The organism is Azospirillum endophyticum, from assembly GCF_016595245.1.
Lineage (GTDB): Bacteria > Pseudomonadota > Alphaproteobacteria > Azospirillales > Azospirillaceae > Azospirillum > Azospirillum endophyticum.
Genome location: NZ_JAENHM010000035.1, coordinates 142803 through 234558, shown reverse-complemented (window position 1 = coordinate 234558; position 91756 = coordinate 142803). Strand labels below are relative to the sequence as shown.

Below are 91756 nucleotides of genomic sequence, written 5' to 3'. Positions count from 1 at the left end.
GGTCCGCGACGCACTGGCTGCCATTCCAGCCAACCCATGAACAAGACAGTTGCTCATCCCGTGGTCGCCGCAAGGTGGGATCCGATGCGGAGGCGGAAATATGACCGGCGTGAAATGTGGAGAAGCCACGAAAACTTAAGATTTCGGAAGGTATAAAGGAGATTAACGATACCATGGGGTGAGCGGTTGCCGAGGGTGGCGGAGGCTGGTCGATGAAGATTCTGGTCGCGGACGACCATCCCCTGTTTCGGGATGCGCTTGAGCTGTCGGTCCGTCAGGCATGGCCCGACGCGGAGGTCGGATGCATCGGATCGCTTCTGGAATTGCCGACAGAGGCGGCTGACGGCTTGGCCGCCGCTGCCATGCGCTATGACCTGATCGTTCTGGACTGGCGCATGCCCGGTGCGGAGGGAAGCAATCCGATCGATGTGCTCCGCCGCTCGGGCATCCAGGGCCCGGTCGCGGTCGTCACGGGGGCGGAGGACTCGCTGACCGCCCTGGAGGTGCTGCGTTGCGGCGCCGACGCTTTCCTGCCGAAGACCACGCCGCGCCGCGTCCTGGCCCAGGCCCTGCGTCTGGTGGCGGAAGGCGGCAGCTTCGTGCCGAAATGCGTGGCGCTCGACCTGATGCACATGACCGAGCTGTCTCTCGACGTCGACGAAGCGGATGAGGCCGAGGGAACGGCGTCGGAGGGTGAAGGGGCGCCGTCGTCCCCCTTGACCGACCGGGAGGGTCAGGTGCTGTCGATGCTTGCCACCGGTGCCACCAACAAGGAGATCGGGCGGAATCTCGGCCTCCAGGAGGTGACGGTCAAGCTGCACACCCGGCGCATCCTGCGCAAGCTGGGCGCCCGCAACCGTACCGATGCGGTGCGCCGTGCCCAGCAGGCCGGCCTGCTTTCCCGCAGTCTCGATGTGGCGTCGCCCTGATCCATGGCGTCGGAGCATCCTGCCCGTCGTCGATCCCGGCGGCTGAACCCGGGGCGGGACCGGCGCGGGACGATCGTATAGGGCTGCTCCCAGCAGCATGCTCCCTTCCTTTCTGCTAGGATCCCTTCGTCCGGTCATATGCCTTCGCCCAGCGCGGCAGAGACGGGCGCAGCCGCAAACGCCCGTATTGCGAGTCGCCGATGAGCCCATCCGACCCTTTCCCGTCCCGGCCGGCCGTGCCGTCGGCTTCGCCCGTGTCCGATGGCCGCCCGGCCGGCGGCCGGGCGGCGCCGGTGCTCGCCGCGCTGGGCGGTGCGGCGGTCCTGCTCCTGTCCGCGCTCGACCCGGTCCGCGATGCGATCCCCTGGGCGCTTCCGCTGCTGGCCGCCGGCAGCGGTGCCGCGGCCGGGCTGATGCTTCTGTCGGTTCGGAGAGCGCACCGCCGATCCTCCGGCCGGGAGGGGCTGCAGCGGCCCGACGCGGCAGTCGGCCCGGCATCGTCGCCGACCCCTTCGGCAGTGGGGAAATCCGAAGCGGATGCCGTCCGCATCGCCGCATTGGAGGAGGCGCTGCGGGAAAAGGACCGGCAGATGTCCCAAAGGTTGCGCAGTCAGCAGATCGCGGCGATGGATGCCCGTGCCGAACTCGCCGGCGCCATCGTCCATGACATGAACAATGCGCTGGGCGCGGTCGCCGGTTATGCCGACTTTCTCGTCAGCGACCTTCCGTCCGGTTCGCCCCAGGCCGACTATGCCAGCCGGGTCGTCACGGCGGTCGACCGCGTCCGCCCCGGCCTCCGCGGACTGGTGTCGGCCGCCAGGATGGAGCCGGTCCCCTTGAAGACCGAGCGGGCCGCCCATGTGCTGGACGAGGCCGCGACGATCCTGCGCAAGGTTCCGACGCCGCCGGGCAGCCTCGCCGTGCGCAATGACGCCGGCACGCCCGACCCCATCTGCAACGCCGATCTGCTGGCCCGGACGCTGGCCGGTCTGGCGGCGGAGATCCTTGCCGCCACCGGCCGGGGCGGCGAGGCCCGGCTCTGCCTGCGGACCGCCGCCTACGGATCCTTTCGGGCGGGTCAAGCGGGTCAGGTGGGCGGCGATGACGAGTACGGGGATGCGGCCGATGCCGGCTGGACCGTCCGCCCGCTGCTGACGCCGCATGCCGGGCTTCACGCCCTGTTCGAACTGCGCATCGACGGCCCACCGCCGACGGACGAGGTGCTGGCCGCCCTGGTCGATCCCCTGCTGTCCGCCCGCACCTGTTACCGCCGCGGCCAGGCCGACCAGGATGAGATGGGAGGCTGGCCCGCGGCATTGGCGACGGCGCGGCGCCTTGACGGGGGTCTCAGCCTGCTGACCCACCCGGCGGAAGGCGTGGCCGTGCGGTTCCATATTCCCGCCGCGCTGCCGCCGGAGTCGGGGCCGGCGGCCTTTCCGGCGCATCTGCGCCCGCCGTCGAAGCATTGCATCACGCCGGCATACAAGGTTCTGGTCGTGGACGCCGATCCGGCGTCCGGCGATCGCTTTCAGGCCGGGCTGGAACGGCAGGGATTCGAGGTTTCGGTCTGCGACGATCTCCGCGATGCGCTGGACGTCGTCGCCGACGAGCCGGGCTTCTTCGACGCGCTGGTCATCGGCCCGGGGCTGAGCGCGCTTCCCGCCGGCGCCGCGCTGGCGGCGCGTCTGAAGGCCCTTCGCCCGGATCTGCCCTGCGTGCTCTACGGTTCGCAGGGCACCGGCCCCGGTGGCGATGGTGCCGGCGGGCCGGCGGACCTGCTGCTGCCGCTGCCAGTCGATCTGCCGCGGCTGGCGCGCGGGGTGGCGGCGCTCGCCGCCGGCGGAGCCCGGCATGCGGCCGGCGGCGGAACCGGAACAACGGGGGAGCGGCGCTGATGGGCGGACGCCTTCACCTGCACGGCTTCATCGCCGCCATCTGGACCGCGATCCTGGCGATCGCCGCCGTGCTGTGGGCTGCCGCCCTGACGCTTGCCCATTACGACGAAGCCGAGGCGCTGGCGCGGGCCGAGCGCGACAGCGGCAACCTCGCCCGGGTGGTCGCCGAGCAGGCGACCCGGACCATCGCCGAGGCCGACCAGATTCTGCAGTTCCTGATCGACGATTATCATGACCACGGCGACGCCTGGACCCCGGGTCTCCCCGACATGCTGCGCCAGGCGGTGGAGCGGTCGGGCATCCTGGTCCAGCTGGCGGTGATCGACGAGCAGGGCGACCTCGTCCATACCAGCGTGGAGGATGCGCCGACCCGCGTCCATCTGGCCGACCGCGAGCATTTCCGCGTCCATGCCGACAGGCGGGACGTCGGGCTCTACATCGGAAAGCCGGTATTCGGCCGGGCGTCGGGCAAATGGTCGATCCAGCTGACGCGGCGCATCGAGAGCCGCGCCGGCAGCTTCGCCGGGGTCCTGGTCGCCTCGATGGATCCCTTCTATTTCAGCCGCTCGCTGGAGGAGCTGGACGTCGGCCCCAACGGGGCGGTGGCGATCACCGGCACGGATGGCGTCCTACGCGCCCGCTCGCTGATGAACGACCGCATCGTCGGCCGGGATGTCGGCGAGTCGCCGATGCTGGTGATGGCCCGCCGCCAGCCCACCGGGTTCCTGCGCGGCGCCAGCGTGATCGACGGCATTCAGCGCCTCCAGTCCTTCCGGATGCTGCCCTCCTATCCGCTGGTCGTCACCGTGGCCTTCGACGAGGCGTCCTTCCTTGCCGACACCCGGCGGCGGCAGCAGGTCTATCTGCTGGCGGCCGTCTCCGGCAGCGTCATCCTGGTCGGCATGGCGCTGCTGGCGACGCGGCAGACGGCACGGCTCGCGGCACTGGCCCGGCAACTGACCCAGAGCGAGGAGCGGTTCCGCGACCAGGCGGAAACCGCTTCCGACTGGTTCTGGGAAATGGACGCCGACCTGCGCTTCTCCCATCTCGCCGGCCCCCTGGTCCCCCATATCGCCAGCGGCACCCTGCCGCTCGGCATGCGGCGGGAGGACGTGGCGCTGCGCGAACCCGGGGATGGCGCCAAATGGGAGCAGCATCGCCGGATGATGGAACGGCGGGAACCGTTCCGGAATTTCCGTTACCGGGTGATGACGGCGGCCGGCCTGCGCTATTTCAGCGTCAGCGGTCGTCCGATCTTCGATCAGGGCGGACGGTTCTGCGGTTATCGCGGCTCGGCCACCGACATCACCGAGCGCGAGCTGGCGGCCAACCGGCTGGCGTCCAGCGAGGCGCGCTACCGCGCCATGTTCGAGGCCGTCGGCCAGCCGATCGTCACCATCGACGAGCATGGCACCGTCGACGCCTTCAACCGGGCGGCGGAGCGGCTGTTCGGCTATCGCGCGGCCGACGTCGTGGGCGGGCCGATGACCCGGCTGATGCCGAGCGCAGTCGGCGCTTTGCATGACGGGCTGCTGGCGACCTACCGCGAGAGCGACAGCGCCGTCCCGCGGTCGGAGATGCGGGAACTGACCGGCCGCCGCAAGGACGGCAGCGAGTTTCCGCTGGAGGCGACGCTGGCCGGCTGGCGCGAGGGCGACCGGCGTTATGTCACCGGCGCATTGCGCGACGTCACCGCCCAGCGCGAGATCGAGGCCAGCCTGCGCCGTGCCAAGGAGGCCGCCGACCAGGCCAACCGCGCCAAGGGCGAGTTCCTGGCGACTATGAGCCACGAGATCCGCACGCCGATGAACGGCGTGCTGGGCGCGCTGGCCCTGGTGGAGGGACCGAACCTGAACGAGGAGCAGCGCCAGCTCCTGGACGTCGCCAACCGGTCGGGCAACGCGCTCTTGCAGATCATCGACGACATCCTCGACCTGTCCAAGCTGGAAGCCGGCAAGGCGGAGGTCGAGCCGATCGATTTCGAACTGCGCGCGGTTCTGGGCGACAGCATCGACCTGCTGGAGCCGGCCGCCTGCGGGCGCGGCCTGATCCTGACGCGGGAGGTGGCGGCCGCCGTCCCCGACCGCGTGCGCGCCGACCTGCGCCGCATCCGTCAGGTGCTGGTCAATCTGGTGGGCAATGCGCTGAAATTTACCCACCGCGGCGGGGTCGCCGTGCGGGTCGGGCTGGAGGGGGAGGTGGCGCCCGACGGCGCCTTCTCTCTGCGGTTCGAAGTGGCCGACACCGGAATCGGCATCCCGGAGGATGTGCAACCGACCCTGTTCCGGCGCTTCACCCAGGCCGACAGTTCCACCACGCGGCGCTTCGGCGGCACCGGGCTGGGCTTGGCGATCAGCCGCGAACTGGTGACGCTGATGGGCGGGCGCATCGGCGTGACGAGCACCGAGGGCAAGGGCAGCACCTTCTGGTTCACCATCCGCTGCCAACCCGCCGCCGACCCGTCGGCCGGGGTGCTCACCGTGCCCTGCGCACCGGAACCGGTGACGGCGGCCGGCGCGGGATCGCGGCCGTCGGCCGGCCTGCATGTGCTGGTGGCCGAGGACAACGAGATCAACCGCGACATCGTCGTCACCATGCTGCACCGCGCCGGCCACCGGGTGACGGCGGTGGAGGACGGATTGCAGGCGGTACGCTTGGTGGAGGAGGGCGGTTTCGACCTCGTCCTGATGGATGTGCAGATGCCGGTGATGGACGGGGTCACCGCCACCCGGCACATCCGCGCCATGCCGGGCGAGGCCGCGGGCCTTCCCATCGTCGCGCTGACCGGCAACGTCATGCCGGGCCACCGTGCCGAATATCTCGCCGCCGGCATGACCGCCTATCTGACGAAGCCCATCGTATCGGCCGATTTGTTCGACGTGCTGGCGACGGTGGCCGGCTCGCGCGCGGCGGCCGTTCCGTCACCGCTCCCCCCGGTGCAACCCGGTGCCTGGGCGCCATCCGCCGTGCCGGAGGCGGGGCTTTGGCGCGCGGCGCCCCTGTTGGATGTGGGACAGGCCGATTCCCTGCGCGCGGTCATCGGCGACGAGGCCTGGGTGCAGACGGTGACCGCCTTCCGGCGAACCGTGGCCGACGGCGTGGCCGCCATCCGCAATGCGGCTGTCCGGGATGTGGTCGGGCAGCCTGGGGAGAGTGCCGCGGTGCCGCTCGTCCGCATCGCCCACACCCTGAAGGGAACGGCGGCCAATATCGGTGCCGTGCGCCTGAGCCGTCTGGCCTCCCTGCTGGAGCAGCGGGCGCAGGGCGATGGGAACTGGCCGGCCGGCGATCCGCTAACCGAAGCCTTGGGGCCCGTTGCCGATGCCACCCTGGACGCGCTGTCGTCCGGTTTGCAGCCGATGGCCGAGGCCGGGGTGGAGCACGCCGAGGCCTGATGGCAGGGACAGGACGTCCCGACTTCTGCCCCTGCTATCGTCGCGACGGTTGCTGCGCGGGTATATGCGCGCGAAGCCAAGCCCCAAGGCCACGGTCCTGCGCCGTCATCCATTCCCGCGAGGGAGTCTGTGAAGAAATCGGTGACTCGCTGAGAGAAGCCTCAAGTTCGAACCACGTCGCGTTGGATCGCATCCTGCGCTTCCCTCGGCCGTCATTCCCGCGAAGGCGGGAATCCAGTCTTCACAAGCACTTGTGTTGGAAATCCTGGTTCCTCGCCTCCGCGGGGATGACGAGTGGGAGATGTGCACGCCTGCCAGATCAGAGCTTTCTCCTATAAATTCGATTTCTTCACAGGCTCGAGGGAGGGGGAGCCAGGTTTCCGGTCCAAGCATTGGAAATATCAGGGTTCCAGCCCATCGCGGGAACGACGATGGAGCGAGCGGATCCGGGTGGACAAAATTTTTGGTCACCATCAAGGCAACAGAACATGCTTTGACAAACTGCTTTATTTCCAAAAGACAATTGCAGTATTTCTGAATAAAAAGCGCGACTAAATGACGCACCACTTCGTCATGTTCGCTGTTTGCGTCATCAATGTGATTTATGAGTACTATATTATTCAGTATTCGACTTTTGTCGATCGTTCTTACTCTTAACCATTGAAGTCATAATCATGATGGCTGCCGGCAAGATTCTCCACATCATCTCGATCCGGGCAAAGGTGGTGGCAGTGGCGGTATTCGTCTTCGCCGCGGTCGGCCTGTCCTCCGTCCTCACCATCCGCGACATGGGCCGGCAGACCGACCACCTCTCCGAAGTCCAGCGCAACACGCGCGACGTGGTCGGCGGGGTCATCCCCCTCGTCTCGCTGGTCGCGGAGATCCGGTTCGACGTGGTGCAGACCCAGCAGTGGCTGACCGACGTTTCCGCCACCCGCGGGCTGGACGGGATGAACGACGGCCCGGAAAAGGCGGCCGACTATGCCCGCCGTTTCGAGGAGAACACCGCCAGGGCCACGGACTTGGCGCGGGCTTTGAACCTGCCCCAGGTGGTCATCGAGATCGAGCGGACCCACAAGGCCTTCGCCCCCTATTACGACATGGGCCGGCGCATGGCTCAGGCCTATGTCGACGGCGGTCCTGCGGCCGGCAACCCGATCATGGGCCAGTTCGACGGTGTCGCAGACGCCATGGGCGACAGCCTGGAAGCGCTGGGCGCCAGCGTGGTCGCGGTCAGCGCGGACCGGCTGAAGGACCTTACCGGCGGCATCGAGGCGGTGCGGGAGGCTGCGGACGGGCTGCGTTCGACCCTGACCGGCGCCGGGCTTGCCATCCTGCTGATGGCGGTGGCCTGCGTGGTGTTCCTGGAGGCGGCGATGATCCGCCCGATGGAGCGGCTGCGCGGCGCCATGGCGGCGCTTGCCGGCGGCAAGTTGGATGTCGGGATCGGGCTGGCGGAGCGCCGGGACGAGATCGGCCAGATGGCCGACACCGTCCGCATCTTCCGGGAAGGCGCGCGGGAGAATGCCCGGCTGCGCGCCGACCAGGAGGAGACCCGCCGCCGCGGCGAGGAGGAGCGGCGCCAAGCGCTGGAGGCGATGGCGGAGAAGGTGGAGCGGGAGACCCGCGTCGCCGTCGACCATGTGGCGGAGCGGACCGCGCGCATGAGCGGCAATGCCGGTGCCATGGCCATGTCGGCGGTGCAGGTCAGCGACAATGCGCAGAGCGTCGCGGTCGCCGCCGCACAGGCCCTGGGCAATGCCGAAACCGTCGCCGCCGCGACGGAGGAACTGTCGGCCTCGATCCGCGACATCGGGATGCAGGTGTCCGCCGCCGCCCGGGTCACCGGGCGCGCGGTCGAACGGGCCGGGCTCGCCCAATCCACCATCGAACGGCTGTCGGCTTCGGTCGAGCGCATCGGCGCGGTCGCCCGTCTGATCGGCGACATCGCCAGCCAGACCAATCTGCTGGCGCTCAATGCCACCATCGAGGCGGCTCGGGCCGGCGATGCCGGGCGCGGCTTCGCCGTCGTGGCGAACGAGGTGAAGAGCCTCGCCAGCCAGACCGCCCGCTCGACCGAGGAGATCGGCTCGCTGATCGCCGAGGTGGAGACGGTGACGGCATCGGCGGTCGGTGCCGTCGGCGAGGTATCGGAAACCATCGACCAAGTGGCCGGGATTTCCTCCTCCATCGCCGCCGCGGTGGAGGAGCAGGCGGCGGCGACCCAGGAGATCGCCCGCTCCGTCAGCCAGACCAGCGACGCGGCGAAGGAGGTTTCGTTGCGCATCGGCCGCGTCTCCGCCGAAGCCGACGGCACCCAGAGCCGCGCCGACGAGGTGCGGGCGGTCGCCGCCGATGTCGCCGGCGGCATCGACTCCCTGCGCAACATGCTGATCCGGGTGGTCCGCACCGCCACCGCCGACGTCGACCGCCGCCGCCGCCCGCGCTTCGCCCTGTCGGTCGGCTGCGGGCTGGAGGTCGCCGGCGCCGGCCCGATGCGGGCCGCCGTCGCCAACCTGTCGGCGGGCGGCGCCATGCTGACCGGCGTCCCCGACCACGTGACCGGCGGTGCGCTGACCCTGCGCATCGATGGGGTTTCCCGCCCGCTCGCCGCCCGGATCAAGTCCGGCGGGCAGGGCCGGCTGCATGTGAAGTTCGACCTCTCCGACACCGACCAGCAGGCGTTCGACCGCGAGGTGGAGCGGTTGACGCAAGGTCTGGCGCCGATGGCCGCGGTGGCGTGAGCGCGCGGCGCGCTGAGCCTACAGGCCGATGAAGGGCTGCATCAGCCGTCCCATCAGCCCGGTGAAGCGCAGCGGCGCATCCGTCGCGATCAGGCAGATGCAGTCGCGGTGGCTGTCGGCGATGGGCTGGTGGCGGGTATGGCCGTCGGCCTCCGCCAGATCGCCGGGGCCGTAGCGGCCGAGTTCGTCGGAAAAATGGCCGCTCAGCACCATGGTCAGTTCCAGCCCGCCATGCCCGTGATGGGGGAGGGCGGTGCCGGGGGCGATGCGCAGAAGCTGGGCTGCCCCACCCGACGAGGTGCGGGGCAGCAGTTCCACCCGGCGCACGCCGGGGGCAAGGCGCTGCCAAGCCAGCCCGTCCAGTCCGGCAGTCGACATCACATAGGCGCGCAACGGCCGCGGCAGGGCTGGAACCGGCAGGGGATCGGGTGCGGCGATAGGGGCGGCGGGGAAAGGGGTCCTGCTCCGCGGCGGCCTGAGGCGTGCGGCCGTGCAGGGATTGGCCGGCGCCTCCTCCCGGTCCAGGCGGGCGAGCGTGGCGGACAGCGACAGGGTTTCCAGCGGAGCCGGCGGCAAATCCTCCAGCAGGGCGCCGCCCAGCGCCTCCACCTCCGCCAGGACGGTGCGGCAGTCCGGGCAATGGGCGAGATGGACGGCGACGGCGAGCGACAGCCCCTCTCCCAGGCAGCCCGCGCCATACGCCACCAGCAGGGCATCGCTCGGGTGGTGGTTCGGCAGGACGGCTGGGCGGGCGGTGGCTTGGGCATCGGTCATCGGTCGTCGTCTCCCAGCGCCTTGCGGATCTTGGCCATCGCCAGGCGCAGGCGCGATTTCACGGTGCCCAGCGGCACGTCCAGCCGTTCCGCGATGGCCGGATGGGCGAGGTCGGCGAAGAAGGACAGCCGCACGACCTCCGCCTGCTCCGGCGTCAGCGACGCCAGTGCGCCACGCAGCCGGCGGGCGCGGCGGTCGCAGTCCAGCAGGTCGTCGGCACGCGGACCGTCGTCCTCATGCTCCAGCAACTCGTCGTCCGACACCTCCGGGTGGCGTTCCCGCCGCAGCACGTCGATGCGCAGGTTGCGGGCGATGGTGAAGACCCAGGCCGCCGCTTCGGCCTTCGCCGGGTCGTAGAGCGATGCCTTGCGCCACACCGACAACATGGTGTCCTGCGCCAGATCCTCCGCCCGCTGCGTCGGCAGGCCGAGCTTCAGCATGTAGGCTTTCACCCGCGGGGCGAAATGGGCGAACAGGCGGGCGAAGGCCGCCCGGTCGCCCGCCGCCACCGCGACCAGATCGGCGGATAGCCGTGCCGCCGGATCGGCGGCCGGATCGGCGGCCGGATCGGCGGCCGGATCGACGCAGGCACCGGCGGGCAGCGCGCCACCCGGCAGCGCGCCACCCGGCCCGGTGCTTGTCCGGTCCGGGCCGGCGGCATGCGTCAGAAGGGAGGCCAAGGGGGCGATCATGGCCAGGATACGCCGGCGCCTCCGCTTCGGATCACCGCCTGCGCGTCTTTTCGCCGCCGGCCTTCGGCGCATTTCGCCGGACGGCCCGAAAGCGCGGGTGCGGCGATGATCCGTCCGTGATCGGCCGCCGTATCTTCGATCACACGCCGCCTCCGGCCATTTCGGGTAGGGTACGGATCAGGACACCGCCGGGACCTCCCGACCAGACTTCCCAACAGGGCCGCCCGATGCCGCTTTCTCCGCCCGAATCGACCTTCCCGGCCCCGCTCGACATCGCGGTGGTCGGTGCCGGCATCGCCGGGCTGTCGGCGGCCTGGCTGCTGTCGAAGGCGCACCGCGTCACCCTGTACGAGAAGGAGGACCGGGCGGGCGGCCACGCCAACACGGTGGAGGCCGACGGCGCCGGCCCGGTCGATGCCGGCTTCATCGTCTACAACGAGCCCTGCTATCCCAATCTTGTCGCCCTGTTCGACCATCTCGGCGTGCGGACGCGGGCGACGGACATGAGCTTCTCGGCCTCGCTGGACGGCGGGCGGGTGGAGTATGCCGGCAGCTCACCCGCAACCCTGTTCGCGCAGAAGCGCAATTTGCTGCGCCCGCGCTTCTGGCGGATGATCGCCGACCTGCTGCGTTTCTATCGCGAGGCGCCGGGGCTGCTGGCGGATCCGGTGGCGGAGACGCTGACGCTGGGGGACGTCCTGGACCGCGGCGGCTATTCCGACGCGTTCGTCCGCGACCATCTGCTGCCGATGGCCGCGGCGATCTGGTCCAGCCCGGCGGAGGCGATGCGCGACCATCCCGCCGCCGCCTTCCTCCGGTTCTGCGACAACCACGGTCTGCTGAAGGTCAGGGGCCGGCCGGTCTGGCGCACGGTGGAGGGCGGCAGCCGCAGCTATGTCGAGCGCATGCTGGCCGACATGCCAGGCGCTTTGCGCCTGAATTGCGCGGTCGAGGGGATTGCCCGCGAGCAGGGCCGCGTCCTGCTGCGTGACCGTCGCGGAGCGGTGCGCACCCATGACCATGTCGTGCTCGCCACCCATGCCGATCAGGCGCTGGCCCTGCTGGAGGATGCGGGAGAGGAGGAGCGCCGGCTGCTGGGCGCCTTCGGCTACGAGCGCAACCTCGCCATCCTGCACACCGATGCCGGGTTGATGCCCAAGCGCCGGGCGGTGTGGTCGAGCTGGAACTATCTGGCCGAGCGGACCGGCGACGGGAACGACAGCGGGCATGACGCCGTGTGCGTCACCTATTGGATGAACCGGCTGCAGGGTTTCCTGCCGCGCGAGCGCGATTTGTTCGTCACGCTGAACCCGGTCCGCCCGCCGCGCGAGGGCAGCATCCTGCGCAGCGCGCTCTACGACCATCCCATCTTCGGCATGGCGGCGCTGGCGGCGCAGAAGCGGCTGTGGAGCCTGCAGGGCCGGCAGCGGACCTGGTTCGCCGGCTCCTATTTCGGCGCCGGTTTCCACGAGGACGGGGCGCAGGCGGGGCTGGCGGTGGCGGAGGCGCTGGGCGGCCTGCGTCGGCCCTGGACGGTGCCGGACCCATCCGGCCGCATCCATCTGGGAGCGATGCCGGCGGCCCGTGCCGCCGAACTGGAATCCGCGTGATGGAGGAGCGGCGCTTCGCCTCCGGCCTCTATGTCGGCACGGTGATGCATCACCGGGTCAAGCCGGTGCGGCACCGCCTGTCCTACCGGGTGTTCAGCCTGCTGGCCGATCTGGACGAGCTTCCCCGGCTGGACCGCGAGCTGCGGCTGTTCGCCCACAACCATCTCGGGCTGCTCGGCTTCCAAGACCGCGACTTCGGGCCGCTGGACGGGACGGGCTCCGGCTTGAAGGGATGGGCCGAAGGCCAGCTCGCCGCGGCCGGGATCGAGGGGGGCGGGGCGGTCCGGCTGCTGTGTTTCCCGCGGGTGCTCGGCTTCGTCTTCAACCCGCTCTGCGTCTGGTTCTGCCACCGCCGGGACGGATCGCTCGCCGCCGTCATCCATGAGGTGACCAACACCTTCGGCCAGCGCCACGCCTATCTGATCCCGGCAGCGCCCGGGCCGGACGGGCTGGTGCGCCAGCGCTGCGACAAGGGCTTCTACGTCTCGCCCTTCCTGGACATGGAGACCACCTATCATTTCCGCATCCGCCCGCCCGGCGGGCAGGCGGGAGAGCCGCTGGCGGTGTCGATTCGCCAGACCGACGCGGCGGGACCGGTGCTGCATGCGGCACTGACCGCGACGCGGGTGGAGCTGACCGACGGGGCCATCCTGGGTGCCTGGATCCGACATCCGCTGATGACGGCCAAGGTGGTTGCCGCTATCCATTGGGAGGCGCTGCATCTCTGGCGGAAGGGGTTGGCGATCCGCCCGCGTCCGCCGGCCCCGGCGCAGCCGGTGACCATCGTCAAAGGCGCCGGCGTGAAGGGCGCCGATCCTTGAACCAACGCCGCGGCCCGTTCCTGCCCGTTCCCGAGAAGGCTTTCCACCCATGACCGACATCGCCGCGACCGTGCCCCGACGTCACCCCCGGTGGCTGCGGCTGGTGACCGGCCGCGACCTGTGGACCGGTGCCCTGGCGAGGATGGCGGGCGGCATCCGCCGGGGCGAGCTGACCCTGCGCCTGCCCGACGGGCGGACGATGTGCGTCGGCGACCCGGCGCGGGGGCCGCGCGCCGACCTGACCCTGCTCGACGCGGTCGCGGCGCGGCGCCTGCTGCTGGGCGGCGGGGTCGGCATGGCGGAGGCCTATGGCGACGGGCTGTGGCACAGCGGCGATCTGCCGGCGCTGATCGAGCTGGCGATCCGCAACGAGGCCGCGCTGGGCGGCGGGCTGAAGGGCAGCGCCGCCATGGCGGCGGTCAACCGGCTGTTCCACCGCAGCCATGCCAACTCCCGTCGCGGCAGCCGCCGCAACATCGCCTTCCACTATGACCTGGGCAACGCCTTCTACCGGCTGTGGCTCGACCCCGGCATGACCTATTCCGCGGCCCTGTACGAGCGGGAGGGGCAGGGGCTGGAGGAGGCGCAGGACGCCAAGACCGCCCGCGTCGCCGCGTTGCTGCAGCTTCGGCCCGGCGACCGGGTGCTGGAAATCGGCTGCGGCTGGGGCGGCATGGCGGAGCATCTGGCCGGCCGCTGCGGCGCCTCGGTCGTCGGGTTGACCCTGTCGGCGGAGCAGCTGGCCTTCGCCCGCGAGCGGGTCGCGCGGTCCGGACTGGCCGACCGGGTCGATCTGCGGCTGATGGATTATCGCGATGCCGGCGGCCGCTTCGACCGCATCGTTTCCATCGAGATGATCGAGGCGGTGGGGGAGGAGCATTGGCCGTGCTATTTCACCGCCCTGCGCGACCGGCTGGTTTCCGGCGGGGCGGCGGTGGTGCAGGCGATCACCATCGACGACGCCCGGTTTCAACGCTACCGCCGCAACTGCGACTTCATCCAGCGCCACATCTTCCCCGGAGGCCTGCTGCCCTGCCCGGCAGCCCTGCGTGGCGAAGCGGAACGGGCCGGGCTGGTGGTGGAGCATGTGGAGACGTTCGGCGCCTCCTACGCCCGGACCTGCGCGGAGTGGCGGCGACGCTTTCTGGAGGCCGAGCCGCAAGTGGCGGCGCTGGGGTTCGGCGAGCGGTTCCGCCGGCTGTGGGACTATTACCTCGCCTATTGCGAGGCCGGATTCCGCGCCGGGACCATCGACGTCGGACTCTGGCGCTTCCGTCGGCCGGCGAGGGGCTGAACCGCCCCCGGCACCGCTCCCAGCCGCCGCCGGAGAATGCGCAGCGGCGCGCCCAGCAAGGGCAGGCGCAGATAGACATGCTCGCCGGAATCCCAGTGGTCGACATGCTCCGCCACCCGGCCGTCGCCGGCCTGCCGTACCTCGCTGGTGCCGATGACGTCCATCCGGCCGATGCCGGTCACCATCGCTTCGAACCGCCAGCGCAGGATCGCCAGATCGGGTGCGGGCAGCCGGTGGGTGACGGTGAAGCGCAAGTCGCGGCAGCCGTCGAGCGTGCGGGCCAGCACCGCGCGCACCGCGTCGCGCCCGCAGGCGTCGTTGAAGGGGTCGCGGAACCGCACCTCCGGCACGGTCAGCGCCGGCAGGCGGTCGAGCGTATCGTGGCCGAGGGTTTCGAGGAAGTCGGCCCAGGCGTCGAGTCCGCGGTTCCTGAGGTCGTTCGTCATGCTTCCGTCGCCTTGCACAGCAGCGGCAAGTAGACCCGATCGGGCGGGCGGCGCGCCAGCGTCGGTTGGCGGGCGGCGCCGGCCGGATCACCAGATGCGTTGGGCCAGCTGGTCGCCACGCTGGCAGAGCTCGCGCATCAACGCCCGCGCTTCGTCCTCCCCGGCCCAGCGGGCGACGGATTCGATGCCGTCGGAGGTGTCCACGGCGCCGTCGCGGCGGCCATCGGGGTCTTGCGGCATGCCGAAGACCCGTCCTGCCCGGGCCTCCACCACGGCAAAACGGCCGTCGCAGGCCACCAGCCGGAAGCTGCCCGTCTCCTCCACAATCGACACGCGACCCATTGCACCCTCCCCATCGCTCTCTCGACCGGTGGTTCAACCGCAGGGGAGGCCATAAGGTTGCGCGGCATCGGGTCGCATCGGCAGGGATCGGCTGAAATTCTCCGCGACAGCATGGCTGAATGGTGGTATTGAGAATTGTTCGCACTTGATCGCGACGGTGTTTCCAAGCCCCGATAATGTTGGCCAACCCAACGGAACCGCGGTCAAACCCGGTATAATTCCCACAAAAAACGCAAGAATCCCCGCAGGCGGCGGTCGATTTTCAGTGCGAGTGCGACTCATTCGCATTATAACCGCGTGAGGGTTCGCTCCGGAGGCATCGCTTCGGGGCCAGTCGGGTTTTTGCATCGCGCGTGGCGGACACGCGCCGAGGGGAGTTGGAGCGCCATGCCGACATCGTTTCGCCACCGTCCTGTTCTGGCTGCCGCTTTTGCCGGTGCCGGGGCTCTGATGGCCGGCGCCGCCGCCCATGCGCAGGAGGCAGCGGCTCCCGCCGCCGCCGCGCCGGTGGGGCAAGAGGCGGTCCAGGGGGCGGCGCAGGCTGTTCCGAACGCGGCCGCGGTGCTCGCCTCCCTGCCGCACGATCTGTCGCCCTGGGGCATGTTCATCACCGCCAGCCCGGTGGTGCAGGCGGTGATGGTGGGTCTGGCGCTCGCCTCGGTCATCACCTGGACCATCGCCATCGCCAAGACGGTGGAACTGTCTTCGGCCAAACGCAAGGCGCGGTCGGCGCTGGCGATGCTGGAGGAGGCGCGCTCGCTGTCGCAGGCGGCGGAGCGGGTCGGCTTCAGCCAGGGCACCGCCGCGGCGCTGGTCCGCGCGGTGGTCGCCGAAACCCACCTGTCGGCCGATGCGCCCTCGCGCGACGGTCTGATGGACCGCGCCGCCTCGCGGCTCGAGCGGCTCGAGGCGGCGGCCGGCCGGCGCATGGCGCGCGGCACCGGCATCCTCGCCACCATCGGCTCGACCGGCCCCTTCATCGGCCTGTTCGGCACGGTGTGGGGCATCATGACCAGCTTCATCGGCATCTCCAAGGCGCAGACCACCAACCTCGCCGTGGTGGCGCCGGGCATCGCCGAAGCGCTGCTCGCCACCGCCATCGGCCTGGTCGCCGCCATCCCGGCGGTGGTGGTCTACAATGCCTGTACCCGCGCCATCGGCGGGCACAAGGCGCAGCTGACCGACGCATCGGCCGCGGTGCTGCGCCTGCTGAGCCGCGACATCGACCGCCATGCGCTGCCGAGGCCGCAAACCCATGCAGCCCAGGGTCATGGATCGCCGGGCCATGCTGGGCAGGCGCACGGCAAATCCGCGGCGGAGTGACGGCGATGGGTGCGCGCCTCGGCTCCGGCAACGACGACGAACTGACCGAAACCCACGAGATCAACGTCACCCCCTTCATCGACGTCGTTCTCGTCCTGCTGATCATCTTCATGGTGGCCGCTCCGCTGGCGACGGTGGACGTGCCGGTTGACCTGCCTGCGTCCACCGCCACGCCGACGCCGCGGCCGGACAAGCCGCTGTTCCTCAGTATCCAGGCGGACAAGACGCTGTCGCTGGGCGAGACCACGACCACCAAGGAGGCGCTGGGGGCGGCGCTGGACGCCGCGACCCATGGCGACAAGACCCAGCGCGTGTTCCTGCGTGCCGACAAGACCGTCGACTACGGTGCGCTGACCGAGGTGATGAACAGCCTGCGGGCCGCCGGTTACCTGAAGATCGGCCTCGTCGGGCTGGAAGCGGCGCCGGCCCCATGAGTGCGGCCTTCGACCATGATGCGGCGGACTGGTCCGCCGACGGCGGCGAGCGTCCGGCCCGCGGCGCCTTCCGCTGGGGCGGCAGCCTGATGCTGGCGCTGGGCGTCCATGCGGCGGCCGGCGTGGCGATGGTCGCCTGGCATGTGCCGATCGCGCCGACGGATGCCGACCCGCCGGCCGTCCTGCTGGAACTGGCGCCGCTTCCGGTGACGCCGCCGGAACCGGCACCGGCCATCGACATCCCCTTGCCGGAACCGATGCCCGAGCCGGTGATCGAACCGCTTCCCGAACCGCCGCCGCCCGAACCCGAACCGGTCGTCGAGGAACCGCCACCGCCGCCGGAACCGCCACCGGTGGTCGAGCCGGAGGTGGTGCTGCCCAAGCCGCCGCCGGAACCGCCGAAGCCCAAGCCCGAGGTGAAGAAGGAAGCGCCGAAGCCCAAGCCGGAGAAGCCCAAGCCGCCGCGTCCGGTCGCCCAGCCGGTCCAGCAGGCGCAGCCGGCTCCGGTCGCCGCCCCGCCGGCCCCCGCCCCGGCTCCCGCACCGGCGGCGCCGGCCCCCTCCGCCGCGCCCAGCCGGGCGGTGCCGAGCTGGCAGGGCCGGGTGCTGAGCCATCTGGAGCGCCACAAGCGCTACCCGCGCGCCGCCCAGGCCCGCCGTCAGGAAGGGGTCGCCCAGGTCCGCTTCACCATCGACCGCGAAGGACGCGTGCTGTCGGTCCAGCTCGACCGCAGCTCCGGTTTCAGTGCCCTGGACGAGGAGACGGTGGAAATGGTCCGTCGCGCCTCCCCCCTGCCGGCCCCGCCGGAGGAGATGGCGAAGGACCGCATCGAAATGGTGGTCCCGGTCCAGTTCTTCATCCGCTGACCCGGGACCGGCGGTCATCATCGATGACCGCCGGTCTTATACCAATGCCGGAAAGTTCCGACCTTTGGCCGGGACTTTCCGGCCCCTCAGACGCCGGGCGACCCGCTTCCGCGGGCCTTGGCTTCGCGGGCATGTGCCCGCGCGGCCGCCGTCGCGGCCGTATCAGCGCCGAAAAGTCGAAACTTTTCGGCGCCGGTCTTAGTCCAGCGTCGGTTCCACCCGCCGGCCGACGCGGCGCTGTGAGTCGACGGCGGCGCGCAGGCGGTCGCGGGCGGCACCGCGGCTGCCGGAAGTGGCGGCCGGGCGCAGACCGTTCAGGGCGGCCAGGAAGTTGCTGCCGGCGCCGCCCTTCGGCTCGGAAATGCGTCGGGCGGGCAGTGCCGGCATCTCCTGGGTCACCACCTCCCGATCCGCGGACATGACCTCCGCCTCGACCGCCTTCGCCTGGGCGCGGGTTTCCTTGGCCTCCACCCGGGCACGGGCGACGATGCGTTCGCGCAGGTCGCTGTCGAGCGTGCGGAAAACGCGCGAAGCCTCGGTCAGCTCGCGCTCCTGCCCGCTGTCCAGCGTGCGCTTCAGGGCGTTCGCCAGCAGGCGGCATTCCAGCACGCCGGGCACCCGTTCGCGCTCCACCGCCCGGGCGAGGACGCCGACGGCTTCGAGGGTTTCGCGGTCGAGTGTGCCGTTCGGCATGGTGCGGCCTGATCCGAAAGGGGTAGGGTCGACACTATCGGCGGGCAAGCAGCCGTATTCAACCCGCTTGTCGACCTTTTGCGCGGCTAGCCCCTGGAGCCGTCCCGCCCCTCGATGCCCTGCCCCTCATCGTCCGACGGTCGTCTCCGGCCGGTCCTGCTCGACGGCGCCGCGGCGCTGCAGCCATTCGGCGACCATCCAGCAGAGAGCCGCCCAGGCGGCGCCGACGCTCCAGCCGGCCAGCACGTCGGTCGGCCAATGGACGCCCAGATAAACGCGGCTCGACCCGATGATGAGGGTCAGCACCATCGCCCAGCTCAGCAGATAGGCTCTGGTCCGCCGTCCCTCGACGAATTGGGTGAGCAGGGCGCCCAGCGTCAGGTAGACCACGGCCGACTGCATGGCGTGGCCGCTGGGGAAGCTGGCGGAGATCACCTCGTCGCCATGCGGCACCAGATCGGGGCGGGCGCGGTCGAACAGCATCTTCAGCACGGTGCTGAGCGTCCCGCCGCCGCCGACCGACACCAGCACCAGCAGGGCCGCCGCCCGCTTGTGCAGAAGCAGCAGGAAGCCCAGCGTCGCGACGGTGAGGATGGCGAGGATGGTGGTGCTGCCGAGCGAGGTGATGTCGCGCGCCACCCGGGCCAGCCACCAGGGACCGCCGGGCTGGTCGGGGTTCAGCGGATCGCGCAACGCCAGCAGGATGCGCTTGTCGAAGGCGGAGGTCTCGCCCTCCATCACTTCGCCGGCCAATTCGACGAAGCCGAACAACAGGCCGGCGATCACCGAGAGCCCGACGAGCATGCCCAGATGATGCCGGCTCACCCTCGTCCAGAAACCGTTCCGACCACCGCCGATCCCATCCGTCGGACTCACCGGCACCCTCCATCCCTGTTGCTCGTTCAGGCGGGAGAGAGCAGCCGCACCGGTGAGCCTGCCGTCCAGGCCAGGATGTCCTCCAGGGCGTCGCGGTAGAACACCGCGTAATTCTCCCGCGTCACATAGCCCAGATGGGGCGTCAGCACGGTGTTGGGAAGGTTAAGCCAAAGGCTGTCAGCCGGAAGAGGCTCGATGGGAAAAACGTCGATGCCGGCGCCGCCGATATGGCCGTGCCGCAGCGCATGGACCAGCGCCGCCTCGTCCACCAGCCCGGCGCGCGAGGTGTTGACGAACAGGGCGGTCGGCTTCATCGCGCCGATCTCGGCCGCACCCACCACGCCGCGGGTGCGCTCGCCCAGCACCAGATGGACGCTGACCACGTCGGAGCCGGCGAAGAGATCGTGCTTTCCGACGCGGGTCACGCCGGCTTCGGCGGCGCGTTCGTCGGTCAGGTTCGGGCTCCAGGCCACCACCTCCATGCCGAAGGCCTGGCCGACCTTGGCGACCTTGCCGCCGAGCTTGCCCAGCCCCACCAGCCCTAGCCGCTTGCCGCCGAGATCGCCGGTCAGCCCGGTCTGCCAGCGGCCCTCGCGCAGCGCCCGCTCCTCGGCCGGGATGCGCTTGGCGAGCGCCAGGATCAGGCCCCAGGTCAGTTCCGCCGTCGGCGCGCCGACCATCCGGGTGCCGCTGACCGGGATGCCGCGGGCGGCGCAGGCCTTCAGGTCGATGGCGTTGTTGCGGGCGCCGGTGGTGACCAGCAGCTTGAGGTTCGGCAGCCGGTCGATCAGCGCGGCGGGGAACGGCGTGCGTTCCCGCATGATCACCAGCACGTCGAAGGGCTCCAGCGCCGCCGCCACCGCGTCCGGATCGCCTTCTGGATTTGCCAGCGGCGTCTCGAACACCGTCAGGTCGCTGCCGTCGGGGAGCTGCGACCAGTCGGCGAGGTCGCGGGCGACCCCCTGATAGTCGTCGAGGATGGCGACGCGCATGGAGCCTGCTCTCCGTTACTTGGTGAAGTAGGGCGCCAGGTTGGCGCGGATGCGGTCCAGGACCGGGACGGCGGTGGCCGGCACCTCGAACGGGCGGCCGGTGATGGTCTCGCCGGCTTCGATGTAGACGCGGGCCGCCTCCAGGACCACGTCGCCGGGGATTTCCGGAACGTCCTGGGTGTAGGGGTCGCAGCGGGCGACGACCCAGTTGCGGACGAAGTCCTTGTCGAAGCTCTCCGGCTTTTCGCCGGCCTCGAACCGCTCCTGATAGCTGCCGGCGAACCAGTAGCGCGAGCTGTCGGGGGTGTGGATCTCGTCGGCCAGCAGGATGTTGCCGTCCTGGTCGAAGCCGAACTCGTATTTGGTGTCGACCAGGATCAGGCCGCGCTCCGCCGCCATCTTCCGGCCGCGGGCGAACAGCGCCAGCGCCTTGTCCGACACCTCGTCCCACTGGGCGCGGGTCAGCAGGTCGCGTCCGACGATCTCGGTCGCGGTCAGCTCCTCGTCATGGCCGGCGTCGAAGGCCTTGGTGGTCGGGGTGATGATGGGGGCGTCCAGCTTCTGGTTCTGGCGCAGCCCGTCGGGGAAGACGTGGCCGTACATCTCGCGCCGGCCCTGCTTGTACATCGACCAGATCGAGGTGCCGGTGGTCCCCGCCATGTAATCGCGGACCACGACCTCGACCGGCATGATGGTCAGCCGCTTCGCCACCACGACGTTGGGATCCGGATACTCAAGGACATGGTTGGCGCAGATGTCCTGTGTCGCCTCGAACCAGAAGCGGGCGGTCTGGGTCAGTACCTGCCCCTTGAAGGGGAGGGCGGTCAGGATGCGGTCGAAGGCCGACAGCCGGTCGGTGGTGATCAGGATCCGCCGCGCCCCGTCTCCCTGGTCGGGAAGGTCGTAGTTCTCGCGCACCTTGCCGCGGTAATGATTGGGCAGCTCCGGGATGAAGGCGTCGCGAAGGACGTTGGTCAGATGCGGGGCGAGCAGGGCGGTGTCAACCATGGGATCCTGGTCCGGATGCAGGGGCGGATGCGAGAGGCGCGCATGATACCCGAAACCCCTGCCGGAGCCAGGGCGCTAATTTAGGAGGGAGGATCGCTGTCCGATGCATGACGAGAGCGTCACGGTGCCGACGGGCGGGCATGCCGACGATTATGGTTTGGCGCCCGGCGTCGTCCGCGTCTGGTTCGCCGATCTGGCAGGGTTGTCGGCGCACAAGGGGGCGATGCGCGCCCTGCTGTCCGACGACGAACTGGAGCGCGCCGACCGATTCCTGATGGAGCGGCTGACCGACCGTTTCATCCTGCGCCGGGGGCTGCTGCGGCTGCTGCTGGGGCGCTGCACGGGCCGCGACCCGGCCGGGCTATGCTTCGATTACGGCACCCACGGCAAGCCGGCGCTGTCCGACGGCCCCGCCTTCAACCTCAGCGACAGCGAGGACAGCCTCGCCATCGCCGTGGCGGCGGAGGGGCGGATCGGCGTCGACATCGAGCGGCTTCGTCCCATCGAGAGCGCCGACGGCATCGCCGACCGCTTCTTCCACGCCACCGAGTGCGCTGCGTTGCGGGCGCTGGGGCCGGAGCGGCGGGACGAGGGATTCCTGTTGGCCTGGACGCGGAAGGAGGCCTTCATCAAGGCGGCCGGCGTCGGGCTGTCGATGCCGCTCGACCAGTTCGCGGTGGAGGTGACGCCCGGTGCGCCGCCGGCCCTGCTGGACATCGACGGGCGGTTGCGCGGCGATGTCGGCGTGCCGACGGACTGGAGCCTGTTCGACCGCCGCGTCCTGCCCGGCACCATCGCCGCCGTCGCGGCGCATGGCACCGGCTGGACGGTGGAGACGCGGGTGATCGACTCCTCCCTCTCCCCCCCGCTCACGCGCAAACGAAGTTTGCGCTGACGCGACAGGCGGATCGAAGATCCGCCGAAAGCGGGGAGAGGGTCGGGGTGAGGGGGATGCACCGCGTGTCTTCCCAAGAAGCCTCGCCGCGGGTCCCCCTCACCCTAACCCTCTCCCCGGGGGGGGAGGGGATTTTCCGGCTCATTCCCCGCCGGCGAGCGTGCCGGTCAGGCGGTTGCGGATGGCGGAGACGGCGCATTCCAGCGGGCGGTCGTCGTCGGGCTTGGGGGCCTTGTCCATCACGTCCGGGCACATGTCCTGCGCCAGCCAGACCTGCGGCTTCGGCGGGACCGGGGCGTTGGGATCGCAGGTGGCGGGGTCGGGGTGGGTTTCCTCGGTGCTGCCATGGGTCGGCTTGACCTCCAGGTTCGGCGAGACGCCGAAGCAGTCGACCAGCGCCCCCGACGGGCGGTAGTAGCGGGCGGTGGTCAGGCGGATGCCGGTGTCGACGCTGAGCGAGGAGATGGTCTGCACCGAGCCCTTGCCGTAGGAGCGCGAGCCGAACAGCAGCGCCCGGTGATGGTCCTGCAGGGCGCCGGCCACGATCTCCGAGGCCGAGGCCGAGCCGCTGTTGATCAGCACCACCACCGGCAGCCCGGCCATCAGGTCGCCGGGGGTACCGCGGTAGGAACGGGATTCCTCCGGGTCGCGGCCGCGGACGGAGACGATGTCGACCGCCTCCAGGAAGCGGTCGGCCACCTGCACCGCCTGCTCCAGCAGGCCGCCGGGGTTGTTGCGCAGATCGATGACGGCGCCGGTCAGCCGGCCCTTCGCCTGGCGGCGCATGTCCTCGATCGCCGAATCCAGCGCCGAGGAGGTCGACTGGTTGAAGGTGGCGATGCGGACATAGGCGACGTTGCCTTCCAGCCGGTAGCGCACGGGCTGGATCTTGACGATGGCCCGGGTCAGCGAGACGCGGGTGTTGGGCTCCGTCGACGGCGGGCGGCGGATCGACAGGGCGACCGAACTGCCGACGGGCCCCCGCATGCGGGCGACGGCATCGTGCAGGTTCAGCCCCTTCACCGCCACGTCGTCGATGCGGGCGATCAGGTCGCCGCTGCGCAGGCCGGCGCGGGCGGCCGGCGAGCCGTCGATGGGGGAGACGACCTTGATCAGGCCGCTTTCCTCGTCCATCGTCACCTCGATGCCGAGCCCGCCGAACTCGCCCTGCGTCTGTTCGCGCAGATAGCGGTAGCGTTCGGCGTCGAGGAAGCTGGAATAGGGGTCGAGCCCCCCCAGCATGCTGTCCAGCGCCGCTTCGGTCAGCATGCGGTCGCTGGCGCGCGCGTTCTCCGCCTTCTTCTTCTTCAGCCCGTCTTCCGCCTTGTCGACCAGCACCTGCGGGTCGAAGGGCTTCACATGCTCCGTCAGGACGCGGCGCATGGCGTCGGAGAAGAGGACGTAGTTGCGGTCTGCGGTGGAGAGCGAGCCGGAACCGCGGATCTTCGCGAAATCCGTCCGGTAGCGGTCGAGCGCCGCGACGGTGTCGGCACGGCTGGTGGGCGCCACGGCGCAGGCGGGGCCGATCGCCACCATCATCAGCAGCAGGGCAGCCAGCAGCTTCGCCATCCTTGGACCCTCTTGACTGGCCGATCCGGCCGGCGGTCTTACGCGCATCGTTCACTTATACCAGGGTTTCGCCGGTTGCCTCGACCCTAGCACGTCATCCGTCCATTCTCAAAGTCCACCCCGATTTCGGCAAGAGGGTCATGTCGGCGGTGGAACGGCCGAACCGCGCGAAGGGGACGGACTCCACAGATAGGACGCGCAAACAGCGATGTCGCGCGCCCCGATGGGACGCGCGACGGACGTGGAGGGGTGAGCACTTTCGGAGAGGGAGGGGGGCTCTGGGGGGCTCAGTAGGCGCCGCTGCCCTTCACCACGACGCGCACGGTGCGCAGCATGATGCCGATGTCGGCCCAGAAGTTCCAGCCGACGACATAGGCGGTGTCGAGCTGGACGCGACGGACGTAATCGACGTCGCTGCGGCCGCTGACCTGCCACAGCCCGGTCAGGCCGGGGCGGCAGCGGGTGTAGAAGGAGAAGCAGGCGTGATAGTAGGACACCTCGTCGTCGATGATCGGGCGGGGCCCGACCAAGCTCATGTCGCCGCGCAGGACGTTGACGAGCTGCGGCAGCTCGTCCAGGCTCGATTTGCGCAGGAAGCGACCGACCGGGGTGATGCGCGGGTCGTTGCGCAGCTTGCGGGTGGCAAGCCATTCGGCGCGCGCCGTCTCGTCGGTGGCGAGCAGCCGTTCCAGCACCTCGGCGGAATTGACCACCATGGAGCGGAACTTCAGGCAGGTGAAGGAACGCCCGTCGGCACCGATCCGCCGGTGGCCGAACACCGCCGGACCGCCGTCACGCGCGACCATCCAGGCGAGCACGAGCATCAACGGCCCGAAGACGGCAAGCAGACCCAGCGCGCCGACGACGTCGAAGGCGCGTTTGACGCGGTGCCTATGCAAGGGGGGGCAACCGGGCAGCCGGTCCATCGCCTGCATCGCCGACCGGGTTCCGGCCATCCGGCCGGGGTCCAGACGGGGAGCGCCCAAAAGAGCGATGTTGGACAACGCCATCGTATTCTCTCATCGCTGATCGTCTCGGGTCAGAGCATAGGACCATCCGAGAGGGGCAACGGCCAGCGCGCGAAAGGGGTCCCGCCAAAGGGACGGTATTTTTGGAAAGGGTGGGTTAGCCCGCCGGTACGTATCAGCAGATCCGGGGAAGCTGTTCTCCGGTCAGCCAATCCACGATCCGGCGGCCGCCGAAGCGGGTCTCCATCTGAACGAAGCGGTGGGAGTCTTCCACCACCCGTCCGATGCAGGCGGCATCCCGTCCCAGCGGGTGGTCGCGCATGGAGGACAGCAAACGGTCGCACTCCTCCCCGGCGCAGATGGCGATCAGCTTGCCTTCGTTGGCGGCATAGAGCGGGTCGAGGCCCAGCAGTTCGCAGGCCGCCACGACCTGCGCCCGCACCGGGATGTCCGATTCGCGCAGGCGCATGCCGACGCCGGACTGGTGCGCGATCTCGTTCAGCGTCGTCGCCAGCCCGCCGCGGGTCGGGTCGCGCAGGACATGCACGTCGGGCACCGCCGCCACCATCGCCGCGACGAGCCCGTTCAGCGCAGCGCTGTCGGACAGGATCGCCGTCTCGAACCCCAGATTGTCGCGGGTCGACATGATGGCGACGCCATGGTCGCCCATGGTGCCGCTGACCAAGATCGCGTCGCCCGGCCGCGCCCGGTCGCCCGACGGGGAGACGCCGGGCGGCACCATGCCGATGCCGGTGGTGGTGATGAACAGCCCGTCACCCTTGCCGCGCTCCACCACCTTGGTGTCGCCCGACACGACGGCCACCCCCGCCTCGCGCGCCGCGGCGGCCATGCTGTCCACCACCCGCTTCAGGTCGGCGAGCGGGAAGCCTTCCTCGATGATGAAGCCGGCGGTCAGGTGCAGCGGCACCGCACCCGCCATGGCGACGTCGTTCACGGTGCCGTGGACGGCCAGCGAGCCGATGTCGCCGCCGGGGAAGAACAGCGGCGAGACGACGAAGCCGTCGGTCGTCATCACCATGCGCCCGGCCGGCACGTCGAAGGCGGCCTGGTCGTTGCCCTGGTCGAGATACGGGTTGGCGAAGGCGGCGGCGAAGAGTTCGCGCACCAGCTGCGCCATCGCCTTGCCGCCCGACCCGTGGGTCATGTCCACCGCCCCGCGGGCGATGTCGAGCTTGCGGGTGAAGAGGCGGCGGTCGGTCATGGCGGGGATCCGGGGCGGTCGGTTGGCGAGCGAGCCCCCGCGGGAATGATGCGGGAACCCTTGCTTTTGATAGGCCGTTATTCCCGCGAAGGCGGGAACCCAGTCGGCTCAGCGGCTTGTCCGCGGAGTTTCCTGGATCCCCGCCTTCGCGGGGATGACGTGCATTTATGTGGGTGTGGCTTTTTTCTGACACACTTGCGATTGGCGTCAGGCTGCGGCGTCCGCGACCTCGGCCAGCAGGGCCAGCGTGCGCTCCGCCTCCTCGGCGTCCAGGCGGGACAGGGCGTAGCCGACATGGACGATCACGTAATCGCCGACGGCAACCCCATCCACCAGTTCCAGCGAGCAGGTGGAGGTGACGCCGCCCAGGCTGACGGTGGCGCGGTCGTCGGGCAGAAGGGCGGTGACCAATGCCGGGACGGCGAGGCACATGGCGGCGATCCTCCGGTCAGACGGCAATTGTGTGGGTGGCGGCCTGGGATGCGCGGGCCTCCGCCAGCCCGTCGGCGATCCAGTCGTACCACTCCTCCAGCCCCTCGCCACTGGTGGCCGAGAGCTGGATCACCGCCAGCGACGGGTTCAGGCGCTGGGCGTAGCCGATCATGCGGTCGACATCGAAGCTGAGATGGGGCAGCAGGTCGATCTTGTTGACGACCAACAGGTCGGCGCGGACGAACATGTCCGGATATTTCAGGGGCTTGTCCTCCCCCTCCGTCACCGACAGGACGACGACGCGGTGGGTCTCTCCCAGGTCGAAGCCGGCGGGACAGACCAGATTGCCGACATTCTCGACGAACAACACGCCGTCTTCGGCGAAAGCCCCGTCGGCCGCCAGCCTGTCGGCGGCCTGCGCCACCATGCCGGCGTCGAGGTGGCAGCCCTTGCCGGTGTTGACCTGCACCGCCGGCGTGCCGGTGGCGCGGATGCGGTCGGCGTCGAAGCTGGTCTGCTGGTCGCCCTCGATCACGGCGACCGGGAAGCGGCCCTTCAGGTCGGTCAGGCTGCGGGTCAGCAGGGTCGTCTTGCCCGAACCGGGGCTGGACATCAGGTTCAGCACGAACACGCCACGCTCGGCGAAGCGGCGGCGGTTGACGGCCGCCAGCCCGTCGTTCTTCGCCAGGATGTCGCGTTCGATGGTGACCAGCCGCGGCTGGTTCAGCGCGGCGCCGCCGTCGATGGCATCGGCACGGTCGGGGTGGCGGTGGTCGTGGGTATGCCCATGATCGTGGCTGTGGCCGTGATGATGGTGTCCATGGTCATGGTGCCCATGCTCATGGTGGTCGTGACCATGGGCATGCCCGTGGTCTTGGTCTTGGTGTCTGTCGTCGTGGCTGTGGCGGAACACCGTGCCGTCGGGGGCGACATGCTCGTGGGTGTCGTCATGGTGGTGATGGGCGTGGTGGTGCGCCTCGCCATGGCCATGGCGGTAGATTTTGCCGTCGGGGCCGATGTGCTCATGCCCGGCATCGGCGGCCTTGCCGTCGATCCGCGTCTCGCCTTCGCCGCATCCGCAAACCGTGCACATCACGCGCTCTCCCACTCGTCAACCCGCTAAGCAGGTTTCTCCAGATCGGGCCACAGGCCCGGCCTGGAGAAACCTGCGGACTCTATGGTTTTGCAGGTTTTCCGAACTCCGCCCATCTGTGGGCGGAGTTCGGAAAACCTGCTTAGACGCCCGCCCATCATCGACCTGCCCGCGAGCTTCGGCAAGCGATCCTCATTCGTGTACTTCTATGTCGCAGGCGACGCAGGGATCCAGCATCGCGACCAGCAGCCGAACCCGTTCCACCGCATCGTCGCGGTCCCGTACGTCAGCCCCGGCCAGCCCGCGCGCCAGCGGGCCGGCGGCGGCGAAATTCCAGTCGGTCGGCGCCACCATGCGGGCCTCCGCCAGCCGGCCATCGCCGTCCAGCCGCAGCCAATGGGCGAGCCGCCCGCGCGCCGTTTCCGAGACGCCGCAACCGGCGCCCGGCCCGGCAGGCATCGGGTCGGCAGGAACCGGATCGGCGGGCCGAAGGACGGCGATGGCCGCCTCCATGCGGCGCGGCAGCACCGCCAGATCGGCGAGCCGGGCCGCGAACAGCCGGGCCAGCCCGTCGCCGAAGCGCTCCGTCACCGAGATGACCAGCGGGTGGTCCGCCTGCCGCTCCAGAGGGCCGGTCAGGGCCGGGGCATCCTCGTAGTGCGGATTGGTGGCGAAGGACGGATCGCCGGCCAGCATCGTCTTGAACCGGCTGGGCGACCGTTCGCTGAGCAACGCTACCCCACAGCCTCCCCAGCCCGCCAGATCGGGCGTCAGCAGCCGGGCGGCCAACCGTGCCGCGTCGCTGCCGCCGCGTCCGGCCCATCGGACGAGATCGTCGGCGTCCATCGGCGGCGGACCGGCGAAGACGGCCGCGTCCAGCCAGCCGGCCATCCGTTCCAGCGCGTCGCGCAGAGCCGCCGTGTCCGGCCGCAGCACGCCGCCGCCGGCCCGCAGCCCGTCCCCGGCGGGGTAGAGCGCCGGCGGGACCGCGGACACCGCCGACCGCAGGTCGCGCAGGGCCGTCGGCCGCGGCGGGCCGCCCAGTCGCGCCGGCCATTCGACCACGACCTGCCAGCCATGGCTGTCGAGCGCCTCGGCATCGGTCAGCAGGCTGCGCGCGGTCTCATGGGCGTTGGCGTCGATGCCCAGCGCCGCCTCGCAGGCGCGGGCGACGGCAAGCCCCTGGGCGGTGCCGCACAGGCTGAACAGCAGGGGCGCCAGCCGCGCCGCTTCCGCCGCCGGGCGGCCGACCAGGGCGGCGACGGCACGCGGGCGGCGGGCGGCAACTTCGGCCCGGCGGATGGTCATGCCGCCCTCGCCGCCGTCCAGCCACAGCCGGACGGATACCGAACCCTCTCCGGGAAGCGTGGCTGCGGACATCGGACATCCCTGGGGCGTTGACCGACCGCATCCTGACGGATCGGAGGCGCAACTCATTGACCTGCGTCAAAATACGTAGATCCGGCGGGGTGAAACCCCTGTCTCCGCCATGGCCGCGATGACGCTTTCTGCTACACTTCGCTTTAACCGCGCCACGCCGTCCGGCTCCCCGGAAGAGTCGTCCCGACCCTGTGTGCCCGACCCGGGCGGCATAACCCGACTGGCGCGACACGACATCAGAGGATGCTGGTCCATGAAACGTCTCCCCCTCGCCTCGGCCGTCCTGCTGGCCGGGCTGGTGCTGCCCGCGGTTGCCGACGCCCACACCTTCGGCGTCCATGATGCCGGCTTCGCCCACGGATTCCTGCATCCGGTCGGCGGCTGGGACCATCTGCTGGCGATGGTCGCGGTCGGGCTGTGGGCGGCGCAGCGCGGCGGTGCCGCCCTGTGGGCGCTGCCGACGGCCTTCGTCACCGCGATGATCGGCGGCGGCCTGCTGGGCATGGCCGGCGTCACGCTGCCGGCGGTGGAACTCGGGATCGCCGGGTCGGTGATCGTGCTGGGTGGCCTGATCGCCCTGCAGTCCCGCCTGGCTCTGCCGGTGTCGATGGCGGTGGTCGCGCTGTTCGCCCTGTTCCACGGCCATGCCCACGGCGTCGAGATGCCGGAGGCGGCGCAGCCGCTGCTCTACGGCCTGGGCTTCGCGCTCGCCACCGCCCTGCTGCACGGCACCGGCGTCGTCGCGGCCTTGTCGCTGCGCGGCATCGCCCGCGGGGGCAAGGGTGCCCTCGCCCTGCGCGGCCTGGGTGCCGTCATCGGGCTCGGCGGCGTGGCGCTGGCCGCGCTGGCCTGATCCCCGCTCTCCGCGTCCGGTTATTGCCGAAGAGGGCCATCGATGAAGATGGCCGCCGATGAAGAGGGCCGGGCGGGAAATCGTCCGGCCTTTCGGCAGCGGCTGATCAGCGGGAGTCCGGAGCGGGCGCGGCCGGAACAATCGGCGTCTCCTGGTGTTGCAAGCCGGCAGCCCCCCACAGGAGACGCCCGGCATGACCCACTCCAACGACGCCATTCCGTCCGCCGCTCCTCCCAACACCACCGCCACCCAGGGCCGCCGACCGGAGGAGATCGAGAGCGAGATCCACTCGATCCGTGCCCGCATGGATCAGGTGATCGACGAGATCGAGTTCCGCCTGTCGCCCGGCCAGATGTCCGGCGGCGTGGTGCAGGTGGTGCGCGACGTGATCCAGGGCGGCGGCGACGGCCTGTCCGGCCGCATCGCCCGCGCGGTGCGCGCCAATCCGATCCCCGTGGCGCTGATGGGCGTCGGCGCCCTCTGGCTTGCCGTGGCGGTCGCCCGCACGCCGGAGTCGGCGACGGAATTCGACGATTACGACGCCCATGGCCGCCAGCTCGATCCGCGCAGCCGGCATCTGCTGACCGACCTGATCGGCGCCTGCCGCGACGGCGCCGAGGCCTTCCGCCGCGCCGACATGACCATCGCCGACCGGGCCCTGTCCGGCCGCCTGCAGGAGTTGGCCGACCAGCTCGACCGCAGCGCCGTGGCGCTGGACGCCGAACTGCGCGACGGCGGCGGCTGGATCGAGACCGCCGGCGACGGTACCCGCGTCTGGTCGCCTCTGCATGGCCTGGCCGAGGCCAGCGCCCGCAGCGTGATGGCCGGGGCCGGCGGACCGGGCGCCCGCGGCGACCTGCTGGCCCGCCTGGAAAGCGGTCTGGACGGCACGCTGTCGCTGTTCCGCGACGCCCTGCGCGACGCGCCGGACGACCATCTGCAGGTCGCCATCGGCGCCCAGTTCCATGCCATCGAGACGGCGCGCCACCGGGTCGGTGCGCTCCGCGAAGCCGTGGCCTGAGGAGGGCGGGGCATGCTGGGGCTGAGCCGCCGTCACTATTACGAACACCGCAACCGTGCCGGCGGGCGCGCCGCGAATGACGGGCGCGGAACCGGGGCCGGAGATGACAGGGGCCGGTCGGCGGACAGCCCGTCTGAGATCCCGAAGCAGGGCTGGAAGGACATCCTGCTGCGGGTCTGGGACGAACAGGGCAAGGACAACGTGTCGATGCTGGCGGCGGGCGTGTCCTATTACGCCCTGCTCGCCATCTTTCCCGCCATCGCGGCGCTGGTCTCGATCTACGGCCTCGTCGCCGACCCGGCGATGATCGAGTCCCAGCTGAACCAGCTGGGCAGCCTGCTGCCGCCGGACTCCCTGACCATCGTCAGCGACCAGGCGCGCAAGGTGGCGAGCACCCCGTCCCAGGGGCTGGGCTTCGGCCTGATCTTCGGCCTGCTGCTGACGCTGTGGAGCGCGTCGCGCGGCACCAATTCGCTGGTGACGGCGCTCAACATCGCCTATGGCGAGAAGGAGACGCGCGGCTTCATCGCGCTTGCCGCGCTGTCGATGGGGCTGACGGTGGCCGGTCTGCTGTTCGTCATCCTCGCCATGGCGCTGATCGTCGCCGTCCCCGCCGCCATCAACATCATCGGGCTGCAGGACACGCCGATCGGCTGGATCGCCAGCCTCGCCCGCTGGCCGATCCTGGCGGTGACGATCATGCTGGCGCTGGCCGTCTTCTACCGCTACGCCCCGGACCGCCGCGAGCCGCAATGGCGCTGGGTCACCTGGGGGTCGGCGGTGGCGACCGTGGTCTGGCTGCTGGGCTCGCTGGGCTTCTCCGTCTACGTGTCGAACTTCGGCAGCTACAACGAGACCTACGGGTCGGTCGGCGCCGTCGTCGTGCTGCTGCTGTGGTTCAACCTGACCTCCTACGTCGTGCTGCTGGGGGCCGAACTGAACGCGGAGATCGAGCACCAGACCGCCCGCGATACCACCGACCGCGATGGCCGTCCGGCCCGCCCGCTGGGGCAGCGCGACGCCTATGTCGCCGACACCGTGGGCGAGCGCAAGGCGGGCTGACCCTGAAAAATCCGCTTGGGAAGAATCCGCTTGGCAGGACGGCGGCCCGGCGTTAAGGTCGCCGTCATGCAACAGACGCATTCCATCACGTCCTCCGGACGCTCCCGATATTTTGGCCGCTGGTTTCGTTCGGCGGCCTAGGAACGCGCATCTGTCGCTCACTCCCGAAGCCGCCCGGACCGATCCGCGGCGGCTTTCGTGTTTGTGACCCCAGCCCTAGACCGGCTGCACATCCTGAAAATCCGAACACGGGCGACCCGGGCGGCCTCACCACCAGCCGAGAGAGGTTGTCATGTTCGATTTCGACGTCGTCACCGGTCCCACCCAGCCGCCCCATTGCCCGCTTGCCGACGAATCCGCCGGACCGGCGGTTCCCGAGTCGGCCGCGCAGCCGGTCGTCCTGGCTGCAACGTCCTCCGGCAGCCGGTCCGGATCGCATCCGGTGACGCAGGAAAAGCCACGGTCTTGAGCCCTGTTCGGGCGCCGGCCGTGGCGTGCCGGTCCCGCATCCGGATTTTCGACCAAAAAAATCACGAATCCTGCCTATGTTCAGCCGGCTGTTGTCGTATACTTCCTTAGGGCAGACGTATCCGGGTACGGCTCAGCCGGCCGTACATCGTGTTGGGTATTCCTCATCGGCGTTCGGGTGCGGACGAGATGATCGGATCGGAAGAAGGATGACGGATCATGGCGGATGATGCTCTCTCAAGCGTCAACTCTATGGTGTCCGGCCTCAACGCGTCGATCAACAGCGCGGTCGAGGCCATCAGGAAGTCGCAGAGCAATCAGGCGGTCGGCGACGTCCAGGAATTCTCCAAGACGGTCAGGAAGTCGGCGCTGACCACCACGGGCGGCGCCACCGACATTGGCGTGCTCTCCAAGAACACCACCCGCCTGAACGTCGCCAGCACGCTGGCGGCGAACGACAAGGTCGATTTCTACAAGTTCAAGGTCGTCACCAAGGGCGAGATGACCATGGGACAGGTCGGCGACGACGGCGTGCATGTCCAGCTGATGAACCGGCTGGGTCGGGTGATGGCCGACAGCGATCCGAAGTCCGGCGACAATTACACGGCTTTCAAGCAGCTGCAGGCCGGCAACCTGACGGTCGACAAGGGCGACTACACCCTGCGTGTCAACCGCGACAAGGGACAGTCCGACAAGGACCCCAAGAACTATGCCATGCAGCTGGTGATGGGCAATTACAGCCAGGATTACGACACCGTGGTCCAGCAGCCGGCCAAGGGGGATACCGGGCTTGCGCTCTCGACCGGGCAGCAGGCGACCCTCGATGGGCTCAACCAAGCCATCGGCACCATGAACTCCATTCCCACCGGCCAGACCGGCACGCAGAAACTGATGGGCAGCTTCAGCCTGTTCGTGTGAAGCGCCGCCGCCATCCCGTGCTATGACGGAACGGAGACGATCCGTTCCGGAGCAGAGCCTTGCCGTCCGTCACGCGCCTGACCCCCGCCGACCATCGCCGCGTTCCCTGGAAGAATGGCGGCGGCGTCACCACCGAACTGGCGGTCGAGCCGATGGCCGATGGCCGTTTCCTCTGGCGCGTCAGCATCGCCGACGTGGTCGAGCCCGGACCCTTCTCCGCCTTTCCGGGTTATGACCGGCTGATCGCCGTGGTGGAGGGCGACGGCATGCGCCTGTCGGTCGACGGCGCCCCGCCGGTCGAACGTCATCGTATGGATCCGGCATTCGCCTTTCCCGGCGAAGCGCCGGTGTGGTGCGAGCCGACCGCCGGACCGATCCGCGACGTCAACCTGATGCTCGATCGGGCATCGGCGACCGGTGCCCTGACCCTGCTGACCGGGCCCGCCAGCGGCTGCGCCGACGGACGGCGGGTTGACGGACATCGGGCGGGCGGCGCCGTCGTGCTGGTCCATGCCCTGGCCGGCACGCTCACCGTCACCCTCGACGGCGCAGGGGCGCTTTCCGTTCCCGTCGGCCACAGCCTGCTCCTGCGCGACGCGGCGGCTCTGGTGGAGGTGGAGGCCGCGGCGGAGGGGGTCTGCGCGGAGGTGCGCTTGCGCTAGATCGGATCGCGTAAAATCGGAATCGATTTGAAGCGTGAATCCGATCGTCCACCAAAGGCTTACAGCGTCGTGCGTTTCATATTAAACGCCGACGCTGTAAGCCTTTGCCGTCCGGATCAGGTCGGCATACCAGCGCGCCGAGTCCTTCGGCGTGCGGGCCAGGGTCTGGAAGTCGACATGGACGATGCCGAAGCGTTGGCCATAGCCGCTGCCCCATTCGAAATTGTCCAGCAGCGACCAGACGAAATAGCCGCGCACGTCGGCGCCCCGGGCCATCGCATCGCGCATCGCGGCGTTGTAGATGGTCAGATAGGCGATGCGGTGCGGGTCGTGAACGGCGCCGTCGGGGCCGACGCCGTCGACACCGCCGTTGGGGCTGCCGCAACCATTCTCCGTCACCACGATGGGCAGGCGGTAGCGGTGCTGGATGGTCAGCAGCTCGTCCCTGAAGGCGTCGGGGAAGATCGCCCAGCCGACGCCGTGGGTCGGGGAGTCTGGCGGCGCGTCGCCCCAGCCATAGCCCCAGATCCTGGCCGGGTCGGCCTTGGCGAAGATCGGGCCGTAATGGTTCAAGCCGAACCAGTCAACCGGCCGGGCGATGCGCGCCATGTCGCCGGGCTGGACATGGGGTTCGATGGCTTCCGCGGTTTGCGGCGGATAATGGCCGAGGATCTGCGGGTCGCAGAAGGCCAGGTTCCAGTGCTCGTCCAGCAGCGATGCGGCGGCGCGGTTCTCCGGCGTATCGGTCTCCGGGATCACGGCCTGCCGGTTGTGGATGGCGCCGATGGACGCCCCGGGAACCAGATCGCGCAGCACGTCCACCCCGGCGCCATGGGCGAGGTTGACATGGTGGATGGCGCGCAGATGCTGCGCCCGGTCGACGATTCCCGGTGCCGCCCAAGGGATCGCATAGCCGAACAGGGTGAAGACCGAGAATTCGTTGAAGGTGATCCAGCGCTTTACCCGGTCGCCGTAGCGCCGGGCGCAGAGCGCGGCATAGTCGGCGTACCAGCCGGCGCAGTCGCGGGCTGCCCAGCCGCCCAGATCCTGCAGGGATTGCGGCAGGTCCCAATGATAGAGGCACAGCCAGGGCTCGATCCCGGACTCCAGCAGCCGGTCGATCAGCCGGTCATAGAAGTCCAGTCCCGCTTCGTTCACCGCTCCCTTGCCGCGCGGCACCACCCGTGGCCAGGAGACGGAGAAGCGGTAGGCGTCGATGCCCAACCCGGTCATCAGCGCCACATCCTCCGGCATGCGGTGATAGTGGTCGCAGGCGACGTCTCCGGTGTCGCCGTTCACCACCCCACCCCGGGTGCGGCAGCGCACGTCCCAGATGCTGGCGCCGCGCCCATCCTCGGCCGCCGCCCCTTCGATCTGGTAGGCGGAGGTCGACGCGCCCCAGACGAACCCCGGCGGATAGGGGCCGGATGGATCGGGCGGGGGGCGGTCCGTCATCTCAGGCGGCGATCTGGTTGATGCTGCGGCAGCGCGTCTCGAATCCGTCGGAGATGAATTCGGGGCGCTTGTAATAACCCTTGATCCAGCTCGCCAGCAGGCAAAGCTCCTCCAGCTTCACCAATTCGTCCAACGTCCCCTCGGGGAAGCGGATGGAGAAGCTGTCGGAGATGTATTCCAGAACCTGCTCGACTTGGTCGATCGACAGCTGGATGTCGGTTTCCAGCGTCGCGTTGCGGGTCAGCAGAGCCTCTTCGACCCCATATTCGTCGCGGATCAGCTTCACGATCCAACGGAACATATGCATCCAGTTGGACACACCCTCGATCGACTTGCTCATCGCGATGCTCGGCTTCCGGTTACGCGAAAGGGGTAGGCAACGGCGACTGTACGCACCGATCGTTAAAGAATAACGCAGCCTTCGTGGCGGTCTCCAGCAGGGAGCGGCAAAAAATCGCGCGAAATCTGCCACCTGTACGGGCAGAGGTGATCGGCGCATGCCCAAGCCCTGTGCATCGGCGGGAGGTTTGGTGCTGGGAACCGGGAGTCGGCGGGACGGCATGCTCCATGCAGAGCCAAGCCCACCCATCGGACAGCAAGGCCTCCGCCATGAGACGCGCCGCCACTCCCGTTACCCATCCCGTCGACGAGATCTTGCCGCCCTGGCGGCTGCTGGCGTTGGGGCTTCAGCATGTGCTGGTGATGTATGCCGGAGCCATCGCGGTTCCGCTGATCGTCGGCGGGGCGCTGAAGCTGCCGAAGGACCAGATCGCCATGCTGATCAATGCCGACCTGTTCGCCTGCGGCGTGGTCACGCTGATCCAGGCGGTGGGGGTCTGGCGCTTCGGCATCCGCTTGCCGGTGATGATGGGCGTCACCTTCGCCGCCGTCGGTCCGATGGTGGCGATGGCGGGAAACCCGGCGCTGGGGTTGCTCGGCATCTATGGCGCGGTGATCGGGTCGGGCCTCTTCGCCATCCTGGCCGCTCCCCTGGTCGGCCGGCTGCTGCCGCTGTTTCCCCCGGTGGTGACCGGCAGCGTCATCGCCATCATCGGCGTCTCGCTGATGCGGGTGGGGGTCGGCTGGGCCGGCGGCGGGGTCGGCAACCCGCGCTTCGGCGATCCGGCCTTCCTGGGCGTGGCCGCCTTCGTGCTGCTGGCGATCCTGGCGCTGATGAAGCATGGCCGCGGCTTCGTCCGCAACGTCGCGGTGCTGCTGGGGCTGGTGGCCGGCATGGTGCTGGCGATGGCGCTGGGCATGGTCAGCTTCGCCGGGCTGGCCGAGGCGCCGTGGGTGGCGCCGGTCCTGCCCTTCCAGTTCGGGATGCCGGTGTTCGATCCGGTCGCCATCCTGACCATGTCGCTGGTGATGATCGTGGTGATGATCGAGTCGACCGGCATGTTCCTGGCCATCGGCGACATGGTCGGCCGCCCGGTGTCGCAGGATGATCTGGTCCGCGGCCTGCGCACCGACGGGCTGGGCACGCTGATCGGCGGCGTCTTCAACACCTTCCCCTACACCTCCTTCTCGCAGAATGTCGGCTTGGTCGGGGTGACGGGCGTGCGCAGCCGCTGGGTCTGTGCGGCGGGCGGGCTGATCCTGCTGCTGCTGGGACTGCTGCCGAAGCTGGCCCATGTGGTGGCGTCGGTGCCCGCCTTCGTGCTGGGCGGGGCCGGGCTGGTGATGTTCGGCATGGTGGCGGCGACCGGCGTGAAGATCCTGGCGCAGGTCGATTTCACCAACCGGCGCGAGAACCTGATCGTCGTGGCGGTCAGCGTCGGCGTCGGGTTGATCCCGCTGGTGTCGGACAAGTTCTTCTCGCAGATGCCGTCCTTCCTGTCGCCGCTGCTGCACAGCGGCATCCTGCTCGGCACGCTGACCGCGGTGGCGCTGAACTGGTACTTCAACGGCCTGGAGAGCGGCGACCGAGCCCGCCGCGACGTCGCCGCCGCCGCACACGGGGCGGAGGTTTAGGCCTTCGGCCGCAGCAGATCCTTGCTGGCGAGCAGCGACCCGCCGGCGATCAGGGCGCAGGACACCCAGATGATCCCCGAATTGGCGGCGAGGCCGAACAGGACCAGCAGCAGGGTCGACAGCAGCGGCGCCAGATAGGACAGCGCCCCCAGGGCCCGGATGTCGCCGTGGCGCACGCCGTAATCCCAGACGAAGAAGGCCGCCCCCACCGGTCCCAGCCCCAGCAGCAGCATCGCTCCCCAGCCGGCGGCGGTGTCCGGCCACACCGTGCGTTCCAGCGCCAGATGGCAGAGCAGCGACAGGAGCGCGGTGACGAGGCAGAAGGCGCTGACCGCATCGGTCGGCGCCTCGCCGATCTGGCCCAGCCGGCGGCGCAGCACCGAATAGCCGGCCCAGGTGACGGCGCTGCCCAGCGCCGTGGCATAGCCCGGCAAATGCGCCGGGTCGATGGACAGACCCCCGGTCCCGCCGCGCGCGATCAGCATCGCCGTCCCCGCCAGCCCGGCGACGGCCCCGCCGATGTGCCAGGACCGCAGCCGCTCCCCCGGCAGCAGGGCGGAGAACAGCACGATCAACAGCGGCCACAGATAGTTGATCAGGTTGGCTTCGACCGGCGGCGCTGCCTGAAGGGCCATGAAATAGAGGAAGTGGAAGCCGAACAGCCCACCCACCCCCAGCGCCCAGGCGGCCGGCGGCTGGCGGAAATAGCGCAGCGGGTTGTCGCCGCGCGACGCGGTCCAGCCGCTGCCGACCAGGAAGGCCAGCAGGAAGGAAGTCGCCACCAGTTGGAACGGCGGCACCATGGAGGCCAGGGTCGCCAGCGGGGCCAGCGTCGCCCACATCAGGATGGCGGTGAAGCCGACCAGCGTGGCGCGGTTGACGGAGCGGCGGTCGGGCAGGGGAACTGAAACGGTCATGGTCGCGTGTCGGTCGGTTGGCGCGGGAGGGAGCGACCATAGCCGGCGGGCGGGACCTTGTCTTGACCGGGACTCCGCCGCGCGTTGACCGGAACTCCGGGCCATTCCCCTGCCGCCGCCACTCATGCCGACAGGGGCAGCGCCTCGTCGCGGGCGAAGGCCGTCATCACCATCGCTTCGGCCGCCTCGGCGGCCAGCGGGCGCGAGATCAGATAGCCTTGCAGGACGTCGCAGCCGGCTTCCGCCAGCCAATGCCGCTGTTCGGCGGTTTCCACCCCCTCCGCCACCGTGGACAGCAGCAGCCGCTGCGCCAGGGCGAGGACGGTGGAGGCGATGTCGGGGGCGTGCGGCAGGTCGTTGACGAAGCTGCGGTCGATCTTCAGCACGTCCACCGGCAGCTGGCGCAGATAGGCCAGCGAGGAATAGCCGGTGCCGAAATCGTCGATGGCGATGCGCACCCCCAGGGCCCGCAGCCGGTTCAAGGTCGGCAGATGGTGGCGCACGTCCTTCATGATGACGGTTTCGGTGATTTCCAACTCCAGCAGGCGGGCCGGCGTGCCATGACGCTGCAGCACCTGCTCGACCAGCCGGGAGAAGCCGGGATCGGCGAGCTGGCGGGCGGAGACGTTGACCGCCACCGGCACCGGGCCATGGTCCAGCGCCCAGCGGGTCGCGGTGCGGCAGGCCTCCTCCAGCACCCAGCGGCCGATCTCGATGATCAGGCCGGTGTCCTCGGCCACCGGGATGAAGTCGGCCGGGGAGATCGCCGCACCCTCGTGCCGCCAGCGGATCAGCGCCTCGAAGCCGGTCAGCCGACCGCTCGCCGCCTCGATCTTCGGCTGATAGACCAGTTCGAAGGACCGTGCCGCCACCGCCTCGCGCAGGCCGGATTCCAGTCGCAGGCGGATCTCGGCGCGATCGGTCATCTCGCGGGTGTAGAAGACGAAGCGGTCGCCGCCCGCCGTCTTGGCCGCCTGCATCGCCGAATCGGCCATCCGCATCAGGCCGGTGCTGTCCGGCGCCTCTCCACTCCCCTCCGCAGGATGGATGGCGATGCCGATGCTGGCGGTGAGGTGGACGCGGTGGTCCCCCACCTCGCGCAGGGACGACAGGCCGTCGAGCAGCCGCTGCGCGACCGTCGCCGCCTCGTCCCGGTCGGCGACGCGCTCCAGCACCACTAGGAACTCGTCGCCGCCCAGCCGGCCGACGGTGTCGCAGCGGCGCACGTTGGCGCCCAGCCGCTCCGCCACCCGGCAGAGCAGCAGATCGCCGACGCCATGTCCGAGGCTGTCGTTGACCCGCTTGAAGCGGTCGAGGTCGACGTACAGCACCGCGAGCCGGCCGGCGTCCGGCGGACGGGCTCGGGTCGCCAGCTCGATGGCGTGGTCCAGCCGATCGAGCAGCAGCGCCCGGTTCGCCAGCCCGGTCAGCGGACAGCGCGTCGCCATCCGCCGCAGCTCGTCATGCTCGCGCTCCAGCAGGGTCAAGGTGTGGTTGAAGCGGGCGATGACGAATCCCAGTTCGTCGTCGGCATGGCCGCGCGGCACGGCCAGCGGCTGCCCGTAGGGCTTTTCCGGGTCGATGCGCGCCACCGCGCGGCCGATCTGCAGCAGCGGCCGGGTCAGCAGCCGGTGGAACACCGCCGCCATCGCCAGCCCGATCAGCAGGTTGCGCAGGGTTCCCGCCACCAGCGCGGTCGAGGCATAGGCAAGGAAGCCGGCTGCCGCCCGGCCGGTGTCGATGCCGACGACCAGTGTTCCGATCCGGGCGCCGTCGGCGACCTTGGCCATCGCGACCTTGGCCTTGCTCGCCGGGGCCGTCAGCTCATGGATCACCACCGGCCCGTCGCCGAAGAGCAGCGCCGCCGCGGCGCGGTCCAGCAGGCTCATCGGCTTGGCCGGGCGGTCGCGGCGAGCCAGCAGGGTGCCGTCGCCCAGACGGATCTCCGCCCAGGCGGCATTGGCGTGGACCACGCCCTGCAGCACCTGCGCCGCCAGCTCGCCGTCGATCAGCCAGGCGGCACTGGCCGCCGGACCTTCCACCAGTGCCGCGAGATCCGCCGTCTGGGCAAGCGCCCTGGCCCGTTCGCGGGCCGCGGTCCAGGAGAATTCGGCGGCGGTGATGGTCAGGCCGACGACGAAGGCGGCGAGAACCGCGTGAATCGCCTGCTTCAGCGTCAGGCTGCGCAGGACTGGGATCGCCATCGCACCGTTCCTCGGCCGGATGTTTCGAACCGCCAGCCCTGCCAGAGGCAAGTCTTTGGCAGGGCTGGCGAACCGAAGCATTAGCGGGGCGGGTGATGACCGGTGCGCGGCGGTTCCGTGAAATTTTTGTAACCGGAAGGGCCGGACTATTGCTGACAATGCATATTGCTGCATGGGCCCATTCCCACTGCGCATGGCTACCATTCAGCATTGGTAATACCAGTTCGTGTGCGCCGCAGCATATTCTGGCCCTGCCCATTCTCGGGGCGTTTCCTCCCTAAACTTCAGGGCCGCGCATTTGCGCGGCCCTTTTTCTTGATCGGGGAAGGAAAGCGATCAGACCCGGCGGGCAAGCGCCAGCAATCCGCCGGCGCCGATCATCAGGCCGCCGGTCAGCCGGTTCAGCGATCTGGCCGCCGACGCGGTGGTCAGCTTGGCCGCCAGCCGGTCGCCGCCGGTGGCATAGGCCATGATCCAGCCGAACTCGATCACCACCATGGTGGCGACCAGCGCCATCAGCTGCGGCGCCAGCGGGGCGGCCGCATCGATGAACTGCGGGAACAGGGCGCCCATGAAGACCAGAGCCTTCGGGTTGCTGAAGGCGACCAGCGCACCGCGCAGGAACAGCCGGACGGGGGTGCCTTCGCCCGAGACGGCGGCCGGGTCGCGCTCTCCGGCGGGCTGGACCGGCGCCCGCCAGGCGGCGATGCCGAGCCAGGTCAGATAGGCGACGCCGGCCCAGCGCACGATCTCGAAAGCCAGGACCGAGGTGGAGAGCAGGGCGCCCAGTCCGAAGGCCGACAGCGCCGCCATCACCGCCAGCGCCGCGCACATGCCGGCACCGCCCCAGGCGGCACGGCGTGCACCGAAGCGCAGCCCCAGGCTCATCGCCAGCAGCATGTTCGGCCCCGGCGTCATCGAGATCACGAAGGCGGTGGCGAAGAAGAAGGCGAGCGTCTGCCACGTCATGGTCGTCGGGCCTCGATGAAGGAGAGATGCGACATTCGGAAGCACCACAGCATCATGCGTCCGGGTCTGCCGCAAGCGGCCCCGCCGAAACGCAGCCATGCTCGCCGATGCCGGTCCGGCCGCCGATCAGTGGGCCGCCAGGTCCCGCCAGGCGCGGAAGGCCAGATTCGCCGAATCCTGGTCGGGCCGCTTGTAGGACGCGAAGCGGCGGTCGCGGATCCGACCTTGCGCCTCCTTCCATACGGCATCCCAGTCGATGGTGCCGTCGGCCAGCAGCCGTTCCTCGATGATGCCCAGCAAGGCCTCGTTGACGGTCGACACGCCGATGTTCTGCGTCGCCAGCACCAGCGCATCGGGCGCCCGTTCCAGCGTGGCGCGCAGCCGCGTGTGCCCGCCGCAGGAGCCCCAGAAGACCAGCGCCGTGGCCGGCGCGATCTCCGTCATGGTGGCGTCCTCGTGATAGCTGTGGCCGCGATGGATGACGATGGACGGGGTCAGCCCCTCGCGTGCCATCCAGTCCCAGGCGGCGGCGCGCCCGGCATCGCCGGCCCCGGGGACGTCGGCGACGATGACGATCCGGCGGCCGTGCCGGTCCGGGCTGACGGCGACGGCGAAGCCGGACTGGCTGTGGAGCGCCCAGCCCTGGGCGCGGTGCTGCTTCAGGAAACCACGGAAGGACGCCCGTCCGTCGGGATCGTCGTAGAAGGTCATCCGCTGCACGTTGACGCCGTTGCGGAACAGGCGTTGTCCGGTCAGGACGGGCAGGATGGCCGGCGGATGGCGCTGGAGGAACTGTTCCGCATCGAAGGCGGGGGTGGCGGCCCGGCCGGAGAGGCGCATCGCGTGCACGCTGCCGGCGAGACCGGCCACGTTCCGGGCCGGCAAATCGCCGGCCCTGCGATACCAGGCGGCCAGTTCGTCCTCCAGCGCGGCGCGGACGGGCCGGTTGTCGAGGTCCATGGCATCGGCGAGCGCGCCGATCACCACCGCGCTGTCGATTCCGGGAGCCTTCGGCAGATCGGCCGGCAGCAATGCCTGCAGGCTTTCGTGCATCAGGTCCCGCGCGGTGGCGGGGTTGGTGCCGAACAAGCTGGCCGCGCGTCCGCCGCCGACCGTCGCGACGAAGAAGTCCGCCCATAGCGGCCGCGTCCGCTCCCCGCGGGCGAGGTCGAGGAAGCCGCGCCGCTCCTGCTTCAATTGGATCCGCAGGATGTCGACCAGCCCGTCGAGCGAGGAGGTATAGAGCTGCGGTCCGATCCGTGCGATCAGCCCGAGCAGTTCCTCCGAGGACAGTGCCGTCGTGATGCGGAAGCGGTCGGTCAGCGGATCGTCCACCATGTCGTCGAGCAGGGCGCCGATCTTCACCGCCATCGCCGCCGGATTGCGCGCAAGGGAAGCTGCCAGCGTCTTCGACGCCTGGATCTCCAACACCCGCAGATCCGGCTTTGGAAGGCGTTTGCGCAACTCGTGCCGCGTCTCGTAAAAGGGCATTCCGTCGCCCAGCGCACGCGTCAGCAGCCCGAGGTCAAGCGCCCGGGCGACGATTTCCCCACCGCCTGGGCGGGTGGTCAACTGGTCGGCGGCTCCCACCGCATCGAAGGGTGCGACCGACGCCGCCTCGCGCAACGCCGCCAGCGCCGCCTCGCCGGGGAACAGGCTCGAGCAGCGGAAGGCTTCGGCCGGCGTTCGCCGCGCCAGTTCGGCGAAGGCCTCCTCACCGCCGAACAGGGCCTCGAGGACGGCCTGGCCTGCCGGCTCATGGTCGGCGCAGGTGCTGGGGATCTCGACGGGGCGGACATCCGGAGCCTGCGGCTTCGGCAGGTCGGGTGCGAACAGCTCGGCCGAATGCAGCGGGGCGGGCAGGGTCTGGGGCGCAGCGCCGGCGGTCGAACCGATCGTCGCAGCTGCGCACATGACCCACAGCAGACGATGTGCCCATCGCGACAGCCGAAGTGCCGTGCGGTGAAAGGAGGACGAGGGACCGGGGAGCAAGTCGATGGCTGCTTCGGACGGAGGGTGGGCCGGGCGGCGGGGCAGGGCATCCCTATGGTCTACCCCTTACGGGCTAAGCTATGCAGGCAATCGGGCATTTGTCACGCATTGGCCGCGTCAATCCGGCAAATCCCCAAGCGCCGCCTTGGTGTCTTGAGCGGTGGGGTACCCCGCACTGGCCCTTCGCGTCTGCCGGAATAGCCCGGCGCGCCATGGACAGAAACGCTTCGCGTACCAATCCTCAATCTTTCGTCCGGCGGGTCGGGCCGGACACCGGTGGCGAGAAGGAGGGTGCGTATGCGTGCATACCGTCTCTTGGCCCATCCCTATGCCCATATGCGGGCCAATCTCCTCGCCTGTCTCCTGATCCTCACGCCCTTATGCCTGTCCTTGGCCTCGGTCCCGGCGGCGGCCCAGACGCCGGTGGACCTGGAACTGGTCATGGCGGTGGACGTATCCGGCAGCGTCGACCCGGACGAGGCGAGGCTGCAGCGCAACGGCTATGTCCAGGCACTCTTGAATCCGAAAGTGCAGGCGGCGATCCGCGGCGGCCCCTTTGGCCGGATCAGCGCGACCTATGTGGAATGGGCGGGCGAGAGCCACCAGCACATCGTCGTCGCCTGGACCGAACTGAGCGATCCGGCCAGCGTCGAACGCTTCGCCGCCATGGTGGCGGAGGCGCCGATGATGACGGAGCAATGGACCTCGATCAGCGCCGCCATCGACTACGCCGTCCCGTTGTTCGGCAGCAACGGGTTCGAGGGCACGCGGCGGGTCATCGACATTTCGGGAGACGGCGAGAACAACCGCGGCCGCCCGGTGGAGGAGGCGCGCGACGCCGCGGTCGCCCGCGGCATCACCATCAACGGGCTGCCGATCCTGAACGACCGCCCCAATCCTTGGGGCGGGGCGGCGCCGAACGATCTGGACGGCTATTACCGCGACCATGTCATCGGCGGCCCCGGCGCCTTCCTGGTGCCCGCCCGCGACTTCGACGCCTTCGCCGACGCCATTCTCAGCAAGCTGCTGCTGGAGGTATCGGGCATCCAGCCGGCCGGCCGGGACCGGGACTTCGCGGCCCGCTGAGCGGCCCGGCCGGAGGATCTCAGTTCACCGTCCGGTCGATGGCGCGGCCGGCCTTTTCCGCCGGGCCGGGCGGGTCGATGGCGTCCTTGACGCTCTGGCCGGCCTTGTCGATGGACTCGCCGGCCCGCTCGGCCGGGCCTTCCTTGTGGCAGGCGGCCACGGCGACCAGCGGCAGGACCAGGACGGCGGTGCGCAACAGCGTCAGCATGACGGTCTCCTTCCTTGTGGCGCGCGGCGTCGGGTGACCGGCGGCGCGCTGCAGTGCGATAGGAAACGGCACAGCCGGGCTTCGGGTTCGGCCGCCTAGCCGATTGCTCCGCCGACGGTCACGCTTGGGCTCGGGCGTCGCCATGTCAGCTACTCCCCCTGCCTGCATTTTGTGTTCTACGGTCAACTGCCTAACGCGTCACCCGTGCCACTCTCGTTACCGGATGAGACGGGCGGGAGGCCGGCATGGCTGGTTACCATTGCGATCTGGGGCGGCAACGCCACCGTTTCGACGACCTGAAGGCGGTGATGGCCTGCGCCTCGCCGCGGCGGTCGGGGGACGAGTTGGCGGGGATCGCCGCCGACAGCGACGAGCGACGGGTGGCGGCGCGCATGGTGCTGGCCGACCTGCCGCTGAAGATTTTCCTGGCCGAAGCGCTGGTCCCCTACGAGACCGACGAGGTGACGCGGCTGATCATCGACAGCCATGACGCCGAGGCCTTCTGGCCGGTGGCGCACATGACGGTCGGGCAGTTCCGCGACTGGCTGCTGTCCTACCAGGCCGACACCGCGGCGCTGACCGCGCTCGCCCCCGGCCTGACGCCGGAAATGGCGGCGGCGGTGTCCAAGCTGATGCGCAACCATGATCTGGTCTGCGTCGCCGCCAAATGCTCAGTCGTCACCCGCTTCCGCACCACGGTCGGGCTGCCGGGACGGCTGTCGAGCCGGCTGCAGCCCAACCACCCGACCGACGACCCGACCGGCATTGCCGCCTCGACGCTGGACGGGCTGCTCTACGGCATCGGCGACGCGGTGATCGGCATCAACCCGGCGACCGACAACGTCCCGGCCTGCATCGCGCTGCTGGAGATGCTGGACGCCGTGCGCACGCGCTTCGACATTCCGGTGCAGTCCTGCGTGCTGGCCCATGTCACCACGACCATCCAGGCGATCGAGCGCGGGGCGCCGGTCGACCTCGTCTTCCAGTCGATCGCCGGAACCGAGAAGGCGAATGCCGGCTTCGGCGTCACCCTGCCGCTGCTGGCCGAGGCGCAGGAGGCCGCCAAGGCGCTGAAGCGCGGCACCATCGGCGACAACGTCATGTATTTCGAGACGGGGCAGGGATCGGCCCTGTCGGCCGACGCCCATTTCGGCGTCGACCAGCAGACGGTGGAAACCCGCGCCTATGCCGTCGCCCGTGCCTTCGACCCGCTGCTGGTCAACACGGTGGTCGGCTTCATCGGCCCCGAATACCTCTACGACGCCAAGCAGATCACCCGGGCCGGGCTGGAGGACCATTTCTGCGCCAAGCTGCTGGGCGTGCCGATGGGCTGCGACGCCTGCTACACCAACCACGCCGAGGCCGACCAGGACGACATGGACGTCCTGATGACGATGCTGGCGACTGCGGGCGTCAATTTCCTGATCGCGGTGCCCGGCGCCGACGACGTCATGCTGAACTACCAGAGCCTGTCCTATCACGACGTGCTCGGCCTGCGGCATTTGCTGAAACGCCCGCCGGCGCCCGAGTTCGAGGCTTGGCTGGAGAAGGCCGGCTGGCTCGACGAGCAGCGCCGCCTGCCGCCCTGGCCCGACCAGAGCCTCGTCGTTTCCGCCCTGCTGGGGAGCGCGGCCCGATGAGCGATGCCGATAAGGACCCCTGGGCGCGCTTCCGCACCGCGACCCGCGCCCGCATCGCGCTGGGCCGCAGCGGCGACGCCCTGCCGACCAAGGCGCTGCTGGAGTTCCAGCTGGCCCATGCCCGTGCCCGCGACGCGGTGCACAGCGCGGTCGACTTCGACCGGTTGGCCAGCGACCTGTCGCCGCTGGAGACCTTGCGCGTCCACAGCGCCGCCCCCGACCGCCCGACCTATCTGCGGCGCCCCGATCTCGGCCGCCGGCTCGATCCGGCCAGCGCCGCCGCCTTGCCGTCCGGGGAGTGGGACCTGCTGTTCGTGATCGCCGACGGGCTGTCGGCCGCCGCGGTGCAGGTCAATGCCGCCCCGCTGGTCCAGGCCTGCGTGGCGCGGCTGCGGCACCTGCGCATCGGGCCGGTGGTGCTGGCCGGCCAGGCCCGCGTCGCGCTCGGCGACGAGGTGGCGTCGGCCATGGGCGCCCGGCTGGTGGCGCTGCTGGTGGGCGAGCGGCCCGGCCTGTCGGCCGCGGAATCGCTGGGCGCCTATCTGACCTGGGACCCGAAGCCCGGCCGCGCCGATTCCGAACGCAACTGCATCTCCAACATCCATTCCGACGGCCTGTCGATCCAGACGGCCGCCGAGAAGCTGTGCTGGCTCGCCACCGAGGCGGCACGGCTGAAGCTGACGGGGGTCGCCCTGAAGGAGGACGCCCCGTCCCTGGCCGGTCCGGACAACCAGAAAAACCAACTGGCCGGCCAGTGAAGCCGAGAGGCTTGAGAAAGCGCCGCCATCGATATCAACGCCTTTGAACAGGGGCAGGAGGCAACATGTCTGGGAACACGAAACCCGAATTGAGCAAGAGCCTGAGCGGGCTCCATCTGTGGGGGATCGCCGTCGGGCTGGTGATCTCCGGCGAATATTTCGGCTGGAGCTACGGCTGGGCGGCGGCGGGAACGCTGGGCTTCCTCGTCACCACGATCCTGATCGCCGCGATGTACACCACCTTCATCTTCAGCTTCACCGAACTGACCACCGCCATTCCCCATGCCGGCGGTCCCTTCGCCTACAGCTTCCGCGCCTTCGGGCCGACCGGCGGCTTCGTCGCCGGCTTCGCCACGCTGATCGAGTTCGTCTTCGCGCCGCCGGCCATCGCGCTCGCCATCGGCGCCTATCTCAACGTGCAGTTTCCGGGGCTCGACCCGAAGACGGCCGCGGTCGGCGCCTATGTCATCTTCATGGGGCTGAACATCGCCGGCGTGTCGATCGCCGCCACCTTCGAGCTGCTCGTCACGCTGCTGGCGATCTTCGAGCTTCTGGTGTTCATGGGGGTGGTGTACCCCGGTTTCTCCTGGGCCAACTTCACCGCCAACGGCTGGGCCGGGCAGAGCAGCTTCAGCATCGGCACGCTGGGCGGTATCTTCGCCGCGATCCCCTTCGCCATCTGGTTCTTCCTGGCGATCGAAGGGGCCGCCATGGCGGCGGAAGAGGCCAAGGATCCCAAGCGCACCGTGCCGCGCGCCTATATCGGCGGCATCGTGACGCTGGTGGTGCTGGCCTTCGGCACCATGATCTTCGCCGGCGGCGTCGGCGACTGGAACGCGCTGTCGAACATCAACGATCCGCTGCCGCAGGCGATGAAGGCGGTGGTCGGCGAATCGAGCGGCTGGCTGCACATGATGGTGTGGATCGGCCTGTTCGGCCTGATCGCCTCCTTCCACGGCATCATCATGGGCTATTCGCGGCAGATCTTCGCGCTGTCCCGCGCCGGCTTCCTGCCGCCGGCGCTCGCCCGCCTGCATCCGACGCGCAAGACACCGCATTGGGCGATCCTGGCCGGCGGCGTGATCGGCATCGCCGCCATCTATTCCGACGAACTGATCAAGATCGGCGGCCAGCCGCTGACCGCCAACATCGTCACCATGTCGGTCTTCGGCGCCATCGTCATGTACATCATGAGCATGGCGGCGCTGTTCCGCCTGCGCGCCACCGAACCGGCGCTGGAGCGCCCCTACCGCGCCCCCTTCTACCCGGTGTTCCCGGCGATCTCGCTGGTGCTGGCGGTGCTGGCCCTGGTGACCATGGTCTACTACAACACGCTGGTGTTCGGGCTGTTCGTGGCGCTGTTCGCGCTGGGCTACCTGTTCCACCTGGCCACCGCCGGCATGCGGGTGAAGGCCGGCGGCGCGTCCGGGCTGGCGCACATGGATGCGTTCACCGAGGCGCGGACGATGGTGGATTGAGCGTTCAGCGAGAGAAGTTGGACCCCCACCTAACCTCCCCCGCTCAGCGGGGGAGGATTAAAGTGGGGGGCTAACTCCGCCCGGAAGCCTCATTCTCCGTCGTGGCTTTGGATGAAGCTGCGGATTTCCGGCAGGATGCTTTCGCGCCAGCGGCGGCCGTTGAAGATGCCGTAATGGCCGACGCCCTTCTGGAAATGCGTCTTGCGCATGTCGTCGGGCAGCGACGAGCACAGGCGCTGCGCCGCGATGGTCTGGCCGGGGGCCGAGATGTCGTCCAGCTCGCCTTCCACCGTCATCACCGCGGTCTTGGTGACCGCCGCCGGCTCCACCCTGCGGCCGCGCGACATCATGGTGCCGTTGGGCAGGGCGTGCTTCTGGAACACCGTCTCGATGGTCTGCAGGTAGAATTCCGCCGACAAATCCATCACCGACAGGTATTCGTCATAGAAGCGGCGGTGCTGCTCGGCCGAATCGCCGTCCCCGCGGACGAGGTGGCGGAACAGCCCGACATGCTCGTTGATGTGGCGGTCGAGATTCATCGACATGAAGCCCGACAGCTGGATGAAGCCGGGATAGACTTGGCGGAAGGCGCCCGGGTAATAGACCGGGACCGTGGTGATCACGCTGCGTTCGAACCACTTCAGCGGATGTTCCATCGCCAGCTTGACCGGCGTCGTCGGGTTGGCCATCGGATCGATCGGGCCGCCCATCAGGGTCATGCTGCGCGCCTGCACCGGCTCGTCGGCCGCCGCCATCAGCGACACCGCCGCCATCACCGGCACCGCCGGCTGGCACACCGCGATGACGTGGGTGTTCGGGCCCAGGAAGCGGATCAGCTCCGATACCGTGTCGATGTAGTCGTCCAGGTCGAAGCGCCCGGCCGACAGCGGCACCAGCCGGATGTCGATCCAGTCCGTGACGTACACGTCGTGGTCGCGCATCAGCGCCTCGACCGTGCCGCGCAGCAGCGTGGCGTGGTGGCCAGACATCGGCGCGACCAGCAGCACCTTCGGCTGGCGCGGCGTTCCCTCCGGCTTGGCGAAGTTCAACAGCTTGCAGAAGGGCGACTGCCAGACGAAGCGTTCGGTGACCGGTACGGTCCGCCCATCGACCACCGTCTCCGCCAGCCCGAAGGCGGGCTTGCCGAAGCGGCGGGTCGTCCGTTCCATCAGCTCGGCCCCGGCGGCGACCGCCCGGCCCAGCTTGGTGTAGGACAACGGCATCAGCGGGTTCTGGAAGGTCTGCTGGGCGGCTTCGGCCCAGAAACGCATCGGGCCCATGGCGGCGTGTTGCATGTCGTACAGGTGATACAGCAAATCAGATCCTCACGTCACGGCTGCCCCCGATGGGCCAGGGTCGGTTATTCCTTCGACCAGATATTGATCGTATTACCAACCATATCCTTCGTCGGGGATCGCGTATAGGTCAAGAGCATCTTCGCATTTGCAAAGCTCTGTTGTTGAAAGAACATTGCAGCGCACAAAAAAATATCAACCGCAACAATCCCGCTATGACCTCGGCGCGTGACTCCGTTGGTCATACTGACGTTCAGAAGCCTCCATCGACGATCAGGGGACGGCCAGGACCGCGCGCACCGGCAGATGGTCCGATGCCCGACGGGTCAGGATGCTGCGCACCACCTCGAAAGCGGGGATCTGCAGCCCCCCCGTCACATAGATGCGGTCCAGCCGCAGCGTCGGCATGCGGGCGTGGAAGCTGCGCGGGTTGGCGACGTCGGCGAAGGAGGAGGCGAGCTGGCGCAGCCGCGGGGAACTGGGCGTCCATTCGTTGAGGTCGCCCATGAACAGGGTGGGCAGCTCCGGCTGGCTTTCCACCCGCGACACGATGTCGCCGACCTGCTTGGCCCGCTCCCAGGGATCGAGGCCGAGATGGGCGACGATCACCCGCACCGGGCGGCCCTGCACCTCGACCACCGCGTCGATGGCGCCGCGCGGCTCGCGCTTGCCGACGGACAGGTCCATCGTCTCCATCGACCGCACCGGCAGGCGGGTCAGCAGGCAATTGCCGTAATGGGCGCGCTCGCTGTGCTTGGTCGGGCCGGCATAGGCGGTCAAGCCGGTATGCCGCTCCAGGAAGGCGAATTGGTCCATTCCCGATTCGCCGCGGTGGTGCCAGCCGACCTCCTGCAGGCCGATCAGGTCGACGTCCAGGTCGCGGATCACCTGGGCGATGCGGTCCGGCGCGAAGCGGGCGTCCAGCCCGACGCAGCTGTGGACGTTCCAGGTGGCGACGCTGAGCGCCGCCATGCCGTCGGGAACGGGGAAACTGCGGCGGTCGGCAGGGCGGGGACGGCGGGCACGGGCTGCGCGCAACGCGGCGGCGATGCGCTGGACACGGTCGCGGCTGAAACGGATCACGGTTCCACTATCCTTTCGTCTGGCCTTCCATCCGGCCTGTCGTCCTGCCGGCCCCGGCTTCCGGCCTCGGTCCCTCGGCCCGGGCGGCCGAGAAGCCGGCTGGTCAGCCAGCCGAGCCCGATCGCCACCGCCGCCATCCCCATCAGCAGCGCGATGTCGCCGGCCCCGGGGTTGCTGATGGTGCGCTCAAGCTGGTGCCCGAGCAGATTGAAGGCAAGGATGCCGGGCGCAAGACCGACCATGGTGCCGATCACGTAATCGCCGAAGCGCAGCTTTGACGCGCCGGCGACGAGATTCACCACCGTATAGGGCGCCAGCGGCACGGCGCGGATGCCGGCCACCGCGGCGATGCCGCTGTCGGCCAGCTTTTCGTTGAGGCGGGCGATCAGCGGCCCGCCATGGCGGTCCAGCAGGTCACGCCCGGCGAGCCGCCCGGTCCAGAACATCGCCGCCGCCGAGGCGACCGCCCCCGCCATGGCGGTGGGGAAGCCCCACCACGGCCCCATGACGATGGCGGTGGCGGCGATCAGCACGGTCAGTGGGAACATGACGTAGCCGCCGGCGACATAGGCCAGCATCAGCCACAGCGGCGCCAGCGGGCTGTCGCCCAGGCCGTGGAAGGCCGACAGCACGGAGTCCAGCGTCGCCCATTCCCTGAGCGCGGTGTAGCGCCACATGCCCCAAAGCCCGAGCAGCGCCAGGATGCCGGCCAGCGTCAGCCAGTGGCGGGTGCGCGGGATGCGGGACGGCAGCACCCGGCGCACGATCTCCACCGCGCCGACCGGATGCTCGGGGTCGAAGACGCGGGCATCGGCGACGGCGGCGGCCAGCCCGTCCGGTTCGGGATCGTGCAGCGGTTCCAGCGTGCGGCCGACCGTCTTGCGCAGCGACTCGATGGCGGCGGCGAGCGAGCCCAGCCGCCGGTGCGCCGCAGCGACCTCCTCCGCCGTGGAGCCCAGATGCTCGGCGATCAGGTCGTTGCGGGTGTGCAGGATCGCCCGGCGGGTCTCCGCATGCTCCGGCCCCGGCCCGGCCTCTAGCGCCAGGTCGCATTCGGTGTCGAGCCCCATGGAGCGGTTGTTCAGGTTGGCCGAGCCGATGCGCAGCAGCCGGTCGTCGACCACCATCACCTTGGCATGGACGGTGATGCAGGCGCCGCCGTCGGTCAGGGCGGCGAACAGGCGGAAGCGGCCGTGCCGGTCGGCCTCGCGCAGCTCGCGGGTCAGCCGGGCGCGGGCGCCGAGCATGACGGTGTTCTCCAGCCAGCTGGTGGTGCGCACCGGGTTGACGACGATCACCTCCGGCCCGTCCTCCTCCGCCAGCCGGACCTTCAGCGCCTCGGCCACCGCGGTGGAGGCGAAATACTGGCTTTCCAGATAGATGACGTCGCGCGCCGCGGCGATCGCCTCCAGATGGAGCGCCTCGACCTCGCGCACCTCCTCGCGGCCGTTGCAGGCCGGATCGGTACGGGCGATGCCGACGCGGACGTCACGCAGCATCGGCTCGAAGCCGGGCGGCCAGGGATCGGCGGCCAGGGGATGGCGCCGGGCCGGGCGGCCGGGCCGCGGGGCGGGGGGCGTCAGCCTTTCGCCGGTCGCCCGCGCCCAGCGGTCGCGGAACATCTCGCCCAGCGCGCGGGCGGCGTCGCCGTCCACCGCCATCATGACGTCGTGGAACGGCTCGTAGGGCTTGCCGTCGGGCTGGCGCCGCCGCGGGTCATGGGCATGGTGGGCGCGGGTGTCCCAGCGGTTGGCGGTGACGTCCAGCCCGCCGCAGAAGGCGAGGCGGTCGTCGATCACCAGCAGCTTCTGGTGATGGCAGGCGCCGGTCGGATGGTCGCCGTCCAGCCGGTACTGCAGGCGCCGGTGGGTCAGCCAGTTGCGCAGCATGAAGGGATGCGACCAGCGGGCGAGGTCGAACAGCTCGGCATAATCCCACTTCAGCACATGGATGTGCAGGTCGGGCCGCGTCGTCGCCAGCCAGTTTAGCAGCGTGCCGAGCCGGTCGGGCCGGCGCGGGCGGCGGGTCTGCGGCATCAGGCGGATGCGGGCGTCGAAATCCCAGGCGGTCATGTAGATGCTGCGACGGGCGCGCCGCATGGCCGCCTTGGCCAGCGCGAAATAATCCTCCGCGTCGACGATGACGCCCAGCCTTGTGGTGTCCTCCACCCGCCAGCAGGTCCGACCCGGCTCCAGGATCGGCCGCAGCACGCCCGCGGCTCCTGTCGCGGAACCGGCGTTCTCAGGCAACGGTCCGGCAGGCGGGAATGGCTGGGGCGAATGGGCGTACATGGCGTCCGATCGGGTGCGTGTCCTGGGTCATAACATGTGGGAAGGCCATTCCTTCCTCACCCTTCGCCATTTGGTGAGGGAGGATGGGAATTGCAGCCATCCAGGCCACGCTGCCGGTTGAAAAATCGGGGGTCGGGAAATCGAGGCCGGCCGGGAAAACCCGGACGCTAATTCTGTTGCCCGGCGGGGGTGGGGGCGCTTACGGTCGCATGTCGCACCATATGACGCATTTCCCTTCCGATCCGTTCGCCAAGATGCCGCGCCCCGTGATCCGCCGCCTGATCGATGCCGTGCCGACCGCCGTCCTGCCGATGGCGGCGGGGATCGGGCTGTCCGCCCTGGTGGCGCCGCAGCCGGATGCCGCCATGTCCCTGCTGCGCGGGCTGGCGGTGACGCTGCTGCTGACGCTGCCGTCGCTGGCGGTCGGCACGGCGCTCGGCACCCTGGCGGGGTCGTGGGCGGCGGTGGCGCCGCGCTCGGCCGGCGGACTGGCCGGACGGCTGCTGGCCGGGGCCGGGGCGCTGCTGCCGGGCTTCCTGCTGGCGGCGCTCGCAGCCCTGGCAGTGCGGGTGGGAGCGTCCGCGGCCCCGCTGGGCTGGACCGCGCTGTCCGTTCCCGCCGCCTGCCAGGCCGCCCGCTTGGCGTTGCCGGCGATGGAGCGGGCGCTGGGTTCCGGGCCGGAGGGCGGCGCGGTGCGCATGGCCCGCGGGCTGGGATTGGACGAGCGTACCGTGCTGCGCCACCACGCCCTGCCGCAGGCGGTGGCCCCGGTGATGGGAGGCTTGCGCGCCGCGGTGCTGGCCGCAATGGTCGGGTCGGTGGCGCTGGAAAGCCTGCTGGACCTGCCGGGGGCGGGGGCGCTGATGATCGATGCCGCCCGTGTCGGTTCGGCCGCGGGGGCGGTGCCGGCCCTGGTGGCGCTGGGCGGGCTGACCGCCCTGCTGAACGCGCTGGGCCTCGGGGTGCGCGACTGGATCGACCCGGCCAACCACAGCTCCACGCCCTATCAGGGGGCGTGACCCACGAAGGCGCCCGATCGAAGGACCCGTATGGCCGAGTTCGACCAACCGCCGCTTTCCCAGCCGGAGCCGCAACCCACCGGCTTCGCCCGTGGCCTTTCGGGTGCCGCCGTGCTCGCCGCCCTGGCGCTCGCCGCCGCCGCCGCGCCGCTGATGGCCGACGGCAGTGCCTTGCACCGGCTCGACGCCGATCCGGTCGCCGCCGCGCTGCTCGACGGGCGGGGCAGCCTGTCCTTCGCACTGCTGGCCGCGGTGCTGGGCGGAGCCCTGGGCATCGGCTGGGCGCTGCTGGCCGGGCTGGCCGGCACGCTGGTCGGCAAAGGGGCGGAGCGGCGCATCGTCATCGCCGCCCAGCGGATGGCCGGTTGGCCGCTGGCCCTGCTGGTTCCGCTGGCAGGGGGGCTGCTGGGGCAGGTCTGGTTGCTGGCGCTGGTCACCGCGCTGACCGCCGCTCCCGCCGTCGCGGCCCTCGCCCATGCCGAGCTGTCGGTCCTGATGCGGGCGGAGTTCCTGACCGCAGCCCGTGCCGCCGCCCTGCCCGAGCGGGAGGTCCTGCGCCGGCACCTGATCCCCAACCTAATGCGGCCGCTGCTGGCCGCCGGAACGCTGGCCCTGCCGCGCGTGCTGGCGGCGGAGAGTTTCGCCAGCCTGCTCGGCCTCGGCCTGCCGCCGACGCTGGGCAGCTGGGGCGCTTCGGTCGGGCTGGCGGCGCGGCTGGGCGACCCGGTGGCTTTCGCCCCGCCGGCCCTGCTGCTGGCACTTGCCCTCTGGGCCGCCTGCGCCATCGCCGACGGCGTGGCGGCCGGCGTCCGCAAGCCATGAATTGCCGCAAGCCATGAACCATATCGCCGCCAAACCCGCTCCGGTGGAAACCGAGGCGCTGACCCTGATGCTGGGCGACCGCGTCCTGCTCGACCGTGCCAGCCTGCGGGTGGAGCGCGGCCAGGTGCTCGCGGTCACCGGCGGGGCCGGCAGTGGCAAGACCGCCTTGCTCGGCGCGCTCGCCGGCCGGCCGCCGGCCGGTGTCGACGTGGCGGGCGGCGTCCGCATCGACGGGCATCTGCTGATCGCCCAGGGCGGCCGGCTGGCGCCGCGCCGGCCGCTGGCCCTGCAGGTGGCGGAAGTGGTCGGCCATCATCTGGGACTGGACCTGCGGGGGGCGCTGCGCCGCATGGCCGACGGGCTGGACCGCATGGGCGTCCCGCCGGCCGCCCGCCGCTTCGACCTGCCTCCGGAACAGCTTCCGGACTCCCTGCGCTGGGCTTGCCTGTTCGCCATGGCGGCGGCGGTCGGGCCGGCGGTGCTGCTGGTCGACGCGCCGGCCGCCGGGTTGGACCCGACGGTGCGGTTGCGGCTTCTCCATCGGCTGGCGGATTGGGCGCGGGCCGACGGGGTGGCCCTGATCCTTGCCGGCCGGCCGGAAGACGGGGTGGCCGGACCGGCCGACCACGTGCTGGCGCTGCGCCGTGGCCGTCTGCTGCCGCCCATCCCGCTGCGCGCCGGCCCGCTGGAGCCGCTGGAGCCGCCGGGCACCGCCCGCCTGCACGCCCGCGGCGTCGGCATGTCCTATCCGCTGGCCCCCGGGCCGCGGGGGGAGGCGCGGTCGCTGGCCGTGCTGCATGGCATCGACCTCGACCTGCGGACGGGCGAGACGCTGGTCCTGCTGGGCGAGACCGGCAGCGCCAAGGCGACGCTCGCCCGGTCTCTGCTCTGTCTGCCGCCGCCGACGGCAGGGACGGTGGTGTGGATGGGCCGCGACCTGATGGCCGCCGCCACGCCGCCGGCCGCCGGGGAGGAGCCGAACCATGGCGGCCTGCGGCGCGCCCGGCGCGACCTGCAGCCGCTGTTCCCCGACCCGGCCGCCTCCTTCGACCCCGCCATGACCGTTGGGACCCAGCTCGCGCTGGTGCTGGAAAACCTGCGTCCGGACATTGCCGCCGACCGCCGCGACCACCGCATCGACGAGGCGCTGGAGGAGGCCGGCCTGCGTCCGGAGGCGGCCCTTCGCTGGCCCGCGGCGCTCACCGCCGCGGAAGCCGCCCATGCCGGACTTGCCCGCGCCATCCTGTCGGAGCCGCGCGTCCTGGTCGCCGACGAACCCGCCGCCGGCCTGTCGGCGGAGGAGCGCGAGCGCTTCCTCGACACGCTGATGGCGGTGCGCGACCGCCGCCGCCTGTCGCTGATCCTGGCGACCGAACGCTATGGCGAGGGGTTGCGCGACGCCCATCGCGGCATCGTGATGCTGGCCGGCCGGGTGGTGGAGAGCGCGGACGCCGGGACGTTGCGGACCGCGCCGCTGCATCCCTACAGCCGCGCCATGCTGGCCGCGTCGCTCGGCGGGCGCCCGGCGCTGGAAGGCGATGCGCCGTCGGCCTTCGGCCAGCCGGCCGGCTGCCCGCTACGCCGCCGCTGCCCCTTGGCCCGGGAGTTCTGCGCCCAGGCGGTTCCGGAACTGGAGGAGGTGGCATCCGGCCACCACGTGGCCTGCCATTACTGGGACACGCCGGCGGAGGAGTGACCCGTCCGGCGGCCGATGACCGGCGACTGTCCGGAATCGGCGGACCCCGTCGGGAGCACCGGGCTCCAGCCATGAAAAAGCCCCCGCTCCGGTGGAGCGGGGGCTTTTTCACATCACGACGACCGATGAGAGATCAGGCCATCTCGACGCGCTGCGCCTCGGGACCCTTGGCGCCCTGGCGGATGGTGACGCGGACCTGCGCGCCATCGTCCAGGCCGTTGATGCCCGACCGCTCCAGCGCACGGATGTGCACGAAGATGTCCTTGCCGCCGGTGGACGGGGCGATGAAGCCGAAGCCCTTCGACACGTTGAACCACTTCACCGTGCCGTCGACGGTCTCGCCGTCGCCTTCCGAATCGCCGTAGCCACCGCCGCCGGCGCTGTAACCGCCGCGGCTGTTGCCGCCGCCGTAACCGCCGCCGCCGTAGCCGCCGTCGTTGCCCCAGCCGTCACGCTCGCGCGGGGCGCGCGACGGGCGGCTCGGAGCGGCGGTCGAGGTGTCGACCGCATGGATGGTGGCGACCTGCGGGCCCTTCGGGCCGCGCGACAGGTCGCAGGTGATGGTGGCGCCTTCGGGCAGGCTGTCGTGTCCGCAGAACTGCAGAACCGTGGAGTGCAGGAAAGCGTCGGGCGAACCATCGTCGGGGGTGACGAAGCCGAAGCCCTTGGTGGCGTTGAACCACTTGACGGTAGCGCGGATGTCGCGCTGGGTGATTTCAGGAGCGCGGAAGGAAGAGCGCTGCGGACGGTCGAACATCAGTATCGTCTCATCTGTCGTGTTAAACCCCGCCCCGGCAAGAACCAAAGTAGGGAGACCCGGAACAGGGCGAGCGAAGGATGATCGGTTCCGCCTCATAATTCAATCACGATCGCGCGATTTCTCCACACGCGCACAATAAAAGCGCCGCCGCCGCCTGTCGGGCAGGCGGGGCGGGGCGATTTCGCCGTATTTGTGCAGATGCAGCGCGAGCGGCGCGGCTCACGCGTCCCGACCCGTGCCGGTCAGGCGCCGTGGCACTTCTTGTATTTCTTGCCGCTGCCGCAGGGGCAGGGATCGTTGCGGCCCACCTTGGGGCCGCTGCGCGGACGGGCGCCCAGCTGTCCGTCCACATAGAACCAGCGGCCGTCCTGATGGGTGAAGCGGCTGGTCTCGTGGTGGGTCATCGGCTTGCCGTTCATGCTGAAGCGGGCGACGAACTCCACGATCCCTTCGCTGTCACCGGGCTGGCCGGCTTCGGTCGAGCGGATCTCGACACCGGTCCATACGCTGTTCTTGGCCCAGGTCTCGATCTCTTCCCGGTTGAAGTCGTCGCGGGTGCTGGGCAGCAGCGTGTCGTGCAGATAGTCGATGTTGCCGGTGGCGAAGGCCGAATAGCGCGACCGCATCAGCGCTTCGGCCGTCGGGGTGGGCATGCCGGCCAGATAGGGACCGCAGCAGGCGTCCAGCGGCTTGCCGGAACGGCAGGGGCATTCGGCGGCGGTCTGGGTCGTGTCGGTCATGGCCTGCTCTCGGGTGATGCGTGGTCCGGCGTCGCAATCCGCCGTCCCGAACGGGCGGGCCGGCTTGCGGGGCGCATCCATAGCGCAGCCGTACGCCGCTTCTCAAGAGCTTGGTTGGGGAACCGGTCGCAAACGGCCCGGCCTTGCGCCGGCATTCCGCCACCGCTATCAAGCCGCCCCGTCCCAACCCTCCCGGAAGGCCGAGCATGCCTGCCAAAGCGCCCCGCAAAGCCGCCACCCCGAGGACGCGGCCCGACCTGTCCCTGGAGTCGGGCTTCGGCCCCGGCCGCCGCGTCTGCGGCATCGACGAGGTCGGGCGCGGTCCGCTCTGCGGTCCGGTGGTCGCCGCCGCCGTGGTCCTGCCGCCCGGCGGGCTGCCGCCGGAGATCGCGGCGCAGATCGACGACAGCAAGGCGGTCACCCGCCGCCTGCGCGAGGAGATCGAGCCGGCCATCCGCGCCCATGCGCTTGCCTTCGCCATCGCCGAGGCGTCGGCCGCGGAGATCGACGACCTGAACATCCACAGGGCGACGCTGCTGGCGATGAAACGGGCCTTCCACGCCCTGCCGGGCACGCCGCCCGACGCGGCGCTGGTGGACGGCCGCTTCACCCCGGACCTGGGCTGCGAGGCGGTGGCGGTGGTCAAGGGCGACAGCCGCAGCCAGTCCATCGCCGCTGCCTCTATTCTCGCCAAAGTGGCGCGTGACAGCGAGATGTTGCGGTTGTCGGTCCAGTATCCACACTATGGATGGGACCGAAACGCCGGCTATCCGACGCCTGAACATCTGGAGGCGCTGATCCACCATGGTGTTACGCCGCATCACCGAGTCAGTTTTGCACCAGTGAAACGTCGAATGGCACAGGGCGGCTGAGCCGTCGTCACTTGGCAAAGAAAGCTGTTGACGGCGACTCGGCCGCGACTCATTGTCCGGCCGAGTCCCAGTTCTTTGCCGGTCGTGAAATGCTCCCTGAAAACCGTATCCTGGTCGGCGATTGCATCGCTCTCATGAACGATCTGCCGCCCGCGTCGGTCGATCTCGTCTTCGCCGATCCGCCCTACAACTTGCAGTTGGGAGGCGAGCTGCTGCGGCCGAACCACACCCGGGTCGCCGGGGTGGATGACGAGTGGGACAAGTTCGACGATTTCGAGGCCTACGACCGCTTCACCCGCGACTGGATGGCGGCCGCCCGCCGCATCCTGAAGCCGGAAGGCTCGCTGTGGGTGATCGGCAGCTATCACAACATCTTCCGCGTCGGCGCCACGCTGCAGAATCTGGGCTTCTGGATCCTGAACGACATCGTCTGGCGCAAGACCAACCCGATGCCGAACTTCCGCGGCACCCGCTTCGCCAACGCCCACGAGACGATGATCTGGGCGGCCCGCGACAAGGACGCGCGCTACCGCTTCAATTACGAGGCGATGAAGAACCTCAACGAGGATCTTCAGATGCGCAGCGACTGGCTGCTGCCGATCTGCAGCGGCGGCGAGCGCCTGCGCGACGAGGACGGCAAGAAGACCCACCCGACGCAGAAGCCGGAATCGCTGTTGTACCGGGTGATCCTGTCCTCGTCCCGCCCCGGCGACGTGGTCCTCGATCCCTTCTTCGGCACCGGCACCACCGGTGCGGTCGCCAAGCGATTGGGGCGCAAATGGATCGGGCTGGAGCGCGATGACACCTACGTCAAGGCGGCCCAGGCCCGCATCGATGCGGTGGAGGAGGCGCCGGAGGCGGCGGTCCTCGACACCCCGCCCAAGCGCAGCGCGCCGCGCATTCCCTTCGGCTGGGTGGTGGAACGCGGCCTGCTGCGCCCGGGATCGACCCTGTTCGACCATCGCCGCCGCGTCGCCGCCCGCGTGCGCGCCGACGGCACGCTGATCGGATCCGGCCCGCGCGGCGACCATCGCGGCTCGATCCACCAGGTCGGGGCGGCGATGGCCGGGCTGCCGGCCTGCAACGGCTGGACCTTCTGGCATTACGAGGAGGGCGAGGATCTGCGCCCGATCGACGTGCTGCGCGAGCGCATCCGCTCGGAGATGCACTGAGTCCGCCCCAGACCTGTCCGTCCGGTATGGTCTCGGCGAGGGACGGCGGCTTGGCAGCGGTGGCGCCGCCGTGCTAGGGCTGTCGCCCATGAACAAGCTCTTCGCCACCGTCACCGCCCCGGTGCCGCGTTCGGCCCCGGCCGCGCTGTCCACCCGTTGTTTCGTGCGTGATCTCGTGATGGACGCGCTGATCGGCGTCTATGCCCATGAGCGGCGGAAGCCCCAGCGCATCCGCCTGAACCTGGATCTCGAGGTGATCGCTCCCGGCGTCACCGGCGAGGACATGGCAACGGTCGTCAAGGGCATCGTCACCCAGGGCCACGTCACGCTGGTGGAGACGCTGGCCGAGCGCATCGCCGAGCGCTGCCTTGCCGACGCGCGGGTGACGCAGGCCAAGGTGCGGGTGGAGAAACTGGACGTCTTCCCCGACGCCGCCAGCGTCGGGGTGGAGATCGAGCGCGCCCGCGCCTGACCGTTTCGCCCCCAACGAAGGAAGCCGCCTCCCGTGTCCCCGCTCGCCGTCCTCACCGCCGAACAGACCGCCGCCCGTCTTCCCTTTCCCGCCCTGTGCGTCGCGGTGGCCGCCGCCGCGCGCGATTATGCCGCCGGCCGCATCACCAGTCCGGAACGGCAGGTGCTGCCGCTGCCCGAAGGCGGGGTCCTGCTGTCGATGCCGGCCACCGCGGCGGACATCGCCATCCACAAGCTGGTCAACGTCAATCCCGGCAACGGCGCCAAAGGGCTGCCGACCATCCATGGGGTGGTGAGCGCCTTCGACGCCCCGACCGGCGCGCCCCGGCTGATCCTGGACGGGCCGACCGTCACCGCGCGCCGGACCGCCGCCGTGTCGATGCTGGCGATCCGAACGCTGGTTCCGGCGGCGCCGCGCCATGTCGCGCTGCTCGGCGCCGGCACCCAGTCGGCGGGCCATGTGGCGGCCCTCGCCGCGCTGTATCCCGGTATCCGCATCGACATCCACAGCCGCAGCCTGGAGACGGCTGCCGCCTTCTGTACGGCGCAAGGCGGGCCGGGGGTGGAGTTGCGGCCGATGAGCGGCCCGGTCGACCCGGCCGCGGACGTGGTGATCGCGCTGACCACCAGCCTGTCCCCGATCTATGACGAGACGCCACGCCCGGACCGCCTGCTGGTCGGAGTCGGCGCCTTCAAGCCCGAAATGGCGGAGTTCGGCCCGACCGCCGTCCATGGCAGCGAGCTGTTCGTCGACGACCCCGCCGGCGCTCGCCACGAGGCCGGCGACTTCATCCAAGCCGGAGTGGAGTGGGCCGGGGTCAAGTCACTGGTCGATGCGCTGGACGGCCAAGCGACGCAGGGGCGTCCGCGCCTGTTCAAGAGCGTCGGCTGTGCCGCCTGGGACTTGGCCGCAGCACGCTGCGCATTGGGGCAGGCCGTGTAAGCCGGCCCCTCGGCACATTGCATCACCGCCGCAGCGGCACCGCCCGCTTCACCAGCCGGCGGTCCATGTCGGCGCTTGTCACCGTCGGCTCGCCCAGGCTGCGCATGGCGAAGGCGAAGGTATCCATCACCCGGTCCAGCACGATCTCCTGGTCGTCCGGGCGGCGGCTGACCGACACCACGGCATAGCCGGCGGCACGGGCCACCGCCGGTTCGCCGCGCAGGCCGCGCAGGCCCCAGCCGGCGAGCGCATCCTTGCAGCGGAACAGCTCGGCGGCGAAGCCGCCGGCCGACTGGGTCCGGCCGACCACATAGGCGGCGGCGACCGCCAGCGGTGCCAGCAGCCCGTCCCAATCCAGGCAATCCTCCCGCCCGACCCACACGCCGCCGACCGAGCAGGCGGCGGCGCCGATCGCCTCGCCCAGACCGGCGCGGAAGGCACGCAGGCTCGCGACCGCGTCCGCCGCCGGCATCGGCTCCACCCGGCGTCCCTCCGGCATCAGCATCAGCCGGCCCGCCCACTCCGACGAGGGCGGCAGCTGTTCGGTCAGGCGCGCGAGCAGCGCCTCGCGGGCGGCAGCGAAGGGGACGACCTCGGACATCGGGGCCTGCGGCAATGGTGGGGAGGGGAGGGCGAGAAAAAGCCTGAGTTGCCGCGAACTGTCAAGAGCGAGCCTGCGCACTGGCAACCCATGGCTGCGGCCCTGGCGCGTTGTCACAGGTCATGGGCGTGAAAACGGTCCCTTCGGGAAAAAATGCGAAGCTTCATGTTTTTCCACTTGCCAGGGTTCGCTGGCGGTTTTATAAGGCGGCCTCCGTTCCCGGTTAGCTCAGTTGGTAGAGCAGCGGACTGTTAATCCGCTTGTCGCTGGTTCGAGTCCAGCACCGGGAGCCATTACGCGGGTGTAGCTCAGTTGGTTAGAGCGCCGGCCTGTCACGCCGGAGGCCGCGGGTTCAAGTCCCGTCACTCGCGCCATTCTCCTTTTCCATCCAAATCGACGCATAGCTCCATCGCGACTGCCCCACCGGGCGGCTTCGCGCTATCATGCGTCCTTCGCCGTGTTCACGATGCGGCCGATGGCGCCGGTTCCCTGTTGTACGGAGTCCACGCGCCGAACGGCCGCGCACAGCCGGGGAGGAACCGCTTATGCGTTTGTCTGACAAGGTCGCCGTCGTCACCGGTGGCGGATCGGGTTTCGGCGAGGGCATCGCCCGCCGTTTCGCCGCCGAAGGGGCCCGCGTCATCGTCGCCGACCTGGACGAGGCGGCGGCCGGCCGCGTCGCCGACAGCCTGGGCGAGACGGCGCTCGCCGTCCGCGCCGACGTCGCGGTGGGGGAGGATTACGAGGCGATCGTCTCCGCCGCGCTCGGCGAGTTCGGGCGGCTCGACATCCTGGTCAACAATGCCGGCTACACCCACCGCTACGGCTCGATGCTGGACGTGGACGAGGCCACCTTCGACCGCATCTATGCCGTCAACGTGAAGTCGATCTATCACGGCGCGATCCATGCCGTGCCGGTGTTCCGCGCCCAGGGCGGCGGCGTGATCCTGAACATCGCGTCGACCGCTGGTCTCAGGCCACGGCCGAACCTGACCTGGTACAACGGCTCGAAGGGAGCGGTCATCACCCTGACCAAATCGATGGCGGCGGAACTGGCGGCTGACAATGTCCGCGTCTGCGCCATCGCCCCGGTCGCAGGCGAGACCGGCATGCTCCACCGCTTCATGGGGCAGGACACGCCGGAACGCCGCGAGCAGTTCCGCAGCAGCATCCCGCTCGGCCGCCTGTCGACCCCCGGCGACATCGCCAACGCCGCGCTCTACCTGTGCTCCGACGAAGGGAATTTCCTGACCGGCGTGTGCCTGGAGGTGGATGGCGGGCGATGCATTTGAGGGTGTTCAGTCCACCATTTGGCATCTCTCTCCCCTTGGGAGAGGGAGATGCATGGCGTGGATTCTCGGGCCAGGCACGCGGTGCGTCCCCCTCACCCTAACCCTCTCCCCGGGGGGGAGAGGGGATTGGTGCCTGATCCGAAGATGCCTCATGTCGCATCGGCAGCGGCGGGCTGACGTCGTTTCGAAGCTGATCTTCGCCGCCGACGGGAAGCCCCTCCGATCCGCCTGTGGTGGCGGTCTGCGAGGACTGAGGCGAATGTCCGACATCGGCCATCTCCGCCTCAACCGCCTCTTCATCCTCCCGCCTCTCGTCCGGCAGCACGGCGTTCAGCAGGCGTGCGATGTCGTCGGTGGGGCGCAGGGCGCCATAGCCTGGCGCGTTGTAGTCCCAGTCATATTCGGCGAAGCCGCGGAACCCGGCGATCACCGGGTCGCTCGCCCAGGCCTTCCTCAACGCCTGGCGGCGCAGGTCGGCCGGCACGTCCCGGCGGAGGAAGCCGGTGTAGTCGCTGCCGGCATCCAGGCTGTCGAGCGGAGGCAGGTCGGGTAGCTCCGGCGCCTCCTCCCCGGACTTCGCCGGCAACGTGGCGGATGCCTCCCCGGCCGGCTCCGGCAGCGGCGATCCGGGCATCGACGGTTCGGGCGGGGGCTCCTCCGTCCGCACCTCGCGTTTCAGCCGCGACCAGCGGCCGAGGAAGCCTTCCGCCTCTTCGATGCGCTCAGCCATGCCGCGGCAGCCCCGTCCTGCGGCGCAGGGCCAGGGCTTCCGGATCGGCGCGGTCGCGCTTGCGCTTGTGGAAGGGGCGCTCGACGAAGTGGCGGGCGACGAAGCCGTCCATCCACAGCACCAGCGGGATGGGGAGCGGCAGCGCCTCGATCACGTCGTCGCCGGCTTCGGCATGGGCGTCGATCTCGCCGGGATCGGCGGTGACGGCCAGCAGCCGAACCCCCGGCGCCGGGCCGCCCGGCCGCAGGATGACGTAGGCGCTGGGGCTGCCGCCGTCGAGATTGTGCTTGTAGTTTTCCGCCTCGGTCGGGAACAGGGCGATCTCGGCGGTGCCGGCGTAATGCCGGGTCCAGTCCGGCCTTTCGGCCAGCACGCTCCAGTCCGGCAGGGTAGGGTCGGCCGGCACCAGCATCACCGGCTGCCAGCGCGCCTCGATCCAGGGATTGTCGACGCGCCGCCGTTCCACCACCACGCCGACGCTGCGCCGTTCGGCGCGGTCGGGCGGCGAAGTCGGGGCCGTGGAGGCCGGGGCTGCGGAGGGGGCGGTGGAGGACGGCGGGAACTCGCTGGGCATTGTCGGTGTTCCTGATGGGCTGGGACCGAACGGCCGAAGCCGGACTCTGTCCCCGGTACAACGCGCCGGCAGCCGTTTGGTGCCACGGCGCGCGGTGCTCCGACGGCTTTCCCCGAAAGGTTCGAAAGGCCCGAGGGTCGAAGGCCCAGGATCGAAGAGAAGGATGCGTCATGCGTAAGATCGCCGCCGCCCTGCTGCTGTCGGGCCTTCTGTCGGGCGTGCCTCTGCTTGCCGCGGTCGCGCAGCAGCAGAACCAGCAGCAACCCGAATCGGGTCAACCCGCGGCGGCACCTGTCGAGTCCGGATCGAAGGAGTCGGCCGGCGATGCGCTCGCGCGGGATGGCAAGGTCCAGGAAAGCCAGGATCCGCATCCCACGGCGCAGGGAACCAAACCGCCGAACCCGTCCAGTTCCGCCGCCACCGGCAGCCAGGAACTGCAGCAGGCGCTCGCCGACGTGCGCCGGGCACCGCCCGACCTGAACGGCAACCCGGTGCCTCGCCCGAACCAGTGGGCGAGCGAGCCGGATCAACCGAACGAGCCGACGCGGTCGCAGAACCCGTCCGATCTCACCAGCCAGGAGGTGAAGTAGGATCGCTAACCCGATACCCGACGGCTGCGGATTCGGATCAGGCCGCTGCCGTCCGGGTCGGCGCGGTCGGGCTTCAGCATGGCGTCGAGCAGGCGGGCATCGCTGGTCCAGTAGGGCACGTACCAGGCGCGGTCCGGGTCCATCACCAGCGCCCGCCCGGTCGCGGCGTCGTAGGCGCCCAGCGGTGCGATGTGGCCGACGCCGACATCGCCGGTCAGGGTGCCCTGGTCGAAGGCCAGCAGGATGATGTCGTCGGCGTTGCGTTCGTTCTCGGCCAGGATGCGGCGCAACTCCGCCAAGGTGGCGGGGGAGGCATCGCGCGGGCGCCAGACCTCGACGTCGGCGTCGATGCCGTAGGCGCCCAGGCTGCGGCGGACATAGGTGATCAGTTCGCCGAAGGAGACGCCTTCGCCGTCGTCGGCGGTGGCGGCGCGCCAATGGTCGTCGTCCAGCCGGTTCAGCACGTCCCGGGCGGTCACCAGCCGCTCCGACGCCAGCCCCGGCAACCCGCGGAGCGCATTCAGCATCATCGTCACGCTGGCCAGCGAGCAGGAGGCGCTGGTCGTCTGCGGCACGTAATAGGGGCTGAGCGCCCAGTAATCCGGCGCGGGGGCGCTGCGGACATAGTCGGTGGCGCGGGTGATCGGCACCGCGTCGGGACCGAATTTCGGCTTCAGGTCCTCCTGGGCCACCTGGGTGGTGGCCTTGACGGTCCCCTGGTTGGTTCCCTGGGCCAGGGCGGGCACTGCCGGGCAGGCGGTCCACAGCAGGAGGCCGGCTCCCAGAACCTTCGCCACGGCTCCTGCGGTCCACTTCGCTTGCATCATCGGAAACGGTCTCGGTCTGTCCGGTCTGGAGTTGGAACGCGCCGCGTTCCTTCCGGAGCGCGGCGCGGCCTGCATATGGTGCGCTGCAAGGCGGGAGCCAAGCAGGGGGCACGGCTGCGGCGATTGCGCTTGTGCCGGCCCCCCGAAGGGTCCCTCGGAATGGGTTCTCCTCGAACGCATGTGGGCGAAGCCTCCCTTGCTCGACCTTCGAGCAAAACAGGCTCCGCCCACCGCAGGGGCCGGTGCGTCGGGGGCGTACCCCCGATGCGCCGGCTTATCGGGATCGCGCGATCAGACGCCGTCCCAGAAATGCTCCAGCCCGACCAGGCCGACGCCCTCGGCGCCCATCTTGGCCCAGGCGAGGTCATGGATGCCCATCGCGAAGGCCGGCGAGGAGGCCTGGAGCGAATAGTCGCCCCAATAGGCGTTGGTGAACATCGGCTTGGCGATCACGTCGTGGTCGCCGTATTTCGGCACGTTGTAGACGAGGTTGTTGTCGATGACGAAGTCGTTGGCGCTCAGCAGCTCCATGTAGTCGTCGAGCGGCAGGGTCCCCATCACCACGTTCTTGGTGATCGTGTTGTTGTGGGGATCGCCGGCGGTGCCGTGGACCGGCTGCCATTCGATGCGGATGAAGTCTTCCTTGTTGCTGGCGATGACCGCGAAGTTGTTGGTCACCACGTTGTTGTCGCCGCCATGGATCTGCACCGAGGCCCAATCGGCGTCCTTGATGAAGTTGTCCTTGACGGTGATGCCGCCGGCCATGTCGTCCAGATAGATGCCGAAGCCCTTCTGGCCGTACATCCAGCTATCCTGGGCGCTGGTGGCGAGGCCGTTGGCATGCTCGATCCGGTTGCCCTGGATGATCATGCCGGTGTTGGCGCTGGAGCGGCCCAGGACCTCGATGGCGCCGCCGTCGGCGGTCTCCAGGCCGGTGTAGGAGATGTTGTTGTACTGGACGACGTTGTTGTGGTTCACCGTGTCGGTGGTGCCGCCGTAATCCTTGAACGAGATGCCGTAGCGGGCGCTGTGGTCGATGTCGTTGTTGGAGATGACGTTGTTGTCGACGCCGGTGCCGAAGATGCCGGACACCGCCTTGCGCACTTCGCCGATGTTGCTGATGCTGTTGGCATAGATGCTGTTGCCGTTGCTGCGGCCGTCCATCTCGATGCCGTTTTCCGCCAGATGATTCAGCGTGTTGTGGGCGATCTGGTTGTTGGACGAGGCCGCCGTCAGCTTGATCGCGGTGCCGACGTTCAGGAAGCTGTTGTCGCTGATGTGGTTGCCGCTGGACTTGGTCAGCAGCAGGGCGTCGCCGCCGGTGGTGGTGTTCTTGAAGGTCAGCCCGTCGATGGTGACGTTGTTGGCGCCGTTCAGCTTGATCAGCGTGTCGAGCCGCGGCACCTCCACCCCGGTCGACGCGAAGCCGGAGCTGGCGGCCTTGTACAGCAGCTTGCCGTCCGACGCGCGCCAAGCGAACTCGCCGGCCTGGTCGACATAGGCGGCGTTGTTCAGCAGCTTGTAGGTGGTGCCTTCCGCGAAGGGCAGGGAGGCGCCGTTCTTCAGCATGATGGTGCGGGTGGAGGCGTTGAAGCTGGCGATGGTGCCCAGCGTGTCGCCCAGCCGTTCGGCATCCATGATCTGGATCAGCGTGCCCGGCTGGATATCGGCGGCGGTCACGTCGGTGCCGTGCGAGCGGATGGACCAGCCGCTGGGGCCGCCCGAGGCGGCATCGGCGAAGTGCCAGCCGCTGGTGACGTCGGAGGCGTCGTAGGCGAACTTTTCGGCCAGATGCTGGCGGACGTCGCCGACGATCAGGTCGAGGTTGCTGGCGCTGCCGAGCTTGGCCGAATAGAGGCCGTTGCCCTCGCTGGTGAAGCCCTTCACCACCTCGCCGCCGCTGAGCACCGGCTTCTCGCCCGGATAGTTCTGGAAGCTGTGGCCGTTGTCGAGCGCGGTCAGCTCCAGCGTCTTGGCCAGGTGATAGGTGCCCTCGCGGACATAGGTGGTGTCGACGGCCGGGTTGGCCCGCATGGCGGCCTGGGCCTTCTCCAGGCTGGCGAAGGGGCCGTCGGTGCCGTCGGCGTTCGGGGCCGACAGCTTGCCGGACCAGCTGTCCTTGCCGTTGGCGGCGACGTAGAAGGCCGGCTTGGTCGGAGCGGTCGGAACCGGGGTCTGGGTGGAAGGCGTGTTGCTGAACAGGTCGACGCCGGCCTTGATGTTCAGGGCACCGCCCCAGTAGAGGCCTTCCTGGCCCTTGACCACGTCCTTGCCGTCGACCGCGCCCTTGTCATAGGTGACGATGCTGTCGGTGGCGGCGACGGTGTGGCCGTTGATGGAGACCGACTTGACGAACAGGTTGCGGTCGACGCCATTGACGGTGGCGTCGTTGTCGTACCAGACCTGGACGGTGTGGGCCTTGGTCGGGTCGATGTCGGCGGTGAATTTATAGCCGGTGGTGGTCGCCGCCGCCTTGGCGTCGCCGATCACCTGCCCGTCGACCAGCAGCTTGAAATGCGCCGCCTGACCGCCGGCCGAGGTGCCGTAGGCGTTGACGACGATGTCCACCGACTTGGAGGGCGGCGGCGGGGGCGGCGGGACATAGGCGCCGCCGAAATACTCCTCCGGCACGCCGAAGGTCAGCGCCCCGCCCCAGAACAGCCCCTCCTGGCCGGCGACGACGAACTTGCCGTCCACCGGACCCTTGTCGTAGGACGCCATGTCGGAGGTCGAGGCGATGGTCTTGCCGTCGATGTTGATCGACTTGACGAACAGGTTGCGGTCGACCCCGTTGACGGTGGCGTCGTTGTCGTACCAGATCTGGATCTTGTGGGCCTCGTTCGGATCGACCTTGGCGGTGAAGCTGTAGTCGGTGGGCGAGGTGGCGCTGACCCAGGCATCGCCGACCACCTGATCGTCGACCAGCAGCTTGAAATGCGGCGCCTGACCGGCGGCGCTGTTGCCATAGGCGCTGACCTTGATGGTCGTGGTCATGCTGGCGGCCGGCTCGGCATCGGGCACCGTGGCGGCGGACGGGAACAGCGTGGCAGGCAGCGGAACGTTCAGCGCGCCCGGCCAGTACATTTCGGTCTGCCCGGCGATGACGTTCAGGCCGTCGACCTTGCCGGTGTCGTACTTGACCGACGGGTCGATCGACAGGATGGTCTTGCCGTTCACCTCGAACGACTTGACGAACAGGTTGCGGTCCTCGCCGTTAACCGTGTCGTCGTTGTCGTAGACCAGCTGCAGCGCATGCGCCTTGTCGGCCGGCACGTTGGCGGTGAAGACGTAACGCGACTGGGTGGCGGAGGCGACGGTGGCTTCACCGATGCTGGTGCCGTCCAGAAGCAATTGGAAATGCGGCCATTTTCCGTCGGCGGACATGCCCCAGGCATTGACCGCGAAGGTGACCTGGATGGTGCCGTCCGAATTGGTGGTAGCCATTTTGGAACTCCGCTTTATGGGTATCGCCTTGTTCCGCAGGCTCGTCTGTTAGGCTTAATCGGGTACTAACACTTATGGTTAGGAAATTATGAATTAGGGCGTTTCCCGTGGCAGGATTGAGACAAAAAACGGACGATCGTTTTTTATTCGAATCAGAGAAAAATGAAACTACGCCAGGACGATGAAGCTGGCAGACCGAGGCAGGCAGTTTTTGCCCAGTTACCTCCGGCTTGGCGGTTTCCATTTGGCGGGAGCCTTGTAGAAGAAGAGCCGAGGCCTCTTTCTTGGGTGAGCCGACTTGGCAATGACGACGGAGAACGTCTTCATGCCGTCCTAGCAAGCGAATGGAACCGGGAGCCATGGTTCCGCGTCTAGAACGAGCGTCCTTGCGGCGCACGGTGCGACGTGCGGAGGGCGATCGGCGTGGACAGCGGCATGGGTGACGGCAAAGCCAGCGAACGGGGACGCGTCGACCGGGTCAGGCTTGCGCTCTGGCTGCTGGGCATTCTTGCCGGGGCAGCATCGCTGTGGGTGTTGCAGGCGGCGGCCTCGATCCTGATTCCGCTGGTGTCCGCCTTCTTCGTCGCCGTCGCGGTGGCGCCGGTCGGCCGCTGGGTGCGCGACCGGGTGCCGCGCCGGCTGTCCTGGCTGGGACTGGCAGCGTCGATGCTGCTGATCCTGACCATCATCGCACTCTTTTTCGGCTCCATCGCCTTGGTGGCGCAGCGCGTGGCGGAGGATTTCCCGCAATATGCGGACGCCCTGGGAAAGCTGTGGGCCAAGGCGAACCACTGGATCCAGGGCGCCAAGGCCGATCTAACGGCGCAAGCCGGGCAGGGGAGCGCCGATCAAGGAAGCGGGCAGGGGAACGCGGCGCCGGTTGATCCGATCACCGGCTTCGCCAAGGCGGCCCTGTCCTCCGCCGGGCAGACTGTCTCGGTCCTGGTGATGACCGTCTTCCTGTCGCTGCTGATGCAGATGGAAGCCCCGGTCTGGCGCGAGAAGATCATCATCACGCTCGGCCGCGAGCGCTGCCGTATGGCGGTGGAGGCGGTGACCGCCATCGCCCAGCAGTTCCGCCGTTATCTGGTGGTCAGCAGCGTGCTGGGGCTGATCACCGGCGCGCTGTATGTCGGCTGGCTGTCGTTGTTCGGGGTGGATCTGGTCCTGCTGTGGGGCTTCCTGGCTTTCCTGCTGAATTACGTGCCGGTGGTGGGGTCCGTGGTGGCGGGGGCGCTGCCCGTCCTGCTGACCCTGGCGACGCAGGATGCCGGCACGGCGATGGCGGTCGCCGCCGGCCTGCTGGTGATCGAGCAGGTGATGGGCAACTTCGTGGCGCCCCATATGCAGGGCAAGCAGCTGGCGATCTCGCCCCTGGTGGTGATGGTCGCGCTTCTGCTGTGGAGTTGGCTGTGGGGGGCCGCCGGGGCGTTGCTGGCGGCCCCGATGGCGGTGCTGATCGCCATCACCCTGAACCACGCCGAAGCGCTGCGGCCCTTCGCCATCTTCATGAGCGACCAGAGCGACCGCGAACGCTTCGACGCCCACACACGCCCGGAATGAGGGCCGGCGGCTGGATGGGGATAGGGCACGCCGGTCCGGGCCCTTCATCATCACCAGCAAGTTTGCCGTTGGACAGGTCGTGGCATGCGTGCTTGGCTCACGCATCATCCGATGCCCGGGAAACAGCGAAGCATGATCATTGCACAGCTATCGGATCCACATCTACAACCGCATGGCGTCCTCTATCAGGGGGTCGCGGACTCGAACGGAATGTTCCGGACGGCGGTTGAACAGATCAACCGTCTGATGCCCCGGCCCGACCTTGTGCTCTTGAGCGGCGACGTGGTGGATGGGGGAACGATGGCCGAGTATGCCGTCGCACGGGAACTGCTTGGAGAACTCCAGCCGCCCCTGCTGCTCATTCCCGGCAATCACGACGAACGCGAGGCTTTCCGGTCGAGCTTCGCCGATCACGATTACCTGCCCGCGACGGGACCGCTCCACTTCAATGTTCGAAACCGTGGTCCCGTCCGGGTGATCGGGCTGGATGTGACCATCCCGGGGCGTCACCATGGCGACATGGATGACGCCGCCGCGGCTTGGCTGGAAGAGACGCTGGCATCGGAGCCGACCCGGCCCACCCTCATCATGATGCATCAGCATCCCTTCAGCAGCGGGATTCCCTACATCGACGAGTATAGCTGCCGGAGAGGCGAGCGGCTTTCCGCCATCGTCGGGAAATATCCTGCCGTCGAGCGGATCCTGTGTGGGCACATCCACCGGTTCATGCAGCTGCGCTTCGGAGGAACGATGCTCTGCACGGCACCGAGCACGACGACGGCCATCGCGCTCCGCCTTCAGCCTGATGCGGTCCCGGCCTCCTATATCGAGCCACCGGCCTTTCTCCTGCACCATTGGACAGCCGGCAGTGGCCTCATTACCCATATGGTGCCGATCGGGACGTTCGCCGGTCCATACCCTTTTGCCTGATGGTCGAGACGACAGGAAACCTGACGGAAGACTGACGGTTCCATGTTGCGCTGAACTGACAGTTTAGCTTTGCGCGTACAGGTTGAAAACGCATAAGTAGAATTATGGAAATTATTGGCGGGTTTCATCGCCTGCGGAAAATAATCGGAGGCACGCGGAATAATCGGGCGGTCGGCCAGTCCACCCCGTCAAGACCGCGACGAGACAGACCGAAGAGCCTCTCATGCGATATCCGATATTGGCAGCCTTGGCCGTCGCCCTGGCAATGGGAATGACGGCGCCGATGCCTGCCGACGCCCAAAGCGCCGATCCACTCACCGCCGGGGCGGCCACCGCATCGGCGCTCGACGACGAAGCGCCCTTTCTTGCGGAAAACGACACCGCCATGGACAGGATGATGTCCGGCATGGCGGTGAAGCCGACGGGCGACGTCGACGCCGATTTCATGGCGATGATGATTCCCCACCATCAGGGCGCGATCGATATGGCGCTCGCCGAACTGCGCTACGGGAAAAACGAACAGCTCCGGCGCATCGCGCAGGAGATCATCGTCGAGCAGCAGCAGGAGATCGCCGCCATGCGCATGGCCTTGGGCCAGCCGCTGCCGCCCTCCGCGCCGGTGCCGACCCAGGTTCCGCCTCAATCCCCGGCCTCGCAGACCCCTCCGTCTCCGATGCACATGCACATGCACATGAAAGAGGGTCAGTCCCGATGAAGAGTCGTCTGCTTTCCACCCTGGCGCTGATCGCCGGCTCCATGCTTGCCGGACATCTGCCCGCCTATGCCGGGCAAGCGCCCTACGCCAGCACGGCGCCGGATTTTCCGATCAGCCACCGCGATCGCATCTACGCGGCCGAGCAGTTCTCGAACACGGTTTCGGTCATCGATCCCGTCGATAACAGGTTGCTCGGCGTCATCCGTCTGGGAGACACGCAGCCGGCGAATTTCAGCCCGCTCTACAAAGGGCAGGTCCTGGTCCATGGCATGGGCTTCTCCCCCGACCGCAAGACCATCGCGGTCGTGTCGATCGGCTCCAATTCGGTCAGCTTCATCGACACGGCCACCAATGCGGTCAAGCACGTCACCTATGTCGGGCGCTCGCCCCACGAGGCGTTCTTCACCCCGGACGGCAGCGAGGTCTGGGTCACGGTGCGTGGCGAGGACTACGTCGCCGTCCTCGATGGCAAGACCTTCGAAGAGAAGACCCGCATCAAGACGCCGAACGGGCCGGGCATGCAGATCTTCTCGCCGGACGGAAAATACGGCTATGTCTGCTCCTCGTTCAATCCGGAGACGGATGTCGTCAGCGTGGCAGATCACCAGATCGTCGCCCGCATCCAGCAGGCCAGTCCATTCTGTCCCAACATCGCGGCGACCCCGGATGGCCGGCAGGTCTGGTTCACCCTGAAGGATGTCGGCAAGACGCAGGTCTTCAACGCCCAGCCGCCTTTCGACCTGATCAAGACGCTCGATACCGGACCGATCACCAACCACGTCAATTTCGCGCACAACGCCAATGGCACCTTCGCCTACGTCACCATCGGCGGCCTGAACGAGGTGAAGGTGTTCCGCACCGACAGCTTCGAGCAGGTCGCGACGATTCCCGTCGGCAACCTGCCGCACGGCATCTGGCCATCCGGCGACGGCAGCCGCATCTATGTCGGGCTGGAGAATGCGGACGGGATGACCGCGATCGACACCGTGACCAACACGGTGATCGCGACCGTGCCGATCGGCCAGGCGCCGCAGGCGATCACCTATGTGCCCGATGCCGTGCCCGAAGGTGCCGGAACCGAGAATCTGACCCCGCTCGGGGTCGCCGGGCAGGCGACGCACCTCGACCTCGCGGTCTCGGCGAACGGAAAGCCCGGCAAAGCCGTCACGACGGTGTCGTTGTTCGACCAGGGGCTGATCCAGGTTCTCCAGGCCTCCGTGACGAATCTCGAACCCAAGAAGCCCTATGTGCTGGCGCTGGCCGAGACCGAAACCGGCCACGGCGCGCTGCAGCCGCTCGCCGCGTTCATGACGAATCCGGCCGGATCCGCGATCGTCAACGCGGCGGGACCGATCCGGCAGATCGTGCAGAACACCGTGAAAGCCGAGAAGCGGTATCTGGCCATAACCGAGGGCACGGCGGCACAGCCCGGCGCCGTCGTGCAAATCCAGGCACGGTGACATCCGGCCGGCCCGCCTTCCGACCGGAGGCGGGCCGGCCCAAATCTCGGTGTTCCGATTCTCAGTCTTCATGGTCGCATGATGTCCGATGATGATCGAACTGCTTGAACCCCTCATACCGGCGCTTCGCCGATACGCGCGCTCGCTGCTTCGCGATCGCACGGCGGCCGACGATCTGGTCCAGGACTGCCTGGAACGCGCCATCGCCCATTGGAACCAGCGTCGGGTCGACGGCGACACCCGCAGGTGGGTCTTCACCATCCTGCACAACCTCGCCATGACGGAATTGAAGCGCAGGTCCGCAAGATCCTCCGACCTCGACGTCGAGTCCGCCGAAAACTGGCTTTCGACCCCCGCGTCCCAGGAAGATGGCCTGCATCACCGCGCCCTGCTGCGTGCGCTCGAAGCACTTCCCGAGGACCAGCGCGCGGTCATTCTGCTCGTCAGCATCGAAGACCTGTCCTATGCGGATGCGGCAAAGATTCTCGATGTTCCGATAGGGACCGTGATGTCACGATTGTCGCGTGCGCGCGAAAAGCTGCTGAAGAGCATCAGGGAGATGCCGGCCGAACCGGCCGGACGATCCCATTTGCGGAGGGTGAAATGATCAGCCGCCCGATCACCGAGGACGATCTCAACGCCTTCGTCGACCAGCGCCTCGATTCCGTTCGGCAGGCCGAGGTGGCGGCCTATCTGGAAGCCCATCCCGACGTGGCGGAGCGCGTGACCGGCTACGCCGCTCAACGCGACGATCTGAGAGCCCTCCTCCTGCCGATCGCCGACGAGCCGGTGCCTGCGGCACTCAACGTCAGACACATCGCGGAACGTCACGGCCGCCGATCCCGCCTGCCGTGGTGGGCCGCCGCGGCGGCGGCCGTATTGATAGGCTTCGGCGGTGCCGGCGGCTGGACGCTGCGGGGGTTGTCCGATCCGCCGTTGCAGGGCGTCGCCTCGCTCGGCCAGGAGGCCGCGGACAATTACGTCGTCTACGGCCCCGACCGCCTCCGTCCCGTCGAACTGCGCGCCGGCGCCGGCACCGAACTTGCCGATTGGATTTCCTCCCGCCTGGGGCGGCAGGTCGGAGTTCCGGACCTTGAGGCGTCGGGCTACCGTTTCATGGGCGGACGCGTCGTCGCGACCCCGCACGGGCCGGCGGCGCTCTTCATGTACGACAATGACCATGGTATGCGTCTGGTCATGCTGAGCCGTCCCATGACGGTCGATCGCGACGTCCCGATGCAGCCCTTGAGCCAGCCGGCGGCCAGCGGCTTTTCATGGGCGGCCAAGGGCATGGGCTACAGTCTGGTCGGCCCCGCCGACGCGCAGGCGCTCCTGCATCCCATCGCCGACGAGGTGCGGCGCCAAATCGGAAACGATGTGTAAGGCCGCTCAAGGGCCGGGCCGCGCAGGGCCGACCGACGATGCGAGAACGCCGCCCGGCCCTGCGCGGCCGGACGGCGTTCTCCAAGCCATGGATGGCGAACCGACCCGTCAGGCCGCATCCTCGCTCAGGACGCCGCGGCGGATCTGGTCGAGTTCGATGGATTCGAACAGGGCCTTGAAGTTGCCCTCGCCGAAGCCTTCGTTGCCGATGCGCTGGATGATCTCGAAGAAGATCGGGCCGATGACGTTCTGGGTGAAGATCTGCAGCAGCAGTCCCTGCCCTTCCGTCGGGGCGCCGTCGAGCAGGATGCGGTTGGCCTGCAGACGCTTCAGATCCTGGCCGTGGCCGGGCACCCGGCCGTCGACCCGCTCGTAATAGGTGTCGGGCGTGTCCTGGAACGGTGTGCCCAGGCCGCGCATCGTCTCTACGGTGTGGACGATGTCGTCGGTGCCGAGCGCCACGTGCTGGATGCCCTCGCCCTTGTAGTCGCGCAGATATTCGACGATCTGCGACTTGTTGTCGGCGGACTCGTTGATCGGGATGCGGATCTTGCCGCAGGGGCTGGTCATCGCCTTCGACCGCAGGCCGGTCAGCTTGCCTTCGATGTCGAAATAGCGGATCTCGCGGAAGCCGAACAGGCGGGTGTAGAAGCCGGCCCATTCCTCCATCCGTCCGGTGTGGACGTTGTGGGTCAGGTGGTCGATGTAGGTCAGGCCGGCGCCCTTCGGATGCTGGTCCACCCCGGGCAGCGGCACGAAATCGACCTCGTAGATGCTGCCGCGCTCGGCGTAGCGGTCGACGAGGTAGATCAGCGAATCGCCGATGCCTTTGATGGCGGGGATGTTCAGCTCCATGGCGCCGATGCGGGTCTCGACCCCCCAGGCGCCGAGGTCGAGCGCGCGGCGGTAGGCGAAGGCGGCGTCGGCGACACGGAAGGCGATGGCGCAGATCGACGGCCCATGCTGGGCGGCGAAATTGCGCGGGAAACCCGACGGCTCGGCATTGACGATGAAGTTCACGTCGCCCTGGCGGTAGAGCGTCACGTCCTTGGACCGGTGGCGGGCGATGGCGGTAAAGCCCAACTGCTCGAACAGGCGGCCGAGCGCCACGGTGTCCGGCGCGGTGAATTCGATGAACTCGAATCCGTCGGTCTTCATCGGGTTTTCCCACATGTCGGCCATGATCGCCTCTCCCTTGGGTTTCTCTGCGATCAGTATGCCGGACTGTCCGTGGAAATAGCTTTCAAAGTGAGGCAGGCACACCTATGATTTTGGCAGGATTTTCCATCCTCGTGCCGCATCAAGGAGAAACTTGTCGTTGCCGGCTAGTCTATCGGAAATCGACGTCAAACTCCTGATCGCCCTGCAGGAGGATTCGCGCCTGACCGTGCAGGAGCTGGCCGACCGTGTCGGCACCTCCGCATCCTCCTGCTGGCGCCGTCTGAAGTCGCTTGAGGAAACCGGGGTGATCCGCCGCTACACGGCGCTGGTCGATCCCAAGGCGGCGTCGGTCGGCGAATGCGTCTTCGCCCATGTGACGCTCGACCATCATTCGGCCGAGACCGCCGCCGTCTTCATCGACGCGGTGCGCAAGCGGCCGGAGGTCCTGGAATGCTACGCGGTGTCGGGCGATGCGGACTATCTGCTGCGGGTCGCGGTGCAGGCCATCGCCGACTACAACCGCTTCCTGGAAGAATTCGTCTTCCAGTTGCCTTTCCAGGTCCGCATCCGGTCGAACTTCGCCCTGAAGGAAATCAAGTTCGAGACGGCGCTGCCGCTGGGGGGCGGAGCGTCGTGACGTGCTTGCCCCACCTTTACTCCCCTTTCCTTCCCCCTACCCGGCCACCCGGCGCTTGGCCGGCACCGTGGCGGCGGCGGCGGCTGGATGCGGACCGGCGATGCGGTCGAGCAGCAGATCCAGGCCGCTGCGGCTGGTCTCGTAGGCGACGCGCGCGCGGGTCAGCGTCTGCGCCGAGGCGCCGGCGAGCGCCTCGCGGTCGTCGGCCCAGGCCGACAGGATCGGCAGGGCCGCCTTGACGAAGTCGGCATCCTGCGGCACCAGCCCGTCGGCCGGGATATCGGACCCGATGCAGCCGCGCTCATAGGCCAGGACCGGCACCCCGGCCGCCATCGCCTCGAACAGGACCAGCGGCTGCGCCTCGTTGCGGTAGCGGGTCGGGAAGACGAAGACGTCGATGTCGCGGTAGAAGGCATCCTTGGCGTCGCCATGGACCGGACCGTGATACTCCACCGCCCCGTCGAAGGCCATCAGCCCGGCGGCGATCATCGCGTTGTCCTTCGGCTTCAGCCCTGGGCCGGCCAGCACCAACCTGGCGTCCACCCCCTCGATCTGCAGGGCGCGCAGCAGGGCGAACAGCGTGTCCAGCCCCTTCTCGCTGCACAGGTTCGACAGGTGGCCGATGCGCAGGGGGCCGTCGCGCCGCGGTCGCGGGGCGGCCCCCGGAGCGGAGAAGATGGCGTTCGACATGGTCATGCAGGTGCGTGCCGCCGGATAGACCGACTGGAAGCGCATCTGCATCGCCGGGCACAGCAGCACATGGGTGCAGTCAGTCCCGGCGATCCGGGTCAGCAGCCGCATCCGCCAGGTCGGTTTGCTGATGGTGGCGAAGGAATGATGGTGCAGTACCCGCTCGTAACCGAACAGCCGCGCGGTACCGGCGAGTGCCGCGGTGTAGAGCGCCCCCCAGCCCGAATCCACCGGCATGTAGAACCGGCGGTCGGCTTTCCGCAGCCCGGCGGCGAGCCGGCCCATGGTGCCGAACACCCGCGTCATCTTCCGCAGATGGTAGGCGATGCCGCCGCCGTTCCAGCCGGGCGACAGGTCGGCGACCTCCACGCGGCCGCGCCCCCGCATGCGGTCCTGCAGACGCTCCAGCACCAGGGCTGTCACCCGGCTCATTCCGTCCACCGGTGGCGGCAGGCGTCCGGAGACGACCACATGGGTGCGCGCGTTCCGTTCCATCGTCAACTCCCGGTCAGTGCCGCTCCGGTGGACCGGCCATGCTGGCCGCCCTCCGGAGCGGCGGAATAGTCGGACACATGGTCCGTGTCCGCGCTGCGCTCCGCCTTCGGGCCCCCCAGCGCAACCACGGCCTTCTCCACCGACAGGGCGAAGAAACTGGCGTCGGCCAACTCCTGGAACGGCCGCCCGTTCAGGCTCAGGCGGCGCCATTCCTCCTCGTCCGCCGCGACCGACAGCATGTAGCGCGCCAGCCCCTCGGGGTTGTCGGGCTCCACGATGTGGCCGTTCAGCCCGCTGCGGATCAGCACGTCGCGGGCGCCGCACTGGTCGGACAGGATGGTCGGCACTCCCATGGCCAGGGCCTCGTTCACCACCAGGCCGAACTGCTCCTCCAGCGACGGCAGAAGCAGGCAAAGCGTGGACCCCAGCGTCTCGGCGATCCCCTTCTCCTGCAGGAAGCCACGGAAGATGATCGATCCGTCCAGCCCGCGCCGCGTCACCTCGGCCCGCAATTCGGCCTCCAGCGGACCGGATCCGCAGAGGTGCAGCGGGCGGGCGGCCGGACCGGCCAGCCGCCGGTAAATGTCGTAGGCTTCGACCGCGCGGAACAGGTTCTTCTTCGGGACGAAGCGCGCGATGATGGTGAAGTGGCGGTCGGCGAAGGGTACTCCGCCAGGGGCCGGCTCCATCCCGGACAGGCGGCGGATGCGGTCCAACGACAGCGTGTCGTATCCGATGTAGAGCCTGTCCTTCGGGAGTCCCAACAGGCGGAAGTAATCCACCGTGCGGTGGCTGCCGCCGATCCCCGCCTGATAGGGGGAGTAGAAGACGCTCTTCACCATTTCGCGCCACAGGACGCGCGGCTTGTCGTCGTATTTGGACGCGTTCATGTTGATGACCTTGCGCCCCATCAGCCGCATGGTCAGGGCGAGCGCGAAGACGTCCGGATCCTCGTAATGGCAGAGGAAGACATAGCGCGCGTCGACACGCCGGCATTCGCGCAGCAGGGCGCGGTACACCTCCGCCTTGGACAGGTCGGCCTTCGACCGGCCGGGGAACAGGGTGACCTTGCGGAAGTTCTGGCCCGTTCCGGTCGAATCCCAGGCGTAGGTGTGCGATTTCGATCCGACCTCCAACCCGACCACGTCATAGGCATGGCCAAGCCGGCGGCCGACCGCCTCCAGCCGGTCCATGTGGTAGGGGCCGAACATCTCCCAACTGAAGACCAGCGCGGGCTTCTTCATGCTGCCTCTCCCAACAGAAGGCGGGCGTAGCGGTCGAGCGCCACGGCGCGGGTGGCGTTCGCTTCCACCCAGGCGCGGCCGCGGCGGCCCATGGCGGTGGCGCGGGCGGGGTCCGACAACAGGGCCGCCACCGCCTCGGCCATCGCGCGCGGTTCCTCCGGCGGGGTGCAGAGGAAGGCGCCGACCTGCGCCTCCAGCGCGGCGAGCGCCGATCCGGGCAGGCAGGTGCTGACGAAGGGCCGGCCGGAGGCGAGGATGGTCACCGCCTTGCCCGGCATGGCGAAGGCCGCCCCCTCGGGCCGCTGCGGCACCAGATGGACGTCGCCTTCCGCCATCGCCTCGTTCAGCTGGTCCTTGGGGGCCAGCGGCTCGAAGATCACGTTGCCGAGCCCCATGGCGCGGGCACGCGACTTCAGCTCCTCCTCCAAACCGCCCTGCCCGCGCAGCCTGACCCGCGCCTGCGGCATCAGCGCCGCCAGATATCCTGCCATGTCCAGCACCTGCTCCAGACCCTGCTTGCGGGCGAAGGCGCCGCTGTAGAGGGCCGTCGGCGGCTGGTCGGGGCGCGGCAGCGGATAAACCGCGTCGGCGTCGACATGGGGCGGGATCACATGGATCGGCTTGGTGACGCCCAGCTCCTCCAGCACGCCGCGCATCGGCTCCGACAGCACGACGATGGCGTCGGCGCGGTTCAGCGCCCTGCGCTCCATGGCGCGGATCGCCTTGACCGCCGCCTTGCCGCCCATCCCCAGCGCCCCGGCGAGGCCGGACTGGATGTCGTGGACGATGGCGACATGGCGGCCGCCCGGTGCCTTGAAGCGGTCGGCGACCGCCACCGACAGGATCGACGGGCAGAGCGACAGCACGGCGGCGTGCCGGCCGACCCGGCCGCGGGCGCGGGCGGCGGCGAATCCGGCATGCAGCACGCCCTCGTGGATCAACCGCGCCTTCATGCCGCCGCCGGCCGGCGGGATGGTGTGCAGGCGCTCGATCAGCACCCCGTCCACCGTCTTGCTGTCCTGCGTCCCGTCGGCATAGCCGTCATAGACCGTGTTGCCGGGATAGTTGGGACGCGCGGTCAGCACCGTGGTCTCGGCCCCGGCCGCCGCGAAGGCGGTGGCGAGGTCGGTCATCATCGGCGCGCTGCCGGCCGGTTCCGGCCAATAGCTCTGCGCCACGAGCAGGAGCTCCTCCGGCACGGGCACGTCCGCCAGGGACGGCGAGCCCGGTGAAGCCTTCGAAGCCGGCCGGTCGAAGGCCGGCTGCCGCAGATGGATGGAATCGTCCGGCATCGGGCTTTACTCCGCAGCCTGTTTGGGGGCCTGGAGCCGTTCCGGAGCGGCATTCTCCAGGAACCAGGCATAGGTGCGGCGCAGCCCCTCCTCCAGCGGCACCTTCGGGCGCCAGCCGGTGGCGAACAGGCGCGACACGTCCATCAGCTTGCGCGGATGGCCGTCGGGCTTGCTCAGATCGTGGGTCAGCGTGCCGGCATAGCCGACGGTGTCGCGGATCAGCGCCGCGAGGTCGGCGATGGCGATGTCGTCGCCGGGGCCGACATTGATGATCTCCCCGCTGTCGTAATGGTCCATCAGATGCAGGCAGGCATCGGCCATGTCGTCGACATAGAGGAACTCACGGCGCGGCGTGCCGGTGCCCCACAGCGTCACCGTCGGATCGCCTGCCACCTTGGCATCGTGGAAGCGCCGGATCATGCCCGGCAGGGCGTGCGAGGTCTCCGGATCGAAATGGTCGCCGGGGCCGTACAGGTTGGACGGCATGGCGCAGATGGCGTTGAAGCCGTATTGGCGCCGGTAGGCCTGGCACATGGTGATGCCGGCGATCTTGGCGACGGCGTAGGGCTTGTTGCTCGGCTCCATCTCGCCGGTCAGCAGCGCCTCCTCCTTGATCGGCTGCTCGGCATGCTTCGGGTAGAGGCAGGAGGAGCCGAGGAACAGCAGCTTCTTCACGCCGCCGCGCCAAGCGGCGTCGATGACGTTGTTCTGGATCAACAGGTTGTCGCGGATGAAGTCGCCGCCGAAGCGGTCGTTGGCGAGGATGCCGCCCACCTTCGCCGCGGCCAGGATCACCTGATCGATGCCCTCGCGGTCGAAGAAGGCGCGCACCGCCGCCTGATCGGTCAGGTCGAGCTGCGACCGGTCGCGGATCACCAGGTCGGTGTGACCGGCCTCGGTCAGCCGCCGCAGAATGGCGGATCCGACGAGTCCCCGGTGACCGGCGACGAAGATGCGGCTGTTGCGGTCCATGCGGGCCGTCTCCTTAAGATCTTGTGCGAGCACTTGCCGCCGATTGCCCCCACCCCACCCCTCCCCCGCTGGGCGGGGGAGGGAGATTGGAGCTTTGTCGGCCTTCAGCGGCAGTCCCTCCCCCGCTCGGCGGGGGAGGTTAGGTGGGGGGCTAACGCCCCCGGACGACCCCCTACTCCGCTGCCTGCCCCATGCGACCCAGATCCGCCCGCGCCCGCTCGGCGTACCACTCGACCACGCCCGGCAGGCCGGCGGAGAGCGGGATGCGCGGGGTGAAGCCCAGCGCCGTCAGCTTGGCGATGTCGGGGCTGCGGCGGTCGGTGCCGCCGGGGGCGGCCGGGCCGGGCATCACCTGGGCCTCGCGGCCGAGGCAGGCGACCGTGCGGCGGGCGAGGTCGGCGATGGTGACCTCCTCCGGATTGCCGACATGGTAGATGCCGAGATGCTCGCCCTTGTCGACCACCGTCACGATGCCGTCGATGGCGTCGTCGATGTGGACGAAGGCGCGGGTCTGGCGGCCGTCGCCCTGGATCGGGAAGGGCACCGATCCGCTCGGGTGGCGGGCGATCGCCTCCACCGCGCGTCGGGAGAATTCCGGCACCACATGCTCCCAGCCCATGTCGGCGCCGTAGACGTTGTGCGGACGGAAGATCGCCACGCGGTCGAAGCCGCTGCGCCCCCAGTTGATCGCCAGCAGCTCCGAGATCAGCTTGGAGCCGCCGTAGCTGTAGCGGGCGTTCAGCACGTCCGGCACCACCAGCGGCACGTCCTCCGGCGTCGGCACCACCGGCGGGGTCTGGTAGGCCTCGGAGGAGGAGGCGACGACGAGGTCGCCCACGCCGTCGGCGCGGCAGGCGTCGAGCACGTTCAGCATGCCGCGCACGCCGACGTCCAGGACCACCTCCGGCTTCTCGTAGAAATGCTTGGTGCCGTTGACTGCGGCCAGATGCAGCACGCCGTCGACGCCACGCACCGCCTCGCGCACGGCGTCCGGGTTGCGGATGTCGCCCTGGACGAACTCCACGTCGTCCAGCACGCCGGCCAGCCGGCCGGTATGCCCGCGCGAATTGTCGTCCAGCACGCGGACGCGGTGGCCGTCGCGGACCAGCCGCTGGACCAGGGCGGCGCCGATGAAGCCGCTGCCGCCGGTGACGAGATAATGTTTCATGTCAGTCCAATTCCCCTTCAGGCCCGGATGTCGTCAGGCCACATGCGCGTAGCGGGCGGCCCCATGGCTGCCGAGCGACACGTAGGCGGTGCCGTCCGGCAGGTCGACGTCACGGCTGTTGAAGTTGTTCCAGAAGTCGTAGATCACGCCCGGCCGGTCCATCCGCTGGGCCAGATCCGGCAGCGGCATGGAGGTGAAGACCGGGTGGTTGTTCAGGATGACCGCCAGGTTGGCGCCGGACACCGCCTCGGCCATGTTGGCGGCCGGCTCCAGCCCGAAGGAGCGGATGTCGTCGGGGCGCACGACCGCGTCGAAGCCGCGCAGGCGGGCGGTGGGGAAGCGCTGGCGCAGCTCCTCCAGCACCGGCTTGGCCATGGTGCCGCGCAAATCGTCGGTCGCCGGCCGGCCCTTGAAGGCGAGGCCCATCAGGCTGATGATCGGCGTCTGCGGGAAGCCCTGCATGGAATTGGCGAGCTTGCCGAGGAAGTCGGCGACCTCGACCGGCTGGCTTTCGTTGACCAGACGGCCGGCGGCGGTGATCGCCATCTCGACGCCGACCTCGCGCGCCGCCTCGATCAGGATGTGGGGGTCCTTCTCCAGGCAGGGGCCGCCGACCGGACCGGGCAGCGGCAGGTTGGTCCGCGGATAGCCCAGCTTGCCGGCGCGCGCCACCTCGACCGCCGAAATTTCCATGGCGTTGCACAGCTTGGCGATCTCGTTGGAGAAGGCGAAGGTGACGTCGCGGTAGGTGTTGTCGACCAGCTTGATCAGCTCCGCCGTCTCCAGGGTGGAGACCTTGACGGTGGTCGGCGTCAGGAAGCCGAAGATCTGCGCGGCGCGGGTGGCGACGTCCAGGCTCTCCGCCCCGATGATCTGCGGCAGCTGGTTCAGTTCCAGCAGGGCCTGGCCTTCCAGCGTGCGCTCCGGGCAGAAGGCGATGTCGAACTGCTTGCCGGTGGCGCGCAGGATCGGCGCCACGACGTTGCGGGTGGTGCCCAGCTTCACGGTGGAGCGCAGGATGACCAGATCGCCGTCATGCAGGCTGCTGGCGACCTGACGGGTCGCCGCCTCGATCATGTCGGTGCGGACCCGGCCGTCCTTGCTCAGCGGCGTGCCGACCGTGATGATGAAGACGCTGGCCTTGCTGCAATCCTCCTGATTGCGGCTGAAGGTGAGCCGGCCGCGCGCCATGACGTGGCGCAGCTTCTCGGTCAGGCCCGGCTCGTGGAAATGCGGGTCGCCCTGGCCGAGCTTGTCGAGCACGTCCTGCCGCACCTCGACCCCGTGCACCTGGAAGCCGGCGTCCGCCATCGCCACCGCCAGCGTCAGGCCGACATAGCCGAGCCCGAGGACGCAGACGTTACGATCGGAAAAAGTCTTGGGAAGCATCGTCGCTCCTGCCGTTTGCTGATGACCCGCCACTTGCGGCGAGCCGCCGAGAAGTTTGGAGACGCCCCGGGTGCCTCGAGCTGCTGCCAAGCACGAAAACGGGGAAACCTCGAATTTCGAAATTGTTTTCTTGTTGTGACTTCGCCGTGACGATGAAGTACCTCGTTACCGGCGTTGTGCAGCGCGAAGTGTTTCAGAAATCACCGTCGGATGAAAAGACTATGATTGCCGTTCACCGACGTATTAAGAGTATTAACCCCCACCGTCGCTGAATGAATGCTTGGAGGCACCAACAGAGACGTTCGAAAGTGGTGCAATAGGTGCATTCCGCTCCTGCTGCCGGTATCGATCAACCCGGCGCTGCGGAATTTGGGGTTGCAACTGCTCGTCCGGCCACGACCCGCCCCCCTTCAGGCCGTGGCGCTGGTCAGCCGGCGCAACCGCTTCAGATGGACCAATCCCGTCAACACGGCCACAGCGGCATAGACCACCACCATGACGATGCTGCCGGCGACGAAATGCACCAGCGCCGGCATCCGGTCGAACATCGGCGCCGCGAAGCGGTCGAGCGCGAGCGCCGCGGCGACGGCGGCACCGCCACACAGCAGGGCCCGCCCGGCGATCCCGGCATAGAGCTCTCCGACCGCCTGTCGATGGATCCAGGCGATGGCGACGGTTGCGGCCAGCTCCGCGGTGAAGGTCGCCATCGCCGCCCCCTCGATGCCGTAGCGGGGAATCCACCAGATGTTCAGCAGGGCGTTCAGCGCGCCCCCCGACAGCATGGCCACCATGTAGCCGGTCTGCCGGTGCCAGACGAGCAGCGGGTTGCCCAGGATCATGTTGGCGTAGACCACCGCCGAGGCCAGCATCAGCAGCCGCAGCGCCAGCGTCGCCGGCGCGTAGGCATCGCCGAACAGCGTTCCCAGGATGGACGGCGCCAGGGCGAAGCCGCCGGCGATGACCAGCCCGCCGACCGCCAGCATGACGGAGGCGTAGGCCCGCATCCGGTCGCGCATCGGCCCGATCTCGCCATAGGCGGCCGCCAATTGCGGCAGGAAGGCGTTCATCACGATGTTGCCGACCAGGTTCGCCAGGGTCTGGATCTTCACCGCCGCGCTGTACCAGCCAACCTCGGTGTGCGGGGCCAGGAAGCCCAGCATCACCACGTCCAGATGGGTGAAGATCGCCCAGGCGAAGACGCCGACCGCCATCGGCGTCGCCGCCGTCAGGATCTCGCGCCAGACCTTCAGGTCGACCCTGGGGCGCAGATGGCCGAAGTCGCGGCGGAAACGGCCGATCATCACCAGGGCGTTGACGGTGATCGATCCACCGGTGATGGCGGCGGCGGTGATGGCATCCTCAGGGCCGCGCACCAGCAGGAAGACGAGCAGCATCGACCCGATGGAGGTGCCGATCTCGCGCGTGGCGATCACCCCCATCTTCTCGGTCGCCTGGTAAACAAAGTCGAGCACCAAGGCGTTCCCAAGCAACTGGACCGCCTGCACCAGAAGAACCGCCTTCACCTCCATCGGTTTGTCCAGCGACAGGACGAAGGCCGCATAGAGGGCGCCGACCACCAGGGCCAGGACGGTGCGCAGGGTCAGCACATGCTCCGACAGCTCGGCCGCCTGTTCGCGATGGTCATGCTGCTCACGGGCCCGGGCGATTTCACGGATGGCATAGGTGGACAGGCCCATGTTCACGAACAGCGCCGCATAGGCCATCAGCGAGGTGCCGAAACCCAGCACGCCGAAACTGTCCGGTCCCAGGACCCGGGCCGTCCAGGCGGCGGTGACCAGCCCGCTGGCCATCGTCGCCGTCTTGGCGGCGGCGAGGGCACGGATGTTCCGGAAGATGCGGTGTCCAGCGGACATTCATGGGCTCTTCGGTGGTTGAGAACGTCGTCAAGCGCGGCTCAAAACGTCCTCTCCCGCCTTTGGGGCGGGAGAGGGAGGCCTCAATTCGCGTAGTAGCGGCGGTAGCCGTGGTAGCGGCCGCTGTCCGGGAACTCGTACTGGGCATGGCGGCGGGTATCGACCTGGCTGAACAGGACGCCCACCACCTCGCCGCCGGCCTCGATCACCTCCTTCAGCCCGGCCATGGCGGTGCCGCGCTTGGTCATGCCCCAGCGGACGATGAAGACGGTCTGGTCGGCGAGAGCCGCCAGCAGCTTGCCTTCCGACACCGCCAGCACCGGCGGCGAATCCAGCACGATGCGGTCGTAGTTGACGGACAGCCGCGACAGCAACTGGTGCATGCCCGAGGATCCCAGGCTGTCCTGCGGCAGCGAGCCGCCATGGCCGGCGACGATGACGTGCAGGCCGGTGCGCGGATCGACCTGGATCACGTCCTCCAGCGCCGCGGTGCCGGCCAGCACCTCCGACAGGCCGCGATTGTTGGGCATGCCCAGCATCTCGTGCAGGCTCTTCCGCCGCAGGTCGCAGTCGACCAGGATCGTCCGCTGGCCGGCGTTGGCGCAGGTGCGGGCGAAGGCGGCGGCGACGGAGCTCTTGCCCTCGCCGGGAACCGAGGAGCTGAACAGGATCACGCGGTGCCGCCCGTCCGGATTGGCGAGCAGGAGCGAGGTGCGCAGGTTCTGCATCGATTCCGCGAAGGCGGAGACCGGCTTGTCGACCACATAGCTGGCCGGCGACCCGCCGAAACGCGGAATGCGCGGCACGATGCCCAGGCTGCGCACGCCGGTCGCCGTCTCGAACTGGTGCGGGCTGCGGAAGCCGCCGTCGGACCGTTCGCGCAGCATGGCGAGCAGCACGCCGAGCGTGCCCGACGCCACCAGCGCCATCAGCAGGATCAGCTTGCGGTTCGGCTGCGACGGATCGAGCGGAATCGACGCTTCCGACACCACGCGGGCATCGGGCTGGCGCATGTCGGTCTGCGCCGCGATCTGCTGCGACCGGGTCAGCAGCGCCTCGTACATCGACTGGGCGGTGCTGGCGTCGCGTTCCAGGGTGCGCAGGCCGACGGTCGCCTGCTGCTGTTCATTCTGCTTGGACTCGGCCTGGTCCAGGCTGGCCTTCAGCGACTGCTCGCGGCCCTTGGCCAGCTCCACCTCGTTGCTGAGGTTGGAGACGATCTTGCCGACATCGGTCTTGATCTGGCCTTGCAGGTCGCGCAGCTGGCTTTGCAGGGCCTGCAGCATCGGGTGCTTGGCACCGTAGCGGTTGGTCGCGTCGGCGATCTGCCGCTGCAGGTCGACCTCGCGCTCGCGCAGGGCCTGGATCAGCGGAGATCCCAGCACGTCGCCGACCGCCGAGGCGCCGCGCGGCGAATTCGCCATGGCGGTGACGTCGCGCAGCTTGGTCTCCGCTTCCTGCCGCTTGGTGCGGGCCAGGATGTAATCGGCGTTCAGCTGGCTCAGCTGCTGTCCGACCACCGTGCTTTCATTGTTGGACGAGGTGGTCAGGCCATGCTGGGTCCGGTACTTCTCCACCGCGTCGCCGGTGGTCTGCGCTTCCTTGCGCAGGTCGGTCAGCCGTTCCTCCAGCCACTGGGTGGCACGCTTGGACGCCTTGAACTTCTCGTCCAGCTGGTCGACCAGGTAGAGGTCGGCCATGGTGTTGGCGATCAGCGAGGACTTGCGCGGATCTTCGCTGTCAAAGCTGACGGCGATGACGTAGGAGCGCCCCTGCGGCCGGACCGAGGTGTTGTCGAGCACGGCGTTGACCACCGAGGTCAGGTGGTTGCGCTCGACCTCCTCCGGCGAAAGCGGCACGCTGCTGGACTGCTTCCAGCTGTCGGGGATCCAGTTGCGCGGATTCAGCGCCGACACCCAGCCCGGGGGCGGTGGACGCAGCGAGGCGTTGAATTCCGGATCGTTCATCAGCTTGAGCTTCGCCACCACCTTTTCGGCGAAGGCCGGCGATTTCAGGATCGCGACCTCGCTCTGCAGCGCGCTGATGTCGGGAGTCATGTCGGACACCACGCCTTCGAAATTGAGGACGGTGTTCTTGCGGTGCTCGACCATGATGAGGGTTTCGGCGGTGTAGAGCGGTGTCATGCGGAAGGCGACCAGGGTCGCCAACCCGGTGCCGACCACGATCACCGTACCGATCAGCAGCTTGTGCCGCCGCAGCAGTCCGGTGGTCCGACGCACGGCGCTGGCGGCACTGGCCGACAGATCATAGGAGATCCCGGGGGAGACGGAACTTGGGCCCCGCCGAGACTCAGGGGTATTGCGACGGGGTTGTTCCTGAAGTTCCTGGGTGGCCAAAGGGTCCTCCTCGCGTAACGACCAGAAGCGCGGCCATAGGACCATCCGTTGGCCCGATCCTCCCTTCCGGGCAGCGTCTGCTGTCCAGCGGGCAGGCTCGGCGGTTCGTCCGATTGGCTGAAACGCAGTGTTAGTCCAGCCGTTGCATCGGCCATCCAGTGCATGAGGCGAGCAATGGGCGCGCAGTGGGTAGCCTTCCTGACCCTGTTGCAGTGCGGTATGAGCCGGGGCGACAGGACGGGTGATAATGGAGGTTACCCGAAAGGACAGGCGGCATGACGTTCGAACGGACCGGCCGGGCCGCGGAAATTCCTGCGCCTTCCCTCATGGTCCCGGCTACTGGAACGAAGAAGCCGGTACCGGATTCGATTGCCCATCCCGGCAACGCCGGTCGGCGGACACGCGTTCCTGGCGGAATCAGTCCAGCTCCGTGGCGATGAGCATTGTCACAGCGCCAAAGCGGGATCGAATGCCGGCTGAACCATGTTCGCCTACGGATCGCGGCCGGGGGCCGACGCTGTTCCACACCGCCGGGCCAACGGCTCAAGCTTCCCCGACAGTAGATGGAAACAATCTATGACCTATAGCCTAACCAAAAATGCTGGTATGACCATTTTTGGCTATAAAGTGTATGAAAAATAGGATAGTGTTACTCATTCTTTGGATGGAGGAACGCGCTATGCCGCAGCGTCAGGACACTGCCACCGTCAGCGTGATCCGCCAAATCCGCGGCCATAGCCGTGAATGCCAAAGTCTGTCTGCCCGCGAAGTGCTGCTGCGGATCGAACGCCGGGTGCTCGAGCTCCTCGAGGACGCTCCCGCCTCGCCGATGCACGAGCCATGGTCCGACCAGGAGGGCCGATCCCAAGGCAGCTCCGGCAGGGACGGGGTGAACGCCGGGCTGTAGAGCGGATGGCCTCCTCCCGGACGGGACAGGTGCCCTGAACTTCCGCGACATGCCCGTGGGAACCGAACATGCGAAAGGCCCACCCCATTCCGGGCGGGCCTTTCGCGTTTCAATGTGACGTCGCTTGCGCTCAAGCGCGAGGAGCGTGCTTGTTCAGGATGCGCTGCAGGGTGCGGCGGTGCATCTTCAGGCGGCGCGCGGTTTCCGACACGTTGCGGTCGCACTGTTCGAAGACCCGCTGGATATGCTCCCAGCGGACGCGGTCGGCCGACATCGGGTTTTCCGGCGGCTGGGGCAGCGGCCGGCCGTCGGCCAGCAACGCCGCTTCCACCGCATCGGCGTCGGCCGGCTTGGGCAGGTAATCGACAGCGCCGGCCTTCACCGCCGCGACGGCGGTGGCGATGTTGCCGTAGCCGGTCAGCATGACGACGCGGGCGTCGGGACGGGCGTCGCGCAGGGAGGACACCACGTCCAGCCCGTTGCCGTCGCCCAGCCGCAGGTCGACCACCGCGAAGGCGGGCGCCGATTCCTGCGCCACCTCGATGCCGAGCTGCACGCTGTCGACCGCGACGACATTGAAGCCGCGCTTCTCCATGGCGCGGGCCAGCCGCGTGCGGAAGGGGGCGTCGTCGTCGACGATCAGGAGGCTGCGGGTGACGTCGCCAGTGAAGGTCAGTTTGACGGCATCGTCCGACAGCAGGTCATCGGTTGTTTTGAGGATATCCACCGTAAAACCTCATTTCTTGGCGTTGATGGTCTTCCAGCGCACGGAAATCCGGGCGCCGGTGCCGCCCTGCGGAGCGTGTCCGCCGGCGGTCTGTTCAGGGAGCGGAATGGTTTCCGGCACGATGTTGGCGTAGCGCACGGTCGCCCCGGTCTTCTCCAGCAGCGTCTGCGCGATGAAGATGCCCAGCCCCATGTGGCCGCCGCCCGTCGATCCCTTCGGACCGGAGCGCTCGCCGCGCACGGACAGGTACGGTTCGCCGATGCGTCCCAGCAGATGGGGCGGGAAGCCCGGGCCGTCGTCCATCACCGTGATGGTGACGCCGCGGCCGTCCCAGGCGGCTGCGACCGTCACCTTGTGGCGGGCGAACTGGTGGGCGTTCTGGATGAAGTTGCCGATGCCGTGGATGATCTCCGGGCTGCGGCGCAGGAAGGGCTCCTCCGCCTCGCCGACCGGGTGCGGCTCCACGACGAAGTCGATGTGGCCGAGCCGATGGGGGGCGGCGGCGGCTTCGATCAGCGTGGTCAGCGGCAGCCGCTCGAACGGGTCGCCGCCGTCGGCTTCCGGCTTGCGTGCCAGATCGGCCAGGATCTCGCGGCAGCGCATCACCTGGCTCTGCAGAAGCTCGACGTCCTCGCCGTAGGGGCTGTCGGGCGGCAGGTCGTGCGCCAGTTCCTTCGCCACCACGGCGATGGTGCCGAGCGGCGAGCCCAGCTCATGCGCGGCGGCGGCGGCGAGAGCGCCCAGCGCACCCAGCCGCTGTTCGCGGGCGAGCGCCACTTGCGAGGCGGCGAGCGCGTCGGCGAAGCGGCGGGCCTCGGCGGCGACGCGGAAGACGTAACCGGCGATGAAGATCGACGACACCGTCAGCGACAGCCAGATGCCGAAGGCATAGAGCGGCGCCATGGCCCTCACCGGCTCCTCCCACGGCAGCGGGAAGTGCCAGAGGGCGAGCGCCGTCAGGCAGATCAGGTTCAGCCCGGTCAGCAGCACCGTGCTGTAGCGCGACAGGATGGCCGCACCCACGGTCATCGGCGCCAGCAGCAGGATGGCGAAGGGGTTGCTCAAGCCGCCGGTCAGGTAGAGCAACAGCGTCAGCTGCAACATGTCGTAGCTGAGATACAGCGCCGCGTCGCGGTCGGCCAGCCGCAGCCGGCCGCCGCGCTGGGCCATCGCCACCACGTTCAGCAGGGCCGAAGCGCTGATGGCGGCCAG

The 91756-nt window shown here is 69.1% G+C and carries 81 protein-coding genes and 2 tRNA genes (1 of these 83 running past the window's edge); 41 read left to right on the top strand and 42 right to left on the bottom strand.

From position 1 onward, the window contains the following. Positions 1-212 precede the first annotated feature (212 nt). The 4 genes from JHL17_RS12930 to JHL17_RS12915 all read left to right on the top strand — a co-directional run bounded on the left by JHL17_RS12930 (position 213) and on the right by JHL17_RS12915 (position 8963). The gene (locus JHL17_RS12930) at positions 213-929 is read left to right on the top strand and encodes a LuxR C-terminal-related transcriptional regulator (protein WP_200193657.1); all 717 of its coding nucleotides are present in this window, start codon (positions 213-215) and stop codon (positions 927-929) included. A gap of 200 nt (positions 930-1129) precedes the next feature. Then, positions 1130-2824, top strand: coding sequence for a hypothetical protein (locus tag JHL17_RS12925; protein ID WP_200193656.1), 1695 nt, complete (start codon positions 1130-1132; stop codon positions 2822-2824). Then, entirely contained in the window at positions 2824-6219 is a 3396-nt protein-coding gene (locus JHL17_RS12920) for a PAS domain S-box protein (protein ID WP_200193654.1), read from the top strand. Before JHL17_RS12925 ends, JHL17_RS12920 begins: the two co-directional genes overlap by 1 nt. Positions 6220-6893: 674 nt before the next feature. Continuing rightward, positions 6894-8963 carry a methyl-accepting chemotaxis protein gene (locus JHL17_RS12915; RefSeq protein WP_247893502.1) on the top strand — a complete coding sequence of 690 codons (2070 nt, stop codon included), beginning with the start codon at positions 6894-6896 and terminating at the stop codon, positions 8961-8963. Positions 8964-8981: 18 nt separating this feature from the next. Here the strand turns inward: JHL17_RS12915 and JHL17_RS12910 are convergent, their stop codons facing one another. Both JHL17_RS12910 and JHL17_RS12905 read right to left on the bottom strand, forming a co-directional pair. Then, positions 8982-9737: a ChrR family anti-sigma-E factor gene (locus JHL17_RS12910; RefSeq protein ID WP_200193652.1), complete on the bottom strand. Its 756-nt coding sequence runs from the start codon at positions 9735-9737 to the stop codon at positions 8982-8984. After that, entirely contained in the window at positions 9734-10429 is a 696-nt protein-coding gene (locus JHL17_RS12905; protein ID WP_200193650.1) for a sigma-70 family RNA polymerase sigma factor, read from the bottom strand. The genes JHL17_RS12910 and JHL17_RS12905 overlap by 4 nt, the downstream gene beginning before the upstream one ends. Before the next feature lie 227 nt (positions 10430-10656). Here JHL17_RS12905 and JHL17_RS12900 point away from each other — a divergent pair, with 227 nt between their 5' ends. The 3 genes from JHL17_RS12900 to JHL17_RS12890 are packed head-to-tail and all read left to right on the top strand — an operon-like array spanning position 10657 to position 14154. Beyond that, positions 10657-12039, top strand: a complete 1383-nt coding sequence (locus JHL17_RS12900) for an NAD(P)/FAD-dependent oxidoreductase (protein WP_200193648.1) — start codon at positions 10657-10659, stop codon at positions 12037-12039. Further along, a complete protein-coding gene (locus JHL17_RS12895; RefSeq protein ID WP_200193646.1) occupies positions 12039-12860 on the top strand; it encodes a DUF1365 domain-containing protein in 822 nt (273 codons plus the stop codon). Before JHL17_RS12900 ends, JHL17_RS12895 begins: the two co-directional genes overlap by 1 nt. 49 nt (positions 12861-12909) lie before the next feature. Beyond that, the gene (locus tag JHL17_RS12890) at positions 12910-14154 is read left to right on the top strand and encodes an SAM-dependent methyltransferase (protein WP_200193644.1); all 1245 of its coding nucleotides are present in this window, start codon (positions 12910-12912) and stop codon (positions 14152-14154) included. On the opposite strand, the gene JHL17_RS12885 is transcribed toward JHL17_RS12890, so the two are convergent. Both JHL17_RS12885 and JHL17_RS12880 read right to left on the bottom strand, forming a co-directional pair. After that, positions 14079-14600, bottom strand: a complete 522-nt coding sequence (locus JHL17_RS12885) for a nuclear transport factor 2 family protein (RefSeq protein ID WP_200193642.1) — start codon at positions 14598-14600, stop codon at positions 14079-14081. The two genes, JHL17_RS12890 and JHL17_RS12885, sit on opposite strands and share 76 nt — an antisense overlap. 87 nt (positions 14601-14687) lie before the next feature. Continuing rightward, complete coding sequence (locus JHL17_RS12880) at positions 14688-14942, bottom strand: hypothetical protein (protein WP_200193640.1); 255 nt, start codon at positions 14940-14942, stop codon at positions 14688-14690. Positions 14943-15329: 387 nt separating this feature from the next. On the opposite strand from JHL17_RS12880, the gene exbB reads away from it, so the two are divergent. The 3 genes from exbB to JHL17_RS12865 are packed head-to-tail and all read left to right on the top strand — an operon-like array spanning position 15330 to position 17565. After that, on the top strand, positions 15330-16265 hold the full coding sequence (gene exbB / locus JHL17_RS12875) for a tonB-system energizer ExbB (protein WP_247893501.1): 936 nt from the start codon (positions 15330-15332) through the stop codon (positions 16263-16265). A 5-nt stretch (positions 16266-16270) separates the two neighbouring features. Then, positions 16271-16699 carry a TonB system transport protein ExbD gene (gene exbD / locus JHL17_RS12870; RefSeq protein WP_200193638.1) on the top strand — a complete coding sequence of 143 codons (429 nt, stop codon included), beginning with the start codon at positions 16271-16273 and terminating at the stop codon, positions 16697-16699. Next, positions 16696-17565, top strand: a complete 870-nt coding sequence (locus tag JHL17_RS12865) for an energy transducer TonB (RefSeq protein ID WP_200193636.1) — start codon at positions 16696-16698, stop codon at positions 17563-17565. Before exbD ends, JHL17_RS12865 begins: the two co-directional genes overlap by 4 nt. 198 nt (positions 17566-17763) lie before the next feature. Here JHL17_RS12865 and JHL17_RS12860 read toward each other — a convergent pair whose 3' ends face one another. The 4 genes from JHL17_RS12860 to JHL17_RS12845 all read right to left on the bottom strand — a co-directional run bounded on the left by JHL17_RS12860 (position 17764) and on the right by JHL17_RS12845 (position 21134). Next, on the bottom strand, positions 17764-18258 hold the full coding sequence (locus JHL17_RS12860; RefSeq protein WP_200193634.1) for a hypothetical protein: 495 nt from the start codon (positions 18256-18258) through the stop codon (positions 17764-17766). 126 nt (positions 18259-18384) lie between these two features. Then, positions 18385-19083: a phosphatase PAP2 family protein gene (locus JHL17_RS12855; protein ID WP_345773795.1), complete on the bottom strand. Its 699-nt coding sequence runs from the start codon at positions 19081-19083 to the stop codon at positions 18385-18387. Positions 19084-19160: 77 nt separating this feature from the next. Continuing rightward, complete coding sequence (locus JHL17_RS12850; RefSeq protein ID WP_200193632.1) at positions 19161-20126, bottom strand: D-2-hydroxyacid dehydrogenase family protein; 966 nt, start codon at positions 20124-20126, stop codon at positions 19161-19163. Positions 20127-20141: 15 nt separating this feature from the next. Then, complete coding sequence (locus JHL17_RS12845; RefSeq protein WP_200193630.1) at positions 20142-21134, bottom strand: phosphoribosylaminoimidazolesuccinocarboxamide synthase; 993 nt, start codon at positions 21132-21134, stop codon at positions 20142-20144. A gap of 103 nt (positions 21135-21237) precedes the next feature. On the opposite strand from JHL17_RS12845, the gene JHL17_RS12840 reads away from it, so the two are divergent. Next, positions 21238-22029: a 4'-phosphopantetheinyl transferase family protein gene (locus JHL17_RS12840; RefSeq protein ID WP_200193628.1), complete on the top strand. Its 792-nt coding sequence runs from the start codon at positions 21238-21240 to the stop codon at positions 22027-22029. A gap of 141 nt (positions 22030-22170) precedes the next feature. Here the strand turns inward: JHL17_RS12840 and JHL17_RS12835 are convergent, their stop codons facing one another. The 6 genes from JHL17_RS12835 to JHL17_RS12810 form a co-directional block, all read right to left on the bottom strand. After that, a complete protein-coding gene (locus JHL17_RS12835; RefSeq protein WP_200193627.1) occupies positions 22171-23598 on the bottom strand; it encodes a S41 family peptidase in 1428 nt (475 codons plus the stop codon). 287 nt (positions 23599-23885) lie between these two features. Then, complete coding sequence (locus JHL17_RS12830; protein WP_247893500.1) at positions 23886-24608, bottom strand: sugar transferase; 723 nt, start codon at positions 24606-24608, stop codon at positions 23886-23888. Positions 24609-24741: 133 nt separating this feature from the next. Then, the gene (hypE, locus tag JHL17_RS12825) at positions 24742-25788 is read right to left on the bottom strand and encodes a hydrogenase expression/formation protein HypE (RefSeq protein WP_200193625.1); all 1047 of its coding nucleotides are present in this window, start codon (positions 25786-25788) and stop codon (positions 24742-24744) included. 207 nt (positions 25789-25995) lie between these two features. Then, positions 25996-26220, bottom strand: coding sequence for a HypC/HybG/HupF family hydrogenase formation chaperone (locus tag JHL17_RS12820; protein ID WP_085091877.1), 225 nt, complete (start codon positions 26218-26220; stop codon positions 25996-25998). A 16-nt stretch (positions 26221-26236) separates the two neighbouring features. Then, on the bottom strand, positions 26237-27313 hold the full coding sequence (gene hypB, locus JHL17_RS12815) for a hydrogenase nickel incorporation protein HypB (RefSeq protein WP_200193623.1): 1077 nt from the start codon (positions 27311-27313) through the stop codon (positions 26237-26239). Between the two features lie 192 nt (positions 27314-27505). Then, on the bottom strand, positions 27506-28693 hold the full coding sequence (locus tag JHL17_RS12810; RefSeq protein ID WP_247893499.1) for a nickel-dependent hydrogenase large subunit: 1188 nt from the start codon (positions 28691-28693) through the stop codon (positions 27506-27508). A gap of 253 nt (positions 28694-28946) precedes the next feature. Between JHL17_RS12810 and JHL17_RS12805 the strand changes: the two genes are divergently transcribed. From JHL17_RS12805 to JHL17_RS12780, 6 genes are all read left to right on the top strand, one after another. Beyond that, the gene (locus tag JHL17_RS12805) at positions 28947-29546 is read left to right on the top strand and encodes a HupE/UreJ family protein (protein ID WP_200193619.1); all 600 of its coding nucleotides are present in this window, start codon (positions 28947-28949) and stop codon (positions 29544-29546) included. A gap of 193 nt (positions 29547-29739) precedes the next feature. Next, the gene (locus JHL17_RS12800) at positions 29740-30567 is read left to right on the top strand and encodes a DUF3618 domain-containing protein (protein ID WP_200193617.1); all 828 of its coding nucleotides are present in this window, start codon (positions 29740-29742) and stop codon (positions 30565-30567) included. Positions 30568-30579: 12 nt separating this feature from the next. Beyond that, the gene (locus JHL17_RS12795; RefSeq protein ID WP_200193615.1) at positions 30580-31629 is read left to right on the top strand and encodes a YihY/virulence factor BrkB family protein; all 1050 of its coding nucleotides are present in this window, start codon (positions 30580-30582) and stop codon (positions 31627-31629) included. Between the two features lie 292 nt (positions 31630-31921). Beyond that, a complete protein-coding gene (locus JHL17_RS12790) occupies positions 31922-32098 on the top strand; it encodes a hypothetical protein (protein ID WP_200193613.1) in 177 nt (58 codons plus the stop codon). 218 nt (positions 32099-32316) lie between these two features. Further along, on the top strand, positions 32317-33015 hold the full coding sequence (locus JHL17_RS12785; protein ID WP_200193612.1) for a hypothetical protein: 699 nt from the start codon (positions 32317-32319) through the stop codon (positions 33013-33015). A 59-nt stretch (positions 33016-33074) separates the two neighbouring features. Further along, positions 33075-33677, top strand: coding sequence for a HutD/Ves family protein (locus JHL17_RS12780; protein ID WP_200193610.1), 603 nt, complete (start codon positions 33075-33077; stop codon positions 33675-33677). Positions 33678-33758: 81 nt separating this feature from the next. Here JHL17_RS12780 and JHL17_RS12775 read toward each other — a convergent pair whose 3' ends face one another. Then, a complete protein-coding gene (locus JHL17_RS12775) occupies positions 33759-35132 on the bottom strand; it encodes a GH1 family beta-glucosidase (protein ID WP_200193608.1) in 1374 nt (457 codons plus the stop codon). Between the two features lies 1 nt (position 35133). Next, positions 35134-35472, bottom strand: coding sequence for an acyl carrier protein (locus JHL17_RS12770; protein ID WP_200193606.1), 339 nt, complete (start codon positions 35470-35472; stop codon positions 35134-35136). A gap of 269 nt (positions 35473-35741) precedes the next feature. On the opposite strand from JHL17_RS12770, the gene JHL17_RS12765 reads away from it, so the two are divergent. Next, positions 35742-37106: a nucleobase:cation symporter-2 family protein gene (locus JHL17_RS12765; RefSeq protein ID WP_200193604.1), complete on the top strand. Its 1365-nt coding sequence runs from the start codon at positions 35742-35744 to the stop codon at positions 37104-37106. Here JHL17_RS12765 and yddG read toward each other — a convergent pair. The 4 genes from yddG to JHL17_RS12745 all read right to left on the bottom strand — a co-directional run bounded on the left by yddG (position 37103) and on the right by JHL17_RS12745 (position 43110). Then, a complete protein-coding gene (gene yddG, locus JHL17_RS12760; protein ID WP_200193601.1) occupies positions 37103-38023 on the bottom strand; it encodes an aromatic amino acid exporter YddG in 921 nt (306 codons plus the stop codon). The genes JHL17_RS12765 and yddG overlap by 4 nt on opposite strands. A 122-nt stretch (positions 38024-38145) precedes the next feature. Continuing rightward, entirely contained in the window at positions 38146-40227 is a 2082-nt protein-coding gene (locus JHL17_RS12755) for a putative bifunctional diguanylate cyclase/phosphodiesterase (protein ID WP_200193599.1), read from the bottom strand. A gap of 336 nt (positions 40228-40563) precedes the next feature. Beyond that, complete coding sequence (locus tag JHL17_RS12750) at positions 40564-41196, bottom strand: LysE family translocator (RefSeq protein ID WP_200193596.1); 633 nt, start codon at positions 41194-41196, stop codon at positions 40564-40566. 126 nt (positions 41197-41322) lie between these two features. Beyond that, on the bottom strand, positions 41323-43110 hold the full coding sequence (locus JHL17_RS12745) for a hypothetical protein (RefSeq protein ID WP_200193594.1): 1788 nt from the start codon (positions 43108-43110) through the stop codon (positions 41323-41325). 375 nt (positions 43111-43485) lie between these two features. Here JHL17_RS12745 and JHL17_RS12740 point away from each other — a divergent pair, with 375 nt between their 5' ends. Then, positions 43486-44274 (top strand): DUF1194 domain-containing protein, encoded by a 789-nt coding sequence (locus tag JHL17_RS12740; RefSeq protein WP_200193593.1) that lies wholly within the window; start codon positions 43486-43488, stop codon positions 44272-44274. A gap of 19 nt (positions 44275-44293) precedes the next feature. On the opposite strand, the gene JHL17_RS12735 is transcribed toward JHL17_RS12740, so the two are convergent. Beyond that, positions 44294-44482 carry a hypothetical protein gene (locus tag JHL17_RS12735; RefSeq protein WP_247893498.1) on the bottom strand — a complete coding sequence of 63 codons (189 nt, stop codon included), beginning with the start codon at positions 44480-44482 and terminating at the stop codon, positions 44294-44296. A 245-nt stretch (positions 44483-44727) separates the two neighbouring features. Between JHL17_RS12735 and JHL17_RS12730 the strand changes: the two genes are divergently transcribed. The 3 genes from JHL17_RS12730 (at position 44728) to eat (ending at position 48358) form a co-directional block, all read left to right on the top strand. Then, on the top strand, positions 44728-46122 hold the full coding sequence (locus JHL17_RS12730) for an ethanolamine ammonia-lyase subunit EutB (protein ID WP_200193591.1): 1395 nt from the start codon (positions 44728-44730) through the stop codon (positions 46120-46122). Next, entirely contained in the window at positions 46119-46880 is a 762-nt protein-coding gene (gene eutC / locus JHL17_RS12725; RefSeq protein ID WP_200193589.1) for an ethanolamine ammonia-lyase subunit EutC, read from the top strand. Before JHL17_RS12730 ends, eutC begins: the two co-directional genes overlap by 4 nt. A 65-nt stretch (positions 46881-46945) precedes the next feature. Further along, positions 46946-48358 carry an ethanolamine permease gene (gene eat, locus JHL17_RS12720; RefSeq protein ID WP_200193587.1) on the top strand — a complete coding sequence of 471 codons (1413 nt, stop codon included), beginning with the start codon at positions 46946-46948 and terminating at the stop codon, positions 48356-48358. A gap of 89 nt (positions 48359-48447) precedes the next feature. On the opposite strand, the gene JHL17_RS12715 is transcribed toward eat, so the two are convergent. The 3 genes from JHL17_RS12715 to JHL17_RS12705 all read right to left on the bottom strand — a co-directional run bounded on the left by JHL17_RS12715 (position 48448) and on the right by JHL17_RS12705 (position 52946). Then, the gene (locus JHL17_RS12715) at positions 48448-49674 is read right to left on the bottom strand and encodes a polyhydroxyalkanoate depolymerase (protein ID WP_200193585.1); all 1227 of its coding nucleotides are present in this window, start codon (positions 49672-49674) and stop codon (positions 48448-48450) included. Positions 49675-49926: 252 nt separating this feature from the next. After that, complete coding sequence (locus JHL17_RS12710) at positions 49927-50736, bottom strand: endonuclease/exonuclease/phosphatase family protein (protein ID WP_200193583.1); 810 nt, start codon at positions 50734-50736, stop codon at positions 49927-49929. Beyond that, positions 50733-52946 carry a VTT domain-containing protein gene (locus tag JHL17_RS12705; RefSeq protein WP_345773794.1) on the bottom strand — a complete coding sequence of 738 codons (2214 nt, stop codon included), beginning with the start codon at positions 52944-52946 and terminating at the stop codon, positions 50733-50735. The genes JHL17_RS12710 and JHL17_RS12705 overlap by 4 nt, the downstream gene beginning before the upstream one ends. Positions 52947-53248: 302 nt before the next feature. On the opposite strand from JHL17_RS12705, the gene JHL17_RS12700 reads away from it, so the two are divergent. From JHL17_RS12700 to JHL17_RS12690, 3 genes are read left to right on the top strand one after another with little or no spacing between them, the layout of a single operon-like run. Beyond that, a complete protein-coding gene (locus tag JHL17_RS12700; RefSeq protein WP_247893497.1) occupies positions 53249-54046 on the top strand; it encodes an ABC transporter permease subunit in 798 nt (265 codons plus the stop codon). A 30-nt stretch (positions 54047-54076) separates the two neighbouring features. Continuing rightward, the gene (locus JHL17_RS12695) at positions 54077-54868 is read left to right on the top strand and encodes an ABC transporter permease subunit (RefSeq protein WP_200193579.1); all 792 of its coding nucleotides are present in this window, start codon (positions 54077-54079) and stop codon (positions 54866-54868) included. A 13-nt stretch (positions 54869-54881) separates the two neighbouring features. Continuing rightward, positions 54882-56564, top strand: a complete 1683-nt coding sequence (locus JHL17_RS12690) for an oligopeptide/dipeptide ABC transporter ATP-binding protein (protein WP_200193577.1) — start codon at positions 54882-54884, stop codon at positions 56562-56564. A 133-nt stretch (positions 56565-56697) separates the two neighbouring features. Here JHL17_RS12690 and JHL17_RS12685 read toward each other — a convergent pair whose 3' ends face one another. Both JHL17_RS12685 and JHL17_RS12680 read right to left on the bottom strand, forming a co-directional pair. Beyond that, on the bottom strand, positions 56698-57321 hold the full coding sequence (locus JHL17_RS12685; RefSeq protein WP_200193575.1) for a cold-shock protein: 624 nt from the start codon (positions 57319-57321) through the stop codon (positions 56698-56700). A 245-nt stretch (positions 57322-57566) separates the two neighbouring features. Further along, a complete protein-coding gene (locus tag JHL17_RS12680) occupies positions 57567-58064 on the bottom strand; it encodes a YchJ family protein (RefSeq protein ID WP_200193574.1) in 498 nt (165 codons plus the stop codon). Between the two features lie 206 nt (positions 58065-58270). On the opposite strand from JHL17_RS12680, the gene JHL17_RS12675 reads away from it, so the two are divergent. The 4 genes from JHL17_RS12675 (at position 58271) to lhpI (ending at position 61522) form a co-directional block, all read left to right on the top strand. Further along, positions 58271-58936 carry a ribonuclease HII gene (locus tag JHL17_RS12675; RefSeq protein ID WP_200193572.1) on the top strand — a complete coding sequence of 222 codons (666 nt, stop codon included), beginning with the start codon at positions 58271-58273 and terminating at the stop codon, positions 58934-58936. A gap of 89 nt (positions 58937-59025) precedes the next feature. Next, a complete protein-coding gene (locus tag JHL17_RS12670; RefSeq protein ID WP_200193570.1) occupies positions 59026-60108 on the top strand; it encodes a site-specific DNA-methyltransferase in 1083 nt (360 codons plus the stop codon). Positions 60109-60196: 88 nt separating this feature from the next. Beyond that, positions 60197-60580 carry a dihydroneopterin aldolase gene (locus tag JHL17_RS12665; protein WP_200193568.1) on the top strand — a complete coding sequence of 128 codons (384 nt, stop codon included), beginning with the start codon at positions 60197-60199 and terminating at the stop codon, positions 60578-60580. 33 nt (positions 60581-60613) lie between these two features. After that, the gene (lhpI, locus tag JHL17_RS12660; protein WP_200193567.1) at positions 60614-61522 is read left to right on the top strand and encodes a bifunctional Delta(1)-pyrroline-2-carboxylate/Delta(1)-piperideine-2-carboxylate reductase; all 909 of its coding nucleotides are present in this window, start codon (positions 60614-60616) and stop codon (positions 61520-61522) included. A 22-nt stretch (positions 61523-61544) separates the two neighbouring features. Here the strand turns inward: lhpI and JHL17_RS12655 are convergent, their stop codons facing one another. Next, positions 61545-62123, bottom strand: a complete 579-nt coding sequence (locus JHL17_RS12655) for a hypothetical protein (RefSeq protein WP_247893496.1) — start codon at positions 62121-62123, stop codon at positions 61545-61547. Positions 62124-62340: 217 nt separating this feature from the next. Between JHL17_RS12655 and JHL17_RS12650 the strand changes: the two genes are divergently transcribed. From JHL17_RS12650 to JHL17_RS12640, 3 genes are all read left to right on the top strand, one after another. Further along, positions 62341-62416 (top strand) — tRNA-Asn (locus JHL17_RS12650). A 4-nt stretch (positions 62417-62420) separates the two neighbouring features. Continuing rightward, positions 62421-62497 (top strand) — tRNA-Asp (locus JHL17_RS12645). Between the two features lie 171 nt (positions 62498-62668). Continuing rightward, positions 62669-63415 (top strand): glucose 1-dehydrogenase, encoded by a 747-nt coding sequence (locus tag JHL17_RS12640; RefSeq protein WP_200193563.1) that lies wholly within the window; start codon positions 62669-62671, stop codon positions 63413-63415. Between the two features lie 97 nt (positions 63416-63512). On the opposite strand, the gene JHL17_RS12635 is transcribed toward JHL17_RS12640, so the two are convergent. Both JHL17_RS12635 and JHL17_RS12630 read right to left on the bottom strand, forming a co-directional pair. After that, positions 63513-64145: a DUF3306 domain-containing protein gene (locus JHL17_RS12635; protein WP_200193560.1), complete on the bottom strand. Its 633-nt coding sequence runs from the start codon at positions 64143-64145 to the stop codon at positions 63513-63515. Continuing rightward, entirely contained in the window at positions 64138-64719 is a 582-nt protein-coding gene (locus JHL17_RS12630) for a DUF3305 domain-containing protein (protein WP_200193558.1), read from the bottom strand. Before JHL17_RS12630 ends, JHL17_RS12635 begins: the two co-directional genes overlap by 8 nt. 170 nt (positions 64720-64889) lie before the next feature. On the opposite strand from JHL17_RS12630, the gene JHL17_RS12625 reads away from it, so the two are divergent. Further along, positions 64890-65309 (top strand): hypothetical protein, encoded by a 420-nt coding sequence (locus tag JHL17_RS12625; protein ID WP_200193557.1) that lies wholly within the window; start codon positions 64890-64892, stop codon positions 65307-65309. Positions 65310-65314: 5 nt separating this feature from the next. On the opposite strand, the gene JHL17_RS12620 is transcribed toward JHL17_RS12625, so the two are convergent. Both JHL17_RS12620 and JHL17_RS12615 read right to left on the bottom strand, forming a co-directional pair. Continuing rightward, positions 65315-66136, bottom strand: a complete 822-nt coding sequence (locus tag JHL17_RS12620) for a phytochelatin synthase family protein (RefSeq protein ID WP_247893495.1) — start codon at positions 66134-66136, stop codon at positions 65315-65317. A 291-nt stretch (positions 66137-66427) separates the two neighbouring features. After that, on the bottom strand, positions 66428-69580 hold the full coding sequence (locus tag JHL17_RS12615; RefSeq protein ID WP_200193553.1) for a carbohydrate-binding domain-containing protein: 3153 nt from the start codon (positions 69578-69580) through the stop codon (positions 66428-66430). Between the two features lie 435 nt (positions 69581-70015). Between JHL17_RS12615 and JHL17_RS12610 the strand changes: the two genes are divergently transcribed. The 6 genes from JHL17_RS12610 to JHL17_RS12585 all read left to right on the top strand — a co-directional run bounded on the left by JHL17_RS12610 (position 70016) and on the right by JHL17_RS12585 (position 75631). Then, positions 70016-71143 carry an AI-2E family transporter gene (locus JHL17_RS12610; protein WP_200193551.1) on the top strand — a complete coding sequence of 376 codons (1128 nt, stop codon included), beginning with the start codon at positions 70016-70018 and terminating at the stop codon, positions 71141-71143. A 132-nt stretch (positions 71144-71275) separates the two neighbouring features. Further along, a complete protein-coding gene (locus tag JHL17_RS12605) occupies positions 71276-72073 on the top strand; it encodes a phosphodiesterase (protein ID WP_200193549.1) in 798 nt (265 codons plus the stop codon). A gap of 247 nt (positions 72074-72320) precedes the next feature. After that, positions 72321-72788: a DUF305 domain-containing protein gene (locus JHL17_RS12600; RefSeq protein ID WP_247893494.1), complete on the top strand. Its 468-nt coding sequence runs from the start codon at positions 72321-72323 to the stop codon at positions 72786-72788. After that, positions 72785-74248 (top strand): YncE family protein, encoded by a 1464-nt coding sequence (locus JHL17_RS12595; RefSeq protein ID WP_200193547.1) that lies wholly within the window; start codon positions 72785-72787, stop codon positions 74246-74248. The genes JHL17_RS12600 and JHL17_RS12595 overlap by 4 nt, the downstream gene beginning before the upstream one ends. 88 nt (positions 74249-74336) lie before the next feature. Then, positions 74337-74855, top strand: a complete 519-nt coding sequence (locus JHL17_RS12590; protein ID WP_200193545.1) for a sigma-70 family RNA polymerase sigma factor — start codon at positions 74337-74339, stop codon at positions 74853-74855. Next, complete coding sequence (locus JHL17_RS12585) at positions 74852-75631, top strand: anti-sigma factor family protein (RefSeq protein WP_200193543.1); 780 nt, start codon at positions 74852-74854, stop codon at positions 75629-75631. The genes JHL17_RS12590 and JHL17_RS12585 overlap by 4 nt, the downstream gene beginning before the upstream one ends. Before the next feature lie 108 nt (positions 75632-75739). On the opposite strand, the gene hppD is transcribed toward JHL17_RS12585, so the two are convergent. Beyond that, positions 75740-76813, bottom strand: coding sequence for a 4-hydroxyphenylpyruvate dioxygenase (gene hppD, locus JHL17_RS12580; protein WP_200193541.1), 1074 nt, complete (start codon positions 76811-76813; stop codon positions 75740-75742). A gap of 136 nt (positions 76814-76949) precedes the next feature. Here hppD and JHL17_RS12575 point away from each other — a divergent pair, with 136 nt between their 5' ends. Further along, positions 76950-77429: an Lrp/AsnC family transcriptional regulator gene (locus JHL17_RS12575; protein ID WP_200193539.1), complete on the top strand. Its 480-nt coding sequence runs from the start codon at positions 76950-76952 to the stop codon at positions 77427-77429. 36 nt (positions 77430-77465) lie between these two features. Here the strand turns inward: JHL17_RS12575 and JHL17_RS12570 are convergent, their stop codons facing one another. From JHL17_RS12570 to JHL17_RS12535, 8 genes are all read right to left on the bottom strand, one after another. Continuing rightward, positions 77466-78614, bottom strand: a complete 1149-nt coding sequence (locus JHL17_RS12570; protein WP_200193537.1) for a glycosyltransferase family 4 protein — start codon at positions 78612-78614, stop codon at positions 77466-77468. 2 nt (positions 78615-78616) lie between these two features. Further along, on the bottom strand, positions 78617-79858 hold the full coding sequence (locus tag JHL17_RS12565) for a glycosyltransferase family 4 protein (protein WP_200193535.1): 1242 nt from the start codon (positions 79856-79858) through the stop codon (positions 78617-78619). Continuing rightward, the gene (locus JHL17_RS12560; protein WP_200193533.1) at positions 79855-81150 is read right to left on the bottom strand and encodes a glycosyltransferase family 4 protein; all 1296 of its coding nucleotides are present in this window, start codon (positions 81148-81150) and stop codon (positions 79855-79857) included. The genes JHL17_RS12565 and JHL17_RS12560 overlap by 4 nt, the downstream gene beginning before the upstream one ends. A 6-nt stretch (positions 81151-81156) precedes the next feature. Continuing rightward, on the bottom strand, positions 81157-82122 hold the full coding sequence (locus JHL17_RS12555) for a GDP-L-fucose synthase family protein (RefSeq protein WP_200193531.1): 966 nt from the start codon (positions 82120-82122) through the stop codon (positions 81157-81159). 172 nt (positions 82123-82294) lie between these two features. Next, a complete protein-coding gene (locus JHL17_RS12550) occupies positions 82295-83290 on the bottom strand; it encodes an NAD-dependent epimerase/dehydratase family protein (protein ID WP_200193529.1) in 996 nt (331 codons plus the stop codon). Positions 83291-83323: 33 nt separating this feature from the next. Continuing rightward, complete coding sequence (locus tag JHL17_RS12545) at positions 83324-84679, bottom strand: nucleotide sugar dehydrogenase (RefSeq protein ID WP_200193527.1); 1356 nt, start codon at positions 84677-84679, stop codon at positions 83324-83326. A gap of 410 nt (positions 84680-85089) precedes the next feature. Continuing rightward, positions 85090-86553 carry a flippase gene (locus tag JHL17_RS12540; protein ID WP_200193525.1) on the bottom strand — a complete coding sequence of 488 codons (1464 nt, stop codon included), beginning with the start codon at positions 86551-86553 and terminating at the stop codon, positions 85090-85092. Positions 86554-86636: 83 nt separating this feature from the next. Beyond that, positions 86637-88793, bottom strand: a complete 2157-nt coding sequence (locus tag JHL17_RS12535; protein ID WP_345773793.1) for a GumC family protein — start codon at positions 88791-88793, stop codon at positions 86637-86639. 796 nt (positions 88794-89589) lie between these two features. On the opposite strand from JHL17_RS12535, the gene JHL17_RS12530 reads away from it, so the two are divergent. Further along, positions 89590-89817 carry a hypothetical protein gene (locus tag JHL17_RS12530; protein WP_200193521.1) on the top strand — a complete coding sequence of 76 codons (228 nt, stop codon included), beginning with the start codon at positions 89590-89592 and terminating at the stop codon, positions 89815-89817. Positions 89818-89947: 130 nt separating this feature from the next. Here the strand turns inward: JHL17_RS12530 and JHL17_RS12525 are convergent, their stop codons facing one another. Further along, positions 89948-90544, bottom strand: coding sequence for an ActR/PrrA/RegA family redox response regulator transcription factor (locus tag JHL17_RS12525; RefSeq protein ID WP_425599604.1), 597 nt, complete (start codon positions 90542-90544; stop codon positions 89948-89950). 9 nt (positions 90545-90553) lie between these two features. Next, positions 90554-91756: the 3' portion of an ActS/PrrB/RegB family redox-sensitive histidine kinase gene (locus tag JHL17_RS12520; RefSeq protein WP_200193519.1), read on the bottom strand. The gene runs 186 nt beyond the window's last position; only the last 1203 of its 1389 coding nucleotides appear in the window; its start codon lies off the right edge, out of view; its stop codon occupies positions 90554-90556.

Coding starts and splice junctions, on each gene's coding strand:
- JHL17_RS12750 (WP_200193596.1), bottom strand. CDS start 41,196: ATGACGTGGCAGACGCTCGCCTTCTTCTTCGCCACCGCCTTCGTGATC.
- JHL17_RS12665 (WP_200193568.1), top strand. CDS start 60,197: ATGAACAAGCTCTTCGCCACCGTCACCGCCCCGGTGCCGCGTTCGGCC.
- JHL17_RS12605 (WP_200193549.1), top strand. CDS start 71,276: ATGATCATTGCACAGCTATCGGATCCACATCTACAACCGCATGGCGTC.
- JHL17_RS12770 (WP_200193606.1), bottom strand. CDS start 35,472: ATGAGCAAGTCGATCGAGGGTGTGTCCAACTGGATGCATATGTTCCGT.
- JHL17_RS12805 (WP_200193619.1), top strand. CDS start 28,947: ATGAAACGTCTCCCCCTCGCCTCGGCCGTCCTGCTGGCCGGGCTGGTG.
- JHL17_RS12690 (WP_200193577.1), top strand. CDS start 54,882: ATGAACCATATCGCCGCCAAACCCGCTCCGGTGGAAACCGAGGCGCTG.
- JHL17_RS12625 (WP_200193557.1), top strand. CDS start 64,890: ATGCGTAAGATCGCCGCCGCCCTGCTGCTGTCGGGCCTTCTGTCGGGC.
- hypB (WP_200193623.1), bottom strand. CDS start 27,313: ATGTGCACGGTTTGCGGATGCGGCGAAGGCGAGACGCGGATCGACGGC.
- exbB (WP_247893501.1), top strand. CDS start 15,330: ATGCCGACATCGTTTCGCCACCGTCCTGTTCTGGCTGCCGCTTTTGCC.
- eat (WP_200193587.1), top strand. CDS start 46,946: ATGTCTGGGAACACGAAACCCGAATTGAGCAAGAGCCTGAGCGGGCTC.
- JHL17_RS12550 (WP_200193529.1), bottom strand. CDS start 83,290: ATGAAACATTATCTCGTCACCGGCGGCAGCGGCTTCATCGGCGCCGCC.
- JHL17_RS12845 (WP_200193630.1), bottom strand. CDS start 21,134: ATGGTTGACACCGCCCTGCTCGCCCCGCATCTGACCAACGTCCTTCGC.
- JHL17_RS12555 (WP_200193531.1), bottom strand. CDS start 82,122: ATGGACCGCAACAGCCGCATCTTCGTCGCCGGTCACCGGGGACTCGTC.
- JHL17_RS12570 (WP_200193537.1), bottom strand. CDS start 78,614: ATGGAACGGAACGCGCGCACCCATGTGGTCGTCTCCGGACGCCTGCCG.
- JHL17_RS12680 (WP_200193574.1), bottom strand. CDS start 58,064: ATGACCGACACGACCCAGACCGCCGCCGAATGCCCCTGCCGTTCCGGC.
- JHL17_RS12810 (WP_247893499.1), bottom strand. CDS start 28,693: ATGTCCGCAGCCACGCTTCCCGGAGAGGGTTCGGTATCCGTCCGGCTG.
- JHL17_RS12775 (WP_200193608.1), bottom strand. CDS start 35,132: ATGACGGACCGCCCCCCGCCCGATCCATCCGGCCCCTATCCGCCGGGG.
- JHL17_RS12655 (WP_247893496.1), bottom strand. CDS start 62,123: ATGTCCGAGGTCGTCCCCTTCGCTGCCGCCCGCGAGGCGCTGCTCGCG.
- JHL17_RS12885 (WP_200193642.1), bottom strand. CDS start 14,600: ATGACGAACGACCTCAGGAACCGCGGACTCGACGCCTGGGCCGACTTC.
- yddG (WP_200193601.1), bottom strand. CDS start 38,023: ATGACCGTTTCAGTTCCCCTGCCCGACCGCCGCTCCGTCAACCGCGCC.
- JHL17_RS12860 (WP_200193634.1), bottom strand. CDS start 18,258: ATGCCGAACGGCACACTCGACCGCGAAACCCTCGAAGCCGTCGGCGTC.
- JHL17_RS12635 (WP_200193560.1), bottom strand. CDS start 64,145: ATGGCTGAGCGCATCGAAGAGGCGGAAGGCTTCCTCGGCCGCTGGTCG.
- JHL17_RS12615 (WP_200193553.1), bottom strand. CDS start 69,580: ATGGCTACCACCAATTCGGACGGCACCATCCAGGTCACCTTCGCGGTC.
- JHL17_RS12595 (WP_200193547.1), top strand. CDS start 72,785: ATGAAGAGTCGTCTGCTTTCCACCCTGGCGCTGATCGCCGGCTCCATG.
- JHL17_RS12865 (WP_200193636.1), top strand. CDS start 16,696: ATGAGTGCGGCCTTCGACCATGATGCGGCGGACTGGTCCGCCGACGGC.
- JHL17_RS12620 (WP_247893495.1), bottom strand. CDS start 66,136: ATGATGCAAGCGAAGTGGACCGCAGGAGCCGTGGCGAAGGTTCTGGGA.
- JHL17_RS12925 (WP_200193656.1), top strand. CDS start 1,130: ATGAGCCCATCCGACCCTTTCCCGTCCCGGCCGGCCGTGCCGTCGGCT.
- JHL17_RS12755 (WP_200193599.1), bottom strand. CDS start 40,227: ATGGCGATCCCAGTCCTGCGCAGCCTGACGCTGAAGCAGGCGATTCAC.
- JHL17_RS12700 (WP_247893497.1), top strand. CDS start 53,249: ATGACGCATTTCCCTTCCGATCCGTTCGCCAAGATGCCGCGCCCCGTG.
- JHL17_RS12670 (WP_200193570.1), top strand. CDS start 59,026: ATGCTCCCTGAAAACCGTATCCTGGTCGGCGATTGCATCGCTCTCATG.
- JHL17_RS12895 (WP_200193646.1), top strand. CDS start 12,039: ATGGAGGAGCGGCGCTTCGCCTCCGGCCTCTATGTCGGCACGGTGATG.
- exbD (WP_200193638.1), top strand. CDS start 16,271: ATGGGTGCGCGCCTCGGCTCCGGCAACGACGACGAACTGACCGAAACC.
- JHL17_RS12880 (WP_200193640.1), bottom strand. CDS start 14,942: ATGGGTCGCGTGTCGATTGTGGAGGAGACGGGCAGCTTCCGGCTGGTG.
- JHL17_RS12730 (WP_200193591.1), top strand. CDS start 44,728: ATGGCTGGTTACCATTGCGATCTGGGGCGGCAACGCCACCGTTTCGAC.
- JHL17_RS12840 (WP_200193628.1), top strand. CDS start 21,238: ATGCATGACGAGAGCGTCACGGTGCCGACGGGCGGGCATGCCGACGAT.
- JHL17_RS12835 (WP_200193627.1), bottom strand. CDS start 23,598: ATGGCGAAGCTGCTGGCTGCCCTGCTGCTGATGATGGTGGCGATCGGC.
- hypE (WP_200193625.1), bottom strand. CDS start 25,788: ATGACCGACCGCCGCCTCTTCACCCGCAAGCTCGACATCGCCCGCGGG.
- JHL17_RS12745 (WP_200193594.1), bottom strand. CDS start 43,110: ATGTGCGCAGCTGCGACGATCGGTTCGACCGCCGGCGCTGCGCCCCAG.
- JHL17_RS12765 (WP_200193604.1), top strand. CDS start 35,742: ATGAGACGCGCCGCCACTCCCGTTACCCATCCCGTCGACGAGATCTTG.
- JHL17_RS12545 (WP_200193527.1), bottom strand. CDS start 84,679: ATGCTTCCCAAGACTTTTTCCGATCGTAACGTCTGCGTCCTCGGGCTC.
- JHL17_RS12585 (WP_200193543.1), top strand. CDS start 74,852: ATGATCAGCCGCCCGATCACCGAGGACGATCTCAACGCCTTCGTCGAC.
- JHL17_RS12830 (WP_247893500.1), bottom strand. CDS start 24,608: ATGGCGTTGTCCAACATCGCTCTTTTGGGCGCTCCCCGTCTGGACCCC.
- JHL17_RS12590 (WP_200193545.1), top strand. CDS start 74,337: ATGATGATCGAACTGCTTGAACCCCTCATACCGGCGCTTCGCCGATAC.
- JHL17_RS12530 (WP_200193521.1), top strand. CDS start 89,590: ATGCCGCAGCGTCAGGACACTGCCACCGTCAGCGTGATCCGCCAAATC.
- JHL17_RS12640 (WP_200193563.1), top strand. CDS start 62,669: ATGCGTTTGTCTGACAAGGTCGCCGTCGTCACCGGTGGCGGATCGGGT.
- JHL17_RS12560 (WP_200193533.1), bottom strand. CDS start 81,150: ATGCCGGACGATTCCATCCATCTGCGGCAGCCGGCCTTCGACCGGCCG.
- JHL17_RS12785 (WP_200193612.1), top strand. CDS start 32,317: ATGGCGGATGATGCTCTCTCAAGCGTCAACTCTATGGTGTCCGGCCTC.
- JHL17_RS12610 (WP_200193551.1), top strand. CDS start 70,016: ATGGGTGACGGCAAAGCCAGCGAACGGGGACGCGTCGACCGGGTCAGG.
- JHL17_RS12790 (WP_200193613.1), top strand. CDS start 31,922: ATGTTCGATTTCGACGTCGTCACCGGTCCCACCCAGCCGCCCCATTGC.
- hppD (WP_200193541.1), bottom strand. CDS start 76,813: ATGGCCGACATGTGGGAAAACCCGATGAAGACCGACGGATTCGAGTTC.
- JHL17_RS12890 (WP_200193644.1), top strand. CDS start 12,910: ATGACCGACATCGCCGCGACCGTGCCCCGACGTCACCCCCGGTGGCTG.
- JHL17_RS12675 (WP_200193572.1), top strand. CDS start 58,271: ATGCCTGCCAAAGCGCCCCGCAAAGCCGCCACCCCGAGGACGCGGCCC.
- JHL17_RS12540 (WP_200193525.1), bottom strand. CDS start 86,553: ATGTCCGCTGGACACCGCATCTTCCGGAACATCCGTGCCCTCGCCGCC.
- JHL17_RS12905 (WP_200193650.1), bottom strand. CDS start 10,429: ATGATCGCCCCCTTGGCCTCCCTTCTGACGCATGCCGCCGGCCCGGAC.
- JHL17_RS12850 (WP_200193632.1), bottom strand. CDS start 20,126: ATGCGCGTCGCCATCCTCGACGACTATCAGGGGGTCGCCCGCGACCTC.
- JHL17_RS12915 (WP_247893502.1), top strand. CDS start 6,894: ATGATGGCTGCCGGCAAGATTCTCCACATCATCTCGATCCGGGCAAAG.
- JHL17_RS12630 (WP_200193558.1), bottom strand. CDS start 64,719: ATGCCCAGCGAGTTCCCGCCGTCCTCCACCGCCCCCTCCGCAGCCCCG.
- JHL17_RS12930 (WP_200193657.1), top strand. CDS start 213: ATGAAGATTCTGGTCGCGGACGACCATCCCCTGTTTCGGGATGCGCTT.
- JHL17_RS12800 (WP_200193617.1), top strand. CDS start 29,740: ATGACCCACTCCAACGACGCCATTCCGTCCGCCGCTCCTCCCAACACC.
- JHL17_RS12900 (WP_200193648.1), top strand. CDS start 10,657: ATGCCGCTTTCTCCGCCCGAATCGACCTTCCCGGCCCCGCTCGACATC.
- JHL17_RS12685 (WP_200193575.1), bottom strand. CDS start 57,321: ATGTTCGACCGTCCGCAGCGCTCTTCCTTCCGCGCTCCTGAAATCACC.
- JHL17_RS12695 (WP_200193579.1), top strand. CDS start 54,077: ATGGCCGAGTTCGACCAACCGCCGCTTTCCCAGCCGGAGCCGCAACCC.
- JHL17_RS12910 (WP_200193652.1), bottom strand. CDS start 9,737: ATGACCGATGCCCAAGCCACCGCCCGCCCAGCCGTCCTGCCGAACCAC.
- JHL17_RS12795 (WP_200193615.1), top strand. CDS start 30,580: ATGCTGGGGCTGAGCCGCCGTCACTATTACGAACACCGCAACCGTGCC.
- JHL17_RS12740 (WP_200193593.1), top strand. CDS start 43,486: ATGCGTGCATACCGTCTCTTGGCCCATCCCTATGCCCATATGCGGGCC.
- eutC (WP_200193589.1), top strand. CDS start 46,119: ATGAGCGATGCCGATAAGGACCCCTGGGCGCGCTTCCGCACCGCGACC.
- JHL17_RS12820 (WP_085091877.1), bottom strand. CDS start 26,220: ATGTGCCTCGCCGTCCCGGCATTGGTCACCGCCCTTCTGCCCGACGAC.
- JHL17_RS12735 (WP_247893498.1), bottom strand. CDS start 44,482: ATGCTGACGCTGTTGCGCACCGCCGTCCTGGTCCTGCCGCTGGTCGCC.
- JHL17_RS12920 (WP_200193654.1), top strand. CDS start 2,824: ATGGGCGGACGCCTTCACCTGCACGGCTTCATCGCCGCCATCTGGACC.
- JHL17_RS12565 (WP_200193535.1), bottom strand. CDS start 79,858: ATGAAGAAGCCCGCGCTGGTCTTCAGTTGGGAGATGTTCGGCCCCTAC.